The 111,439-nt window shown below is 61.1% G+C and carries 114 protein-coding genes (2 of these 114 cut by a window edge); 66 read left to right on the forward strand and 48 right to left on the reverse strand.

What is annotated here, in order from left to right; translation table 11 throughout:
* From INHI_RS0103855 to lgt, 5 genes are all read right to left on the reverse strand, one after another.
* Positions 1–98, reverse strand: partial view of a Hint domain-containing protein gene (locus tag INHI_RS0103855; RefSeq protein ID WP_027246790.1) — the 5' end (the start) only. 679 nt of this gene lie to the left of the window's left edge; only the first 98 of its 777 coding nucleotides appear in the window; its start codon is at positions 96–98; its stop codon lies off the left edge, out of view.
* 251 nt (positions 99–349) lie between these two features.
* Positions 350–502, reverse strand: coding sequence for a hypothetical protein (locus tag INHI_RS21175; protein WP_162893390.1), 153 nt, complete (start codon positions 500–502; stop codon positions 350–352).
* A 205-nt stretch (positions 503–707) separates the two neighbouring features.
* Positions 708–1,475, reverse strand: a complete 768-nt coding sequence (gene pgeF, locus INHI_RS0103865) for a peptidoglycan editing factor PgeF (RefSeq protein WP_014875379.1) — start codon at positions 1,473–1,475, stop codon at positions 708–710.
* Positions 1,472–2,539: a class I SAM-dependent methyltransferase gene (locus tag INHI_RS0103870; RefSeq protein WP_027246791.1), complete on the reverse strand. Its 1,068-nt coding sequence runs from the start codon at positions 2,537–2,539 to the stop codon at positions 1,472–1,474. The genes pgeF and INHI_RS0103870 overlap by 4 nt, the downstream gene beginning before the upstream one ends.
* A complete protein-coding gene (gene lgt / locus INHI_RS0103875) occupies positions 2,536–3,438 on the reverse strand; it encodes a prolipoprotein diacylglyceryl transferase (protein WP_027246792.1) in 903 nt (300 codons plus the stop codon). Before lgt ends, INHI_RS0103870 begins: the two co-directional genes overlap by 4 nt.
* A gap of 96 nt (positions 3,439–3,534) precedes the next feature.
* Here lgt and INHI_RS0103880 point away from each other — a divergent pair, with 96 nt between their 5' ends.
* The 5 genes from INHI_RS0103880 (at position 3,535) to INHI_RS0103900 (ending at position 6,827) form a co-directional block, all read left to right on the forward strand.
* The gene (locus INHI_RS0103880) at positions 3,535–3,783 is read left to right on the forward strand and encodes an accessory factor UbiK family protein (protein WP_027246793.1); all 249 of its coding nucleotides are present in this window, start codon (positions 3,535–3,537) and stop codon (positions 3,781–3,783) included.
* Between the two features lie 374 nt (positions 3,784–4,157).
* Positions 4,158–4,658, forward strand: a complete 501-nt coding sequence (locus INHI_RS0103885) for a type III secretion system chaperone family protein (protein ID WP_014875375.1) — start codon at positions 4,158–4,160, stop codon at positions 4,656–4,658.
* A 57-nt stretch (positions 4,659–4,715) separates the two neighbouring features.
* A complete protein-coding gene (proC, locus tag INHI_RS0103890; RefSeq protein WP_027246794.1) occupies positions 4,716–5,543 on the forward strand; it encodes a pyrroline-5-carboxylate reductase in 828 nt (275 codons plus the stop codon).
* Positions 5,536–5,874 carry a tRNA-binding protein gene (locus tag INHI_RS0103895; protein ID WP_014875373.1) on the forward strand — a complete coding sequence of 113 codons (339 nt, stop codon included), beginning with the start codon at positions 5,536–5,538 and terminating at the stop codon, positions 5,872–5,874. Before proC ends, INHI_RS0103895 begins: the two co-directional genes overlap by 8 nt.
* A 26-nt stretch (positions 5,875–5,900) precedes the next feature.
* Positions 5,901–6,827 (forward strand): 2-hydroxyacid dehydrogenase, encoded by a 927-nt coding sequence (locus INHI_RS0103900; protein WP_051338943.1) that lies wholly within the window; start codon positions 5,901–5,903, stop codon positions 6,825–6,827.
* A 63-nt stretch (positions 6,828–6,890) separates the two neighbouring features.
* Here INHI_RS0103900 and INHI_RS0103905 read toward each other — a convergent pair whose 3' ends face one another.
* Entirely contained in the window at positions 6,891–7,490 is a 600-nt protein-coding gene (locus tag INHI_RS0103905) for a thymidine kinase (RefSeq protein WP_014875371.1), read from the reverse strand.
* A 377-nt stretch (positions 7,491–7,867) separates the two neighbouring features.
* Here INHI_RS0103905 and INHI_RS0103910 point away from each other — a divergent pair, with 377 nt between their 5' ends.
* Positions 7,868–8,329, forward strand: coding sequence for a hypothetical protein (locus INHI_RS0103910; RefSeq protein ID WP_014875370.1), 462 nt, complete (start codon positions 7,868–7,870; stop codon positions 8,327–8,329).
* Between the two features lie 22 nt (positions 8,330–8,351).
* Complete coding sequence (gene arsH, locus INHI_RS0103915) at positions 8,352–9,080, forward strand: arsenical resistance protein ArsH (RefSeq protein ID WP_027246796.1); 729 nt, start codon at positions 8,352–8,354, stop codon at positions 9,078–9,080.
* 99 nt (positions 9,081–9,179) lie between these two features.
* On the opposite strand, the gene INHI_RS0103920 is transcribed toward arsH, so the two are convergent.
* A complete protein-coding gene (locus INHI_RS0103920) occupies positions 9,180–10,304 on the reverse strand; it encodes a beta-ketoacyl-ACP synthase III (protein WP_014875368.1) in 1,125 nt (374 codons plus the stop codon).
* A gap of 210 nt (positions 10,305–10,514) precedes the next feature.
* On the opposite strand from INHI_RS0103920, the gene INHI_RS0103925 reads away from it, so the two are divergent.
* From INHI_RS0103925 to INHI_RS0103940, 4 genes are all read left to right on the forward strand, one after another.
* On the forward strand, positions 10,515–11,012 hold the full coding sequence (locus INHI_RS0103925) for a MarR family winged helix-turn-helix transcriptional regulator (RefSeq protein ID WP_027246797.1): 498 nt from the start codon (positions 10,515–10,517) through the stop codon (positions 11,010–11,012).
* 3 nt (positions 11,013–11,015) lie between these two features.
* A complete protein-coding gene (locus INHI_RS0103930; protein ID WP_036766903.1) occupies positions 11,016–12,059 on the forward strand; it encodes an efflux RND transporter periplasmic adaptor subunit in 1,044 nt (347 codons plus the stop codon).
* 11 nt (positions 12,060–12,070) lie between these two features.
* Positions 12,071–15,115 carry an efflux RND transporter permease subunit gene (locus INHI_RS0103935; RefSeq protein WP_027246799.1) on the forward strand — a complete coding sequence of 1,015 codons (3,045 nt, stop codon included), beginning with the start codon at positions 12,071–12,073 and terminating at the stop codon, positions 15,113–15,115.
* Positions 15,116–15,705: 590 nt separating this feature from the next.
* Complete coding sequence (locus INHI_RS0103940; protein WP_014875364.1) at positions 15,706–16,419, forward strand: trypsin-like serine peptidase; 714 nt, start codon at positions 15,706–15,708, stop codon at positions 16,417–16,419.
* A gap of 113 nt (positions 16,420–16,532) precedes the next feature.
* On the opposite strand, the gene glyA is transcribed toward INHI_RS0103940, so the two are convergent.
* Positions 16,533–17,855 carry a serine hydroxymethyltransferase gene (gene glyA, locus INHI_RS0103945; RefSeq protein WP_027246800.1) on the reverse strand — a complete coding sequence of 441 codons (1,323 nt, stop codon included), beginning with the start codon at positions 17,853–17,855 and terminating at the stop codon, positions 16,533–16,535.
* A 118-nt stretch (positions 17,856–17,973) separates the two neighbouring features.
* Here glyA and INHI_RS0103950 point away from each other — a divergent pair, with 118 nt between their 5' ends.
* A complete protein-coding gene (locus tag INHI_RS0103950) occupies positions 17,974–18,855 on the forward strand; it encodes a LysR family transcriptional regulator (protein WP_027246801.1) in 882 nt (293 codons plus the stop codon).
* Positions 18,856–18,936: 81 nt separating this feature from the next.
* Here INHI_RS0103950 and carB read toward each other — a convergent pair whose 3' ends face one another.
* The gene (gene carB / locus INHI_RS0103955; protein WP_027246802.1) at positions 18,937–22,296 is read right to left on the reverse strand and encodes a carbamoyl-phosphate synthase large subunit; all 3,360 of its coding nucleotides are present in this window, start codon (positions 22,294–22,296) and stop codon (positions 18,937–18,939) included.
* Positions 22,297–22,484: 188 nt separating this feature from the next.
* On the opposite strand from carB, the gene INHI_RS0103960 reads away from it, so the two are divergent.
* The 5 genes from INHI_RS0103960 to INHI_RS0103985 all read left to right on the forward strand — a co-directional run bounded on the left by INHI_RS0103960 (position 22,485) and on the right by INHI_RS0103985 (position 29,020).
* Positions 22,485–23,636, forward strand: coding sequence for an aminodeoxychorismate synthase component I (locus INHI_RS0103960; protein ID WP_027246803.1), 1,152 nt, complete (start codon positions 22,485–22,487; stop codon positions 23,634–23,636).
* On the forward strand, positions 23,579–24,232 hold the full coding sequence (locus tag INHI_RS0103965) for an aminotransferase class IV family protein (protein ID WP_027246804.1): 654 nt from the start codon (positions 23,579–23,581) through the stop codon (positions 24,230–24,232). The genes INHI_RS0103960 and INHI_RS0103965 overlap by 58 nt, the downstream gene beginning before the upstream one ends.
* A gap of 167 nt (positions 24,233–24,399) precedes the next feature.
* A complete protein-coding gene (gene aspS, locus INHI_RS0103970; RefSeq protein ID WP_027246805.1) occupies positions 24,400–26,178 on the forward strand; it encodes an aspartate--tRNA ligase in 1,779 nt (592 codons plus the stop codon).
* Positions 26,179–26,385: 207 nt separating this feature from the next.
* Positions 26,386–27,783: a DUF1800 domain-containing protein gene (locus tag INHI_RS0103980; RefSeq protein ID WP_027246807.1), complete on the forward strand. Its 1,398-nt coding sequence runs from the start codon at positions 26,386–26,388 to the stop codon at positions 27,781–27,783.
* Between the two features lie 13 nt (positions 27,784–27,796).
* The gene (locus INHI_RS0103985) at positions 27,797–29,020 is read left to right on the forward strand and encodes a DUF1501 domain-containing protein (RefSeq protein ID WP_027246808.1); all 1,224 of its coding nucleotides are present in this window, start codon (positions 27,797–27,799) and stop codon (positions 29,018–29,020) included.
* Between the two features lie 154 nt (positions 29,021–29,174).
* Here INHI_RS0103985 and INHI_RS21030 read toward each other — a convergent pair whose 3' ends face one another.
* Together INHI_RS21030 and INHI_RS0103995 are read right to left on the reverse strand one after the other, a co-directional pair.
* Positions 29,175–29,315: a hypothetical protein gene (locus INHI_RS21030; RefSeq protein WP_155805562.1), complete on the reverse strand. Its 141-nt coding sequence runs from the start codon at positions 29,313–29,315 to the stop codon at positions 29,175–29,177.
* A 1-nt stretch (position 29,316) separates the two neighbouring features.
* Positions 29,317–30,036: a response regulator gene (locus INHI_RS0103995; RefSeq protein WP_014875355.1), complete on the reverse strand. Its 720-nt coding sequence runs from the start codon at positions 30,034–30,036 to the stop codon at positions 29,317–29,319.
* Positions 30,037–30,258: 222 nt separating this feature from the next.
* Here INHI_RS0103995 and mce point away from each other — a divergent pair, with 222 nt between their 5' ends.
* Positions 30,259–30,663 (forward strand): methylmalonyl-CoA epimerase, encoded by a 405-nt coding sequence (gene mce, locus INHI_RS0104000; RefSeq protein ID WP_027246809.1) that lies wholly within the window; start codon positions 30,259–30,261, stop codon positions 30,661–30,663.
* A 57-nt stretch (positions 30,664–30,720) separates the two neighbouring features.
* Complete coding sequence (locus INHI_RS0104005; protein WP_014875353.1) at positions 30,721–30,996, forward strand: DUF1467 family protein; 276 nt, start codon at positions 30,721–30,723, stop codon at positions 30,994–30,996.
* A 92-nt stretch (positions 30,997–31,088) separates the two neighbouring features.
* Here INHI_RS0104005 and INHI_RS0104010 read toward each other — a convergent pair whose 3' ends face one another.
* Entirely contained in the window at positions 31,089–31,793 is a 705-nt protein-coding gene (locus INHI_RS0104010) for an EI24 domain-containing protein (RefSeq protein WP_027246810.1), read from the reverse strand.
* Positions 31,790–32,368 carry a nitroreductase family protein gene (locus INHI_RS0104015; RefSeq protein WP_014875351.1) on the reverse strand — a complete coding sequence of 193 codons (579 nt, stop codon included), beginning with the start codon at positions 32,366–32,368 and terminating at the stop codon, positions 31,790–31,792. Before INHI_RS0104015 ends, INHI_RS0104010 begins: the two co-directional genes overlap by 4 nt.
* A 214-nt stretch (positions 32,369–32,582) precedes the next feature.
* Between INHI_RS0104015 and INHI_RS0104020 the strand changes: the two genes are divergently transcribed.
* The gene (locus tag INHI_RS0104020) at positions 32,583–32,879 is read left to right on the forward strand and encodes a DUF167 domain-containing protein (protein ID WP_014875350.1); all 297 of its coding nucleotides are present in this window, start codon (positions 32,583–32,585) and stop codon (positions 32,877–32,879) included.
* A gap of 108 nt (positions 32,880–32,987) precedes the next feature.
* Here the strand turns inward: INHI_RS0104020 and INHI_RS0104025 are convergent, their stop codons facing one another.
* A complete protein-coding gene (locus INHI_RS0104025; RefSeq protein WP_027246811.1) occupies positions 32,988–33,236 on the reverse strand; it encodes a DUF8831 family protein in 249 nt (82 codons plus the stop codon).
* 149 nt (positions 33,237–33,385) lie between these two features.
* Here INHI_RS0104025 and INHI_RS0104030 point away from each other — a divergent pair, with 149 nt between their 5' ends.
* The 4 genes from INHI_RS0104030 (at position 33,386) to INHI_RS0104045 (ending at position 35,301) form a co-directional block, all read left to right on the forward strand.
* Complete coding sequence (locus INHI_RS0104030; RefSeq protein WP_027246812.1) at positions 33,386–34,111, forward strand: M48 family metalloprotease; 726 nt, start codon at positions 33,386–33,388, stop codon at positions 34,109–34,111.
* Positions 34,108–34,494, forward strand: a complete 387-nt coding sequence (locus INHI_RS0104035) for a YigZ family protein (RefSeq protein WP_244915583.1) — start codon at positions 34,108–34,110, stop codon at positions 34,492–34,494. The genes INHI_RS0104030 and INHI_RS0104035 overlap by 4 nt, the downstream gene beginning before the upstream one ends.
* 144 nt (positions 34,495–34,638) lie before the next feature.
* Positions 34,639–34,938, forward strand: coding sequence for a DUF6455 family protein (locus tag INHI_RS0104040; RefSeq protein WP_051338981.1), 300 nt, complete (start codon positions 34,639–34,641; stop codon positions 34,936–34,938).
* Positions 34,939–35,034: 96 nt separating this feature from the next.
* Entirely contained in the window at positions 35,035–35,301 is a 267-nt protein-coding gene (locus INHI_RS0104045) for a DUF6455 family protein (protein WP_014875345.1), read from the forward strand.
* Here INHI_RS0104045 and INHI_RS0104050 read toward each other — a convergent pair.
* Positions 35,298–35,687, reverse strand: coding sequence for a thiol-disulfide oxidoreductase DCC family protein (locus tag INHI_RS0104050; protein WP_014880712.1), 390 nt, complete (start codon positions 35,685–35,687; stop codon positions 35,298–35,300). The genes INHI_RS0104045 and INHI_RS0104050 overlap by 4 nt on opposite strands.
* 295 nt (positions 35,688–35,982) lie before the next feature.
* On the opposite strand from INHI_RS0104050, the gene INHI_RS0104055 reads away from it, so the two are divergent.
* Positions 35,983–37,335: a hypothetical protein gene (locus INHI_RS0104055; RefSeq protein WP_254656839.1), complete on the forward strand. Its 1,353-nt coding sequence runs from the start codon at positions 35,983–35,985 to the stop codon at positions 37,333–37,335.
* A 19-nt stretch (positions 37,336–37,354) separates the two neighbouring features.
* On the opposite strand, the gene rimO is transcribed toward INHI_RS0104055, so the two are convergent.
* The gene (gene rimO, locus INHI_RS0104060) at positions 37,355–38,776 is read right to left on the reverse strand and encodes a 30S ribosomal protein S12 methylthiotransferase RimO (RefSeq protein ID WP_027246816.1); all 1,422 of its coding nucleotides are present in this window, start codon (positions 38,774–38,776) and stop codon (positions 37,355–37,357) included.
* Between rimO and INHI_RS0104065 the strand changes: the two genes are divergently transcribed.
* Positions 38,775–39,344 (forward strand): hypothetical protein, encoded by a 570-nt coding sequence (locus INHI_RS0104065; RefSeq protein WP_254656840.1) that lies wholly within the window; start codon positions 38,775–38,777, stop codon positions 39,342–39,344. The two genes, rimO and INHI_RS0104065, sit on opposite strands and share 2 nt — an antisense overlap.
* A 144-nt stretch (positions 39,345–39,488) precedes the next feature.
* Positions 39,489–41,441, forward strand: a complete 1,953-nt coding sequence (locus INHI_RS0104070) for an AsmA family protein (RefSeq protein ID WP_027246818.1) — start codon at positions 39,489–39,491, stop codon at positions 41,439–41,441.
* A 95-nt stretch (positions 41,442–41,536) separates the two neighbouring features.
* Here INHI_RS0104070 and INHI_RS0104075 read toward each other — a convergent pair whose 3' ends face one another.
* The 4 genes from INHI_RS0104075 to INHI_RS0104090 are packed head-to-tail and all read right to left on the reverse strand — an operon-like array spanning position 41,537 to position 46,236.
* Positions 41,537–43,033 (reverse strand): phosphomannomutase/phosphoglucomutase, encoded by a 1,497-nt coding sequence (locus INHI_RS0104075; protein ID WP_027246819.1) that lies wholly within the window; start codon positions 43,031–43,033, stop codon positions 41,537–41,539.
* A gap of 21 nt (positions 43,034–43,054) precedes the next feature.
* Positions 43,055–43,888, reverse strand: a complete 834-nt coding sequence (gene kdsA / locus INHI_RS0104080) for a 3-deoxy-8-phosphooctulonate synthase (RefSeq protein WP_027246820.1) — start codon at positions 43,886–43,888, stop codon at positions 43,055–43,057.
* 4 nt (positions 43,889–43,892) lie between these two features.
* A complete protein-coding gene (locus tag INHI_RS0104085; RefSeq protein ID WP_027246821.1) occupies positions 43,893–45,599 on the reverse strand; it encodes a KpsE/RkpR family capsule polysaccharide export protein in 1,707 nt (568 codons plus the stop codon).
* Entirely contained in the window at positions 45,577–46,236 is a 660-nt protein-coding gene (locus INHI_RS0104090; RefSeq protein WP_014875338.1) for an ABC transporter ATP-binding protein, read from the reverse strand. Before INHI_RS0104090 ends, INHI_RS0104085 begins: the two co-directional genes overlap by 23 nt.
* Positions 46,237–46,527: 291 nt before the next feature.
* Here INHI_RS0104090 and INHI_RS0104095 point away from each other — a divergent pair, with 291 nt between their 5' ends.
* Together INHI_RS0104095 and INHI_RS0104100 are read left to right on the forward strand one after the other, a co-directional pair.
* Complete coding sequence (locus INHI_RS0104095; protein ID WP_027246822.1) at positions 46,528–47,121, forward strand: uracil-DNA glycosylase family protein; 594 nt, start codon at positions 46,528–46,530, stop codon at positions 47,119–47,121.
* Complete coding sequence (locus tag INHI_RS0104100; protein ID WP_027246823.1) at positions 47,118–47,915, forward strand: SseB family protein; 798 nt, start codon at positions 47,118–47,120, stop codon at positions 47,913–47,915. Before INHI_RS0104095 ends, INHI_RS0104100 begins: the two co-directional genes overlap by 4 nt.
* Before the next feature lie 108 nt (positions 47,916–48,023).
* Here INHI_RS0104100 and yghU read toward each other — a convergent pair whose 3' ends face one another.
* Positions 48,024–48,905, reverse strand: coding sequence for a glutathione-dependent disulfide-bond oxidoreductase (yghU, locus tag INHI_RS0104105; RefSeq protein ID WP_014880702.1), 882 nt, complete (start codon positions 48,903–48,905; stop codon positions 48,024–48,026).
* A gap of 393 nt (positions 48,906–49,298) precedes the next feature.
* On the opposite strand from yghU, the gene INHI_RS0104110 reads away from it, so the two are divergent.
* Positions 49,299–49,817: a YHS domain-containing (seleno)protein gene (locus tag INHI_RS0104110; protein ID WP_014880701.1), complete on the forward strand. Its 519-nt coding sequence runs from the start codon at positions 49,299–49,301 to the stop codon at positions 49,815–49,817.
* Between the two features lie 175 nt (positions 49,818–49,992).
* On the opposite strand, the gene INHI_RS0104115 is transcribed toward INHI_RS0104110, so the two are convergent.
* Positions 49,993–50,601 (reverse strand): GcrA family cell cycle regulator, encoded by a 609-nt coding sequence (locus INHI_RS0104115; protein ID WP_027246824.1) that lies wholly within the window; start codon positions 50,599–50,601, stop codon positions 49,993–49,995.
* A gap of 315 nt (positions 50,602–50,916) precedes the next feature.
* On the opposite strand from INHI_RS0104115, the gene INHI_RS0104120 reads away from it, so the two are divergent.
* Positions 50,917–51,753: an ABC transporter permease gene (locus tag INHI_RS0104120; RefSeq protein ID WP_027246825.1), complete on the forward strand. Its 837-nt coding sequence runs from the start codon at positions 50,917–50,919 to the stop codon at positions 51,751–51,753.
* Here INHI_RS0104120 and INHI_RS0104125 read toward each other — a convergent pair.
* Positions 51,735–52,664, reverse strand: a complete 930-nt coding sequence (locus tag INHI_RS0104125) for a DMT family transporter (protein WP_027246826.1) — start codon at positions 52,662–52,664, stop codon at positions 51,735–51,737. The genes INHI_RS0104120 and INHI_RS0104125 overlap by 19 nt on opposite strands.
* A gap of 338 nt (positions 52,665–53,002) precedes the next feature.
* On the opposite strand from INHI_RS0104125, the gene INHI_RS0104130 reads away from it, so the two are divergent.
* Positions 53,003–54,187 carry an aspartate aminotransferase family protein gene (locus tag INHI_RS0104130; protein ID WP_027246827.1) on the forward strand — a complete coding sequence of 395 codons (1,185 nt, stop codon included), beginning with the start codon at positions 53,003–53,005 and terminating at the stop codon, positions 54,185–54,187.
* 110 nt (positions 54,188–54,297) lie between these two features.
* A complete protein-coding gene (argF, locus tag INHI_RS0104135; protein WP_014875329.1) occupies positions 54,298–55,224 on the forward strand; it encodes an ornithine carbamoyltransferase in 927 nt (308 codons plus the stop codon).
* Between the two features lie 91 nt (positions 55,225–55,315).
* On the opposite strand, the gene INHI_RS0104140 is transcribed toward argF, so the two are convergent.
* The 3 genes from INHI_RS0104140 to hrpB all read right to left on the reverse strand — a co-directional run bounded on the left by INHI_RS0104140 (position 55,316) and on the right by hrpB (position 60,032).
* Entirely contained in the window at positions 55,316–56,797 is a 1,482-nt protein-coding gene (locus INHI_RS0104140; RefSeq protein ID WP_014875328.1) for an inorganic phosphate transporter, read from the reverse strand.
* Positions 56,798–56,887: 90 nt separating this feature from the next.
* Positions 56,888–57,346: an NUDIX hydrolase gene (locus INHI_RS0104145; protein ID WP_014875327.1), complete on the reverse strand. Its 459-nt coding sequence runs from the start codon at positions 57,344–57,346 to the stop codon at positions 56,888–56,890.
* Positions 57,347–57,527: 181 nt separating this feature from the next.
* Positions 57,528–60,032 (reverse strand): ATP-dependent helicase HrpB, encoded by a 2,505-nt coding sequence (hrpB, locus tag INHI_RS0104150; RefSeq protein ID WP_014880695.1) that lies wholly within the window; start codon positions 60,030–60,032, stop codon positions 57,528–57,530.
* Between the two features lie 142 nt (positions 60,033–60,174).
* Here hrpB and meaB point away from each other — a divergent pair, with 142 nt between their 5' ends.
* The 5 genes from meaB (at position 60,175) to INHI_RS0104175 (ending at position 63,475) form a co-directional block, all read left to right on the forward strand.
* Positions 60,175–61,197 (forward strand): methylmalonyl Co-A mutase-associated GTPase MeaB, encoded by a 1,023-nt coding sequence (gene meaB / locus INHI_RS0104155; protein ID WP_027246828.1) that lies wholly within the window; start codon positions 60,175–60,177, stop codon positions 61,195–61,197.
* Positions 61,198–61,503: 306 nt separating this feature from the next.
* Complete coding sequence (gene rpmB / locus INHI_RS0104160) at positions 61,504–61,794, forward strand: 50S ribosomal protein L28 (protein ID WP_014875324.1); 291 nt, start codon at positions 61,504–61,506, stop codon at positions 61,792–61,794.
* 184 nt (positions 61,795–61,978) lie between these two features.
* Positions 61,979–62,335, forward strand: a complete 357-nt coding sequence (locus tag INHI_RS0104165; RefSeq protein WP_254656841.1) for a DUF2946 family protein — start codon at positions 61,979–61,981, stop codon at positions 62,333–62,335.
* A gap of 53 nt (positions 62,336–62,388) precedes the next feature.
* Entirely contained in the window at positions 62,389–62,859 is a 471-nt protein-coding gene (locus tag INHI_RS0104170) for a copper chaperone PCu(A)C (RefSeq protein WP_027246830.1), read from the forward strand.
* 160 nt (positions 62,860–63,019) lie between these two features.
* Positions 63,020–63,475 carry a low molecular weight protein-tyrosine-phosphatase gene (locus tag INHI_RS0104175; RefSeq protein ID WP_027246831.1) on the forward strand — a complete coding sequence of 152 codons (456 nt, stop codon included), beginning with the start codon at positions 63,020–63,022 and terminating at the stop codon, positions 63,473–63,475.
* A gap of 3 nt (positions 63,476–63,478) precedes the next feature.
* Here the strand turns inward: INHI_RS0104175 and INHI_RS0104180 are convergent, their stop codons facing one another.
* The 4 genes from INHI_RS0104180 to INHI_RS0104195 form a co-directional block, all read right to left on the reverse strand.
* Positions 63,479–64,444, reverse strand: coding sequence for a LysR family transcriptional regulator (locus tag INHI_RS0104180; RefSeq protein WP_027246832.1), 966 nt, complete (start codon positions 64,442–64,444; stop codon positions 63,479–63,481).
* Between the two features lie 180 nt (positions 64,445–64,624).
* Positions 64,625–64,936, reverse strand: coding sequence for a hypothetical protein (locus tag INHI_RS0104185; protein ID WP_014875319.1), 312 nt, complete (start codon positions 64,934–64,936; stop codon positions 64,625–64,627).
* Positions 64,937–65,187: 251 nt separating this feature from the next.
* Positions 65,188–65,370: a hypothetical protein gene (locus INHI_RS0104190; protein ID WP_027246833.1), complete on the reverse strand. Its 183-nt coding sequence runs from the start codon at positions 65,368–65,370 to the stop codon at positions 65,188–65,190.
* Positions 65,371–65,624: 254 nt separating this feature from the next.
* Entirely contained in the window at positions 65,625–66,782 is a 1,158-nt protein-coding gene (locus tag INHI_RS0104195) for a hypothetical protein (protein WP_027246834.1), read from the reverse strand.
* 86 nt (positions 66,783–66,868) lie between these two features.
* On the opposite strand from INHI_RS0104195, the gene lepA reads away from it, so the two are divergent.
* The 3 genes from lepA to INHI_RS0104210 all read left to right on the forward strand — a co-directional run bounded on the left by lepA (position 66,869) and on the right by INHI_RS0104210 (position 70,601).
* On the forward strand, positions 66,869–68,683 hold the full coding sequence (gene lepA / locus INHI_RS0104200; RefSeq protein ID WP_027246835.1) for a translation elongation factor 4: 1,815 nt from the start codon (positions 66,869–66,871) through the stop codon (positions 68,681–68,683).
* Between the two features lie 318 nt (positions 68,684–69,001).
* Entirely contained in the window at positions 69,002–70,033 is a 1,032-nt protein-coding gene (locus INHI_RS0104205; protein ID WP_027246836.1) for a hypothetical protein, read from the forward strand.
* A 328-nt stretch (positions 70,034–70,361) separates the two neighbouring features.
* A complete protein-coding gene (locus INHI_RS0104210) occupies positions 70,362–70,601 on the forward strand; it encodes a PA2433 domain-containing protein (RefSeq protein WP_027246837.1) in 240 nt (79 codons plus the stop codon).
* Between the two features lie 67 nt (positions 70,602–70,668).
* Here the strand turns inward: INHI_RS0104210 and INHI_RS20845 are convergent, their stop codons facing one another.
* Entirely contained in the window at positions 70,669–70,818 is a 150-nt protein-coding gene (locus tag INHI_RS20845; protein ID WP_081497224.1) for an entericidin A/B family lipoprotein, read from the reverse strand.
* 243 nt (positions 70,819–71,061) lie between these two features.
* Here INHI_RS20845 and INHI_RS0104220 point away from each other — a divergent pair, with 243 nt between their 5' ends.
* The 5 genes from INHI_RS0104220 (at position 71,062) to INHI_RS0104240 (ending at position 75,971) form a co-directional block, all read left to right on the forward strand.
* A complete protein-coding gene (locus INHI_RS0104220; RefSeq protein ID WP_014880683.1) occupies positions 71,062–71,370 on the forward strand; it encodes a TraR/DksA family transcriptional regulator in 309 nt (102 codons plus the stop codon).
* 232 nt (positions 71,371–71,602) lie between these two features.
* On the forward strand, positions 71,603–72,118 hold the full coding sequence (locus INHI_RS0104225) for a PhnA domain-containing protein (protein WP_014880682.1): 516 nt from the start codon (positions 71,603–71,605) through the stop codon (positions 72,116–72,118).
* Positions 72,119–72,223: 105 nt separating this feature from the next.
* Positions 72,224–72,877, forward strand: a complete 654-nt coding sequence (locus INHI_RS0104230; RefSeq protein WP_014875309.1) for a protein-L-isoaspartate O-methyltransferase family protein — start codon at positions 72,224–72,226, stop codon at positions 72,875–72,877.
* 136 nt (positions 72,878–73,013) lie between these two features.
* Positions 73,014–74,432, forward strand: coding sequence for a TolC family outer membrane protein (locus INHI_RS0104235; RefSeq protein ID WP_014880680.1), 1,419 nt, complete (start codon positions 73,014–73,016; stop codon positions 74,430–74,432).
* A 129-nt stretch (positions 74,433–74,561) separates the two neighbouring features.
* Positions 74,562–75,971: a hypothetical protein gene (locus tag INHI_RS0104240; protein WP_027246838.1), complete on the forward strand. Its 1,410-nt coding sequence runs from the start codon at positions 74,562–74,564 to the stop codon at positions 75,969–75,971.
* Between the two features lie 48 nt (positions 75,972–76,019).
* On the opposite strand, the gene INHI_RS0104245 is transcribed toward INHI_RS0104240, so the two are convergent.
* The gene (locus tag INHI_RS0104245; protein ID WP_027246839.1) at positions 76,020–77,480 is read right to left on the reverse strand and encodes a cobyric acid synthase; all 1,461 of its coding nucleotides are present in this window, start codon (positions 77,478–77,480) and stop codon (positions 76,020–76,022) included.
* Positions 77,481–77,668: 188 nt separating this feature from the next.
* A complete protein-coding gene (locus tag INHI_RS0104250; protein WP_008207990.1) occupies positions 77,669–77,986 on the reverse strand; it encodes a DUF6280 family protein in 318 nt (105 codons plus the stop codon).
* A gap of 216 nt (positions 77,987–78,202) precedes the next feature.
* On the opposite strand from INHI_RS0104250, the gene efp reads away from it, so the two are divergent.
* The gene (gene efp / locus INHI_RS0104255; protein ID WP_014875305.1) at positions 78,203–78,766 is read left to right on the forward strand and encodes an elongation factor P; all 564 of its coding nucleotides are present in this window, start codon (positions 78,203–78,205) and stop codon (positions 78,764–78,766) included.
* Positions 78,767–78,854: 88 nt separating this feature from the next.
* Here efp and INHI_RS0104260 read toward each other — a convergent pair whose 3' ends face one another.
* The 3 genes from INHI_RS0104260 to INHI_RS0104270 all read right to left on the reverse strand — a co-directional run bounded on the left by INHI_RS0104260 (position 78,855) and on the right by INHI_RS0104270 (position 82,164).
* Positions 78,855–79,424: a hypothetical protein gene (locus INHI_RS0104260; protein ID WP_027246840.1), complete on the reverse strand. Its 570-nt coding sequence runs from the start codon at positions 79,422–79,424 to the stop codon at positions 78,855–78,857.
* A gap of 102 nt (positions 79,425–79,526) precedes the next feature.
* Entirely contained in the window at positions 79,527–80,267 is a 741-nt protein-coding gene (ygfZ, locus tag INHI_RS0104265; protein WP_014880676.1) for a CAF17-like 4Fe-4S cluster assembly/insertion protein YgfZ, read from the reverse strand.
* A gap of 55 nt (positions 80,268–80,322) precedes the next feature.
* Positions 80,323–82,164 (reverse strand): ABC transporter ATP-binding protein, encoded by a 1,842-nt coding sequence (locus INHI_RS0104270; RefSeq protein ID WP_027246841.1) that lies wholly within the window; start codon positions 82,162–82,164, stop codon positions 80,323–80,325.
* Between the two features lie 403 nt (positions 82,165–82,567).
* Here INHI_RS0104270 and INHI_RS0104275 point away from each other — a divergent pair, with 403 nt between their 5' ends.
* Positions 82,568–83,833, forward strand: a complete 1,266-nt coding sequence (locus INHI_RS0104275) for a pyridoxal-phosphate-dependent aminotransferase family protein (RefSeq protein ID WP_027246842.1) — start codon at positions 82,568–82,570, stop codon at positions 83,831–83,833.
* Positions 83,834–83,857: 24 nt separating this feature from the next.
* Here INHI_RS0104275 and INHI_RS0104280 read toward each other — a convergent pair whose 3' ends face one another.
* On the reverse strand, positions 83,858–84,967 hold the full coding sequence (locus INHI_RS0104280) for a pyridoxal phosphate-dependent aminotransferase (protein ID WP_027246843.1): 1,110 nt from the start codon (positions 84,965–84,967) through the stop codon (positions 83,858–83,860).
* A 139-nt stretch (positions 84,968–85,106) separates the two neighbouring features.
* On the opposite strand from INHI_RS0104280, the gene INHI_RS0104285 reads away from it, so the two are divergent.
* A complete protein-coding gene (locus INHI_RS0104285) occupies positions 85,107–85,892 on the forward strand; it encodes a crotonase/enoyl-CoA hydratase family protein (protein WP_014875299.1) in 786 nt (261 codons plus the stop codon).
* Between the two features lie 101 nt (positions 85,893–85,993).
* Here the strand turns inward: INHI_RS0104285 and INHI_RS0104290 are convergent, their stop codons facing one another.
* The 3 genes from INHI_RS0104290 to secG all read right to left on the reverse strand — a co-directional run bounded on the left by INHI_RS0104290 (position 85,994) and on the right by secG (position 89,429).
* Positions 85,994–86,896 carry a fructose bisphosphate aldolase gene (locus INHI_RS0104290; protein WP_027246844.1) on the reverse strand — a complete coding sequence of 301 codons (903 nt, stop codon included), beginning with the start codon at positions 86,894–86,896 and terminating at the stop codon, positions 85,994–85,996.
* Between the two features lie 264 nt (positions 86,897–87,160).
* Positions 87,161–88,804, reverse strand: coding sequence for a CTP synthase (gene pyrG, locus INHI_RS0104295; RefSeq protein ID WP_014875297.1), 1,644 nt, complete (start codon positions 88,802–88,804; stop codon positions 87,161–87,163).
* A 262-nt stretch (positions 88,805–89,066) separates the two neighbouring features.
* Positions 89,067–89,429, reverse strand: a complete 363-nt coding sequence (gene secG / locus INHI_RS0104300) for a preprotein translocase subunit SecG (RefSeq protein ID WP_014875296.1) — start codon at positions 89,427–89,429, stop codon at positions 89,067–89,069.
* Between the two features lie 271 nt (positions 89,430–89,700).
* Here secG and nthA point away from each other — a divergent pair, with 271 nt between their 5' ends.
* From nthA to INHI_RS0104315, 3 genes are read left to right on the forward strand one after another with little or no spacing between them, the layout of a single operon-like run.
* Positions 89,701–90,315 (forward strand): nitrile hydratase subunit alpha, encoded by a 615-nt coding sequence (nthA, locus tag INHI_RS0104305; RefSeq protein ID WP_027246845.1) that lies wholly within the window; start codon positions 89,701–89,703, stop codon positions 90,313–90,315.
* Positions 90,312–91,019: a nitrile hydratase subunit beta gene (gene nthB, locus INHI_RS0104310; protein WP_027246846.1), complete on the forward strand. Its 708-nt coding sequence runs from the start codon at positions 90,312–90,314 to the stop codon at positions 91,017–91,019. The genes nthA and nthB overlap by 4 nt, the downstream gene beginning before the upstream one ends.
* On the forward strand, positions 91,016–91,372 hold the full coding sequence (locus tag INHI_RS0104315; RefSeq protein ID WP_014875293.1) for a nitrile hydratase accessory protein: 357 nt from the start codon (positions 91,016–91,018) through the stop codon (positions 91,370–91,372). Before nthB ends, INHI_RS0104315 begins: the two co-directional genes overlap by 4 nt.
* 783 nt (positions 91,373–92,155) lie before the next feature.
* Here INHI_RS0104315 and INHI_RS0104325 read toward each other — a convergent pair.
* The gene (locus INHI_RS0104325; RefSeq protein ID WP_027246848.1) at positions 92,156–92,536 is read right to left on the reverse strand and encodes a membrane protein; all 381 of its coding nucleotides are present in this window, start codon (positions 92,534–92,536) and stop codon (positions 92,156–92,158) included.
* 22 nt (positions 92,537–92,558) lie between these two features.
* Positions 92,559–92,879 (reverse strand): monooxygenase, encoded by a 321-nt coding sequence (locus INHI_RS0104330; protein WP_014875291.1) that lies wholly within the window; start codon positions 92,877–92,879, stop codon positions 92,559–92,561.
* A 162-nt stretch (positions 92,880–93,041) separates the two neighbouring features.
* On the opposite strand from INHI_RS0104330, the gene INHI_RS0104335 reads away from it, so the two are divergent.
* The gene (locus INHI_RS0104335) at positions 93,042–93,914 is read left to right on the forward strand and encodes a LysR family transcriptional regulator (protein ID WP_254656842.1); all 873 of its coding nucleotides are present in this window, start codon (positions 93,042–93,044) and stop codon (positions 93,912–93,914) included.
* A gap of 417 nt (positions 93,915–94,331) precedes the next feature.
* On the opposite strand, the gene INHI_RS0104345 is transcribed toward INHI_RS0104335, so the two are convergent.
* Entirely contained in the window at positions 94,332–94,568 is a 237-nt protein-coding gene (locus INHI_RS0104345) for a hypothetical protein (protein WP_027246851.1), read from the reverse strand.
* 150 nt (positions 94,569–94,718) lie between these two features.
* On the opposite strand from INHI_RS0104345, the gene INHI_RS0104350 reads away from it, so the two are divergent.
* A complete protein-coding gene (locus INHI_RS0104350) occupies positions 94,719–95,453 on the forward strand; it encodes a Crp/Fnr family transcriptional regulator (protein ID WP_027246852.1) in 735 nt (244 codons plus the stop codon).
* Positions 95,454–95,510: 57 nt separating this feature from the next.
* Here INHI_RS0104350 and INHI_RS0104355 read toward each other — a convergent pair whose 3' ends face one another.
* Positions 95,511–95,699, reverse strand: a complete 189-nt coding sequence (locus INHI_RS0104355) for a hypothetical protein (RefSeq protein WP_027246853.1) — start codon at positions 95,697–95,699, stop codon at positions 95,511–95,513.
* A 528-nt stretch (positions 95,700–96,227) separates the two neighbouring features.
* Here INHI_RS0104355 and INHI_RS0104360 point away from each other — a divergent pair.
* From INHI_RS0104360 to INHI_RS0104400, 9 genes are all read left to right on the forward strand, one after another.
* Entirely contained in the window at positions 96,228–96,494 is a 267-nt protein-coding gene (locus tag INHI_RS0104360) for a hypothetical protein (protein ID WP_036766908.1), read from the forward strand.
* Positions 96,495–96,539: 45 nt separating this feature from the next.
* Positions 96,540–96,893 carry a hypothetical protein gene (locus INHI_RS0104365; protein ID WP_014875288.1) on the forward strand — a complete coding sequence of 118 codons (354 nt, stop codon included), beginning with the start codon at positions 96,540–96,542 and terminating at the stop codon, positions 96,891–96,893.
* Complete coding sequence (locus INHI_RS0104370) at positions 96,883–97,638, forward strand: hypothetical protein (RefSeq protein WP_254656843.1); 756 nt, start codon at positions 96,883–96,885, stop codon at positions 97,636–97,638. Before INHI_RS0104365 ends, INHI_RS0104370 begins: the two co-directional genes overlap by 11 nt.
* Before the next feature lie 301 nt (positions 97,639–97,939).
* Positions 97,940–98,920 carry an N-acetyltransferase DgcN family protein gene (locus tag INHI_RS0104375; RefSeq protein WP_254656844.1) on the forward strand — a complete coding sequence of 327 codons (981 nt, stop codon included), beginning with the start codon at positions 97,940–97,942 and terminating at the stop codon, positions 98,918–98,920.
* The gene (locus INHI_RS0104380) at positions 98,917–100,038 is read left to right on the forward strand and encodes an alanine/ornithine racemase family PLP-dependent enzyme (RefSeq protein WP_027246857.1); all 1,122 of its coding nucleotides are present in this window, start codon (positions 98,917–98,919) and stop codon (positions 100,036–100,038) included. The genes INHI_RS0104375 and INHI_RS0104380 overlap by 4 nt, the downstream gene beginning before the upstream one ends.
* On the forward strand, positions 99,995–100,786 hold the full coding sequence (locus tag INHI_RS21300; RefSeq protein ID WP_254656845.1) for a hypothetical protein: 792 nt from the start codon (positions 99,995–99,997) through the stop codon (positions 100,784–100,786). Before INHI_RS0104380 ends, INHI_RS21300 begins: the two co-directional genes overlap by 44 nt.
* Positions 100,787–100,842: 56 nt before the next feature.
* Entirely contained in the window at positions 100,843–101,037 is a 195-nt protein-coding gene (locus tag INHI_RS21035) for a hypothetical protein (protein ID WP_036766910.1), read from the forward strand.
* A 946-nt stretch (positions 101,038–101,983) separates the two neighbouring features.
* A complete protein-coding gene (locus INHI_RS0104395) occupies positions 101,984–103,297 on the forward strand; it encodes an adenylosuccinate synthase (protein WP_014875283.1) in 1,314 nt (437 codons plus the stop codon).
* Complete coding sequence (locus tag INHI_RS0104400; RefSeq protein WP_014880665.1) at positions 103,297–103,542, forward strand: DUF2842 domain-containing protein; 246 nt, start codon at positions 103,297–103,299, stop codon at positions 103,540–103,542. The genes INHI_RS0104395 and INHI_RS0104400 overlap by 1 nt, the downstream gene beginning before the upstream one ends.
* A gap of 168 nt (positions 103,543–103,710) precedes the next feature.
* On the opposite strand, the gene INHI_RS0104405 is transcribed toward INHI_RS0104400, so the two are convergent.
* Positions 103,711–105,972: a hypothetical protein gene (locus INHI_RS0104405; RefSeq protein ID WP_027246858.1), complete on the reverse strand. Its 2,262-nt coding sequence runs from the start codon at positions 105,970–105,972 to the stop codon at positions 103,711–103,713.
* A gap of 139 nt (positions 105,973–106,111) precedes the next feature.
* On the opposite strand from INHI_RS0104405, the gene INHI_RS0104410 reads away from it, so the two are divergent.
* On the forward strand, positions 106,112–106,777 hold the full coding sequence (locus INHI_RS0104410; RefSeq protein WP_014875280.1) for a thiamine diphosphokinase: 666 nt from the start codon (positions 106,112–106,114) through the stop codon (positions 106,775–106,777).
* A 37-nt stretch (positions 106,778–106,814) separates the two neighbouring features.
* Here INHI_RS0104410 and INHI_RS0104415 read toward each other — a convergent pair whose 3' ends face one another.
* The 3 genes from INHI_RS0104415 to INHI_RS0104425 all read right to left on the reverse strand — a co-directional run bounded on the left by INHI_RS0104415 (position 106,815) and on the right by INHI_RS0104425 (position 109,997).
* A complete protein-coding gene (locus tag INHI_RS0104415; protein WP_027246859.1) occupies positions 106,815–107,777 on the reverse strand; it encodes a DMT family transporter in 963 nt (320 codons plus the stop codon).
* 112 nt (positions 107,778–107,889) lie between these two features.
* Positions 107,890–109,263, reverse strand: coding sequence for an L-serine ammonia-lyase (locus INHI_RS0104420; protein WP_027246860.1), 1,374 nt, complete (start codon positions 109,261–109,263; stop codon positions 107,890–107,892).
* A complete protein-coding gene (locus INHI_RS0104425) occupies positions 109,263–109,997 on the reverse strand; it encodes a glutathione S-transferase family protein (RefSeq protein WP_027246861.1) in 735 nt (244 codons plus the stop codon). Before INHI_RS0104425 ends, INHI_RS0104420 begins: the two co-directional genes overlap by 1 nt.
* Before the next feature lie 246 nt (positions 109,998–110,243).
* On the opposite strand from INHI_RS0104425, the gene rpiA reads away from it, so the two are divergent.
* Together rpiA and INHI_RS0104435 are read left to right on the forward strand one after the other, a co-directional pair.
* A complete protein-coding gene (rpiA, locus tag INHI_RS0104430; RefSeq protein WP_027246862.1) occupies positions 110,244–111,032 on the forward strand; it encodes a ribose-5-phosphate isomerase RpiA in 789 nt (262 codons plus the stop codon).
* 37 nt (positions 111,033–111,069) lie between these two features.
* Positions 111,070–111,439, forward strand: the 5' portion of a protein-coding gene (locus INHI_RS0104435; RefSeq protein ID WP_027246863.1) for a P-loop nucleotide/nucleoside kinase family protein. 143 nt of this gene lie beyond the right edge of the window; only the first 370 of its 513 coding nucleotides appear in the window; it begins with the start codon at positions 111,070–111,072; its stop codon lies beyond the right edge, outside the window.

Here is a 111,439-nt window from a genome sequence, read left to right on the forward strand (position 1 = left end):
GGCCGCGCACCGCCGCGCTGGGCAGCCGGATCTTTCAACAGGGCGTTTGCTTCGACCGCATTGGCAGCTGCGCGTCGCAGCGACTGAGGTATGGTCATGGCTAACTTGCCTCTCTCATGACTGTACAGACATCGACTTTGGTAGCGCGATGAGCAGAAAGCGCGTCAAAGCCGCTTGATCCCTGCCGGGCATCCTATCCGCAATACGCGCGGTTCGGTGTATGCGCCCAGCAGGGCAGGTAATCGCGGCGGGGCTCGCTTGGGCAGAGGCCGCCGCCTGACCTGAACATTGGTGGACGATGTCAGGCCGGTATTCATGGCTCCCGGCTTGCTATGAGCCGTGGCGCGGTTCAGGCGCTTTTGGCAGCTGCCTGTTGCGATGTGGTTTGATGACGGCGTTCAATCGCGGCTTGCCGGTTGGCGCCACGGGTCCAGGGAAGGCGGACCTCTTCGGTCTTGGCGGCGGCCACAATGGATTTGATGAAGCGCGATTTCGGTTTCATGAGGCGTCTCCTGTCGGGGCGGGGCAACCTCCTGTCGCCCGCGCGCTGTATTCCCGACATTTGTCGCCTGCCAATGCGCCAGCAATGTGGCCGATCTGTGGAATTCACCGGAACTCCGCGAGATCTGCGTATGCTACCACGCCAAGTCCCGGCGCTGTTTTGCAACGGAATTCAATGCCGCGTCAGACTATGAAGGCCGCTGTGATTACAGACGGATACAGGAAATGAGACGACCGTAGTCGGCTTCCTTCCGATGGGTCGCCCGGCGGTAGGAGAAGAATCGCTCAGGATCGGAATAGGTGCAATGACCGGTCCAGGCCGCCTCCGCCACACCAGCGCTGCGCAGTTTGTGCAGGCCCAGAGACGGCAGATCAAAGAGATAGCGATCACCCTCGCCATTGGCAAAAAAACGGGCGTTGTCTGCATCCTGCATCATGAAGTCATCAAAGAACTCTGGGCCGACCTCATAGGCGCGCTGCGAGATCGACGGGCCAATGACCGCGCGGGTGTTTTGACGACTCGCCCCCAGCTGTTCCATTGCATCCAATGTGGCTTCCAGCACGCCGTCCAGCGTGCCGCGCCAGCCGGCATGGGCGGCGCCCACCACTTTTGCTTCTGGGTCATGGAACAGCACCGGCTGACAATCGGCAGTCAGGATCGACAGCACCACGCCGGGCACATTCGTGACCATCGCGTCGGCCTGAATATCGCCCTGAATATTGTCTTGCCGAACATCGGAGATGGTCAGGACATTTGCCGAATGTACCTGATTGACCCGGCCGAGCGCCTCTGGCGGGGCTTCCATGGCTGCGGCGGCTCGCGTCCGGTTGATCTGCACCGCTTCCCGCTGATCGGAGGAGCCGAGCCCGCAGTTCAGCCCGGCGAAAATGCCCGAAGACGCTCCACCGCGGCGGGTGAAGAACCCGTGTTTCGTGCCATTCAACAGGTCGGAGATAAGAATTTCCAGCGTCATGCGTTCAATCCCGGTGGAGGTGAGGCCTGCATGGGGAAAATCCCCAGCACCTTGAACAGGTTTCCCATTTCCTCAGGGTGCGTCAACCGCCGATGTGCTGCAATCAAAGATTGCAGGGAGTCCCCCTCCAGCCGCGCGGCCAAGGCCTGCGCGCGGTCGGTGATGCCCAGCCGCTCCAGAAACACACCTTGTGGGGTCAGTCGGCTATGGGTGCAACCTGCAGCCTTGGCGGCCAGTGCCAGCGCCTCAAAATCAACATGGGTGGTCAGATCGGCGCTGCCGGGATCATTCAGCGGGTCACTTGGCGCATGGGCGCGCAGGGCCTGCAACGTATCCCCCAGCGAACGCCAATCGCCGTAGTCCACGATCAGAGCGGCTCCGCCATGGGTGGCAATCCGGGCGGCGATGGTTTGCACCATGGGCTGCGCTGCTTCGCAGAGTTCCACCAGATCGTCATCGCGGGTGTCCTCAAGACGATGCGCCAGCGCCGGCTGCGGGGCCGCCGCACCAAGGCCAAAGCTCAGCTTACCGTCCTGCAGCCCGACGGATTTCTCGCGCCAGCCGTCGCCATCCCGCAGAAACTGGCGCACCGGCAGCGCGTCGAAGAATTCATTTGCGATCAGAAACAGCGGCTGCTCCGGCAGTGCCTCCAGCGTGTCGAGCCAAAGAGGTGTGTTACCACTCAAGGTTTCGGCCTGCCGGCTGCGTAGGGTGGGGGAGGCCTCCAAAAGCGCGACCTGCATGGCGTCATGGAACCCTGGCACCTGTTTGGTGGCCCGCAGCAGATCGGCCATCAATGTGCCGCGACCGGGGCCAAGCTCAGCCAGAGTAAACGGTTTGGGGCTGCCCTGATCCAGCCAGCATTGCGCCAGTGCCAGCCCGATCACCTCTCCGAACATCTGGCTGATCTCCGGCGCGGTGATGAAATCGCCCGCGCGGCCCAGCGGGTCGCGGGTCGTGTAATAGCCATAGGTCGGGTGCAGCAGCGCCTCCGCCATGTAGTCCGCGACCGAGATCGGCCCCTCGGTGCGGATGCGGCTCGCGATGCGCTCGCTCAGGCTCATGCGGGAACCTCAGCGGTGGAGCGGCGGCGCAGCACCAGAAAGACACCGATCGCGATCATCGGTAGTGACAGCAGCTGCCCCATAGTGAGCCCATATCCGCCAATCTGCCAGGCCAGGCCAAGCGGGTTCTCGACCGTCACAAATTGAGCATCCGGCTGGCGCGCAAACTCGACCACAAACCGCGCCGCGCCATAACCCGCGAGAAACACTCCGGTGATCCAGCCCGGCTGGCGCAGCGCACCGCGCCGATAGACCAACCACAGAAGAACCGCGCCAAGGATGAGCCCTTCCAGCAGCGCTTCATAGAGTTGCGAGGGATGGCGCGCGCAGATTTCCCCCAGCGCCTGACTGCACGACTGCGCTGCGCGCCCGGGAAAGGCCACGCCCCAGGGCAGATCAGTCGCCCGCCCCCAGAGTTCAGCGTTGTTGAAATTCGCAAGCCGCCCAAGCAGCAGTCCCGGTGGCACCGTATGCGCCACCAGATCAGCAATCTGCAGGCGCGGGATGTTGTGGCGCAATGCATAAAGCCAAGTTGCCAGAATTACGCCGAGCAAACCGCCATGAAACGCCATGCCCCCCTGCCAGATCCGCAGGATCTCGGCCGGGTTCGCAAGGTAATAGCCCGGCTGATAAAACAGCACATAACCTAGCCGTCCGCCCAGGATGACACCGAGGATGATCCAGGTCAGCAAGTCCTCAACCTGCGCTGCTTTCATTGGCGGTTGGGCGCCAGGCCACAAGGCCGGGCGTCGCAGCGCTGCCACCGCCAGCCGCCAGGCAATGACGATGCCGACGATATAGGCGAGCGCATACCAGCGTAGGGCGAACTGGCTGCCAAACAGCTCAATTGTGAAAATTTCTGGGGTTAAATCGGGGAACTGGAGGAAGAATGCGTGCATATGGCGTCAATGCCTTTACGGGGGCTGGGGTGTCAACGGCTTGCCGCCGCCGATGTTGATGCCCATATAGGGGGCAAGGCAGACATGGAGAAGACAATGCAGACGCGCAACAAGATCATGGATGATATTTCTCAGCTGATGACCAATGCCATGGGCGTGGCCCATGGCGCGCGGGAAGAGGCAGAGACCGCAATGAAAGGGCTGATCGACCGTTGGCTTGCGGATCGCGATTTCGTGACCCGAGAGGAGTTCGACGCGGTGCGCGCCATGGCGCAGAAAGCCCGCGAGGAAAATGAAGCATTGAAAGCGCGGCTTGATGCGCTGGAAACGGGTAAATCCGACTGACGCGATCCCGGTGCCGTAGCTGCGGGTGACACCCAGGCCACGGCTAAAATATCCGATCTGCAATATTCATTGGCGCACGGCCCCATCTGGGCTGTGCGCCATTCTTCTGCGGGCGTGCGGGGCGCAGTGCGCGGTCTTGATGCCTGCAACGGGGGCACATCTCACGCTCACGACTGTGTCACGATATTTTGAGTGCATGGGCCGTTCGTCCACAACTTATTGCAGTTATCCCCAAATAAAGGGTTGCCAGACTCTCTCGCTGCCTCCACCATATCTAGTAGGAGAAGAGGCAAGTCTCCTCTCCTTATTGAGCAGGCCGCTAGCAATTGGGGGTGCCCCGCATCGCTTTTGCTAGAGATCAGAGAGGTGGCAACATGGCTCTTTCCGAACATTTTCTGGAAGACGAAATTCACCCTATCGACATCGTCGAACACTTGGCCTCGGACCACGATTGGGACTTCGACCGCATCGGCGACGATCAGATCGCAATGGCGGTGGAGGGTCAGTGGCGAACCTATTCGCTGACACTGGCGTGGTCCGGCTATGAAGAAACCCTGCGGATGGTGTGCAGCTTTGAGATGGAGCCGCCAAAGGACCAGCTGCCAAGGCTTTATGAGCTGATCAACGAGATGAACGATCAGTGCTGGGCGGGCGGTTTTACCTTCTGGCCCGACCATAAGCTGATGCTTTATCGTTATGGGTTGGTGCTGACCGGGGGGCAGGTGGCCAGCCCGGAGCAGATCGATACGATGATCAACTCCGCCGTCGCCAATTGCGAACGCTATTACCCGGCCATCCAGCTGATGGTCTGGGGCGGGCAGGCGCCGCGTGACGCGCTTCAGGTCGCCATTGCAGAGGCTTACGGGCGCGCGTAAACCTTTCCCCGAACCGGTCCCGCATGGGGCCGGAGATCCGATTAGGGGAGGGGAAAGATGCAGGTATCAGAGATCGCAGCGCGCGGTATCGCGCTTTTGGGCTGCGGCAAGATGGGCTCGGCCATGTTGGCGGGCTGGCTTGACCGAGGGGTATCTCCGGAGGCTGTCTGGGTGATCGACCCCAACCCGTCCGAATGGCTGCGTCAGACAGGTGTCCACATCAACGCGCCGCTGCCAGAGGCCGGTGAACAGGCCCCTGGCATTGTGCTGATTGCGGTCAAGCCGCAGATGATGGGCGAGGCCCTGCCGCAGCTACAACAGCTGGGTAACGGCAAGACGCTGTTCATTTCTGTGGCTGCGGGGACCTCAATCGCGACCTACGAGAGCCTGCTTGGGGCCGAGACGCCGATTGTGCGGGCGATGCCGAATACACCGGCTGCGGTCGGGCGCGGCATCACCGCGATCATCGGCAACGCCTCTGCATCTGCGGACGACGTGATCCGCGCGGATACGTTGCTACAGGCAATTGGCCAGACTGTCCGGCTGCAGAGTGAGGCGCAGATGGACGCTGTCACCGGGGTCAGTGGCTCCGGCCCGGCCTATGTCTTTCACCTGATTGAAACCCTTGCAGCAGCCGGCGAGGCCGAAGGGCTGCCCGCAGAGCTGGCCATGCAGCTGGCCAAGGCCACCGTTGCGGGCGCAGGCGCACTGGCCGAAGCAGCGGAGGAAACCCCTGCAGAGCTGCGTATCAATGTGACCAGTCCCAATGGGACCACGCAGGCCGCACTTGAGGTGCTGATGGACGAGGACAACGGCTTCCCGCCCTTGCTGCGGCGCGCGGTGGCGGCGGCCTCCAACCGGTCAAAGGAGCTGTCTCGTGGATAACATCAGTTTTGACGATTTTCTGAAGGTCGATATCCGCGTCGGCGAGGTTGTGCGTGCTGAGGACTACCCCGAGGCCCGCAAGCCCGCGATCAAGATGTGGGTGGATTTCGGCGATGAAATCGGCGTCAAGAAAACCTCGGCGCAGGTCACGGCACATTACACCCCGGAAAAACTCCTGGGTAAACAGGTGATGGCAGTGGTCAATTTCCCGCCCCGTCAAATTGGCAAATTCATGTCAGAAGTGCTGGTTCTGGGGCTGCCGGATGAGGCTGGCGAGATCATGCTGATTGGCCCGGATGGGGCTGTACCACTCGGAGGGCGGATGCATTGAGCGGGAAACTCTGGATCACTCGCCCGATGACCGCTGCCGTTGAGGCGCGCGCCCGGTCTGAGTTTGGCGCTGAAATCCGGCAGGAGACAACACCACTAACCGCCGGGGAACGCCAGCGGGCGCTGCGCGAGTTTGATGTCGTGGTGCCCACCCTCGGCGATCAGTTTGACGCGGCGAGCTTTGCCGGCGTCTCCGCACCGCGGTGCAGGCTGTTGGCCAATTTTGGCGTTGGCTACAATCACATAGACGTAGAGGCCGCGAAAACTGCGGGCATTGCTGTCAGCAATACACCGGGGGCCGTCACTGACGCCACCGCCGACACCGCGATGACATTGATGCTGATGACCGCGCGCCGGGCAGGTGAGGGGGAGCGACTGGTCCGCTCAGGTCAGTGGCAGGGCTGGCACCCGACCCAGATGCTGGGGCTGCACCTCACCGGCAAACATGTCGGCATCGTCGGTTTTGGCCGTATTGGTGAGGCGATCGCGCGGCGCTGCCATTTTGGTTTTGGCATGTCGGTGAGCTATCTGGCGCGCAGTGAGAAATCACCGGGCTTCGCGGTGACCCGAGCCGACAGCCTGATCGACCTCGCGGCAAATGTTGATGTTCTGGTACTGGCGGTGCCGGGCGGTGCCGGGACACGGCATCTGATTAATGCAGACGTTCTGGCGGCGATGCAGCCTGAGGCACTGCTGATCAATATCGCCCGTGGCGAGGTAGTTGATGAGGCGGCGCTGATCGCGGCCCTTCGGGCACGGAGGCTCGCAGGGGCCGGTCTCGACGTCTACGAATTTGAACCAGAGGTGCCGTTGGCGCTGCGTCAGATGGAACAGGTTACGCTCCTGCCACATCTGGGCACAGCCACGGAGGAGGTGCGCAGCGACATGGGGCATCTGGCGCTGGACAATGTAGCGGCCTTCCTTGCGGGAAACGCCCTGATTTCGCCGGTTTAGTCGCGTGATGAGGTGAGGGCACGGGCCATGCGTGCCCCACCCGCACTGACTAATCCGCGCACGTCAGTCAGACTTCTCCGCAGGCAGGTCGCCCGTGGCCTGACGCCAATGCCGCCTGCAGAGCGACAGATAGGTCTCGTTGCCGCCGATCTGCACCTGCGCGCCCTCGGTGATGGTCTGGCCATTTTCGTCCTGCCGGATCACCATAGTGGCCTTCTTGCCGCAGTGGCAGATGGTGCGCACCTCGCGCATTTCATCAGCCAGCGCCAGAAGCGTCGCCGATCCCGGAAACAGCTTGCCCTGAAAATCGACCCTGAGCCCGTAGCACAGCACCGGCACCCGCAGATCATCCACCACCCGTGCCAGATCCCAGACCTGATCCGGTGACAGAAACTGCGCCTCATCGACAAAGATACTGGCGACTGCGCCCTTGGCTAGACGGTTACTTACCTTGTCATACAGGTTCTCGCCGGGGCGAAACATATCCGCCTCCGCACCAATCCCGATGCGCGAGGCGATCCGTCCCTGACCGGCGCGATCATCCAGCGCCGCGGTCAGCAGATAGGTGTCCATATCGTTCTCGCGGTAGTTATGCGAGGCTTGCAAGAGCACCGTCGATTTGCCGGCATTCATGGTGGAGTAGTGAAAGTAGAGCTTGGCCATGAGGGTGATTTAGCCGCAGTGTCCGCTGGAGGAAACGGTTTTCTGCACCATATGACGGAATGTCAGGGCAGGTTTGGGGGACCGCCCATGAAGCACCCTGCACGCAGATGTCGGTCCGAGGCGAAACAACCCGAGAAACGAACCACACGACACCCGCGGCAGGGTGCAAACTGGACGGAAATTGCCCACCAGCGAAGGCCCACGAAACACGCCTCCGCCCCCAACACGTTTCCCTGCCGTAAGGCCTGAATCAGCGCTGTAAGTCCCTTAAAACCTTAGGGATAGAAATAGGTTCGCATTTCCTTTAAGTGTCGTGAATGGGAAATTAACGCGTTTCTTCCCCAATGGGGTCGCGGTCATATGCAGGTAGAATTTATATGGCAGATATAGGTACTTATCTAAAAAAACACACCGAGGCGCTGGTCAAGGATGTGGGGATCGAGGCGGCCTGCCAGATCACAGGGAAATCCAAGGCGACGCTTGGCCGGTATTACTCGGATAATGCCGAACACGCCGATCGCTTCATGCCGGTTGATGCGGTGGCCAAGCTTGAGGCGGCTGCCTCCTTTCCGCATGTGACCTCCGGTCTGGCGGATCTGAAAAACATCACGCTGTCGTATTGCGAGGCGAGCCCGGCGTCAGAGGCGCGCAGTGGCGGCGTTAATGCGGATGTGATCGCACTGAGCCAGCGCTTCGCCACCTTGATGAGCGAATATCAGGAGGCGATGGCCGATGGGATTATCACCATCAACGAGGCCAAGCGGCTGCTGCGTGAAACGGTGATGCTGCAACAGGTGCTGCTGGATATGAAACTGCATCTGGAAGAAGAGAGTGGCTGAGATGTCAACGGGGAAGGCAGCGATGCCTGACGCACGAGCGGCTGAGGATCTGCCTGCACTCGTGGACGCCGCATTGCCGCAGATTGATGTAGCTGGTCTGGCGGCGGCAGAGGATCCGCAGCATCCACCACGTATTCTGCTCCTTTACGGGTCGTTGCGGTCTGTAAGCTATTCGCGCAAAGCGGCCGAGGAGGCTGCGCGGATCCTGCGCGCATTGGGCTGTGAGACGCGGATTTTTGACCCCAGCGGCCTGCCGCTGCCTGATGACGCCGGATCTGAGGACCACCCTAAGGTGAGCGAACTGCGCGATCTGGCTGTCTGGTGCGAAGGCATGGTCTGGTCCAGCCCGGAACGCCATGGCGCGATGACCGGCATCATGAAGACACAGATCGACTGGCTGCCGCTGTCGCTGAAGGGCGGTATTCGCACCACGCAGGGCAAGACGCTGGCGGTGATGCAGGTCTCCGGCGGGTCGCAATCTTTCAATGCGGTCAATCAGATGCGTATTTTGGGGCGATGGATGCGGATGATCACCATTCCCAACCAGTCCTCCATTCCCAGGGCCTGGCTTGAGTTTGGCGAAGGTGAGCGACTGCCTGACGGGCCGTTCTATCGCCGGGTCGTCGACGTGATGGAAGAGCTGGTGAAATTCACCTGGCTGACCCGTGGCCGCAAGGAGTATCTGGTCGACCGCTATTCAGAACGGGTTGAGGACGTTGAGGCCGTGCATCAGCGGGTGTCGCAGAAATAGCCCGGACCGTCAGACGCTCAGTTATGAAACAGGGCCTGCCACACTCGGCAGGCCCTTTTCTATGGCTCATGTTCTGTACTCAGGCGAGGCTGCGAAGCCTCAGGCAACGCGGCGCAGGATCACCGAACCCACGGAATAGCCCGCCCCAAACGAGCAGATCAGCCCCAGATCCCCGGCCGACAGATCATCGGAGTATTTGGAGAAGGCGATGATCGACCCGGCTGAGGATGTATTGGCATAGTCCTGCAGGATGTTGGGCTGTTCACCGGCCTCTGGCGTACGACCCAACACTTTTTTGCCGATGAAATCATTCATCGTCTTGTTGGCCTGATGCAGCCAGAGCCGTTTCAGATCTGTGTTTGAAACCCCTTCAGCTTCCATATGCTCGGCGATGTGCTGGCTGACCATTGGCAGCACCTCCTTGAACACTTTGCGCCCGTTCTGCATGAACTGCATGTCGCGGCGATCCTCAACACCATCCGGGCGAGAGCGGCGCAGGTAGCCATTGTTGTTGCGGATATTGTTGGAGAAGCTGGTGGCACAGCGGGTCGAGAGGATCTCGAAATAGGCTCCCGTTGCGTCTTCGCTGCGCTCGATCAGGGTCGCCGTCGCCACATCGCCGAAGATAAAGTGACAATCGCGGTCGCGCCATTCCAGATGGCCCGAACAGATCTCGGGGTTCACCACCAGCGCCGAACGGATCGACCCCGACCGCACCATATCGGCCGCGGCCTGAATGCCAAAGGTGGCCGAGGAACAGGCCACATTCATATCGAATGCGAAGCCTTTGATGCCAAGCAGGTCCTGAATTTCGATTGCCAGCGCAGGGTAGGCGCGTTCCATATTGGAAGCGGCGCAGATCACGGTATCAACATCGGCAGCGGTCTTTCCCGCCTGCGCCAGCGCCTTTTTCGCGGCATCCAGCGCCATCTCTGCCATGATCGAAGGCTCATCATCACCGCGCTGGCGCAGCAGCGGGTGCATCACCTCAGGATCCAGAACGCCGCTTTTGTCCATCACGTAACGCTGCTCGATGCCGGAGGCCTTGAGGATGAATTCCTCGGAGGAATGCGCCAGAGGCTCCATCTCGCCTGCGGCAATTGCCTTGGCATTTTCGGCATTGGTCTTGTCTGCATAGGCATTGAATGCCGCGACCAGCTCGGCGTTTGTGATCGTCTGTGACGGGGTGAAGACGCCCGTGCCGGTGATGGCGGGTGTGAACATGCGCTGGACCTTCGGGTGGTTTTCAAAAAGTGCTGCATATCTGGGCATCTTCCCCCAGTCAGGTCAAGTCTGGCCCATTGTTCATGGCAATAGTGGCCCCTACGTCAACGCCACGGGGAGGGCGCGGGAGTGGGTTTGAGGGCGTCAGGAAACTTCCCTCCTTGAATAGTTCGAATTTTGAAGTATATGCGCTCTAAAGGCGGTGGCGGAATGATTCGAGAATCCGACAAGATCTTTGACGATGACACTGGCCAGCATCCGCGTGAGATCCGTCCGGAGGTCTGCGCGATGTTGGGTGTCTTTGCGCTCTACTGGCGCATTGATGCCTGCATTGAAGACAGCGTTGAAATGCCCGAATTGAGCCGCATGGAATGTCACACCCTGGTGCGTCTTGGCACCCCATCCCGCATGGGTGAGCTGGCGCGAATGCTGCAGACTGTTCCCTCTTCCGTGACCGCAGCGGCAGACCGGCTGGAACGGCAAGGATTGGTCAGGCGCAGCCGCGATCCGCAGGACCGGCGCGCCTGGCTTTTGTCGCTGACGCCCGACGGTGTGGCCAAGCGGGATCGCCTGGTCGCGGCCATGTCGGAGTTGTTTCAGCGTATTTCCGGGCTTGATCCGGATGAAATCCACCAATTTGCGGCCCTATCGGCCAAAATCCATGACACTGTTATAGCGGCGGACGCGAATCCGCTTCGGAAGGAGTAACTTATGCAGCTGAGTTTGAGAGCAATCGCTGGTATCGCCGCGCTGATGCTGGTGGGGGTACCAGCACTGGCCGCTGATGCCCTGAAACCTGTTAAACTGATGGTAACACAGTCCGGTGCGATGCCCATTCACCGCGAATTCTACGGTCAGGTCGCCGCTAAGGAAACGGTTGATCTGGCGTTTCAGGTTGGCGGCCAGGTGGTGAAGTTTCCCGTGACCGAAGGCGCCTTCGTGCCGAAGGGAGCGCTGATTGCTGAATTGGACCTTGAACCGTTTGAGCTGAAACTTGGTCAGGCCCAGCTGCAAAAGGAACAGGCGGATCGAACGGTGACGCGCCTTGAAAAACTGACCGGCACGGTCAGTCAGGTCTCCATCGACGACGCCGAAACTCAGGCGGGTCTGTCCCGCATTGCCCTGCGGGATGCGGATTATGCGCTCGAACATGCAACTCTGAACGCCCCTTTTGATGCGCTGGTTTCCAGCCGTGAGGTGGCGTTGTTCAGCACTGTCAGCGCGGGTGCGCCCGTTGTGCGTCTGCACGATATGTCGGAACTCCACATTGAGGTGGACGTGCCCGAGGTGTTGTTCCAGCAGGGGGAAGACAATGACGCCCTGACGATCACCGCAACCTTCCCGGGCAGCGATACTGCATATCCGTTGGAAATCCTGGAATTCGACGCGGAGGCCAGCAGTGTTGGCCAGACCTACCGCGTGACTTTCCGCCTGGACCCGCCGAAGGATCGCCAGATCTTCCCCGGCGCGTCGACGACAGTTCGGGTCACCGTGGATACAGGCGCATCGGCCATCGTGGTTCCGCCCACCGCAATTGTGCCCGCAGCCAATGGGGAAACCGGCGTGATGCTGTTTTCACCCAAAGGTGGCGATGAGGGCACCGTGACCTGGACCAAGGTTGAAACCGCTGCCACCGATGGTGGCCGGATTGAGATCACCTCCGGTCTGCAGGGGGGCGAAGAAATTGTGCTGACCGGCGGCGGCGCGCTCGCCGATGGAGAGGCCGTGCGCCGCTTCACTGGCTTCACCAACTGAGGGCGGATTTCATGGACATTGCACGCGGGTCGATCAATCGGCCGCTCTATACGTGGATCATCATGCTTGCCGCCCTGTTTGGCGGCATCTGGGGGTTCCTGAACCTCGGACGGCTCGAAGATCCGGCCTTCACCATCAAACAGGCGGTGGTCATCACCCAATATCCCGGTGCCAGCGCTGAGCAGGTGGCGCTGGAAGTTTCCGAACCACTGGAATCGGCGATCCAGAAAATGGGTGAGGTGAAACAGATCACCTCAATGAACCAGCCTGGGCTTTCACGCATCGATGTTGAGATGCAGGACACCTTTGACGGAAGTGAGCTGCCGGCCCTCTGGACCAAGCTGCGCAGCGAGGTCGAAGATGCGGCACGCGACCTGCCCGAGGGGGTGAGCACCCCCTTCGTCAATGACGGCTTCGGGGATGTGTTCGGCGTGTTCTATGCCGTGACAGCCGAGGGGTACACTGATGCGGAGCGCCACGAACTGGCGACCTTCCTGCGACGTGAACTGCTGGCGGTGGACGGCGTGGCCGATGTGGAGATCGCGGGCCTGCCGGAAGAGGCGATTTTTGTCGAACCAAAGATGGCAATCACCGTAAATCAGAACATTCCGATCAACGCGGTCTCGAACGCTCTGGCCACGGCCAATTCGGTGCGCTCTGCCGGTCAGGTTGACAACGGACCCGTGCAGACCCGCGTCAGCGCGCCGGAAGGCTCCGACTCCGTGACGGAAATTGCCGGTCTCACCATTGGCTCTCAGGGTGAAGTCATCAATATCATCGACATGGCGGATGTCCATCGCGGTCGGGTTGATGACCCGTCCCAGATCATCCGCTTTGATGGTGTTGAGGCCTTCACCATTGGTATTGCGGGTCTGGCGACGGAAAACATTGTTGAGGTTGGCCAGCGGGTGGATGCGCGTCTGGCCGAGCTAGACAGCCAGATCCCTTACGGTGTTGAGCTGAAGCCGATCTACCAGCAGCATGTTGTTGTGGATCAGGCCTCCAATGACTTCCTGGTGAATCTTGCGATGTCGGTTGGCATCGTGGTGATTGTACTGGCGATTTTCATGGGCTGGCGGGCAGCCATTGTTGTCGGCACCACGCTTTTGCTCACGGTTGTCGGAACACTGATGTTCATGAATTTCTTCTCCATTGAAATGGAGCGGATCTCACTCGGCGCATTAATCATCGCGATGGGGATGCTGGTGGATAATGCCATTGTTGTGGCGGAGGGAATGCAGATCTCCATGGCGCGCGGGCGCAGCTCGCGCGAAGCTGCGCATGAGGCGGCGGCCAAAACCCAGATCCCGTTGCTGGGGGCAACCGTCATTGGCATCATGGCCTTTGCCGGTATTGGCCTCAGCCCGGATTCCACAGGTGAGTTCATGTTCTCGCTGTTTGCGGTGATTGGCATCTCGCTGCTGCTCAGCTGGCTTCTGGCGCTGACGGCAACGCCGCTTCTGGCTCACTATTTCTTTAAACAGGGGAGCGGTGACGATCATGATGCCTATTCCGGGATCCTGTTCCGCACCTACAGCAAGATCCTGCGGCTGTCGCTGAAACTGCGCTGGTTTGTGGTGCCGGGTCTTATCGCGATCACCGTGCTTTGCTTTATCGGCTTTGGGCAGGTGAAGCAGCAGTTTTTCCCTAACTCCAACACGCCGCTGTTCTTCGTGCACTACAAGCTGCCGCAGGGCTCGTCGATCACGACCACCTCAGAGCACATGCGTGTGTTCGAGGAGTGGCTGGCAGACCGGAACGATGTGGAAACGGTCACCACCTTCGTCGGGCAGGGGGCCACGCGCTTCATGCTGACCTATGATTCCGAAGATCCGACCCCCAGCTATGGGCATCTCATCATCCGGGCCACCAGCCTTGAGGCGATCCCAGCGCTGCAAGCGGATCTGGAGGTCTTTGGTCAGGGTCGCTTCCCCGAGGGAGAGTTCCGCACCAAACGGCTGGTCTTTGGCCCCGGTGGCGGCGCCCCGATCGAGGTGCGGTTTGCCGGGCCTGACCCTCGGGTGCTGCGTCAGCTGGGTGAGGAGGCAATGCTGCGACTGCAACAGGCGACACCAGATATCCTGAGCGTGCGACAGGACTGGCGCGAGCAGGAAATCACGTTGAAGCCGATTTATGCCACTGACAGGGCGCAGACCGCCGGTGTCACGCGGGAGGCGATTGCGGATGCGCTGCAGTTCTCCACCGATGGCCTGCGGGCGGGGGTGTTCCGCGAGCGGGATCGCTTGATCCCAATCGTTCTGCGCCGTGCCGAAGCCGGTGAGTATAATCTAATGGATCAGCTGGTATTTTCCGAGGCGGCAGGTAAATTTGTGCCGCTTGAGCAGATGGTCGACGGGATTGACGTGGTTGTCGAAAACACCCTTGTCCATCGCCGTGACCGGGTGCCTACGCTGACGGTCGGGGCGGACATCTCCGCAGATCTGACCGCAGCCAGCGTGTTCTCGCAGGTGCAGGACACCATTGAGGAGATCCAGCTGCCTGCGGGTTACACCATGGAATGGGGCGGGGAGCATGAGAACTCTGCCGACGCCAATGCCAGCCTTGGCAAGCAGCTCCCGGTCACGATCCTGATTATGGTGCTGATCTCGGTGCTGCTGTTCAACGCGATCCGCCAGCCGATCATCATCTGGCTATTGGTGCCGATGTCGGTGAACGGGGTGGTGATAGGCCTCCTTGGTACCGGTATGCCCTTCACCTTTACCGCGCTTCTCGGTCTGCTTAGCCTCTCTGGTATGCTGATCAAGAACGGTATCGTTCTGGTCGAGGAAATCGATCTGGTCCGGGCTGAGGGCAGACCCCTGCGCGAGGCCATTGTCGAGGCGTCAGTGTCGCGTCTACGCCCGGTCATGCTGGCAGCGGTCACCACCATCCTTGGCATGGCACCGCTGCTGACGGATGCGTTCTTCGTGTCTATGGCGATCACCATCATGGGAGGGCTGGCTTTTGCCACTGTTCTCACTCTGGTGGCCGCGCCGGTGTTCTATCTGATCTTCTTCGGGCGGGATGAGAAACGCGAACAGGCCGCTGCAGCCTGATCACGGCGCCTGATATCTCAAGAGAAAGCCCCGGTTGCAGAACCGGGGCTTTTTTGTCAGTTTGATCTCCTTCTGATTGCGGTGTGGGTTTTGCAGGGCAGCCTGTGAACCGGCATAAGCCAGGGGCACCGTTCTTGGTGTGGGGCAGATATCGGCGCCACGGCAGATATATTCGCCCCAAAACCCCGCGGTGACCCGAGGGTAATCTCTTAAGACTTATGCGGTGGCAAAGCGTCGACAGGATTCGCCCCAATCGCCGGTTGGGCGGGCCCAATTCCGCCTTAATCCCCGCGATTTCTTTCCAGATCTCAGCGCCAGACCCGTATCCACAGGGAAAATCGCACTGAAATCCTTGCTGGAAAAATGATATTTTTTCAGATGTTTGAGCGAAATTTCCCTAAAAATGTTCAGGAAGGTTAAGGAAAATATAGGGCTGCGGCAGCCCGGTGGCCGCAATAACTGCGCACGTTAACTGATTGTTAAGTATGTCACATTCTGCGCGCCTTTCTGACAGCTCTCCACAACTCCAAGCCGCATTCCAGCCTCAGCCGACCCCGAAGATGGCGATGTGGGAAAAATAGGAGTGGACCATGAAACGCATTATAGGGCTTATCGCCGCCGCCATTATTTCGAGTACAACCTTTAGCCTCTCTGCCGAGGCGCAGTCTGCAGGGGTCAGGGCCGTTCAGGGGTGGGAAGCTGTCGGGCGGCTCAACATCGCCGGGCGCAATATGTGTACCGGCAGTCTGATCGCGCCCAATCTGGTGCTGACGGCTGCGCATTGTCTCTACAATCCGCAAACGGGGCAGGCGGTGAACCCGCGAAGTATCAAATTTGAGGCCGGTCTCAATGGTCGCAGGGCCAAGGCATCGCGCCGTGTAGTGAAGGCGGTTGTTCATCCCGGATATCGTCACAATTGGTCCAGCCGCAGCGAAGCCGGCAGCGATATCGCGGTTTTGCGTCTGGATCGTCCGATTGCGGGCAGCCAAATCCGCCCCTTTGTATTGGCCGCAGCTCCAACACCGGGCGACAGCGTCGATGTGCTTTCTTACACCGTGAACCAGGCCACCCGTCCGGCCCGTGAACAAGGCTGCCGGATCCTGTCGACCAGAAGCGAAACACTGGTGACCTCCTGTCGGGTAGAATACGGCGCTTCCGGGTCGCCTGTGCTGCAGATGCGCAAAGGAGGCGCGCCGCTGCTGGTTTCCGTGATCTCGGCCAAGGCCCAGATAGGCCGCAAGCGCGTGTCGCTGGCCACCACCTTTGATGGATCGCTGCGCTCTCTGATGCGCCGCGCGGGCTGAGCCGGGCCTGCCCAGCCTCCGCTCCGTTTCCCACAAAAGCGTCCGTGGGAGGTGGGCCGCGTCCAATCAGCCCAAAACCCCGGAGCATCTGCTCCGGGGTTTTTACGTCTTGGCTACCGGGAGGCACGTCTGTTGACGAAGTGAAGCCGGTCAAACTGCCGCCGCCAAGCGGAAACCCGATCCAGCACCGCCTCCCCGCGCAGAGCGGCCGCGATCAGCGCCGCCAGTGCAGCGGCATCCTTGCTGGTCATACCCCAGCGCACCAGTTCTGGCGTGCCAATCCGCAGGCCGTTCATATCGCCCTCTACCGCGGGAATTGGCAGGCCGATCCCGCAGGCCAGAAACCCGTTCTTGCGCAGCAGCTTGGAAGCTGCCTGCCCACCACCATAGGGGGCTGCGCACAGGGCAAACTGATGGGACATGGTGATGCCATCGGCGGTTTTGAACAGTGGCAGGCCTTCCGCCTCCAGCGCGGCGGCAAGGCTCTTTGCCATCGCAATCATTTCGGATGCATAGGCCCGGCCGTGGTCACGCCAGTCCAGCAGGGTCACTGCGAGGGCTGCGGATTTTGCCACATCGAAGTTTGCCGTCATGCCGGGAAAAGCTATACTGTCCAGAGCCTTGGCGATTTCGGCGTCGTTGCTGACGATCAATCCACCGGCAGGACCGCCAAGGCTCTTGTAGGTGCTCATGGTCATGAAATGGGCGCCCTCGGCGAGAGGATCGGCCCAGGCCTTCCCCGCGATGATCCCACATTGATGGGCCGCGTCAAACATGACTTTGGCGCCAATCTGATCCGCGATCGCCCGGACGCCTGCGACGGGGTGCTCGAATAGGTTGAGACTGCCGCCGATGGTGATCAACTTGGGGCGCTCTCGCTCTGCGAGTTGCTGTAGGGCCTCCAGATCGACGGTATAGCCATCTTCAAGCACCGGCGCCTCGATACTGCGTAGCCCGTATAGCCCGGCACAGCCGGCCGCATGATGGGTCACATGCCCGCCGATGCTGGCGGGTGGTGCGATGATGGTGTCGCCCGGGCGGCAGGTCGCCATAAAGCCGTAGAGATTGGCCAACGCACCGGATGGCACCCGGATTTCGGAAAATTCCGCATCAAAGACCTCGCAGGCAAGACGCGCTGCGATGACCTCGATTTCTTCAATCGCTTCTAGCCCCATCTCATATTTGTCACCGGGGTGCCCCAGCGAAGGGCGTGACCCCAGACCTGAGGCAAGCAACGCCTCCGCCTTTGGATTCATCACATTTGTCGCGGGATTGAGGTTGAAGCAGTCTTCCTCGTGGATCACACGGTTTTCTTCGACCAGGGTCGCGATACGGTCCAGCAATTGATCGGACCCTGCACCGGCCGTGGCCCGGGTGATATCCTCGATACGGGTGATACTCGCTTCGGGAAGCCAGCTTTGGGGCGCTTGGGGCATCTGATCCTCCATCTATGGATAGCTCTGTCTGCAATCACTTTGTGCTCAACGGGCATGACCGGGCAAACCAGATTTGCTATTTGTTGGCGTAGAAAATCTAAGCCTGAAGCGAGCTGCCATGACTGTCTCTCCTCCACGCCCCAAGGGGCCACCATTGAACGCGATGCGGGCGTTTGAGGCTGCCGCGCGTCTCAACGGCTTCGTTGCTGCAGCACAGGAGCTGGGGGTGACCCCCGGCGCTGTGTCTCAGCAGGTAAAGGCGTTGGAAGACTGGACCGGCGCGCCGCTGTTTCAACGCAACCCGCAGGGGGTGGTGCTGACCGCGGCGGGGAAAGCACTGTTGCCAAGCTTCGTGGACGCATTTGATGCCCTCGGCGCGGCGACGCAAGCCTTGCGGTCGCTCCGACCGGTGCAGGATCTGCATATCGCGGCGTTGCCTTGCATTGCGCAACTTTGGTTGCCGCAGCGGCTGGATCGGTTGCGCATGGCGCTGCCGGATCTCAAAATCTCTGTCACAGCGATGGAGGAACCTCCAAATCTCAACCGGGAACTCTTCGACTTTGCGATTTTCTACGCATCACCTGATGAGCGCCCGGAGGCGGCGCTGGTACTGCAGGGAGACCGGATCTTTCCGGTTTGCGCACCGGCGGTGGCTGCGGGGCTGAACCACCCGGAGAACCTGCCGCAGTTCACCCTGTTGCAGGATCAGACCTGGGCCGGGGATTGGGCGCAGTGGAGCAAAAGCACTGGGCTTGCCCTACCAAATGCAGACAGCGGCCCGGCCTATTCGCTCTACAGCCTGGCACTGCAGCAAGCGATTGCCGGGGCCGGGGTATTGATGGGACATGAGGCGTTGGTTGCCGATGCGCTGGATCAGGGCAGCCTGATATGCCCGTTCAAAGATCTCAGCGCTGACAGTGGGCGCCAGCTTATCCTTGTTCAGCCGCCGCGTGCCCGAAGAGGTTCTGCGCATGAGACCATATTGGCACTCCTGCGCTAGAGTTCCGGTTGCAGATAGCAAAAGGCCCCGACGCGATGGCGGGGCCTTTTGAATGGTTCGCTTTATGCCAATGTCGGCAGATCAGCCCTGCAAGCTCTTCACCTCTACGTCACCCTCAGCCTGCGCCTTGATCGCGCGGGCGGCGGCATTGGCGCCGGCAGCGGTGGTGAAATAGGGGATCTTGTCATAGAGCGCGACGGACCGCATGTCCTTGCTGTCCTGTACGGCCTGCGCGCCTTCTGTGGTGTTCATCAGCAGCTGGACGTTGCCGTCCTTCAGCATATCGACCACATGGGGGCGGCCCTCATAGACCTTGTTCACCAGCTCACATGGTACGCCATGGCCGTCCAGCCAACTCTGGGTGCCGCGTGTCGCCACCAGGGTAAAGCCCTGTTCCACCAGAATTTTCGCAGCATCCAGCATCAATGTGCCCTTGTCGGCATCCTTGATCGAGATGAACGCGCGCCCTTCGGAGGGCAGCACCATACCGGCCCCCATCTGCGCCTTAAGGAAGGCGCGGGCAAAGCTGCGATCCCAGCCCATGACCTCACCGGTGGAGCGCATCTCCGGCCCCAGCAGCGTGTCAACTCCAGGGAACCGGGCAAAGGGCAGCACGGCTTCCTTCACGGAGAACCACGGCATATTCGGGTCTGCCAGCGTCATCGGATCCGCCATCGGTGTGTTCACATCGTAGCCTGCGTCCGGCTCATAGGGGGCGCGTTTGGGGAAATTCGACAGCGGCTCACCCGCCATCACGCGGGCGGCGATGGAGGCGATGGCGCTATCGGTGGATTTCGCCACAAACGGCACGGTGCGCGAGGCGCGCGGGTTCACTTCGATCAGATAGATCACATCCTTGCCGTCGGCATCGGGTTTCACTGCGAACTGGATGTTCATCAGACCGACCACGTTCAGCGCCTTGGCCAATGCGTTGGTCTGAGTCTTGACCTCTGCAATCACCTCTTTGGACAGGGAGTAGGGCGGCAGCGAACAGGCGCTGTCACCGGAGTGGACGCCAGCCTCTTCGATGTGCTGCATGATGCCTGCCACATGCACCTCAGTGCCATCGCAGATCGCATCCACGTCCAGTTCCACCGCGCCAGAGAGATAGCTGTCGAGCAGAACCGGGCTGTCCCCGGAGACCACAACCGCCTCGGCGATATAGCGTCTCAGCTGATCCATATCGCGCACGATCTCCATCGCGCGACCACCCAGAACGTAAGACGGACGGATCACCAGAGGGAAGCCGATCTCTTCTGCAATTTCAAGCGCTTGCGCATCTGTGGAGGCAATGCCGTTATGCGGCTGCTTAAGGCCGAGCTGGTTGACCAGCGCCTGGAACCGTTCGCGGTCTTCGGCCAGATCGATCGCGTCGGGGGAGGTGCCGAGGATCGGAATGCCTTCCTCTTCCAGCGCATTGGCCAGCTTCAGCGGAGTCTGCCCACCGAACTGCACGATGACCCCATGCAGGGTGCCATTTTCCAGCTCCTTGGTAAGGATTTCCATCACATGTTCGAACGTCAGCGGTTCAAAATACAACCGGTCAGAGGTGTCATAGTCGGTCGACACGGTCTCCGGGTTGCAGTTGATCATGATGGTTTCATAACCCGCGTCCGTTAGCGCAAAGCAGGCATGACAGCAGCAATAGTCAAACTCGATCCCCTGACCAATCCGGTTCGGGCCACCGCCGAGGATGACGACTTTTTTCTTGTCTGAAGGGCGCGCCTCACATTCAACATCGCCAAAGGCCGGAGCCTCATAGGTGGAATACATATAGGGTGTCTGCGCCTCGAACTCGGCGGCACAGGTGTCGATGCGTTTGAACACGGCATTGACGCCCAGTGCACGGCGGGCCGCGCGGATATCGCCCTCACGCTGATCGGTGAGCATGGCAAGACGCGCGTCAGTGAACCCCAGCATCTTGATCGCGCGCAGACCGTGTTCGTCCTGCGGCAGGCCTTCGGCGCGGATCTTGGCTTCGGCCTCGACGATTTCGCGGATACGGGCCAGAAACCAGGGGTCGAACTTGGTGACCGCGTGGATGTCATCATCGGACAGGCCGTGGCGCATCGCCTGTGCGATGGTGCGCATCCGGTCCGGGGTCTGCTGGCTGATTGCCTTGATCACCGCGGCCTTGCCATCGGTCTCATCTTCTGCACCCGGGATTGCCACTTCGTCAAAGCCTGTGAGCCCGGTTTCCATCGATGCCAGCGCCTTTTGCAGGCTCTCATGGATGGTGCGGCCAATGGCCATGGTTTCGCCGACCGATTTCATTGCCGTGGTCAGATAGGGCTCAGAGCCTGCGAATTTCTCAAAGGCAAAGCGCGGGATCTTGGTGACGACATAGTCGATGGTCGGTTCAAATGATGCCGGGGTTACGCCGGTGATGTCATTGTCCAGCTCATCCAGCGTGAAGCCAACCGCCAGCTTGGCGGCGATCTTGGCAATCGGGAAGCCGGTCGCCTTCGAGGCCAGCGCGGAAGAGCGCGACACGCGCGGGTTCATTTCGATCACCACCATGCGGCCATCGGCAGGGTTCACGGCCCACTGCACGTTGGATCCGCCGGTTTCCACGCCAATTTCGCGCAGCACCGCAATCGAGGCGGACCGCATCATCTGGTATTCTTTGTCGGTCAGCGTCAGCGCCGGGGCCACAGTGATCGAATCACCTGTGTGGACGCCCATCGGGTCGATATTCTCGATCGAGCAGACGATAATCGCGTTGTCGGCGGTGTCGCGCACCACCTCCATTTCGTACTCTTTCCAGCCCAGCAGGCTCTCATCGACTAGGATCTGATTAACCGGTGAGGCATCCATGCCGGAGCGGCAGAAGTGGATGTAATCTTCGCGATTATACGCAACCCCACCGCCGGTCCCGCCAAGGGTAAAGGCCGGGCGAATGATTGCGGGCAGGCCGATGTCTTCCAACTCGTCCAGGGCCATCTGAACACCTGCGTCCAGATCGGCATTGCCGTTATCTTTCTTCGGCGCAGTAATGATTGTGGCGCGGGGGTTCTCCAGCCCAAGCCGATCCATCGCTTCGCGGAACAGCTTGCGGTCTTCTGCCATTTCAATGGCTTCGCGCTTGGCGCCGATCATCTCAACATCGAATTTGGCCAGCACGCCCATCTCTTCCAGCGCCAGCGCGGTGTTCAAACCGGTCTGCCCGCCCATGGTCGGCAGCAGCGCGTCGGGGCGTTCTTTTTCGATGATCTTGGCAACCACTTCCGGTGTGATCGGCTCGATGTAGGTGGCATCCGCCAGACCCGGATCGGTCATGATCGTCGCCGGGTTTGAGTTGACCAGAATGACCCGGTAACCCTCTTCGCGAAGCGCCTTGCAGGCTTGCGCGCCTGAGTAGTCAAACTCACAGGCTTGGCCAATGATGATCGGCCCCGCACCAATGATCATGATCGATTGGATATCGGTTCTTTTCGGCATGGCCTGAATCCCTCTGATTTACGCGAGTCATGGGCACCCCCGTGCGCCCAAATTGTCCTGCGTTATAGGCACCGCGCCGAAAGGTTCAAGGGGGATCGGAAACCGAATTGGAAATGCCGCATCCATGCCTTTTGTTCGCATAGCGAACGGATATATGTGGAGAGGCTAGAGAAACGGAGCAGGCAGACGTGCGGATTCGCTTTGATCAGGGGCCAAAGGGGGCCGGTACATGTTTTGAAACCCCGCTGCGCATCATTCGCGCGGACGGGCCGGACGACGTGCCCGCCGCCTTGGCTGCACTGGATACGGCGCGGGACACGGGCCATTGGCTTGCTGGCTATGCATCGTATGAGCTGGGATATGCACTGGAGCCAAGACTGGCGAGCCGGATGCCAAAGGCGCGGCGGCTGCCGCTGATCTGTTTCGGGGTTTACGAAGCGCCCTCCTGCGGGGGCGGGCGGGCGTCGCCGGATCTGCCTGCAGGCGATGCGGGTCTTGAGGGCACAACCCCCCGCTGGACCTATGAACGTTACGCTCAGGCCTTCGCCGAGGTGAACCACAACATCGGCAAGGGCGACATCTATCAGGCCAATCTGACCTTTCCGATTGATGCTGGTGCCTATGGCACCGCTGAAAACCTCTATGCCGTATTGGAAGCCAGACAGGCCGTTGGCTACGGTGCCCTGATCGAACAGGACGGGTTGCCGGATCTGTTATCGCGCTCGCCCGAGCTGTTCTTTCGCACCGATGCTGACGGCGTGATTGAAACCCGCCCGATGAAAGGCACCCAGCCGCGCAGCGCCGATCCGGTGGAGGATGCCCGCCGCCGCGATTTCCTGCGCCAGGACGAGAAAAACCGCGCTGAAAACCTGATGATTGTCGATCTCTTGCGCAATGACATTTCCCGCGTGGCTGAGACCGGTTCGGTCCATGTGCCCGAACTGTTTGCGGTCGAGAGCTACGCGACGGTGCATCAGATGGTTTCCATGGTGCGCGCCAGATTGCGCCCCGACGCCGGGTTGGCAGAGATCTTTTCGGCGCTGTTCCCTTGCGGGTCCATCACCGGCGCGCCGAAAATTCGTTCGATGGAGATTCTGGCGGACCTGGAACCCTGGGCGCGTGATATCTACTGCGGTACTATCGGCTGGGCGGCACCGGATGGATCGTCCGAATTCAACGTGGCTATCCGCACGCTGATGCTGGAAGACAGCCGCGCGACGTTTAACGTGGGCGGCGGCGTGGTCTGGGACAGCACCGCAGAATCCGAATATGAGGAAGCGCTATGGAAAGCCCGGTTCGCCCACGTGACGCCATCCAGAACGATCCCGCTTTCCGCCTGATCGAGACGCTGGGCTGGCATCCGGGGCAGGGGTTCCGGCATCTGTCGCAGCATCTGGCCCGGATGGCGCGCAGCGCGGCAGCGTTTGACCTTGCCTTCGATCCTGAGGAGGCAGCGCGTGTCTTGGCTGAGGTGACGGGCACAGCACCGCTGCGCTGTCGCCTCACGCTGGGCGGACGGGGGCAGCTGGAGCTGGTCAAAGCACCGCTTGGTCCGACACCATCGCAATGGCGTCTTGCCATCGCAGCCACCCGGCTGAAGGCGGATGACCCTTGGCTGCAGCACAAGACCACCCGCCGCGCGCTCTACGATGCCGCGCGCGCGGCGCTGCCGGAAGGCGTGGATGAATTGCTGTTCCTGAATGAGCACGGCGCGGTTTGCGAGGGCACCATCACCAATATTTTCGTGACCCGCGCGGACGGGCTGGTGATCACGCCTCCGCTGGTCTGCGGCCTGCTGCCTGGGATCCTTCGGCAGATTATGCTGGACGGCGGCCAATGCACGGAGGCGGTGCTGCACCCGCAGGACCTGATGGAGGCAAAAGCCATCCATATGGGCAACTCCCTGCGGGGACTAATCCCGGCGCGGCTAGTATAGCCGGAATTGGAGGTTTCAGGCGTCAGACCACGCGGAAATCACCCAGTTTGCTTGACAACGCCGTCGCAAACTAGTGTACCACCCCGGACGCATTCCGCGCCGTTCTGGCGCATCTCCCGATTGACGGCCCGCCCGGTCATGCGACCGGTATAACGAAAGGTCACCCCATGCACGACTATCGCAGCCATACCTGCGCCGAACTCAACAAATCCAACGTCGGTGAGACCGTCCGCCTGTCGGGCTGGGTCCACCGGGTGCGCGACCACGGCGGCCTTCTGTTCATCGACCTGCGCGACCATTACGGTGTGACCCAGGTCATGGCCGACCCGGACAGCCCGGTGTTTGCCGAGATCGAGAAAGTGCGCTCCGAATGGTGTATCCGCATTGATGGCAACGTGAAGGCGCGCGACGAGAGCCTGGTGAACGACAAGATCCCCACCGGTGAGATCGAAGTCTTCATCCGTGACATCGAAGTCCTCGGCAAATCCGAAGAGCTGCCGCTGATGGTGTTTGGCGAACAGGAATATCCGGAAGAAACCCGTCTGCGCTATCGCTATCTCGACCTGCGTCGTGAGAAGATGCAGAAGAACATGCTCTTGCGCTCCAACATGATCCAGTCGATCCGGCGTCGTATGTGGGACAAGGGCTTCAACGAGTACCAGACCCCGATCATCACCGCCTCCAGCCCCGAAGGCGCGCGTGACTTCCTGGTGCCGTCCCGCCTGCACCCGGGCAAATTCTACGCGCTGCCGCAGGCGCCGCAGCAGTTCAAGCAGCTGATGATGGTCTCGGGTTTTGATAAATACTTCCAGATCGCGCCCTGTTTCCGCGATGAGGACCCGCGCGCCGACCGTTCGCCCACCGATTTCTACCAGCTCGACCTGGAGATGTCCTTTGTCACCCAGCAGGATGTGTTCGACACCATCCAGCCAGTGATGCAGGGCGTGTTTGAAGAATTCGGGAAGGGCCGCAAGGTCGACAGCGAATGGCCGCAGATTTCTTATAAAGATGCCGCCAAATGGTATGGCACCGACAAGCCGGACCTGCGCAACCCGATCAAGATGCAGGACTGCTCTGAGCATTTCCGCGGCTCAGGTTTTGCGATCTTTGCAAATCTTCTGGAAAACGAAGGCACGGAAATCCGCGCGATCCCGGCCCCCAAAGGTGGCAGCCGCAAGTTCTGCGACCGGATGAACAAATTCGCCCAGGGCGAAGGCCTGCCGGGTATGGGGTATATCTTCTGGCGCGATCAGGGCGAAGGCATGGAAGCGGCAGGTCCGCTGGCCAAGAACATCGGCCCCGAGCGCACCGAGGCGATCCGCCAGCAGCTGGGTCTCGGCGTGGGCGATGCGGCCTTCTTCCTCGGCGGTAAGCCGAAGGCGTTTGAAAGCGTTGCAGGCCGCGCCCGCACCGTGATCGGCGAAGAGCTGGGCCTGACTGATAAAGACCGCTTTGCCTTCTGCTGGATCGTGGATTTCCCGATCTACGAGAAGGACGAGGAAACCGGCAAGATCGATTTCGAGCACAACCCGTTTTCGATGCCGCAGGGTGGCATGGACGCGCTGCTGTCCGATCCGCTGGCGGTCAAAGGCTACCAGTACGACCTCGCCTGCAACGGCTATGAGCTGGTCTCGGGCGCGATCCGGAACCACAAGCCGGAGATCATGTTCAAGGCCTTCGAGATTGCCGGCTATGGCAAGGAAGAGGTCGAGAAGCGCTTTGGCGGCATGGTCAACGCCTTCCAATACGGCGCCCCGCCGCACGGCGGCTGCGCGGCTGGCATCGACCGCATGGTGATGCTGCTGGCGGATGAGGCCAACATTCGCGAGGTGATCATGTTCCCGATGAACCAGCGCGCCGAAGACCTGATGATGGCGGCCCCGTCAGAGCCGATGAGCGATCAGCTGATGGAACTGGGCCTGCGCGTGATCCCGCAGGATCAGTAATCCGACCACAACACTGTATCGACAGGCCCGGGCAAATGTCCGGGCCTGTTTCGTTCTGGGAGGTGGTTTCACGCGCCCAAGAGCTGGAATTTAAGGCGCTGTCGCTCTTGGCGGAGAGTTGCACGGCCGACAAATTTCCGCTGTGGGTCGGGGCCGCAATGCACTACCGTCTGAAGGCGACATCAGCTGAGAGAGGCTTGAACACCGATGCGCTTTGATCCGGAACTGGCAGAAATCCGCTTTGGCTGCGGTCTGTCGCCACGCCAAGCGCCGCCGACCGGGCCGCAGGAGATGCTCGCAGCCCTGCGCGCCCCGGATCGGGCGACCACGGATTGGCCGATACCTGGGTTCGATGGTGCCTTGGCTGATGCACGCGCCTATTCTGCGGCCCGCCGCGCCCGTAAGGCGGCCATCGCAGGTCCGCAGTTTGAGGCACGGAACAAGGATCTGAAACGCCAACGTGCCCTGATGCGGGATCATCAGGCCGACTGGTTCCTCCGCCGCCTCTTACGCTGCGTGACAACAGAGCATGGATTTCGGGAACGCCTCACCCTGTTCTGGGCCGATCACTTTACCGCGCAGGGCAAGATTGCCGCCCTGCGCTACGGCGCGACGCCCTACGTGGAAAGCGCAATCCGCCCCAACATCGCGGGGCGATTTGAGGATCTGCTGATTGCGGCGGTGACCAGCCCGCTGATGCTGCATTATCTCGACCAGCACCGGTCAACCGGTCCCAGTAGTCGCCGTGCCAAACGCGTGGCCCGCCGACAGGGGCGCGTGGTTGGCCTCAATGAGAATCTGGCGCGCGAAGTGCTAGAGCTGCATACGTTGGGGGTCGGGGCGCCTTACGGGCAACAGGATGTGCGCCAGCTGGCGGAGCTGTTCACCGGGATGATCTATAACATCGAGGATGGCTTTAAATTCGCGCCGGGTTGGGCGGAACCCGGTGCAGAGATCTTGCTGGGGCAGCGCTACGATGCGGAAATCACGGGGCTCGCGGCGATCAAACAGGCGTTACGGGATCTGGCCCGGCATCCGGCGACGGCGGATCATCTGGCGCGGAAGCTTGCGGTGCATTTTACCAGCGATACGCCGGACCCGACGCTGGTGGCGCATCTGGCAGACCGCTACCGGGCGACCTCGGGGGATCTGATACAGGTCTATGCGGCACTGCTGGAGCACCCGGCGTCCTGGCAGGAGGCACTTAGCAATGTCAAACCCCCCTTCGCCTATCTCGCCTCCGCCTGCCGGGCGCTGGCGATGCCCCCTGCGGCCCTGACCAAACTCAACCGCCCTCAGGTCAACCGGGTTTTCCTGCGGCCAATGCAGCGCATGGGCCAACGCTGGGAGTTTGCGGGCGGTCCCGACGGCTGGCCGGAGGCGGATGGCGATTGGATCACACCACAGGGATTGGCGGAGCGGTTGCGCTGGTGCATGTCGGTACCGACGCAGTTGATGGGAACGCTGCCTGCGCCGCTGGATGCCCTGCAAGACGCGCTTGGCAGTCGCGCTACCGCGCAGCTGCGGTTTGTTGCGACCGCAGCCGAGACCGAGCGGGAGGCGGTGGGACTGATCCTGGCCGCGCCCGCATTTCAGCGCCGTTGAGACGGAGAGCACGATGACAAATATACTGCCCAGCCCCTCTGCCAGCCTTTCCCGGCGCAGCTTTCTGGCGCGCTCCGGTCTGATCGGCTGTTCTCTGGCGGCCAGCCCTCTGCTGACACCGGTCAGCTTTGCCGCCGCACCCTGGGACACCCGGCTGGTGGTGATCATCCTGCGTGGTGGTATGGATGCCGTTGATGTGGTTCAGCCCTATGGCGATCCGGCCTATGCGGGGCTGCGGCAAACCCTGCGGGGCGGGCCGCAGAACGGGGCGCAGGACCTAGATGGCTTTTTTGCGCTGCATCCGGCGCTGGCGCCCTTGATGCCGCTGTGGCGGGCCGAACAGCTGGGGTTTGTGCACGCAGTCTCCACCCCGTATCGCAACAAGCGCAGCCATTTTGATGGTCAGGACCTCCTGGAGGCGGGCACACCGGGGCTGCATCAGCGCCGCGACGGCTGGCTCAATCGGCTGTTGCAGGTGACGCCGGGGGTGGAAGCACGCACCGCCTTTGCCATCGGACAGGGGGAGATGAAACTGTTGCAGGGGCCGGCGCCGGTCTCCGATTGGTCGCCTGATGCCGAGATCGCGCTCAGTCCGCAGGCTGAACGTTTGGCGGGACTGATGATGGAAGGGGACCCGCTGTTCCATGCCGCGTTGGCCGAGGCGCTGGATCTGGCTGACAGCGCAAGGGCGGACGCAGCCACTGGGCGCGCGGGAACCACAGGGCAGCGCCGCGCGCCGCCACACCAGCGGATCGCCAGCTATGCGGCGCAGCAGCTGCGTGGGGATAGCCGGATCGCGGCCTTCTCGATCAACGGCTGGGACACGCATAACCGCCAGAAAGGCGCGCTGACGCGGGCGCTGCGGCGTCTGTCCGATACCATTCTGACGCTGCATGGCGATCTTGGGTCGACCATCTGGGACAAGACGGCGGTGGTGGCGATGACAGAATTTGGCCGTACCGTGCGCGAGAATGGCACTGGCGGAACGGATCACGGGACGGGTGGCGCCATGCTGCTTGCCGGTGGAGCCATCCGGGGAGGGAAGGTCCACGGGCAATGGCCCGGATTGACGGAGGCTGAGCTCTTTGATCGCCGCGATCTGATGCCCACCGGGGATGTCCGCGCACAGATGGGCTGGATCATGCACGGGCTGATCGGCACGGGTCAGCAGGCAATTGGAGATGTGATTTTTCCCGGCGTAGAGATGGGCGCGGATCAAGGTTTGCTACGACGCTAGGAAGATATGGCAGAACCGCCAACCACGGTCAGGCAATATCGAGCTGTTGCGCGGTATCGGACCGTCCCGGACATGAGGTATTTGCCAGCGAAATCATCCAGAGCGCGCGGTGATGACCCTGGGCGCGGGGCGCCCCTGTGTCAGCGTCGAACGCTCAGCGGTCGCTGCGATCCAGAATGACCAGAGATGCCAGGCTGCGATTTCGGTTGCGGCGGATTTCCCGGGCGGAGAACCGCGCCTGCAGATATAAAACGATGCCCAGTGTGGCGGATGCAATGAGGATGACTTCGATCATCTCAGATGGCCACCTTCTGTTTCAGGCGTTCCTGCACCAGCCCGGCAACACGGGCGGCAACAGCGGCGACAGGGCGCCCGGTATTGCGGGCATCTGCCAGTTCGGCAGCCGCGCCGGCCAGATGAGAATCTCCAACGCTGCGGGCGACCCCTCCAAGGAACTGCGCCACATAGTCCAGTGTTTGCCCTTCTTCAGCTTCGTTCAGCACCTCAGCGGCGTGGGACATATCATCCTGGAAGGCGAGAAGATCCGGCTCAATCACCTCATCGGTTAGCTCATTGGGACCAGAAAGCTGGCGCTCGGCGGGCAGGCGCGACAGGATCGCCGATTGAAAGGCAGCAAGGGAGGTGATCGGTTTGGCCAGAAACCCATCTGCCCCGGCTGCCATCGCCATGGCCTCTCCTGCCTCGTCACCGGATATGCCAAGGATCACGCCAACCCGCGGGCTGGCGTCTGCCATGGAGCGTATGAGATCGGCGCCGGAGCCATCCGGCAGGCCAAGATCAGCGATCACCACGGAGGGACGATAGACTTTCAGATGCCGATGGGCAGATTTTAGGCAGTCAGCGCGCCGGATCCGTGCGCCACTGCGCAGGCACAGCAGGCGCATCGCCTCGCAGGCGTATCGGCTGTCTTCCACCACAAGAATTGTCAGCCCCAGCAACGGTCGTTTCGTCGTGGGCAGGCGGTGGGCGGCAGCAAACAGTTCCGAATCGTCCATGGTTAAGGCTCCTGACTGGATACGACTCAACGCTAGGGAAACGGGGCTAACAGCTGGTTAATATTCCAGACGCGCCTTTAGGTTGAATCGAATTCACTGATGTAAATCGATGCAACGGAGCGTTATTGCAGTGAATTTTCTGCCGCGCGGATTGGCGCACTTGCTCACAGACAGCAGCTCTTTGATAAGTCTCAGCAGACAGATCACTCAGGAGACCGCAAAATGATTGGCCGCCTCAACCACGTCGCAATCGCCGTGCCCGACCTCGACGCCGCTTCGGCACAGTACCGCAATACATTGGGCGCCAAGGTTGGCGCGCCGCAGGATGAGCCTGATCACGGTGTCACCGTGGTGTTCATCGAACTGCCCAATACGAAGATTGAGCTGCTCTATCCGCTGGGTGAGTCATCGCCCATCGCAGGGTTTCTGGAGAAGAACCCGGCGGGCGGCATTCACCACATCTGCTATGAGGTGGATGATATTCTTGCCGCGCGCGACCGGCTGAAGGCCGAAGGCGCGCGGGTGCTCGGCTCCGGCGAGCCCAAGATCGGTGCCCATGGCAAACCGGTTCTTTTCCTGCATCCGAAGGATTTCAACGGCTGCCTGGTGGAATTGGAACAGGTTTGACGCTATCTGCTCCTTAACCACTCCGCAGTGGGCGGGAGCATCAGAAGGACAGCTATCATGGGTGTGACATCCGGTTTGGTTCTATATGCGGTGATCTGGTTCATGACCTTTCTGATCGTGATCCCGATCCGCATTGAGACGCAGGGCGACCGTGGCGAGATCGTGCCCGGCACACATGCCGGGGCGCCGGAGCATCATTACCTGAAGCAGAAAGCAGTGATCACCACGATCGCCGCCGCGGTTCTCTGGGCGATCATCGCGACGATTATCCTCAGCGGCTGGATCACGGTGAATGATTTCGACTGGTTTGACCGGCTGCCCGATCCGCAATAGGCGCGTGCCTTAAAATACGATGACAGCGAAACAAGCGGGCATGGGCCCGCCTGTTTGCATCTCTGCCTGTCGCGACGTGTCGGTCACAGTGATCAGCGCGCAACCACTTCCTGCCCGGCCAGCCGGTGGAACAGATGGGTGAATGTGGCTGCCCCGATGATCGGAATCAGCAGGTTCACCAGCGGGATCGACAGAGGCATCGCCATCAGCACGCCTGCCATCCAGACGGTGACCAGATGTTTGCGCCGCAGCCGCTTTGCCTCCGGCAGACCCAGGCGGCGGGCCGCAGCCAGCGTGAAATATTCACGCCCCAGTAAAAACCCGTTCAGCCCCCAGAAGATAAACAGCGCAAAGGGGGCAAACATAAAATACAGCACCAGTGCCAGCACATTGGCAATTACGAGAACGCCGAGGAAATTGATGGTGTCGCGCACCCCGTCCCAGAACGGCGTCTTGATTGCGGGGGGCAGGCCGGGATAGTGGCGATCCTCCACCGCCTGTGCGACCTCATCCAGAAACATAGAAGTGATGGCCGAGGCCACAGGCACCATCAGGAACACCGACAGGACAAGCATCAGCACCAGAGAGGTGATCGACAGCAGATCATCGATCCAGGTGACAGGTCCAATCAGTGGCAGGGTGGCATCGGGACCGACCAGCCACTGGATCAGCGCCAGAAACGCTGCATAGGTCACCACCAGCAGCGCGACGGTCAGGCCGACGCCCAGCAACAGGACCTTGCGGAAACGGGGGTCGCCAAGCTGGCTCAGAGCCTTGGTGAAATCGGTCAGTATCATTGATCCATCCAGGTTGTCAGCGCGTCCAGATCCGGGCGGGGCCGTTCCGGCGGGGCCGAGGCTTCTGTTGCAATATGGATCAGCCCAGCGATCCGCTCATGCGGGCGCAGGCCAAAGGCTTCGGCGCAGAATTCGGCGTCATGGCTGGCCCAGCCCGACAGCCAATTGGCCCCCCAACCGGCAGCAAGGGCCGCATTCAACAGGGCCAGGCAGACGGCCCCCGCAGAATAGGTCTGCTCGATGGCGGGGATCTTTGGGCTTGCCTTTTGGACCTCCACCACAGCGACGGCCAATTGACCCAGCTCGAACTGGCTGCGGGCTTTGGCGATGTCTTCTGCTGATTTGCCAAGCCGCTCACCGGCCTTGCCGGTCAGATCTGCCAGCCGCGCCATCGCCGGTTTTTCGATCACAATGAAGCGCCAGGGCTCCAGCTTGCCATGATCCGGGGTGCGTGCAGCAGCGCGCAGCAGGGGCATCAGTGCGGCGCGGTCTGGTGCGGGGGCCACCAACGTCTTGGCTGGGCGGGAGCGGCGGGACTGAAGAAACGTCAGGGCAGCATCATTGCGAGGGGGCATATGTGAAACCTTTTTACATCTATCGCCCATGTCGGCAGGGCGGTGCGGGTTTTCAAGGGGCGTTCCGGGGGCTCCAGCGGAATTTGTCTGAAAATTGCGGGCACGAGGGCTGGCGGCATCTGGAATCCGAACACGAGGTCTGTTGCTGGAAATATCCCGGGCGACCGTTCAAAGTCTATGGAATCCGCCACCAATTCACGCCATCACTGCTGATATGGGCAAGCCAAAGCAAAAAGACCTCCCCGATCTGAGCCATCTGGCCGTTGCGGGCGCCGAGATTCCTGTACGCGTCACACCGAAGGCATCGCGCAATGCGATTCTTCCCATTCCGCAGGCTGAGAGCGGACAGGGTGTGTCACTCAAAATCACGGTGACGGCGGCGCCGGAGAACGGCAAGGCGACCGCTGCGGTCCAGGCGCTTCTGGCGCGCGCCATGCGGATTGCGCCCTCGGACCTGGAACTGCTGCGCGGCGCGACCTCTCGTGACAAGGTTTTTGCCTACCGTCCCTGATGGCCGCTGTGCCGGGTCCGGTCTCGCCAGGGGTGATGACAGGTGAAGCGGAATCGCCGGCCTCAGCCACCGGTTCCGGTCATTGTCCAAGACCATTTGGCCAGCATGTCAGCTTTCAGCCTCATCCTCGCGGGTAAATCGGTAGACCCCTTCGGGCAAGTCGAGTGCCGCTGCGAGGTCTCGGACCTGACTGTGAGAGAGGGTGATTTTCTGCACCCGGTCGGTGCGCGGATCCAACTGCTCGACCGTGACACATTCGGCGAAAATATTGATGGAAACATCCTCCATCAGCGGGGCGGTCTCGTCATCGACGAGGGTGACGACTGTGGCGTCGAATTCATGCTCGATGGTAAACATGTGCCCAGCTTGCCACCAGGCCGCCCCCGCTGACAAGGCTTTGTCGCATCACGTATTCTTGCGGGACATTGCAGCCCACGGGGCTTCATGCGATTGATCCCATGTCTGCTGTCACGATAAGATGGCACTGACAAAGCAAAGGAGATGTCATGCGTCGAGTCTTGCTGATGATGGGATGTGCGCTCACCATGGGGCTTACAGCCTGTGATACCGTGGTCGACTCCGGGTCGGCACCTGCCGCGCGCCCCTCGGGCCCGCCGGTGCAAGGGATGTCCCCGGCTGAAGGGCGTAGCGCCTTTGCTGCGGTCACCCGCGTGGTGGAGCCTGTCTCAGAACGTGAATGCCGTGCCCGTACTGAGGGTCTGAACTGCGACTTCCTGATCCGCATCGATCCCGACCCCAATGCGCCGCCCAACGCTTATCAGAGCCAGGACCGGTCGGGGCGTCCGGTGATCACTTTCACCCAACGGATGCTGGGACAGATTGCCAACCGGGATGAGCTGGCCTTTGTGATGTCGCATGAAGCTGCACACCATATACGTGGCCATCTGGCGCGCAAACGCCAAAGCGCGGTTGCAGGCTCGATCCTGCTTGCCGGGCTTGCGAGCGTTTCTGGTGCCAGTGCCGCAGATGTGGCCCGCGCGCAGGATCTTGGTGCCGTTGTGGGCGCGCGGACCTACTCCAAAAACTTCGAACTGGAGGCTGACGAGCTGGGCACCATCATCACCCATAAGGCCGGGTATCGTCCCAGTGTCGGGGTGAAGTTCTTCTACCGTCTGCCCGACCCCGGCGATCGTTTCCTCGGCAGTCACCCCGCCAACCCGGACCGGGTGCGCGTGGTCAATCAGACGATCCAGAAATACAATCTGAATTGACCGATCTGGCACAGTCTGTCGCCTCCTTGAGGCAGCTCGGCGTCGTGCTGACCGACCGTGGCTCGCGCTACGCAGTCAGCGGCGCGCAGGTCACCAGTCGTGCGCAGATCGACGCGGTGCTGGCAGAGCTGAAATCCGACCGCGCCTATGCCAAGGCGACCCACAACACCTGGGCGGCGCAGCTGCCCACAGGCGGGTTAAAGGCCGACGACGGAGAGAGCGGTGCCGGTATGGTGATCCTGCGCATGATGGAGCGTGAGGGGCTGCGTGACCATGTCATCATCGTGACCCGCTGGTACGGCGGCAAGAAGCTGGGCGGCGACCGGTTTCGCCGGGTTCAGGATGCGGTGCGCGCCTATTTCGATCAGGGGAATGCCAACTGAATGGCCTCCGGTATGACATGCTCTTTGGTACGGTGCTTCGGTTGCCCGCTGGTCTGTTTGCCCGCTGTTTGACCTGCATCAAATCGCTCTTGCCAGCGCAATGTTAAGTTGCCCGCAGGATGAATGATTTCCGGGGACAGCGCGATGACCAGCCAGACCAGCCAGACCAGCCAGACCAACGAGACCAGCCGGGGGGACCTGAAAACCCACGCCACCCTGTTTGACAGCATGGCGGAGACCGTCGGTCTTGATCTTCAGGAGGAGGCGATTTCCGGCCGGCTGCGCTTTGATGAGATCAGCGAAGCGGTGCTGCGCTGCACCCGCTGCGGTGGCGTCAGCGCCTGCCGCAAATGGCTCGACAAGGGGCTGCGTCCAGGTGCGGAGGCCCCCGATTTCTGCCGCAACCGCGACCTTCTGGCCTATCTGAACGAGGATGAGGTCTAGAAACAGATCACGGGAGTGCATCTCTCGACTGATTTCGACCGGGCCGAAACCTCGGCGCCATGTCCCTCTCATTCGATCCTCACAGGAGACCCTGATATGTATCCCTTGGGCCACCCGCTGCATCACCTGCGTCTGATCAAACGGATGGGACAGGCGTGCGGCGCTGATCTGACCGCCAGTTTCGCGGCGGGACAGATCACACAGACGGATTGGGCCGATATGGTGACCCGCTGCCGTGGCTGCCGTGAGGTGGCCCGTTGCGAGGCGTTTCTGGATCAGATCGACCGCACCGCAGTCACCACGCCAAAGGCGCCACTGCAGGGCTGCCGCAATGGGGACGCGCTGCTCCGGCTGCGGAACTAAGCGTGGCTGCTGCGCCGCTGACGCATCCGATGCCAGCGAAAAAGCACCGGCGCCAGAATGTAGTCATATAGGGCGGAGGCAAGCTGGCGCAGCCCCGGCAGCCCAACCACACGCGCCACCCAGCGATACCCCGGCATCTGCGCCCAAAGCACCAGAAACGCGGGAATGCCACTCAGCACCTCGCCCTGATGCCGCACATGCAACCGCCGTGCGGCCTGATCGGCATCAACGCCCCAGCGCGCCAGATCTTCTGAATTGAGGTCATCAAAGCGCAGCGGCAGCTCCCGCTGCTCCGCCAGATTTGCATAATGCCGGATCTCAATACTGCACACCGGGCAGTCCCCGTTATAGAGGATCTCGGTGGTGTCGTCCTGAGGGGTTGGCATGGCACGATGCCTCCTAGCTGGATGATTACATTGAAAATATAGCTGCGACCGGGCGCAAGGGGAGAGGCGGATGGTCACACCTGCGCTTGAAATGGATAGGGTCATACCCTCCCAATCCACGTTGAACGGAGCTCGACTGGTAGCAGTGGATAAGTGACTGCGCGCTGGGAGGCGTCAGGGATCATGACACTTTCTATCTCAGCCTTTGCAATGACCCATAAGTTGTGCAAAATCAGCGTATGATTGTATCACCTATAGGTTTTTACTGTATTTGCGAGAGGGGCTTTGACGCATCATGGAGAGACCAGAATATCTTAAACAAGGAGAGCCTGCGCGTCTTTTTCCGGTTTTGTCCAACAACTCCAAAGAGGGCCGGACGACCTCGATTCTCTTGGCGTGCCTTTCCAAAGTTGAGGAACTTGCATCAGAGTTGCTCGCGTCTTTGGGTCAACGAACTGGTAAACGCACCACGATAGAGACGTTCACGGAAGTCGTTTTTGATGGTCAGAAAGAGGGGAGCAAAGACCGTCCTGACGGGCTGATCGTCGTAAAAAACGGTTCTCGGGAATGGCGGGCCATGGTGGAGGCGAAGATCGGCAACAATCCCCTGACAGCAGAGCAAATTGAAAAATACCGCAGCTTGTCAAAGGATAACGGGATTGACTGCGTCATTACAATTTCCAATCAGTTTGCGACCTTGCCCGCTAGCCATCCGTTAGAAGAGGTCCGTAAAAGCCGGTCGAAGATTCCTGTTTTTCACTGGTCATGGATGTTTGTTCTGACAGCGGTTGATTTGTTGATTAGCAACGATGGCGTGGAAGATGATGATCAGCGTGTATTACTGAACGAATTGAGGCGGTTTTTGACCCATGAAAGTGCAGGTATTCGCGGGTTTGATCGAATGCCGCCAGAATGGAGTGAACTCAACAAATTGGTCTCTGCTGGTGGTAAGATACTTGCGAAATCATCAGAGGCGATTTGCGTATTGGACGCTTGGCATCAAGAAACCAAGGACCTCTCCTTGATCTTAAGTAGACAGACGGAAGCAAGTGTCAGAGAGCGCTTAAATAGGAAACACGCAAAAAATCCTGCAGATCGTCACAAAGATGAGTTGAACCAGCTAAGGGAAACTCATCAACTGCAAGTTAGCTTTGATATACCTAATGCGGCTGCCCCACTGGAGGTCGTCGCGGACCTTAATCGTAGAACGATTCAAGCCGGAATGACACTCAGGGCACCAGAAGATAAAAAGTCATCGAAAGCACGATTGAATTGGCTGCTTCGTCAATTGAAAAGTGATGTTGGTAGTGATCTGTTTGTTCGTATGACTTGGCCCGGGCGCAGTGAAGATACCCATTTTCCCTTGGTAGAATTGGTGGCGGACCCAGATCTCTGCGAAAAAGACAAAACCGGACTGCAAGTCGTAAGTTTTCATATCTATGTAGCAAAGCGCTTGGGGGCAAAATTTACCCAGCAGACCAATTTTATTGCGGAGCTTGAAATGATTGTCCCGAAATTCTATCGCGAGGTTGGCCAAGATCTATCTTCTTGGAGGAAACCTGCACCTAGAATTCGAGAGTCTCAGACCGACGTCAGTGTGCAATCGATTGAAGATGAAGCAGAAGTGGCGGCGCTAAGGGCGCAGTGAGTGTTGTGGATGCGGCGGTTTAGCCAGCCCTGACGCCCCACAGATCATACTCCCCCGCCTCATCAACTTCAACGGTGACCAATTCGCCGACCTGCAACCCGTCAGTGCTCTCATCGATAAACAGATTGCCGTCGATCTCCGGTGCGTCGGCCTTGGTGCGGCAGGTGGCGATGCCGTCTTCGTCGATGTCGTCCACGATCACCTGCATCGTCTGGCCGACCTTGGCCGCCAGCTTGGCTTCGGAAATCGCCTGCGCTTTCTCCATGAAGCGGTCCCAGCGGTCCTGTTTCACCTCTTCCGGCACGTGATCGGCCAGATCGTTGGACCGTGCGCCATCGACGTTCTCATATTTGAAACAGCCCACACGATCCAGCTGCGCCTCGTCCATCCAGTCGAGCAGATGCTGGAACTCCGCCTCCGTCTCGCCGGGGTAGCCGACGATGAAGGTGGAGCGCAGGGTGATATCCGGGCAGGTCGCGCGCCAGGCGTTGATTTCATCCAGCGTCTTGGCCGCTGCGGCAGGCCGGGCCATGCGGCGCAGCACATCCGGGTGGGCGTGCTGGAACGGGATGTCCAGATAGGGCAGCAGCGCATTGTCCGGGTCCGCCATCAACGGGATCAACTCGCGCACATGCGGGTAGGGGTAGACATAGTGCAACCGCACCCACAGCTCATCCGCGGGGGCCAGTCGGCCCAGCTCACGGCTCAGATCCTGAATATGGCTGCGGACCTCACCATCTTTCCACGGGTTCACGTCATATTTGCGATCCAGCCCATAGGCAGAGGTATCCTGCGAAATCACCAACAGCTCGCGCACGCCCGCATCCACCAGTTTTTCCGCCTCACGTAGAACCGCATGGGCGGGACGGGAGGCCAGTTTGCCGCGCATGTCGGGGATGATGCAGAATTTGCACTTGTGGTTGCAGCCCTCGGAGATCTTCAGATAGCTGAAGTGGCGCGGCGTCAGCTTGACGCCCGCAGCAGGCAGCAGATCCACGTAAGGGTTGGGCGAGGGCGGCACGGCGGCGTGCACCGCATCCAGCACCTGTTCATATTGATGCGGGCCGGTCACCGCCAGAATGCGCGGATGATGCGCGCGAATATAATCCGGTTCTGCGCCCAGACAGCCGGTGACAATTACCTTGCCGTTTTCCTTCAGCGCCTCGCCAATGGCTTCCAGGCTCTCGGCCTTGGCACTGTCGAGAAAGCCGCAGGTGTTCACGATCACCGCATCGGCCCCGGAGTAATCCGGCGACACGCCATAGCCCTCGGCGCGCAGCCGCGTCAGGATCCGCTCGCTATCGACCAGCGCCTTGGGGCAGCCCAGCGACACCATGCCAAGGGTCGGCTGCCCGTCACGGGGCGCATCGCCAAGCCGGGGCTTGGGCGCAAGATCGGGGCGAAGGCTGGGCGGATTGGTGGAACCGGGTGTCTGTGTCATGGCCGGGCATATATCAGGACTGCGGCAGGAGGCAAGGAAAACGGGGGGCTGGCCGAAAGGGAAGAACGGTGGACGGCAGAACGCCCCGCGAACTAAAGCAATCTGTTCTTCCATCCGCCACCTCCTCGCCCAACAAGGCCTCCCTGAAGACGAACACTTCTTCTTCCGTCGGGAGATGCAGTTTGCGAGCAAGATCGGCTCGATCTGGCAGCGGCTGCCCTATCTGCTGTTTGGCCTGTTCTCCGAATACGGCTCTTCCATTCTGCGGCCGACGCTGTGGCTCTTGGGTGTTTGGGCTTTCGGCTTTGCCGCCTTCTGGGGCTATCTCTCCGGTTGCTGCGTGCCCGCGCCGGACGGTGTGATTGAACGCCCGATGGGCGCGGCCATGGGCTTGAGCGTCTCCAACCTCTTTCCGCTGTTCGGGTTCGGGCGGCTCTACTTCGGTGCGGAGTTTATGCAGAGCTTGCCAGCGGTGCTGAAAACCCTCTCCGGCCTCCAGACCGTTGTCAGCCTGCCGCTCTTGTTTTTCCTCGGCCTTGGCCTGCGGCAGCGGTTCCGCCTCCGGTAACAGCATCCAATAGCGCGAGGGGGCAGGAGCCGAGTGTGGATTACCACTGGCATACAGCATCACATCCTTTATTGCGCCCGGCCTCGCAGGCGGTAAGCTGCGCAAAACCCCGCGGGAACAGGGGGCAAGGCAAGAGGTGCGGTGATGAAGCTGATAATCCGGGTTGTAATAGCGCTGGTGGTGGCCATGGTGCTGCTGTTGGGCGCGCTGCTGCTGCTGCCGGGGGAGAAACTGGCCCAGCTGGCCGCCGCCCAGATCGAGAAACAGACCGGGCGCACAGTGACCTTTGGTGGTCGTGTCGGCTATACGCTCTGGCCGACGCTGGGGGTGAAGGCGGACCGGGTGGCGCTGTCCAACGCCCCCTGGGCCGGACCAGAGCCAATGTTGACCGCGGAGCGGCTGACCATCGGTGTCGCGGCGGCGGATCTGATCGCAGGCAAGGTCCGGGTGACCGAACTCTCAGCGGTATTGCCGCAACTCAATCTCAGCACGCGCGCGGATGGCACCGGCAACTGGGTGTTGGATCCCGCCAGTGACGGCGAGACCAAGGCCGTGCCAGCCACACCCGGCAGTATGGACAGCCTGCCGGTCAGCATTGAGGCGCTGAACCTCACCGGAGCCACATTGCGCTACGCCCCCCATGGCGAGACACCGGTTGAAATGAAACAGATCGACCTGGCGCTGCAATGGCCGGATCCCACAGGCACTGTGGTTGCCGAGATCACCCTGCGGCCAGCTGGCGATCCGGTGCAGATCGAAGCTGAGATCGGCACGTTTGAAGCGTTTCTGGCGGGGCAGGTGTCCTCTGTTGGGGCAACTGTGACGGCAGCGGATACAGTCCTGCGTTTTGATGGCCGGGCGAATACCGCCGGTGCCGCAACCGGACGGATGACCGGCAAAAGCACCGATCTGGCGCGCAGCCTGGCAGTTCTGGGTGCAGCGCAGGGGATCGAGGTCCCAGCGGTGAAGACCTGGCTGTTTGGTTCTGACGTCACCTACACCACTGATGGACGTTTGGCGCTGCGCGATCTGACGCTGGAAGCCGATGCCAACAAGCTGCGTGGTGCTGCGGATGTCACCCTTGGCGATGTACCCAAAGTGACCGCGCGGCTGAGCGGTGGCCAGTTGGACCTGTCGGCATTGCTGCCCTCCGGTGACACTGATCTGCCCGCCGCCGCAGCGGCTGGGACCGGGGACGATCCGGTCAACGATGGCTGGTCGCGTGAGCGTATGGACTTTGGCTGGCTGGCTGCCTTGAACACCGAAATTGCCTTGGATGTTCAAGGGGTCGAGACCGGATCGGTCCGGCTGGGGCCGAGCAAGCTTGACCTGTCACTGGACAACTCCCGTGCGGTTCTGAAATTCCAACCTGCCACCGTGTTTGACGGCCAGTTGCAGGGGCAAGTGGTGGTCAACAATCGCAATGGTCTGTCGGTGGGCGGGAAGCTGAGCTTTCAGAATATCCGACTGGAACAGGCGCTGGGGCAGACCATGGGCTATGACCGCCTAAATGGCGAGGCTTTGGGCGAGCTCGAGTATCTGGGCGTCGGCAATTCGGTGGCAGAGATCATGTCTTCGCTTAGCGGCAAGGGGTGGCTGGAGGTCGGTAAGGGCTTCTTTACCGGGTTTGACCTGGAACAGCTGATGCGCAGCGGCAGTGGCAACGGTGGTAGCACGGTGTTTGATCAGCTGACCGCCAGCTACTCGATGGAAGGTGGCAATCTGACCAATAACGATCTGCTCCTGACCCTGCGCGGCTTGCGGGCCGAGGGGGAGGGACGCATCGGACTCGGGGCGCAGGATCTGGACTATCTCTTTACCCCCAGCCTGCAACGTGGCGATGGCAGCACCCGTCTGTCGATCCCCGTGGCCATCACCGGCCCATGGAGCGACCCCAAGATCCGTCCGGATCTGAAACGTGCGCTGGAGCCGGAAATCGACGCGGTGGAACAACAGGCCAAGGATCGCCTGCGCGAGAAGCTGAGCGAAGAGCTGGATACAGAGATCGCGCCAGAGCAGGACATCAATGACGCCATCCGCGACCGGATTGAGAAAGAGGCCAAGGATCAGCTGCTGCGGCTTCTCGGCGGCGATTGATCCAGCCACCAGACTCTAGTGGCCAGATCCCACAGTGCCCTACAACAGAAAACGCCCGCCAAAGGCGGGCGTCTCTATGTCAGCTGTCGGAGTGATCAAAAAGTTTGATCATAGTCACCGACCAGCGGTTCGGTGCGGATCACTGCGTCAATCTCGGCAAAGATCTGGCGCAGTTCCGCCTCGCTCTCGCTGCTTTCGCAAACCACGACGAGGTTGGGCGTATTAGACGATGCCCGCACCAACCCCCACGACCCATTATCAAGGATCACACGCGCCCCATTCACGGTGACGACCTCCTTGATGGGGCGGTCTGCCAGCGTCTCACCCGCCTTAGCCTTGGCGACCAGCTTTGCCACCAGGCGCTCCAGCACGGTGTATTTCTCGGTGTCGGCGCAATAGGGCGACATGGTTGGGGTCGCCCAGGTCTTGGGCAGCGCTTTCCTGAGGTCGGACATGCTCTTGTCCGGGTTGCGGTCCATCAGCTTGCAGATCTCGACCGCGACCCGCATGCCGCAGTCATAGCCCCGGCCCACAGGTTCAGCGAGGAAATAGTGGCCGGACTTTTCAAATCCCGCCAGCGCGCCGATCTCCTTCACCCGCCGTTTCATGTGGCTGTGACCGGTTTTCCAATAGTCCGCCGTCACGCCATTGGCCTTCAGCTCGGGATCAGAGGCAAACAGCCCGGTGGATTTCACATCTGCGACAAAGGTCGAATTCGGGTAAAGCTTGCTCAGATCCCGCGCCATGATGACGCCAACCTTATCGGCAAAGATCTCTTCGCCCTCATCATCCACCACGCCGCAACGATCGCCATCGCCATCAAAGCCAAGCGCCATATCGGCGCCAGAGGCCTTCACGCTGGCGGACATATCGTGCAGCATTTCCATGGCTTCGGGGTTCGGGTTGTAGTGTGGGAAGGTATAGTCCAGCGCATTGTGGCTATCGACGACCTCAACGCCCATCCGTTCGAACAGCTCCGGCGCAAAGGCTGAGGCGGTGCCATTGCCGGTGGCGCAGACCACCTTCAGCGGGCGGGACATTTTGAAATCGCCGACCAGATCATCGAGATAGGCCTCTTTCACGCCATCCACGAACTGATAAGAACCGCCGGGACGGGCGACACCCTCACCATTCAGGACAATGTCCCGCAGCTCACCCATTTCGTCCGGGCCGTGGGTCAGCGGGCGTTCAAAGCCCATCTTGACCCCGGTCCAGCCGTTGGGGTTGTGGCTGGCGGTGACCATGGCGACGGCAGGCACATCCAGATGGAACTGGGCGAAATAGGCCATGGGTGACAGGGCCGGGCCGATATCGCGCACTTCGATACCCGCCTGCATCAGGCCGATGATCAGCGCGTGTTTGATGGCGACCGAATAGTCGCGGTAATCATTCGCCACTGCGATCACCGGCGGGATGCCACGCTTGTGCATCTGGGTGCCCAGTCCCAGCCCCAGCGCGGTCATGCCGGGCAGGTTGATTTCCTCAGGGTATTTCCAGCGCGCGTCATATTCGCGAAAACCGGTGGGCGTGATCATCGGATCGCGCAGAAAGCTCCAGGTGTTCGGGCGCACCTCGGGGATGGGTTTGGTCATGGGATTACGCTCTCTTGTAGATCAGATGCGGATAGGGTCGGCCTTGGCCAGCGCATCAAAGCGCATCAGCGTCTCGATCAGTTTTGGCATCTGGTCCAGATAGATCATGTTCGGCCCGTCGCTGGGGGCATTGTCCGGATCTTCGTGGGTTTCAATGAAGACCGAGGCGATACCAAGCGACACCGCCGCCCGCGCCATCAGCGGCGCAAACTCGCGCTGTCCGCCGGTGGAGCCGCCCTTGCCGCCGGGCTGCTGCACGGAATGGGTTGCATCCATCACCACCGGATAGCCACCTTTGGCCATCTGCGGCAGGGACCGCATGTCTGCCACCAGCGTGTTATAGCCAAAGGAGGTGCCACGTTCGGTCAGAAGGATATTGGTGTTGCCAGTGCTTTCCACCTTGGCGACCACATTGGCCATGTCCCAGGGCGCCAAAAACTGACCCTTCTTGATGTTCACGGCCTTGCCGGTCTTGCCCGCGGCCAGCAGCATATCGGTCTGGCGGCACAGGAAGGCAGGGATCTGCAGAATATCCACCGCCTCAGCTGCGACTGCACATTGCGCCTCGGTGTGGACATCGGTCAGCACCGGAACATCGAATTCCTTCGCGATTGTCTGCAGGACCTTCAGCCCCTCATCCACGCCCAGCCCACGTTTGCCGGAGAGCGAGGTGCGATTGGCCTTATCGTAGGACGCCTTGAAGACATATTGCGCGCCATATTTGGCGCAGGCCTCTTTCATCTGACCCGCGATCATACGCGCGTGATCCAGGCTTTCCAGCTGGCAAGGGCCGGCAATGAGGGTCAGCGGGCGGTCATTGCCGATGCTGAGGTCGGCGACGGAGATATTTTTCATGGCGTTATGACGAAACCTGTTCTCGGAGGATGGACGCAGTAAGCGAGCACATCAGGTAGATACCGGAAAAGATCAGGAATGCCAAAATCGTATTTTCAAATCGGCGGGGATAGGACGCTTCCTCACTTGGAACGGGTTCCACCGCTGTCGTCAGATAGCGCACCTGGCGGTTTGCCTCCATGCGGGTCTGCTCCACTTGTTGCAGCGCCGATTGCAGCATCATATCGCGCGTCGCCAGATCGGCCTGCGCCATCTGGATCTGCACCGTCAGGCTGGCAAGCGAGTTTTCGCCGGCCGAGGCGTCGATCATGCGATCGTTCAACCGCTGAATGAGGCTGTTCAGTCGCGCGATGTCGGCGCGCGCGCCATCCACCTTGGCCTGATTGGGGCGGGCATTGTCCAGCAGGGCGGCCAGTTCCAGCTCCTTTTCCTGACGCTGCAGCTCAAAGGTGCTGATCTGCGAGCGTAACGACATGATCACGCCTTCTGGATCAAGCACGGTGCCGCGTTGTTGCAACCGCACCAACCGTTCCTGCGCATTGCGACGTTTGTCCTCGGCCATCTCCAGCGCGGTTTCGGCATCGCCCACCTGATCGGAGCGTTTCTGCACCGACAACTGGTTCACCTTTTCCTGCGCATAGCTGATCAGCTTTTGTGAAAACTCGGCCGAGACCTGCGGGTCGGCGGCGGTGACCTCCATGCGGACAACGCCCTCCGTCGGATCATATCCAATCTTCACGTTGCGCGAATAGGTCTTGTAGGCTTCCTCATTGGTGGGGTTGTCTTCCAGCCGCTGGATCGGGTCGATCCACTCCTGCGTGAAATGGGATTTGAACCCGACCTCCCGGTCCAGCCGCAGCATCGCCTCCTTCGATTGCAGGTAACTCTGCACCGCGATCGAATCCTGACTGGTGGCAAACTGCGTGCCACTCAACAACCCGCCGAGGCCACCGCCACTGCCGGCGCTGTCGGCCTTGAGCACCAGAAATTCTGATTTCGCGGCATACATCGGCGTCGCAACACCATAGAAATAGTAGCCCGTAAGCGCAGTTGGCAGCATCACGAAAAACGCCAACCTCGCACCGAGCAGTAAGAGCTTTCGACGGCGGCGACGGGCGATATCGCGTTGAATTTGCTGAATTTCGCGGTTGCGTCGCTCTGTCGGGCTCAGCTCTGTTGCGGGCAGTGACACCTTGTCGGACGGCACTGTCTGCGGCAGTTGCACACTGCCCGGCGCCTGCGGGGCGCCAGCGGGGTGGGCCGTGTTGGGCTGTACCACCAGCTCCAGCATATTGGCGCGCTGAAACGGGTCGATCCCCTTCAGCCGCAACTGGCGCACGGCGTCAAAATCGGAGGTGGCGGGCAGATTGTTTTTCTGCGCGATCCGGCGGGCCAGCCGCAGCTGACGCCCGGTCAGCCCCTCCTTGCGGATCTCATCCAGATCAGTGGAGGGTTTACCGTTCTTGGCCTTTGATGGCTCCCTGATGGAAATGGCCTCATCGGCAGGCGACGTTCCGGCGCCGCCAGATGCCCCGGCACGTGTCGCTCCGGCACCAGTCTTGCCTGCGGCTGCCGCCGATGCCACGGGCGGAGCAGCCTGGGGCGCGTCAACAGCGCTTGGCGGTGGCACCGGACGTGCGGCAGCGGGCTGTGCTGCGGCGCCACCACTGCGGCGGACCCGGAATTTCTTAGCCTTGGGTTTGGTAGTCATAGAGCTGTTTCGCTTCTTCCAAGGTTTCAAACATATGCAACTGGCCATCCACCAGAACAGCCGCAGAACGGACAAATTTCTCCAGCGTCTTGGGCTGGTGCGACACCATAATGATGGTGGTGGTCTCAAGCCGTTCCTGCAGGATTGACCCGGCTTTCTTGTTGAATTCCACATCGGTGGTGCTGGGCATCCCCTCGTCGATGAGGAAGATATCAAAATCCAGCGCCAGCATCAGCGCAAAACTGAACCGTGCCCGCATACCGGAGGAATAGGTGCCGACGGGCTGGTCAAAATACTCTCCCAAGCCGCAGAGCCAGCGGCAATAGGCTTCGACATAATCGGGATCCAGCCCGTAGAGATTGGCGATATAGCGGGCATTGGCCATCGCTGACAGGCGGTTGATCACCCCGCCCATGAACCCCAATGGAAACGAGATCCGGCAGCCGCGACGAATTTCGCCCTCATCGGGTTTTTCCAGCCCGGCCATCATGTTGATCAACGTGGTCTTGCCGGTGCCATTGGGGGCCAACACCCCCATCGATTTGCCGAGGTCAACGCGAAAGGACACCCGGTCAAGGATCACCTTGCGCTGGGTGCCGGTCCAGAAGGACTTGCTCACGTTTTCAAACTCAAGCATCGCGTGTTCCGGTGCTGCTCTCGACCCCGTTCAGGAGCCTCTGGTCCTCATGATGCGCCAGGCGGATCCCGGCGGCCTTATGTCTGCACTAACAGATTTGTGTTAACGATGTAGGCTGCTATTTGGACCATATTATGTCCAATTGGTATGGGATTTATCAACGTTCCGTTAACCAGATGACGCGGCTTTGATCAAATGGCGGTGTCCTCGCAGGCTGCACGGCAGGCGGACTGGCGGGCGAACGGGCAGGGTGCCATGATGCTGCGGGCGGGCAGATAGCAGGGGGCAGGGATGACCACAACCGAGGATCTGAGGCAGGAGATTCGCGCGTGCCGCCTCTGTGCGGGGCGGTTTGCCGCAACCGTGACCCGGCACAGCCCGCGCCCTGTTGTCTGGTTCGACAGCGCGGCGCGTATTCTGATCGCCGGTCAGGCGCCGGGCGCGCGGGTCCACGACAGCGGTCGTCCTTTCACCGATCCTTCCGGGGATCGCCTGCGTGAGTGGCTGGGCCTGAGTGAGGCGCAATTCTACGACCAGTCGCTGGTGGCGATCGTGCCCATGGCGTTTTGTTTTCCCGGGTATTCCGCGAAAAAGGCAGATCTGCCACCGCCTGCGATCTGCCGCACCACCTGGCATGACCGGGTGATGGACACCTTGCCCAATATCGGCCTGCGCGTGCTGGTCGGCGGCTATGCCCACAGCTATCATCTGGGCGGCAAACAGTCGGTGCAGGCGCGGGTTGAAGGCTGGCGGGACCACGCGCCGCAGGAGTTTCCCTTGCCTCATCCGTCCTGGCGCAATACCGCATGGCTGAAACGTAATCCCTGGTTCGAGACCGATCTGCTGCCGGTCCTGCGCGCCCGGGTTCAGGAGCTGATAACATGACCGACGCCACCCCTCTGGATCACAGCCACGCCGCAATGCTGGCAGCGCCTCAGGACGACGCGGCCCGCCTGCGGTTCTATGAGCGGCTGGCGGATAGTGAGTTATTCCTGCTGCTGACCAAAGAGCCCGAGGGCGACACCATTGCGCCCGAGTTGTTTGAGACCGCAGATGGCACCTTTGCGCTGGTTTTTGATCGCGAGGACCGGCTGGCAGAATTCGCCGGGCGCATCGTTCCTTATGCGGCTCTGTCGGGTCGGGTCGTGGTGCAGATGCTGGCGGGGCAGGGGGCAGGGGCCACGATTGGCCTTGGCGTTAACCTTGATGTGGCGCCGTCTGCGATCCTGATCCCGGCGGAGGCCGTAGCCTGGTTGCATGACACTCTGGGCCAGACCCCGGCCGAGGTTGATGCTGAGATTGAGGCGATCACCGCCCCCAAGGGCCTGCCGGAGATGTTGATTACTGCGCTGGACACCAAGCTGGCCACTGCGGTGGGTCTTGCACAGTCCGCCTATCTTGTCGGTCTGCACTACCGTGGCGGCGGGCAGGGCCATCTGCTGGGCTTCGTTGACGCAAAGGAGGCCGCGCAATCCGCACTGGCCAAGGCGGTGGGAGAGGCGCTGACTTTCTCCGGGGTTGAGGCGGGCGCGCTGGATGTCGGCTTCTTTGCCAGCAGCGATGCCATGGCGGCGCGACTGGCGCAGGCCGGGCTGCGGTTCGATCTGCCGCAACCGGCAGCCCCGTCCGTGCCCTCCGCCCCCGGACGTGATCCTGAAAACCCGCCCCGGCTCAGCTAAGGCGGCAGGTCTGCGGGTCTCAAACAGAAACATCGCGGCCCGGTTAGGCGCCGCGATGTCCAGTGTCTTCAGCAGTGGTGGCAGGCGGGGCCGGCCCCCGCCCGACGATCAGCTGTCGGCTTCTGCCGGTTCCAGCTTGTCCTGCGTCTTGGTGTCGAAATCCGACGCATAATGGCGTTCGCGCAGCTGGGTGTGCAGCTCGCCAAAGGCCCGATTGACCATCCGCCCGCGCGATACCGCCGGACGCGCGTCGATCTCCTTGGCCCAACGCAGCACATGGGTGTAGCTTTCCACATCCAGGAATTCTGCCGCCTCATAAAGACGACCCAGCACCAGTTGTCCATACCAGGCCCAGATCGCCATATCGGCGATGGAGTAGTCATCTCCAGCGATATAGCGGTTGTCGGCCAGTTGCCGGTCCAGCACATCCAACTGGCGTTTGGCCTCCATCGAGAAGCGATTGATCGGATATTCGTATTTCTCCGGCGCATAGGCATAGAAATGGCCAAAACCGCCGCCCAGATACGGCGCGCTGCCCATCTGCCAGAACAGCCAGTTCATCACCTCGGCGCGGGCGGCTCCCTCCTTGGGCAGGAAGGCGTCGAATTTTTCCGCCAGATGCATCAGGATTGAGCCGGATTCAAACACCCGCACCGGTGCATCGCCGCTGCGGTCCATCAGCGCCGGGATCTTGGAGTTGGGATTGACCTCGACGAAACCGGATCCGAACTGATCCCCCTCACCGATATTGATTAGCCAGGCGTCATATTCGGCGCCACTGTGGCCGGCGGCCAGCAGCTCCTCCAGCATCACCGTGACCTTCACCCCGTTGGGTGTGGCCAGCGAATAGAGCTGATAGGGATGTTCCCCCACCGGCAGCTCTTTGTCATGGGTGGCCCCGGCAATAGGGCGGTTGATCGAGGCAAAGCGGCCACCGCTTTCCTGCTCCCAGGTCCAGACTTTTGGCGGGGTGTAAGTTGTGTCACTCATCTGTTGGCCTTGTTTTGAAACGGTTTTTGAATGTGTCAGGCGGTCATGTTGCGCCGCTCCGATGCAGGGGGCGACGCGGCATTGTGCAAAACATAAGCAGGCCGCGCAAAATTCCAATGACTGGAAGGTCTGCGGCCTACACTTTTTGTTGACCACCCCCCGGGCAGAGTAGGCGGCGTTGATGTCATGATGCCACGGCAAATATTCCCATCCAGAGCCAGCCTGTAACAAAACATGCGCCTCTGATCACAGCGGCTCCGTATCGGACACAGGGACGTGAGCCCCCCTTCGCATCGCGGCGGATCTGAATATTGTCTAGCCAGCCCGGCTGTTATGGTCGGCGTCCAGTTTTGCCTGGGGGTCCTTCGACCCATGCCCTTGAAAGGATAGTCTATGAAACGCGTTCTCTTTGCCGCCCTTGCCGCTGCCTCTTTTGGTCTGCCTGCGTTTGCCGGGGATCAATATATCGACAGCACCGGCTTTGCGGTCTCCGGCTATGACGTGGTGGCCTACCGCGATCTGGCGCAGAACCCCGTTGGCAGCGCCCAACCCGCAGCGGTACCGGGCAATGCGGCCTACACGGCTGATCATAACGGCGCCACCTTCGCCTTCTCCAGCGCAGAGAACCGCGACAAGTTTGCCGCCAACCCTGACTATTACGCGCCGCAATATGACGGCCACTGCGCCTATGGCGTCTCCAAGGGCGGCAAGGTTCCGGGCAATCCAAACCTGTGGCGCATCGTGGATGACAAGCTGTATCTCAACATCACCAAAAACGTTGTTGGCTTCTGGGAAGAGGATATTCCCGGCAATATCAACCTCGCTCAGGGCAACTGGCCCGAAATTGAACCGGCGGACGCCTCCAAGAATGTGATCCCGAACTTCACGTCCTCTGCCCCGGAACAGGGTTGATCCTTGCGATCCGTTAAGGAGAGGGCAGGGTTTGCGCCCTGCACCCTCCCCAAACGGCAGCGCCTAAAGAAAACAGCGCCCCGGAGCAATCCGAGGCGCTTTTTTATGTATTCTGATTTCCAGCGGCTCATGGCCTCAGGGCAGTCGCCTGGGCAGCCCGGCGACAGCCCGCAGTTTACCGTTTACGGTCGCGGCGTGCGCTCATCGGCTGGAACGCCACGCCGACATGGGCTTCGCAATAGGGTTTGCCCTGCTGAACAGGCAGGCCGCAGAACCAGAAATCCTCGGTCGCGGGATCACCCACGGGCCATTTGCACGTCCGCTCGGTCAGTTCCATCAGGCCCAGCTTCTTGGCTTTCTTCTCGATCTCGTTGACCTTGGCCAGCGCTTCAGGGCTGATTTCATTGGCCGAGGGCTGCGGCGGCAGCGGCTGGCCGGCCGGAATGATCTGGCGGCGTGCTGGCGTGGCCGGGCGACCTTCGGCAGAGGCCGCAGGCTCAGGCGTCACCGGGCGGGCCGGTTCGGTCTTGGGCTGCGGCTTGGGCTTGGCCGGTGCGGCCGCAGCTGCGGCGGGCGCCGGTTTTGGTGCCGCGGCGGGTTTTTCCTTGGGCTCGGCGGCGGGTTTGGCCGTACCGCTGTTGCGGTTGGACAGTCCCAGGCGATGCACCTTGCCAATCACGGCGTTGCGGGTCACGCCGCCCAGTTCCTTGGCGATCTGGCTTGCAGATTGCCCTTCGCCCCACATTTTCTTGAGCAGTTCGACGCGCTCGTCTGTCCAGGACATCTGTTGCCTTTCCAAGCTAAAAGCGGCCCCAGATCCTGCGGCCGCCATCGAATTCCGTATCAGGCCCCTATTCTAATCACTGCGTGCCGAGTTACAAGAGCGTCTTGCGCCTCGGGGTCTGCTCTCTTGGTCCTTATTGGCCCCTGCCAGCCTTTGGCAGAGGCGCTTTGGGGGCGAAAGCCGCTTGCCCCGGCAGGGTGGGCATGGTTTGACGCAGACGATCGACCGATGAGGAAGACCTGGGGCCGTCACCGATCGGCAAGCCCACAAGATTGGCCCGCAGATAGTCCCCGCAGATAAGCAAAGAGGCGCGACATGGCACAGCACACCCCAGAGCAGACAGCACCGGCGACACCGGCCATCGCCCTTGGAGAGCGGCGCTTCGGGCGGATGAACTGGCTGGGTCTGCGCACGCTGGCGCGGCGCGAAATCACCCGGTTTCTGGTGGTCTGGACCCAGACGCTGATGGCGCCGATGGTGACGGCCGCCCTGTTCCTGATGATCTTCAATATCGCCATTGGTCCGGGGCGGGGCGATGTCATGGGCGTGCCCTTCATCGAATTTCTGGCCCCCGGTATCATGATGATGACGGTGATTCAGAATGCCTTTGCCAATACATCATCGTCGATTGTGATCACCAAGGTGCAGGGCAATATCGTCGATACGCTGATGCCACCCTTGTCGGGGTTTGAAATCCTGCTTGGCTATCTGGCCGGGGCGGTGGCGCGCGGTGTTTTTGTCGCGCTGGGCATTGGCACCGGGTTGATGCTGGTGCTGGGTGTGGTGCCGGAACATCCGCTGGTGGCCCTGCTGTTTGTGGTGCTTGGTGCGCTGTTTCTGGGCGGGCTGGGCATTGTCGCCGGTGTCTTTGCCGAAAAATTCGATCAGATGGCGGCGATCACCAATTTCATCGTGACCCCGCTCGCCTTTCTCTCGGGCACATTCTATTCAGTGGAAGCGCTGCCGCCGGTGCTGCGGCTGCTCTCACATCTCAACCCGGTCTTCTACCTGATCGACGGGGTGCGATTCGGGGTGATCGGCACCTCCGACAGCTCCCCTCTGCTCGGACTGCTGGTCTGCAGCCTGTCCAGTGCGGCGATTGGCACATTGGCCTGGCTGATGCTGCGCAGCGGCTACCGGCTGAAGTCCTGATCAGCCTGCGCGCCCGGATCTACATGTAGGGTCGGCACCCGCTGCCGCCCCTCGCGCCAGGCCAATAGCGCCGCGCCCGCCAGGATGATCACCGCGCCCAGAACGGTGATCGCATCCGGCGCCTCGGCAAAGACGGCAAAATCATAGATCGCGGCAAAGATCAGCGTGGCATAGCTGAACGGCGCCACAAAAGAGGCATCCGCCCGCGCCATTCCATTGATGAAACAGCCCTGCGCACAGGCCATCATGGAGCCAAGCGCGACCATCAGCGCCCATTGCTCGGCTGTTGGTGGCTGCCAGACTGCCATCACCGCAACGCTGGCAATCACGGACCCCAGCAGATTGTTGAACCACAGGATCTGCAACGGCTTCTCCCGCCCGGCCAACCGTTTGATAAAAATCAGCTCCAGCCCCATCACCGCAGCCGCCGCCAGCGCCAGCAGGCTTGCGGGCTGAAAACTGGCCGGGGTTGGCCGCAGCAGGACCATCGCCCCCAGAAGCGCAATCACCGCCGCCGCCCAACGCCAGCGTCCGACCGTTTCCCCCAGCAGGGGGATCGCCAGCAGCATGCCAAAGACCGGGTTGAGAAAGGTGATCGCCGTAGCATCGGCCAGCGGGATATAGGCAACGGCGGCAAACATCAGCGTCACCCCCATCCAGCCAAAACTGGTGCGCCCCAGATGCAGCCCCCAATGCGGCGCGGTGAACCGGGGCCGCCGCACCGCAACCAGGGTGCTGATCGCCAGAAACGCAAACACGAACCGTCCGAAACTGATCTGCAGCGGATGCAGCGGCGCGCCCAGAGCATCCGTGCCAAGCGCTTTGGCCACCAGCGTGGTGCCTGCGATAAATACCGTGGCGAGCAGGATCAGCGCGGCGGCGAGGGCGGGGTGCTGACGGGTGATTATCATGAGGCCCAGCACTGCCCGTTGACGCCGCCAAAAGCAAGCCACCAGAGGGGCCCGCCGCGATTGAGCGGACTGCCGTATCTGACGATTGCAACGGTTCCCACCTTCGAATTGACCAACCATTCCGACAAACGGTCTTTTCTTTTCCTAAAACCTCCGTTATGGACGCGGACATGATCACCGCTGCACATATCACTTTGCTGCGACGCCGACGCCACAACGCGTAATCCGGCTCCGATCACCCGTGCCCTGTTGCGGCACCTCCAACTTCTCCAATATCGTTGACCCTGCGGCCCGGCTGCGTCACTGCTTGGCCCAACATGTCCAAAAGGAAGATCCCGATGATCCCGTCCGTTCTGCCCACTTATAATCGTGCGCCCCTCAGCTTCGTGAAGGGCGAAGGCGCCTGGCTGATCGAGGCGGATGGACGACGCTTTCTGGACCTGGCGGCGGGCATTGCGGTGAACGCATTGGGTCATGCCCATCCGGCTCTGGTGAAGGCGCTGACGGATCAGGCTGAAACCCTCTGGCATGTCTCCAACCTCTATCACATCCCGCAGCAGCAGGCGCTGGCGGACCGGCTGGTGGAGCACAGCTTTGCCGATACGGTGTTTTTCACCAACTCCGGCACTGAATCCTGTGAACTGGCGGTGAAGATGGCGCGGAAGTATTTCCACGACAAGGGCCAGCCCGAGCGGGTGGAGATCCTCACCTTCTCCGGCTCATTCCATGGTCGCTCCTCGGCCGGGATCTCCGCTGCCGGCTCTGAAAAAATGACCGCTGGCTTTGGACCGATGCTGCCGGGGTTCAAACATCTGATGTTCGGCGATCTGGACGGTGTGACCGATGCCATCACCGACCAGACTGCCGCCATCCTGATTGAGCCGGTGCAGGGCGAGGGCGGCATCCGCCCGGTGCCCGATGCAGAACTGAAGGCGCTGCGCCAGATCTGTGATGAGCATGGCCTGTTGCTGATCCTTGATGAGGTGCAATGCGGGGTGGGCCGGACCGGCAAGCTGTTTGCTCATGAATGGGCAGGCATCACGCCGGACATCATGATGGTGGCAAAGGGCATTGGCGGCGGCTTTCCTCTGGGGGCAGTGCTTGCCACCGAAGAGGCCGCCTCTGGCATGACCGCCGGCACCCATGGCTCCACCTATGGCGGCAACCCTCTGGGCTGTGCGGTGGGCTGCGCGGTGATGGATCATGTCACCGACCCGGAGTTCCTTGCGGAGGTGAGCCGCAAGGCCGGTCTCCTGCGCCAGAAACTCGAAGGGCTGGTGGCCGCTCATCCGCAGGTCTTTGAGGCGGTGCGCGGATCTGGCCTGATGCTGGGCCTCAAATGTGTCGCCGCAAATACCGATGTGGTCGCCGCAGGCTATGAGGCCGAGGTGGTGACGGTCCCCGCCGCCGACAATGTGGTCCGCCTGCTGCCGCCGCTGACCCTTACCGATGAGGATATCGCCGAGGCCTTCGCCCGGCTCGACCAGGCCGCGACATTGGTGGAGGCCAAAGCAGACGCCTGAGGCGTCATCTTTCCTGAAATACTCCGGGGGTGCGGGGGCTGGCCCCCGCGCGCGCCCTTGACGGCAACAGCCTCCGGCAAGACACAAGCACAACGAAAGCGACGTTCGATATGAACCATTTCCTCGATATCCATAAAACCGATGCCACCGACCTGCGGGCGATCATTGATCAGGCCAGCGCCACCAAACAGGCCCGTCTCGGTCGCCCCAAGGCCGCGCCGGATGATGAGCTGCCGCTGAAAGACCGCATGGTGGCACTGATCTTTGAAAAACCCTCCACCCGGACCCGTGTGTCCTTTGACGTCGGCGTGCGCCAGATGGGCGGGCAGACCATGGTGCTCTCGGGCAATGACATGCAGCTGGGGCATGGTGAGACCATCGCCGACACTGCCCGCGTGCTCAGCCGCTATGTCGACATGATCATGATCCGGACCTTTGATGAAACCGTGCTGACTGAGATGGCCGAATATGCCTCTGTGCCGGTGATCAACGGCCTGACCGATCGCACCCATCCCTGTCAGATCATGGCCGATGTCCTCACCTATGAGGAACATCGCGGCCCCATCAAGGGCAAGAAAGTCGTCTGGTGCGGGGATGGTAACAATGTCTGCGCCTCTTTTCTGCATGCCGCCGCGCAGTTTGGCTTTGATCTCACCTTCACCGGCCCGGCGCAGCTCGATCCGGAGCCTGAGTTCATCGGCCTTGCGCGCAACGCAGGTTCGCAGGTGATCATTGAGCGCGACGCGGCAAAAGCGGTTGAGGGCGCTGATCTGGTGGTGGCCGATACCTGGGTCTCGATGCACGACAGCCAATCCTCAAAGGAGCGCCGCCACAATATGCTGCGTGGCTATCAGGTGAATGACGCGCTGATGGCTCACGCCAAACCCGACGCGCTGTTCATGCACTGCCTGCCCGCTCACCGCGAGGAAGAGGTGACCTCAGCCGTGATGGACGGCCCGCAGTCCGTGATCTTTGATGAGGCGGAAAACCGTCTGCACGCGCAAAAAGCGATCATGCGCTACTGCCTCGGCGCCTGAACCACTCTCCTCAGCCCGCGAATAGGCCAACAAAAAACCGCCGCATCCGGTCAGGATGCGGCGGTTTTTTTATTTTAGGCCGGGGCCGGGATCACATGGTGATCGCGGTCAACGCCAGGAAGACACAGCCCGACAGCAAGGCGGCGGCGGGCACGGTGATTACCCAGGCGGCAGCAATTGTCATGAAATGGCTGCGGCGCACCAGCTTGCGACGACGGCGCTCTTCCGGGGCAATCCGCTTGGTTTCAGGCCGCGTGGCGGAGCTGCGCTTCAGGCGGCGCTCCATATGCCATTCGCGGAAGAAGCCCACACCAAACACAGCCCCGACCGCAATATGGGTGGAGGACACCGGCAGACCCAGCCAGCTTGCCACAATCACGGTGATCGCGGCGGACAGCGACACACAATAGGCGCGCATCGGGTTCAGTTTGGTGATCTGGCTGCCAACCATGCGGATCAGCTTGGGACCGAACAGGAACAGGCCAAATGAGATGCCAAAGGCCCCGATCACCATGACCCAGGTCGGGATCGCCACCTTGGAGGCGATATCGCCAAACTCGGTGGTATGCACAATCGCTGCCAGCGGACCCACCGCATTGGCCACATCATTGGCGCCATGAGCAAACGACAGAAGCGCGGCAGAAATTACCAGTGGGATCGAGAACAGCACTTTCAGCGATTTGTTGCGGTTCTCCATACCCTCGGATTGACGCTTGATCAGCGGCGCGGTCACCACATAGGATAGCCCGCCAACCGCGGCACCGATCAGCAGCGCAATTTCCAGATCAATCTTGATGATCCGCTTCAGGCCCTTTAGCGCCAGATAAGAGGCAAACGCCCCTGCCATGATGCCGACCAGCACCGGCACCCAGCGGCGCGCGGCGGCGATCTTGTCATCCTGATAGATGATTTTAGCCTTGATAAAGGCGAGGAACCCGGCCGCAATCAGCCCGCCCAATACGGGGGAGATGACCCAGCTGGCAGCGATTTTGCTCATCGTGGGCCAGTTCACAGCACCAAACCCGGCAGCGGCAATGCCTGCCCCCATGACACCGCCCACAACCGAATGTGTGGTTGAGACAGGCGCGCCGATCCATGTCGCGAGGTTCACCCACAGCGCCGAAGAAATCAGCGCCGCCATCATCGCCCAGATGAACACTTCGGAGCTGGCAACGCCCGCCGGATCAATGATGCCCTTGGAGATGGTAGAGACCACATCGCCGCCCGCCAGCAGCGCACCGGCACTTTCGGCCAAGGCAGCAATCACGATGGCCCCGCCCATGGTCAGCGCATTGGCACCCACCGCAGGACCCATATTGTTGGCCACGTCATTGGCGCCGATGTTCAGCGCCATATATGCGCCAAATGCCGCCGCGGCGATCACCACGAAGTTTGACGGCGCCGAGCCGAGGAACACCGCTGCACCGACACCGGCGAGGGCAATGAAGACCAGCGCGATGCCGGGGGCAACCAGCGGACGCGACACATAGGATGTCGCCAGTTCAAGTTGAGAAATCCGGTTAAGATCCCGGTCCAGTGTCTTCCACTGCGGTCGCTGTGGTGCGTCGCTCATTGTATCGATCCCGATTCAAAAGTTGCGCACGCGCCTAGCGCCCCCATTGCAGTCATGCAAGGGGTTTGTCATATTTCCATCATGGAGTTGTTACAATTGACGCAGAAGATCGCTCAATTCAGGTTCCGCCACCAGTTCCGCCGCGGCCTTTGGAGACATCCATTCACGCGTCCGCTCGGACTGTTCGGGGTAGTCATCGGATAGCTCAGACACCTCGGCAACATAGACCAGCGTATGGACAACTTCCTTGGTGCCGTTGTCCTGCAATTTCATGTATTCATAGGTGCCGATCGGTTCGCCCTCAATCCGGGCGTCGCGCACGCCGGCCTCTTCCCAGGCTTCCTGCAGGGCCGACTGCGGGCCATTCATGCCCTTGATGGGCCAGCCCTTTGGCACGATCCAGCGACCGGTGCCGCGGCTGGTGATCATCAGAACCTCTTTGCCCTTATCGCCATTGCGATAGCACATTACGGCGACTTGCAGCCGTTTGGGACGAAAGAACATTGGCCGGAGATACTCCTCCCAGGCACTGGACATGATATGTTTCATTGCTGCTCAGCTTCCTAGCGCCGATCATGAATGCCGGGCGCATTTTTGCTTTGGTGTAATTTTGGCATGTCATGGCAGGAATACAAGAGGGGGCAGCGAGTGTAGATGGCCGGATATGGCCGTTTTTGCGCAAAAATCCGTGATTTTGCGGGGAAATTATGCGGTTTGGCGTCGTTCTGGACTATTTGCGTGGTTTCGCCCGCAAGGTGGGATCCGCCTGGGTGGGGTCTTCGGGCCAGGGGTGTTTGGGGTATTGCGCCCGCATATCCTTGCGTACATCCGCATATGACCCGGACCAGAAACCGGGCAGATCGCGGGTGATCTGGATCGGTCGCTGCGCCGGCGACAGCAGGGAGACCTTCAGCGCCACGCCACCCACGGTCGGATGGCGGGTGACCCCAAACATCTCCTGCAGCCTGACGGAAATCTCAGGCACTTCCTCTGCGTAATCAATCGGCACCTTGCGCCCTAGTGGCGTGGTGAAATGTGGCGGCGCCATCTGGTCCAGCCGCTGCGTCTGCTCCCAGCTGAGCGCCGTGCGCAGCGCGGGCAGCAGGTCAAAGCGTTTCCAATCCTCGGCGCTGCGCACCCCGTCCAGCATCGGCAGCAGCCAATCTTCCAGTGTCGCCAGCAAAGCTTCTTCGCTGAAATCCGGCAGATCCTCACCATCCGCCTGCAACAATCGTACCCGCGCCACAAACCGCGCAGCGGCGCCGCTGAGGCGCAGCCCCAGTTCGCGCACCCCCTCCAGCATTGCTGTTGCGATGGCGTCCGCCGGAACATCCTTCCAGATGTGATCCTCCAGCACGATGGCGCCCAGACACTGCTGGCGACGCGCCACAACCCGGCGGTCACGTTTGGACCAGACACAGGTCAGCTGTGGTTTGATCTGATCGGCAAATGCGCTGCGCAGCTCCGACAGGGTGATCGGCGCGGCCAGCCGCAGCCGCGCCTCACGCGGGTTGCCATCACTGTCGAGCCCCACCAGAAACGGCGTCGCCGCCAGACTGTCCTCCGGCGGCAGCACCGCGCCCTTGCCACCGGACAGCACATAGCGCGGCGCATCGCCCTTGCGGCGCTGGCCGATCCGGTCGGGGTAGGCGGCGGCGGCCATCACGGCAGCACTTGCCGAAGCGGAGGATGCACCACTGCGCGCTTGCCGGGTCAGCCGCTTGGCCTCTCCCTTGATGCGTTCCAGCGTGGGGATGTTCAGCTGATAGCTCCGGCGGCGCTGAAACGCCTTTGCGTCCCTCAGGGCCTCCAGCCGCAGCGCCAGATCTACCGGCGCGCCGCGCAACGGATCGCGTTCCGCCAGCAGCGCCGCCAGCGGTGCCGCATCAGCACCGAAGCGCGCCAGCATATGCCCCAGACGCGGGTGCAGGGGCAATTTGGCCAGCACCTTGCCATGGGAGGTGATCCGCCCCTCGCCATCCAGTGCGCCCAGCATCCGCAGCAGCGCCTGCGCTTCCTTGAGGGCGCCCTCTGGCGGTGGCGTCAGAAACGGCAGATCATCCGGACCCGCCCCCCAAAGCGCCAGCTCCAGCGCCAGTGATGTGAGGTCAGCGGCCTGAATTTCCGGCGGTGGGAAGGCGGCCAGCGCCCCGTCTTCACCCTTGGTCCACAGCCGGTAGCCGACCCCCGCTGCCATCCGGCCGGCACGGCCCTGTCGCTGGGTGGCCTCGGCGCGGGTCACACGTTCGGTGACCAGCCGCGACATGCCGGAACCGGGGTCGAACCGGCTGCGCCTTGCCAGCCCCATATCCACCACCACGCGAATGTCCTGAATGGTGAGCGAGGTTTCCGCAATGGAGGTCGCCAGCACGATTTTGCGCGCCACAGGGTCCGGCTGGATCGCCGCGCGCTGCTCAGCAAAGGGCAGGGCACCAAACAGTGGGCGGACCACGCAATCCCCCGGCAACCGGCCAGCCAGTGCGGCGGCCGCCTTGCGGATTTCGCCCTCGCCGGGGAGGAACACCAGAATGCCGCCGCCCTTGGCCTCGGACCCGCCTCTGCCGCCCGATCCTGCGGGGCGGCTTTCGGCTTCGGCGCGCAGCACCAGATCGACCAGCGCATCCAGCCGCCTTGGGCCGCGCCCGCTTCGGCTGTCGGCGGGCAGGGGAGTGTCCAGCCAGCGGGTCTCAACCGGGTAGCTGCGCCCCTCGGAGGTTACCAGTGGCGCCTCCATCAATTCGGCGACTGGGGCGGCGTCCAACGTGGCGGACATGGCCAGCAGGATCAGATCGTCGCGCAAGGCGCCGGCCACCTCCAGACAGAGCGCCAGACCAAAATCGGCACTAAGAGACCGTTCGTGGAATTCATCAAAAATCACTGCGCCAACGCCGGGCAGGTCGGGGTCCGATTGCAGTATCCGCGTCAGGATACCTTCGGTGACAACCTCGATCCGCGTCTCGGCGCTGACCTTCGCCTCACCCCTGATCCGGTAGCCCACGGTCTGCCCGACCGGCTCGCCCAATGTGTCGGCCATGCGTTCGGCAGCGGCGCGCGCGGCCAGTCGGCGCGGCTCCAGCATGAGGATACGGCCTGCACACAGCCCGGCCTCCAGCATCGCCAAAGGCACCCGCGTGGTCTTGCCTGCCCCCGGCGGGGCCTGCAACACGGCGCGTTTCTGGCGTTGCAGAGCAGCAATCAATTCGGGCAGGGCGTCATCAATGGGCAATCTGGTCATGCCGCCTTATCGCCAATGGCGCGGGTCTGGTCCAGCGCCGACCGCATCAGCTTTGTCCTCCTGCGACGGATGCTCTCTGGACAAGCGCCGCCCGGCTGCGCCATCAATGCGCGACAGGCAGATGGGAGCGGGAGAGGCCGATATGTCAGCAGCAGACAAACCCACAGGTGCCGCGCGGGGTGCCGTGCCGGATATTGACGATCTGGCCACCCGCATCCTGAATGGCGAACGCCGGGCGCTTGCCCGCGCCATCACCCTGGTCGAAAGCGGGCGCGCCGATCACCGCGCGGCCACCACCCGCCTGTTGGACTTGCTGGCCCGCGAGAACCGCCAATCGCTGCGCATCGGCCTGTCCGGCACGCCGGGGGTGGGGAAATCCACCTTTATAGAAAGCTTCGGCATGATGCTGATCGCGGCGGGTTTGCGTGTTGCGGTGCTGGCGGTGGATCCCAGTTCGACGCGCTCTGGCGGGTCGATTCTGGGCGATAAGACCCGGATGGAACACCTCAGCCGCGAAAAAAACGCCTTTATCCGCCCCTCGCCAAGCCAGACCCATCTGGGCGGCGTTGGGCGACGCTCGCGCGAGGCGGTGGCGCTGTGCGAGGCAGCGGGATTCGATGTGGTGCTGATCGAAACTGTGGGCGTCGGCCAGTCCGAAACCGTGGTCTCGGAAATGTCCGATCTGTTTCTCTTGCTGCTGGCCCCGGCGGGGGGCGATGAATTGCAGGGTGTCAAACGCGGCATCATGGAGATGGCCGACATCATTCTGGTGAACAAGGCCGATGGCGATCTGAAGCCCGCCGCAACCCGCACCTGCGCCGATTATGCCGGGGCCCTGCGGCTGCTGCGCAAACGCCCGCAGGACCCCGATGGCTACCCCAAGGCGCTGATGGTCTCTGCCGCCACCCGTGACGGGTTGGAAACCGCCTGGGACGACATGCAGACGCTGGCCGACTGGCGGCGTGAAAACGGCCACTGGCAGCGGCGGCGCGGCGAACAGGCCCGCTACTGGTTTGGCGAAGACGTGCGTCAGGCGCTGCTGGCCCGGCTGGAGACGCCCTGGGCGCAAAGCCGCATGGCCGATCTGTCCGAAGACGTCGCCGCAGGCCGCCTGACCCCAGCCGCTGCGGCAAAGGACATGTTGGCGGGGCTGGGGGTAGGCTGATCGCACGGCACAGGTGGGGCGGATCATCTGGATCGCAGGGCCCCTTGTAAATAACGCGCCTATCGGCGCTGGATTTCGACCGGCCAACAGGCTAAAAGGGGGCGAACCTTGGATGCGGAAATAGCCCGTTAGGGGGTTGTGCACAGGTTGTCCCATAAATCCGTTTCATATGGCTTGACCCTGCACGCGATTCCTCCTAAACGCATCCAACCAGTTTTCGGGCGCAGCCAATGGCCGCGCCCCTTGTAATTTGGTGCTCGATTCGAACAATGATCCACGGGCGCCCCAGATACGAAGGATGAACCTATGTCGCGCCGTTGCGAATTGACCGGAAAAGGCCCGATGACTGGCAACAATGTCAGCCACGCCAACAACAAAACCAAGCGTCGCTTCCTGCCGAACCTGAACGACGTTACGCTGCAGTCCGAGACACTGAACCGTGGCATCAAGCTGCGCATCTCCGCTGCTGCTCTGCGCACCGTCGACCACCGTGGTGGTCTGGACGCGTTCCTGGCCAAAGCCAAGGATGACGAGCTGTCCAACACCGCGCTGAAGGTGAAGAAAGAGATCGCCAAGGCACAAGCCGCAGAGGCCTGATCGCCGACCTCCCCGCCCAAGGGCCGGGACAAAGATTTTAAACGCCGTGCATGAGATCATGCGCGGCGTTTTCTTTTCGCCGATGCGGCCTTGGGGGCCGGGACCGGCCTGTTGCATGTGCCTTTGCCTGCGTCGCTTTTTCGCCTTGCGGCGGCGCGGTCACAGGCGCATATCTCATCCCGACATGACCTTTCTGCGATCATATCTGGCGCTTGCCCTGATCGCGCTGATGGCTCTCACCGGCGTCAGTGCTCAGGCGGGGATGCGTGATGCGACCGGTCAGATGGTGATATGCACCGGCACTGGCCCGGTGATGGTTTATATCGACAGCGATGGTCAGCCAGTGTCGCCGCCAATGGACTGCCCTGAGTGTCTGACCTTTGTTGCGGATCTGGGGCTGCCCCTGCCGGTCTTTGGGCACAGCACCCTGCCGCAAAAACTGCCGCGAGACATAGTGCAGAGCGCTGAGATACGGACTGTGGTGCGGTTGGCGGCCTTTGCCCGTGGGCCGCCGGAACTGGGACGTTCCCGCGCGGTATGACCGCGCTGTTTCTGACCCAAATTCCAAAGTCTACGTATCAAGGATCAAAGACCATGACCTTCAAGACCACGATCGCCGCCACCTTCGCCGCACTCAGCTTTGCCACTGCGGGGCTCGCCGCTGACGTCACCGTGACGGATTCCTACGCCCGCGTCTCCTCCAAAGCGGCCAAGAGCGGCGCTGCCTTCATGATGATCGAAAACGCCACCGACAGCGATGACCGGCTGGTCGACGCGCGCAGCGATGCCGCAAAGCTGGTGCAGCTGCACACCCACAAGGAAGGCGAAAACGGCGTCATGCAGATGCTGCACGTCGAGGAGGGCTTTGCCATTCCCGCGGGCGACACCCACATGCTGCAGCGGGGCGGCGATCACGTGATGCTGATGGGGCTGACCAAATCGCTGGAACATGGTGACGCCATCGACCTGACGCTGGTGTTCGAGAAGGCCGGTGAGGTCACCGTGACCGTTCCCGTCGATCTGGAGCGCAAGCCCGATCACGGCGCGATGAAACACTCGCATTGATCGACCCGTTAATCAGGGTCTGATCTGACACCTGATCAAACAGACTATGGCCAATCCGTGCTCTGCTGCATGGGTTGGCCATTTTCTTTTGCCGCAGTCGGGTTACGATAGATCTCTCAATTGGTGCCGGGCGGCGGTACAATCTTCAAGGGAGATAATAATGGCGCAAAAGATCCTCTTTGTCTGTCTTGGCAATATCTGCCGCTCGCCCGCTGCTGAGGGCGTGTTTCGCGCCTTGTGCCCGGAGGTGGACACCGACAGCGCCGGCACTGCCAGCTACCACGTGGGGTCACCGCCCTATGGGCCGATGCAGGCCGCCGCCAGCGCGCGTGGGATTGACCTTTCCGACCTGCGCGCACGTCAGTTCGCGCCGCAGGATTTCACCCGGTTTGATCTGATCATCGCAATGGACGGCGACAATCTGGCAGACATCGAGGCGCAGCGCCCCGTGGGCAATACCACGCCGGTGCAGCTGTTCACCGATTACGCGCCGGGGCAGGGCACCGATCACGTCCCCGATCCCTATTACACCCGCGATTTTGAGGGCTGTCTTGATCTGATTGAGGGGGGCGCCGCTGGGTTGACCAAGGCGCTGCGCAACAGCGGCGCGGGCTAGGTCTTAGTCGTCCAGCACTTTCAGATCGCCCGCCAGCCAGGGCAGGCGCTGTACGGCAGGATCAATCATATGCCCCTGTACCAGCCGCCGCATGGTCTGCGCCACATCGCGCGGCACCCGGTCGGCCCAATCGGCGCTGGAAAACAGCGAAATCCGCCGCGAAAACGCGCCAAAGGGCAGCGGGAAGGCCTCAATCTCGTCATGGAACCGCGCCGCCCGCATATAGCCCAGCGGCGTGGTGATCGCCCAGCCGATCCGACGCGCCACCAGTGCCATCAGCGACAGATGGGAGCCGATCTCAAACCGTTCCTCAAACAGCAGTTTCTGCCGCGCCAGATGCGCCTCGATCTGCTGCGAGATCAACTGGCCGCCCTCATAGCGGAGGAACGGCAGCGCGTTGAGGATATCCTGCTCCGCCTCTGGTTTGCGCAACATGCCGCGCGGCGCCACCAGCATGAACGGGTCCTGCACCAGCGGGTATTCGGTGATCCCCTCGCGCAGGGCGCCAGAGGTGGCCGCCACCGCGATATGCAGCTCGCGGGCGTCCAGCGCGTCCAGAATGTCGTGGCTGGAGGCGGTGATCATCTTGAAGCGGCAATTGACCAGGCTTTCGGCCAGAGTGGTCGCCAGACGCGGGGTCAGATCATTGTCGAAATCGTCAATCAGCCCGATGGACAGCGTCGACAGGTGGTTGAGATCAACCACGCTCAATTCGCTCTGCGCCAGCCGCAGCTCGGTCAGCACCGCCTCGGTCCGGGCCAGGAAATTGCGCCCGGCAGGCGTCAGCACCATCGGGCGGCGACCATGGTTGACCAGTTCCGCCCCCAGTGCGCTTTCCAGATTGCGCAGCTGCTGGCTGACCGCAGGTTGGCTCAGCCCGGTGAGTGCGGCGGTCTGCGCTACAGATCCGGTCTTGGCCAGCGCTTCGAACACCTCAAGCCCGCGCAGCGTCACCCCTTTCATCAACATATCTGCGGTCCTGCCTGATGTTGCGGGCGCGCTTCTGCGTCCCGTCGATGGGAAAGGGGAGGGGCGATGCGCATCGTCTACTCAGCTGCGCTCCGTGTTGGCGTCGGCCTGCGGGGCGTCTTGTTCGACGTCCTCCGGGTGCCGGGTTGGATGCGACTGCACCAACCCCGCCGCACCGGATCAGCTGCAAACGCGTGCGGCATTCTCGCCAAAGGATTTGTAGCGCTTCCACAGCCGTTCATCCGAGCTGCGGCTCGACTGGCGCACCACTTGGGCCTGATGCGGATCGCTGAACCATTTGGAGACGGTCTTGCGCTCACTGCGGTTGAGGCTGGCGTTGGCCACCGACTGGATGCAGCGACACAGCGAGGGTGAGGCGGCGGTGCGGTCCGACTGGCGGCAGGCTTTCTCGATCGCGCCGGCACCGGCGGGGGCGGGCATCACCCCGGTGATCATCACGGCGCATAGCGTGGCGGTCAGCAGTAGCTTCATCTTCATTGTCCCTAGAAATCTGCAAGTGCTCTGATCTGAGCGGGTCTGTTGCCCGCACTTGCCGGGACTATGCCGCAAGCGGCGGAGGCTTTCAATCTAGGTAAACAGCTGGTTAGCCCTCGGCGGAAACCCGCCAATGGACGCTTGTCGCGGCCAGACAGGGCCGCGCCGCACTGGCCCGTCCTGCGCCCGGCACGGTCGGGTGTATCGCCCGCAGCCGGTGGCGGGCGCCAAGGGTCATCTGGCGCGCGTCAGGACTGGTTTGGCCCGCGCAGGGACAGGATCATCTGACGCACAGACTTCCAGTCCTCCGCCTCGGCGGTTTTGCCAGCCTCCTGACAGCGCCGCATCTTTTGCGCCACTTCGGCCTCGGCCTTGTCCCCATGCGCTGAGTAGAGCGCACGGGCATATTCAGCAGTTCTGATGGCATCCATTTCGGTGTCCTCCTGAGCAGTGAGATCCCCCGCAGCGGGGGCGCGCGTCTCGCGGAATGGCCGCAGTATAGCGTATTTTCGACCCGCCCGCAGGAGGCCAGACGAATTTGCGGCGTTTTGGCGTTGCGGGGAGGGGTCAGCCTAAGCTTGGGGATGCGCAACGCGCCTTCCGGTTTTGCCGAAGGCAAACCTACGGTTTGAGGGAAGGGTCAGGCGCGGCCCGACCTTGCGGCTGGACGGGTGGCCTGTTCAGCCTATTGAAGCGTTTTGACGAATGCCCCAATGGCTTTGACAACCGATTGAACGCCTTCGGTTTGCGCCGTGACCGTGACGGCTGTTGCCCTTGCAGTCCATTTGGCACCTGCCTTGGCCAATTCCTTGGTTCCCTCGCGGATCATGCCGTCCGCAACGGATCCGCAGTAGGCCGCCATGCGCAGGGAAATCTCCCAGAGAGTCTTGGCGATCTTTTTCAGCAGCGAAGGGGAGGGCGACGGCTTCGCGACCTCCTCTTCCAGCTCCTCAATCTGCTTCCAAATCAACGCCAGGTCCGTTTGAAAAGCACGCGCCGGAGCATCCTCCAGCGGTGGCCCCCCATTGTCGCCGATCAGAGCGGCTGCGGGTGTGTTTTGAACGGCTGTCAGTTGCCCCTTGAGGTTGGTAATTTCCTGTTCCAGCTCGAACAGGCTGCGGATGCGCTCAATCTCGGCAGCGACAGCTTCGGGGCCTGCCTCCCAGATCGCATCGCCGATCAAGGCCACGCGGCGTTGCAGGCCCCAGTCGAGCGGTTTGCCGTCGAGGAAGCCTTGGTACCACTCGCGCCAGAACTCATACGTGTCGTGAGTGAGGTATTTTGCAAATATGACTTCGTTCCTGTTGTCCAGGTTTGGCACGGCGGTGCCTAGCCAAAGAGGTGTGCCGAATAGGTCGAGGTCGCTTGGGGTGAAGTCGTGAAAGCTGAGAGCGAGAAGCCGATCGCGCTCAGTGAAGGCAGCTCCATGATCTTCAGGGGGCAGCTTCGTGCTTTGTACAAAGACGGCTCGGTTTGCATAGTTGCCAATGTACGATGCAACATCTGTGATAGTTCTGTATGCTAAGTCCTTGTTGGGCTTCGCTGACGTAGAGGCCGCTAAAAAGCAGGAGGAGTTGTTGAATAATATTTTATCGCGTTGTTGATCAATTGAGCGTTCGAGTGCGGCAAATGTGTCCGGCAGTGCAAACTCGCTATAAACAAGTGCTCTCAATAATATTTCGATCTGGGGCAAAAGAAAAACATCAGTTTGATCTCTGTTCGATGTAACGGTGACGTCCAAGAAATTCCTAAGAGCGGCACGCAAGGCAACATCCCGGCTAACCAGTAGGCCCCGGTTCTCAATTTCTTGTCGAATGGCGGACGAGTAGTCGATGTCAGTCACTGTAAGCTTCTACCGTACAAATTAGCGGTTTGATCCGTGTACGTGCCACCTTGACCAAACCCCAAAACCAAATCATATCCCCTTGCATGACAGACCTCGCTCACATCCGCAATTTCTCCATCGTCGCCCATATCGACCATGGCAAATCCACCCTCGCTGACCGGCTCATTCAGGAGACCGGAACGGTTGAGGACCGCGATATGAAGGAGCAGCTGCTCGACTCCATGGATATCGAGCGCGAGCGCGGCATCACCATCAAGGCCAACACCGTCCGCATCGACTACAAGGCCGATGATGGTGAGACCTATGTCCTGAACCTGATCGACACCCCCGGTCACGTCGATTTCGCCTATGAGGTCTCCCGCTCCATGCGCGCGGTCGAAGGCTCGCTCCTGGTGGTCGACAGCTCGCAAGGGGTCGAGGCGCAGACGCTGGCCAATGTCTATCACGCGCTGGACGCCGACCATGAAATTGTGCCGGTGCTGAACAAGATCGACCTGCCGGCCTCTGACTGTGATCGCGTCGCCGAACAGATCGAGGATGTGATCGGCATCGATGCCTCCGAGGCGATCCGGGTTTCCGCCAAAACCGGGCAGGGCATCCGTGAGACGCTGGAGGCCATCGTCCAGCACCTCCCCGCGCCGACCGGCACCCGCGACGCCCCCCTGAAGGCGATGCTGGTGGACAGCTGGTATGACGCCTATCTCGGCGTGATCGTTCTGGTCCGCATCATGGACGGCGTGCTGAAAAAGGGCATGCGGGTGAAGTTCATGTCGAACAACACCCTGCACCATGTGGACCGTATCGGTGTGTTCCGCCCGGCCATGCAGGTGGTGGATCAGCTGGAACCGGGCGAGATCGGCTTCCTCACCGCGTCCATCAAACAGGTGCGCGACACCCGCGTCGGCGACACCATCACCAATGACCGCAACGGCACCGAGGTCGCCCTGCCGGGCTTCAAACCGGCGCAGCCCGTGGTGTTCTGCGGTCTCTTCCCGGTGGACTCGGCTGAATTTGAAGACCTGCGCGACGCTATCGACAAGCTGGCGCTGAATGACGCGTCCTTCTCCTTTGAAATGGAAACCTCCGCCGCGCTTGGCTTTGGCTTCCGCTGTGGGTTCCTCGGTCTGTTGCACCTTGAGGTGATCCGCGACCGGATTGAGCGCGAATATAATATCGAACTCATCACCACCGCGCCCTCCGTGGTCTACCATGTCTATATGAAGGGCAAGGACGGCGAAGCGGGCGAGATGATGGACCTGCACAACCCGGCCGACATGCCCGACATGTCGAAGGTGGACCACATTCAGGAACCCCGCATCAAGGCGACCATTCTGGTGCCCGATGAATATCTCGGCGACGTGCTGAAACTCTGTCAGGACCGTCGTGGCATTCAGGAAGACCTCACCTACGCCGGCTCCCGCGCCATGGTGGTCTATGACCTGCCGCTGAACGAGGTGGTGTTCGACTTCTACGACCGGCTGAAATCGGTGACCAAGGGCTATGCCTCCTTCGACTACCAGATGACCGGCTACCGCGAGGACAATCTGGTCAAGATGTCGGTGCTGGTCAACGACGAGCCGGTAGATGCGCTGTCGATGATGGTGCACCGCGACCGGGCCGAGATGCGCGGCCGTGCCATGTGTGAAAAGCTCAAGGATCTGATCCCGCGCCACATGTTCAAGATCCCGATCCAGGCCGCCATCGGTGGCAAGGTGATCGCGCGCGAGACCCTCTCCGCCCTGCGCAAGGACGTGACCGCCAAATGCTACGGCGGCGACGCCACACGTAAGCGGAAACTGCTGGACAAGCAGAAAGCGGGCAAGAAGAAGATGCGCCAGTTCGGCAAAGTGGATATCCCGCAGGAAGCGTTTATTTCCGCCTTGAAAATGGACAGCTGAAGCTGGTCCATTTTCAAGGCGCGCGGGCGAAAGCGGTTGGCGCAGCCAACTGCGTGCCCGCACCTCGGCGTTCTGCGGTGGAAACGAGACCTAATCAATAGTTGCAAGACGGGGCTTCAGCCCCTTTTGTTCGTGGTGACTTATTCTCTGGTCCGTCTAGCGGCTCGCCGGGCATCTCTCGAGATGCAGAACTTGCGCTGTTTGCTAGGGGTAAATTCTCAGACTTCGGGTGTTCCTAGAAGTGTTTCTTGCTAAGGTCGGCAATTTGTGGTTGTTCGTTCTGAGGCAAGGTATACTAGAGGGGTGAGAGAGGCGCTAATGTCCAACGATTTGCATGGGGAAATTGTATTAGCTTCTGGAAGTGAGGAGGCCCGACTTCCGGACATCCCGAGAGATGTTTTGCGCGCACTACATTCCGCAGTGCTTGGCAAGAAGGAGCAGTTCTCACAAAACTATCATCGGTGCTCGATTGTCGACGCGAATGATCTAGAGCAACTTTGCTTGATTTTGGGGCAGTGGAGCTCGCAATACAATCCTACTTCGCGCAAAATTACAATCACGGCCACTCATGTTAATGGCGTGAATAAACAAAAGAAGTACCGTTACAAGTTTGGTTCTCTTGATAGCTTTAAGAAGTATGATCTGTCTACCAAGGATCCGATTACTAGTATTATTTTCTCATTTTCGATGGTGTCGATCCACCCGGAAACTGGGGATTATCAGCCTCTTGACCTGAATTTGGATTTTACCGGCCTGTACAATCATCCATACTACTATTTAAAGAATGGAATGCACTCAAGGTATCGGTTGGATCCCGACGAAGTTTCATGCAAAGTGCAAATAGAGTTTGTGGATCATATTGTTTCGAAGTCCCTCCAAACTGCGGTGGAGGAGTGGTACTATGGTTTGAAGACAGTCGAAGAGCCAAGGCCGAACAAGTGGTTGAATCTGTTTGCATACGATTACTCTGACACCTTCCCAGATGGAAAGTTCGTATCCTCTTGGTTGGCTGTGGTGATTTCTGTTTTTATTTCATTTGGTTTGGTTTCCAATTACCGATTGCCTGGCTTGGTTGATGATACAATTTGGTTCCTGTCTCTTTGCGTTTTTATCGCGACGATCCTTCACGGCTTGCATCGGTGGGCTATTTCGAGAGCGATTGGGGTTATTTATTATGATTTCCTCATTCCACTGATCAGGGTGAATCGAGGTAACGAAGATCAGGTCGAAAGATTCCTTTCTGAAAAGGTGAAGGCGCTAAAGGCTCGACAATTTTGGGTTGGAACTATTTTGACAGGCTTTGTTGTTTCCGTTGTGGCGGGTGTGGTTGTTAATTTTTTTCCTGTCTGAAGAGATCTCCCGTTTTATTTGTTTCAGTTAAAATGACACTGTGTATCACCCGGTCGCCAGACCGGGCAGCGCCCGTCCCGCCCCCCACGGGGCGGGCGCTTCGCTTCCCACCCCGCCGGGCCGGGCGCTGCCCTCGGCGTGCTGATCTGATGTCAGGCAAACTCCATTAAGCGGGCAGGCTCGCCCTGCGACCTTCGGCCAGCCGTCGCTCCTCTCTAAACCCCCATGCGCCACTCTCCGCCCATTCGCGGCCTCTCCGCTCCAACCCGCTGAAACCGCCCCCGTTCCATGCTATCCTCAATCCCGTTCATCTGGGGAGGGGAGCACCATGAAACAGCTGACTTTGGCCGCCGCGATCATCCTCTTGGCCGCGCCGCTTCTGGCCGGGCAGTGCCCCGCCGATATTGCCGCCATCGACGCCGCTCTGGCGGCTGGCACCGAACTGTCGGAGGTGGATCTGGCAACGGTTCAGGAGCTGCGCGACGAGGGGCAGAGCCTGCATGACGCGGGCGACCATGATGCCTCGGTTCAGACCCTGGCTGAGGCCAAGGCCATGCTCGGCATCTGAGGTCCCGCAGGCCAAACAAAAACGCCCGGCGGCAAACCGGGCGTTCCACATCTTTCGCATCCCGTCGTCAGAGGTTGTTCTGCACGTCCTGTGCGGCGCCGCTAATCGCTTGGCCGGCTTTGGAAATGTCGCGGCCGGCGCCTTTGGTGGTTTCGCAGGCGGTCAGGCCAAACAGCGCGCCGGTCAGGGCAAGCGTGGTGAGGGCGGTTCGGATCATCTCATGTCTCCCGTGGTCGATCTTGCCCAACAGATAGCAAGCGCGCGGCGCGCCTTCCAGTGGTTTGCAGGGCGATATATCGGCGGCATTTTCACGACTGCCATCGCGCTGGACCCCATCGCCGACACCGACCCCATCCCCCATATCCAGCGAGTACCACTTTGGGATGAAACCGCATAGGTTGAGTCGGGCCGATAGATTTTCGTCAGCAAAACCTGTCACCGATCCGGGGAGGACCTCTGAATGAACCACGCCGCTCAAAAGGACATACTGACACATTTGCGCAAGGGCCTGCCAGCCGTCGGTGCGCCGCTTACCGCTGATGCCAATGTGGTGCCGCTGGCCCCCCGGCGCGCCAGCCCGGCGGTGGCACAGCCGTCTGAGGCCGTGCTCAGCCGTAAATGGCTGGAGCTGCGCCGCGATATCGACTGTGCTTTGGCCCGGCTGGATGAGGGGTCATATGGCTATTGCCAGATCTGCGGCGACCGCATCAGCGACAGCCATCTGAGCACCCATCCAACCACGGCGTTCTGCGCCTCCTGCGCGGGCTGACGGCACCCTGTTGTTGCGGGGCTGGCGCCTCCAACCGGCGCCCGCAACACCCCCCCCGCCAACGCCCTCCTGCAGACCCAATCCCCTGTGGACCCGCAGCAAGTCTCCGTGCTGCATCCCAACTCGCCCGCGCCTCCACGCGGGCGCTTTTCTTTTTGACGGTTTTCTTTGCCCGCGCGCTCCCCTACAGCAGGACCATCCTGTTCTGACCTGCCCCGATGGAGCTTTGCCGATGCCCTGCGCCCTATGTGCCGCCGAAACCCCGCTTGTGTCCTATGACGTGACCGGCGCCCCTGATGGCCAGTCCCCTGAGGTTGCGCTCTGCGAGATCTGTGCTGCGCAGGTGGCCGGAGACCTCGACCCCAATCACATGCGCTGCCTGTCTTCGGCGATGTGGTCCGAAACCCCGGCGGTTCAGGTGCTGGCGGCCCGGCTGCTGGCACGGCTGGCGGATCATGACTGGGCGCGCGACCTTGCCGATCAGCTCTGGCTGGAGGATGAGACCCGCGCCTGGGTAGAGGCTGCACCGGCAGCCAGCGCGCACCGCGACAGCAATGGCGCGCCGCTGGCGCAGGGCGATTCCGTGGTGCTGATCAAGGATCTGCCGGTCAAGGGCGCCGGCTTCACCGCCAAGCGCGGTACGGCCGTGCGCAATATCTCCCTGGTCGCTGACAACCCCGAACATATCGAAGGCCGGGTTGATGGGCAGCGCATCGTCATTCTCACCAAATTTGTGAAAAAGAAATAGGCGACCCAGCCGCCACAGGGCCGCAGAAATGCGCGCCCGCCCGTTGCCGCCCTGTCTCGGATGTGGCACAACCGAACCAACAGACTGAACAGATGAGTTTAGCATATGACTGACTTCGCCGAACGTCGCCGCATGATGGTCGACACGCAGATCCGCCCGTCGGATGTCACCAAATTCCCGATCATCGAAGCCATGCTGGCGGTGCCGCGCGAAGCCTTTGTGGCGGATGCGCAGCGCGAGGCGGCTTATGCCGATGGCAATCTGGATCTCGGCCCCGGTCGCGTGCTGCTTGAGCCGCGCACCCTGGCCAAGATCCTTGATGCGATTGATGTGCAGCCGGACGAGCTGGTGCTCGATGTGGCCTGTGGCCTCGGCTATTCCACCGCTGTGATCGCCCGCGTCGCCCAGATGGTGATCGGGGTCGAAGACGACGAGACCATGGCCTCTGAGGCGCAGGATCAGCTGTCGGCAGTTGGCGCCGACAATGCCATTGTCCACACTGGCGCACTGGATGCCGGTGCTGCGGAACATGGCCCCTATGATGTGATGATCATTGAAGGGGGCGTGGAAACCGTGCCGGAGGCGCTGCTGGACCAGCTGAAGGATGGCGGTCGCGTGGCCGCGATCTTCATGTCCGGCGCATTGGGAGAGGTCAAAGTCGGCTATAAGAGCGGCGGCCAGATCTCCTGGCGGCTGTCGTTCAATGCCGGTGCTCCGGTGCTGCCCGGTTTTGAGGCGGCAAAGGAATTCGCTCTCTGATCTGCAGGGAGTTCACATTCGATCCGCGCTGATCCCGATTGGGGCGGATCGCAACATACAGGCGACCGACGATCCGCAGCGCCAGAGAGCAGAACGGCACTGCCGCGTCGGTGGGCCGGACCACATGAGGCTAAAGATGCGCAATAAACTGACGGCAAACCTGTTCAAGGCCTTCGTCTTCGCCGGAAGCGCAGCACTGCTGCTGGGCGCCCCGAAACAGGCGGCAGCGGACAATCTCTCCGATGCCATGATTGGGGCTTATAACACCAGTGGCCTTCTGGAACAGAACCGCGCTCTGCTGCGCGCGCAGGACGAAAACGTCGCTGTGGCCGTTGCCCGTTTGCGTCCGGTTGTGGACTGGGTGGCGCAGGCGGAACGTCGATATGTCCGCACCGGGTTTGGCAGCTTTGCCGTCTCCAATCACGATTCGTCGATTTCGACAGCGTTAGATGTTTCCTGGTTGCTGTTTGACAATGGCGTGTCCCGTCTGAATCAGATGGCGGCACAGGAAACCGTTCTGGCCACGCGGCAGGCACTGATTGATATCGAGCAGCAGGTGTTGTTCGCGGCGGTACAGGCCTACGTCAACGTGCTGCTGCAGCAGGATACGGTGTCTTTGCGCCGCAACAACCTGCGCCTCCTGCGGGAGGAACTGCGGGCGGCCAATGACCGGTTCGAAGTCGGCGAGGTGACCCGGACCGATGTGGCGCTCGCTGAAAGCCGGGTTGCGGGCGCGCAGGCCAGCCTGATCGAAAGCCAGGGCGATCTGCTCAATGCAAAGGCAACTTATGTGCAGGCCGTCGGCCGTGAGCCGGGGACAATTGCGGGCCAGCCGCCGCTGCCTCAGCGGGTTGCCTCCTTGCAGTCTGCAGAAGCCATTGCCATGCGCAATCACCCCAGCCTGCTGACGCAGCAACATGCAGTCAAAGCAGCCGATCTGAGCGCTCAGAGCGCCAGTCGTGGCCTCGGCCCGACGGTGAACTTTCGCGCCAGCGTGGGTCACGGTGAAGATCCCAGCGGCTCCGGCACAAGTGATACGTCAAGCGCAAGTGTTGTGCTCAGCCAGCGCCTCTATGCAGGCGGGGCTGTGGCTTCGGCTCGGCGCGCCAGTATCGCGCGTCTTCAGGCCGAACGCGGTGCGTTGATCACCACTCAGCGCAGTGTCGTGCAGGATGTCTCTGAGGCTTTCGTGGTGCTGGAAGCCGCACGTGCCAGCCTTGTGTCGTCCAACGAACAGGTCCGCGCCGCGCGCGTTGCCTTTGACGGTATCCGCGAGGAGGCCACCCTGGGAGCCCGCACCACGCTGGATGTGCTGGAGGCAGAGCAGGAGTTGCTGAACGCCCAGACCGCCCGTGTCCAGTCACGCGCCAATCAGGCCCTCGCAGCCTATGCGCTGTTGCAGGCGCAGGGGCTTCTGACGGCGGAACACCTTGGTCTGGCTGTCGAAATCTACGATCCGACGCTTTACTACAATCTGGTGAAGGACGCCCCGGCCCATGTCAGCCAGCGCAGCAAGGATCTGGACCGGGTCATGCGCGCCCTGGGCAAAAACTAAGGCCTCGCAAAGACAATTCTAGGGGGCTCGCCTGCGTGGGCCTCCTTAAAAACCACCTAATTCACACGGTTGTCTGGACGCAGTCAGATCGCTACACTCTATCTCAAGAGGCGAGAGTGATAAGCAAAAATGTCCGAACCGGTGACCCAAGCTGAAATTGAAGACGTCCTGTCGTCGATCCGCCGTCTGGTGAGCGAGGACAGCCGCGCATCTGGCTCCTCGCTTGGCAAGGGTGCAGAGGCCGCATTGGCTGCGCAGATCGCCAAACCCGTGCCAGCGTCATCCGGGGGGCAGGGGGCTGCCGCGCCGGGATCCGCCAATGGCGCCAAAAATGGCAGCGGACAGCCGGTCACCCGTCTGGTTCTGACACCGGCGTTGCGCGTCCCGGAAAGCAAGCTGACCCCTGTTGCACCTGCGAATGCCCCTGCGCCTTCCGCCGTTGCTGATGCGACTACTGTGACCGCCGCTGCGCCCGCCGATGATGATCACCGGTCTGAAGAGAGTGCCAATATCGCGCCCAGCCCGCAGGCAGATCCCTCCGGCAAAGACAGGTTTGAGGCGCTGCTGGCAGCGGATGCCATAGAATTCTGGAATGAGCCGCAGGACCTCATCGCACAGGGCATCGCCCTGCATGACAATGATCCCGGCAATGAGGATCTGGCCTTTTTCAATGGTATCGCTGCCGCCACAGCTGCCGATGAAGCCGCAGATACGCCCCCCGCCGCTGCAGCTGCCCCCGACGCGCCAGTCGCGCAGGCCGAGGTGACACTCAACAGTGAGGCGCCCTGGTCGGACCCCGCCGCCACGCTCTATCAGGCCGCTGCCAGCACCGACCCCGATGATATGGCGCAGGCCGAGGATCCCAAACCGCCAGCCCCCCCGGCAAAACCCACCTCTCAACTGAACCCGAAGGTCGGCGCGGTGGTGCAGAAACTGGCAGAGATGGAAGCGGCCAATACGGCCCGCCCGGTGCTCTGGGAACCCGACGGATCCCGCGACACGCCCTATGCGGGCAGTGATCTGGAAACGCTTGCCTGGGATGATCAGGACAGTGACGGCGACGCGCACAACCAGACGGAAACCGAGGATCAGGCCCAGACTGTTGCGGATATGGCCATCACGCCCGAGGGGAGTGATACGCAGGCTGAGACACCACAGGTAAGCGCCGCGCCGCAGATCGACCTCCCAGCCCCCCAGCCAGAGCTGCATGCGCAGCTTGAGGCGCCAGCGGCCGATACCGCGATTGAGGAGGTTGAGGAGAACACAAGCACCGATATCCCGGCAGCGCCAGCCGCATCCACCGCCGATGAGGTTGATCGCGACCTGCTGGAAACCTCGGTTACGGAAACCGCACTTGACGCGCTCGGCGCCCTTGGCTCCGATGAGAGCTTTCTGGATGAGCACGCCCTGCGTGAGCTGGTTTCGGAAATCGTGCGTGAGGAGCTGCAGGGCGCCCTGGGCGAGCGGATCACCCGCAATGTCCGCAAGCTGGTGCGCCGCGAAATCCACCGCGCCCTTTCCGCCCAGAACTTGCTCTGAGACCTCCGCCTCTGGCCTGACGGATCTGAGACAATGCAGATGCCGGGCTTAGGCGCTGCGCACCGGTTCTGCCAGCGCCAAGAGCGCATCCAGATCCATACAGTCCTCAAGGTGATCCGCCAGCGCATCCAGCGTGGCCTCAACCCCGTCGTCATAGCCCGCGATACTCTCATGGCCGAGACCGGAGAGCACCGAGGCCCGAAACGCATCGGAGCTGAACAGCCCGTGCAGATATGAGCCTCTGACGCGACCATCCGCAGATACCGCCCCCTCTGCGCGCCCATCGATGTCCAGCCAGGCACGGGCGCAATCAGCCCCGTTGGTGCGCCCCATGTGAATTTCGTACCCGCTGACCGGCAGATCGCCATCGCGGGTCACGGCCTCTGTCAATGTCACCCGTTTTTCGCCTGCCATCACGGTATGCACATCCAACAGGCCAAGCCCGGCCACCTTGCCCGGGCGCCCATCGACGCCATCCGGATCGTCAATGGTCTGCCCCAGCATCTGATAGCCGCCGCACAGCCCCATCACATGACCACCGCGCCTGTAATGGGCGAGGATATCAATGTCCCAACCCTGTGCCCTCAGATACGCCAGATCGCCAATGGTGGATTTGCTGCCCGGGATCAGCACCAGATCCGCGTCGCCGGGCAGGGCGCGGCCTGCAGGCACGATTTCTACCGTGACATTTGGCTCGGCTGCCAGCGGGTCGAGATCATCGAAATTTGCCATCCGCTCCAGCTGCGGCACCACAATCTTGCAGGCGCCTCCGGGGCGCGAGGCGATATCCATCATATCCTCAGCCGGCAGTTTCCAGGCATCCCAGAACCACGGGATCACCCCCATCGAGGGCCAGCCGGTGCGTGCGGCGATGTCATCGCGACCGGCATCAAACAAGCTGCGGTCGCCGCGAAACCGGTTGACGGCAAAGCCCTTGATCCGCGCCAGATCCTGCGGCTCCAGCACCGTGTGCGTGCCGACAATCTGCGCGATCACACCACCCCGGTGGATATCGCCCACCAGCACCACCGGCACCTCTGCCGCACAGGCAAAGCCCATATTGGCGATGTCATTCTTGCGCAGGTTCGTCTCCGCGGGCGAGCCGGCGCCTTCGATCAGAACCAGATCCACATCCGCCGCCAGCCGGTGAAAACTCTCCAGGGCCGCCTCCAGCAGGCCGGTTTTGTCGCGCATGAAGGATCCGGCCGCCTGCGTGCCCCGGCGCTTGCCCTGCACAATCACCTGGGCGCCGGTCTCGCTCTCGGGCTTCAGCAGTACAGGGTTCATATCCGTATGGGGCGCGCGCATGGCGGCCCGGGCCTGCAAGGCCTGCGCACGGCCAATCTCGCCGCCTTCGGGCGTCACGGCCGCATTATTGGACATGTTCTGTGGTTTGAACGGGGCCACCGACAGGCCCCGGCGCACAAACGCACGGGCCAGCCCGGCGACGATCATTGATTTGCCGACATTGCTGCCAGTGCCTTGGATCATGATCGCCCGTGCTGTCATGGCCGCCTCTTTCGCGCAATTGGTGGTCTGGTTTCTCAACTCTCAGCCATGGCGGATTTTTCCCGTCCTGAAAAGCCCGGAGAGCGGCCTATTCCACGTTGAAACCGCCCCCGCAAAAAGAAAAAACGCGCCCCCCAGGACGCGCTTTTCTTCGACAGTCATATACAGTTTCAGACTGGCAGGTCTGATCAGGCCGCTTCGGCCTGTGCCGCATTGCGGCGTTCGCTCTCTTCGCGCGACAGCGCGACAGAGGTACGGACACCCCGGCCCACAAATTCCATCAGGCCGCCGACCACGCGTTCGTTCGGGTCGATGCCTGCACAGCTCAGCACTTCGCGCCCGTCGCGCGACCGTGCCCACCGAGCGATCTGCTCGGGGCCGTTACCATATTTCTTGTCATCGGCGATCGCATCATCAAGTGCCGCCAGCACAACCGCCGCAAACAGTTTGCGTGCACGGTTGCCTTGCTCATTATTATATGCGGTGCCGTCAACGAAATCTCGCATCGTGCTTCCTTTTTGTTCTTGCTATTGCAATTTCGGCGTGACGCTCCTTATGGCGGAATTGTGACGATTCGGATAGCCTCCATACGCATATCTTTTATGCGCAATTTGCATAGCTCTCCGGTCCGTCACACGACATATCGTTGTCTTGCCAGCCGACTCCCTGCCAGATATAGGGGCGGTTAACAGTTCATCAACCACCCGAGAGGGATTTTTGTCATGCCCAAAATCAACGGTAACGAGATCCGCCCCGGCAATGTTCTCGAGCACAATGGCGGTCTGTGGGCCGCTGTCAAAGTCGATCACGTGAAGCCCGGCAAGGGCGGCGCCTTTGCTCAGGTCGAGCTGCGCAACCTGCGCAACGGCTCCAAATTGAACGAGCGTTTCCGCTCCGCCGACAAGGTCGAGAAGGTTCGTCTGGAGCAGAAAGATCAGCAGTTCCTCTATGAGAGTGACGGCATGCTGGTGTTCATGGATGCCGAAACCTATGAGCAGATTGAACTGCCTGCAGAGCTCTTGGGCGACCGCCGTCCGTTCCTGCAGGATGGCATGACCATCGTTGTTGAATTCCACGACGACGAGGCGCTGAACGCCACCGTGCCGCAGAAAGTCACCTGCAAAATCGTCGAAACCGAGCCGGTCGTCAAAGGCCAGACTGCCGCCAACTCTTTCAAGCCGGCGATCCTTGATAATGGTGTGAAGGTCATGGTGCCGCCCTTCGTCGGTCAGGACGAGATGATCATCGTCAACACCGAGACCATGGAATATTCTGAGCGCGCATAAGTAGTTAGCGCCAACATATCCAAATACGAAAACCCCCGCAGTCAGGCTGCGGGGGTTTTTTGTTACTGTATAGGGGATGGGAAACCGCTCAGTTGTAGTCGATTTCGAGCTGCCGCAGCTCCAGACTGTGGCCGCATTCATCCATCATCTTGCCGTAGGCGGCGGTAAATCCGGCCAAAGACGCGTCCAGAACCATCTCGCCTGCGGCGTAGGGAACCACTGTCCGTACCTCCATCCGCTGACCGTTCTGCATCCACAGAATGCTGTTCAGCGCGTCCATCCAGCGGATCTGCGCGCTGGCCTCAGCGAGGCCTTCCTCGTTGATCTCGGCGTTGGCGATACCGTAGAACACCGCTTCCCGGTCGATCACAAATCCGATCGCCTGACCATTCTGTACCTGCGTCGGATAGTGGCGCGGGGCGCTCTCAAACAGCTCCAGCTGCGGGTAGGTTTCCGGCGGGCCGACGTCGCCTTGGGTGACTGTCATACGCAAAAGAGGCAGCCCGTCGCCGCCGGTCCAGGCGGTGCAATCGCGCCAATCATGCTCCTCGGTGATGCGCATATCGGCGGCGACGGACCAGTCCTGATATTCCCAATAATCACTGGCGAGAGTGGGCAGGGGCAGCAGCATGAGCGTAAGGCAGGGGAGCAGTCGCATCTAATAATCCTCGTGAAAATGATGCCTCAGACATAGCGGAGCAGCCGCCGCCACCCGCAGTGACGTCGCGTCACAAGCCGAGGGTGCCGCCACAGGATTGCCTCAGGTCTTAACCTGCCAGTCGATCCGCGCGTTTTGCGCACACATATCCGCCCCGGCGCGGTCGAATCGCAGATACGCGATGGCCTGATCTCCGGCTTGGGTGAACAGCGTGCCGACGGGTTTGTCGGCGCGGCGGATCTCGGTTCCGATGGGGGCCTCACCCTCAACAGTGACGGTGGCCAGCCCCTTGCGCAGGGTGGTCTTGTGCTTCATCCGGGCGGTGACCTCCTGGCCGACATAGCAGCCTTTGCGGAAATCGACGCCGTTCAAGCGTTCAAACCCGGCCTCCAAGATATAGCTGTCCGGTCCCAGTTCGATGCCGGTTTCGGGGATGCAATGCGCCACGCGGATGGCGTTCCAGTCGCTGCCGTCATCCCCCGGCTGTGCACCATACATCCGCCAGCCCAGATCCGGGTGGCGCGGATCCGCCAGTGCGCCCTCAGGCGCAGGTCCGGTGCCCCGGCGTACGGCCAGATCGGTCTCTTCAATGGTCACTTTGGCGCGCAGCCGGTACATGGTCAGCCGCTTGGCCAGACTGGGGGCCAGGCTTTCGTCCACGTCCACCAGCAGATCATCGCCCTCAGCGGCGACAAAGAAATCCGCCAGATATTTGCCCTGAGGGGTCAGCATCGCGGCGTAGACCAGCCCCTGATCGACCTTGGTGACATCATTGGTGATCAGCCCCTGAAGGAAATCGCGGGTATCATCCCCGGAGAGGCGCAAAATGCGGCGGTTGCTCATAGGTCAGGCTCCTGAAGGATCTCATAGGCAATGTAGGTCGCGAGGTGGGCAAAGCCTAGCCGAACATACGGCGGGCCAGTTTCTGGAACCAACGGGGCTGGTCGCCCCCTTCGCTGAACTGTCTGGGCGCCTGTGCGGCAACACCCTGGCGGTCCACCAGTGTCTTACCGTCCTGAAACTGCAGCCGGTAGAGATCGGCATAGATCCCGCCGCGTTCCAGCAGCTCCTCATGGGTGCCGTGATCCATCACCTGACCGCGTTCCATCACCACGATTTTATCGGCGTTGCGGATGGTCGACAGCCGGTGCGCGATCACCAACGTGGTGCGCCCGCCGGACAGTTTCTCCAGCGCCTGCTGCACCACCTTTTCAGATTGGGCATCCAACGCCGAGGTCGCCTCGTCCAGCAGCAGGATCGGCGTGTCGCGCAGCAACGCGCGGGCAATCACCACCCGCTGGCGCTGGCCACCGGACAGGGCCGAGCCACGCGGACCCACCAGTGTGTCCAGCCCATTGGCCAGTTTCGGCAGGAAGTCCGCAACATGAGAGGCTTCCAGAACCTCCTGCAGCCGCTCTTCACTCACATCAGTGCGCCCCAGAAGGATATTCTCGCGCAGGGTCTCGTCAAACAGCAGCGCCTCTTGGGTCACCACGGAAAACAGCCCGCGCAGGTCGTCCAGATCCAGATCCCGCACCGCAACGCCACCCACGGTCACTGATCCCTCCTGCGGGTCCACCAACCGGGTGAGCAGGTTGAAAATGGTGGATTTCCCAGCCCCGGAGGCACCTACCAACGCTGTGGTCTTGCCCGCCTCTGCCACCAGCGACAGTTCGCGCAACACGTCCGAGTCGCCATAGCGCAGGGTGACATCGCTCAGCGCCACCTCGGGCAGGCCCTTGGGTGGGGCGACGGGGTTTTCGGGCGACACCAGTTTGATCGGGGAGTCCATCAGCTCCTTGATGCGTTCCATCGCGGCAGCCGCCGCCTGCCAGGTGCCGCTGATCGAGGCCAACCGGCGCATCGGGTCAAAGGCCAGACCGATGGCGGTGAAGAAACTCATGAACTCACCGACGGTTTTCTTTCCCTCGATGATTTCCGCGCCACCATAAAGCACCACGCCCATCACGCCCAACCCGGCCATAATGTCGATCATGCCGGTGGTGGAGGCCACCCCAAAGGAGGCGCGCACTTCTGAGCGGACAAACTGATCCATATGGCCGCCAAAGCGGTCAGTCTGATAGTCTTCAAGATTGTTCAGCTTGATCGGCACGATGCCGTGAAAAATCTCATCCAGCCGGGTGGAGAGTGATGCGCCAAGATCCCGCGCCTGCGAGGCCTTGCGCCGCACATAGCGCTGTACGGCGGCCAGTGGTAACAGCAGCATCGGCAGGCCAATCAACATGATCGCGGTCCAGCGCCAGTCAACGCTGATCGCCACTGCTAGAACGGCCACCATCTGCGTGACATCGCGGCCGGCACCGGTGATCAGCGCCTGCCAGACCGAATTGATCGCCATCACATCGCTCTGCACCCGCTGGATCAGAAAACCGGGTGGGTTCACCTGATGGAACGAGGGATCCTGCCGGATCAGCCGCGCCAGCATATCCTTGCGCATATGCGCGGCGGAGGTCTGGGAAATCTTGCTGAGGATCACCTTCTGGCAGACGCTGGACAGCCCCCGCATGGAAAAGATGATCAGAAACGCCAGGCTGACCCAGAACAGCGCCGTGGTATTGCCCGCGACAAACACCAGATCGAACATCGGCTGCATCATGTAGCTGAGGCCACCAACGGTGCCGCCCTCAATCAACATGAACAGGATCGCCAGCCCCAACAGGCCCATGTAATGGCGCAGATATCCCCGCCACAGCCATCCCAGTAACTCGCGCGAGGACATGTGCTCGGGCTTGCTTTTTATGGCCGGGGCCTCGCCTGCGGCGGGGAGGGGCGCCACGGTCTGATCCGTCGTCGGGGCCGCAGCCGCCTTGGACGCTTCCGTGACGGGGGCCGTGTCCGGCGCTGCGGGAGAGGGGGTCTTGGGGTCAGTCTTGGGCAAGGGGCACAACCGATGTGGTTTTTTCTGGCACTGACATCCGCGTCAGGCCTGCGCCATTTAAGCAGCTGGGGGCAAAGGTGCAAGCGTAGCGCCGCTTTTGCTGGCATGCCTGGCGTCGGATCGACAGCCGTTGCGCAGCTTGCATCAAATCCTACAAGGCAGGCTTTGCAAGGGGTTGCGGCCCCGGCGTGCCCGCGCCACAGTCCACCAACAACAGGGCAGAGCCTCAACACAGGAGTGCAGAATGACAGCGGATGTTTCCCTTGCCGCCGGGCGCGGATATCTGGCGATCCCCGGACCTTCGGTCATTCCGGACGCTGTGTTGCAGGCCATGCACCGTCCCTCTCCCAACATATACGCGGGCGAGCTGGTTGAGATGACCGCCACGCTGATTCCCGATCTGCGCCGTGTTGCGCGGACGGAGCATCATGTGGCGATCTATATCTCCAACGGCCATGGCGCCTGGGAGGCGGCGTTGCAGAACACCTTGCAGCCCGGCGATACCGTGCTGGTGGCCGCCTCGGGCCGCTTTGCCATTGGTTGGTCAGAAATGGCCGAGGCGCTGGGGATCAAGGTGGAGATGCTCGATTTTGGCACCGGCGCGCCCTGGGACATGGACCGCATCGCCAGTCATCTGGCGGCAGATACCGCGCATCGGATCAAGGCGGTGCTGGCGGTGCATGTGGATACCTCCAGCTCTATCCGCAACGATGTGGCCGCGATGCGTGCAGCGCTTGATGCCTGCGATCACCCCGCATTGTTGATGGCCGATTGTATCGCCTCGCTGGGCTGTGACCGGTTCGAGATGGACGCCTGGGGAGTCGATGTGATGGTTGCCGCCTGCCAAAAGGGGCTGATGGTCCCTGCGGGTATGGGATTTGTGTTCTTCAGCCCGAAGGCCGCCGAGGCCCGTGCCCGCCTGCCACGGGTCAGCCGCTATTGGGACTGGGAGCCGCGCGCCAACCCCGAAGAATTCTATCAGTATTTTGGCGGCACCGCGCCGACGCATCACCTCTATGGTCTGCGGGCCGCGCTGGATCTGATCCACGGTGAGGGGATGGAGGCCGTCTGGGCGCGGCATCATCGCTTGGCACAGGCGATCTGGGCGGCCTGTGACCGCTGGGGCGACGGCGGTCCGCTACGGATGAATGTGCAGGATGTGGCTTTGCGTTCCAATGCGGTGACCTCGCTGCATCTGGGCGGGGATGACGCTACCCGACTGCGCACGTGGGTGGAGCAGACCCTGGGTCTGACGCTGGGCATTGGCCTTGGCATGGCGCCGCCGAACAGCCCGAAGTGGCACGGGTTCCTGCGGCTGGGCCATATGGGCCATGTGAGCGGTCAGATGATCATGGGGTTGCTGGGCGGTGTTGATGCCGGGTTGAAGGCGCTGGAGATCCCGCATGGATCCGGCGCGCTCGAGGCGGCCTCACAGGTGATCGCCGGGGCCGGTGCGACGGCGGTTCCAGCATCACCTGAACTCTCTGCTGTGGGCAGCTGCTGCGGGTGATCCGCAGCAGGCCCTGGCACAGTCTCAGCCGTTGCGCGCCCGCTCCAGCGCGACGGGCAGCGCGCGGGCAAAGCTGTCCAGCTGATCCTCCGGCCCGCAGCTAACCCGGATGCAACGGTTTTGCGGCGCCGCAAAGGGCATCCGCACAAACACGCCCTGATCCACCAGACCCTCCAGCACCGATTTGGCAAAAGCGCCATCCGCTCCGCAGTCGATGGCTACGAAATTGGTGGCTGAGGGCAGCGGGGTCAGCCCATTGTCACGGGCAATCTGCGCAATCCGGTTGCGCGCGGTGGCAATGCGGCCCAGCACCTCGGCCAGCCACGCCTGATCCCGCAGGGCCGCCAGCGCGCCAATCTGGGCGGTGCGGTTCATGCCGAAATGATTGCGCACCTTGTTGAAGGCGGAGATCAGCCCGGCCTCTGCCAGCACATAGCCCACCCGCGCACCGGCCATGCCATAGGCCTTGGAAAACGTCCGGGTGCGGATCACGCGGGGATCATTGATGTCGATGGGCAGGGCGGTGCCGTCGGGGGCGCAGTCGATATAGGCCTCGTCCAGCAGCAGCAGGCAGCCCTCGGGCAGGGCGCCCATCGCCGCCAGCAGAGCGGCGCCGCTGTGCCAGCTGCCCATCGGATTGTCAGGATTGGCGAGATAGACCAGCTTGGCATCCACCTCCGCTGCCTTGGCAAAGAGCGCGGCGGGGTCTTCGTGGTCGTCCTTGTAGGGGACGGTATGCAACACGCCGCCAAAGCCCGCGACATGGTAGTTGAAGGTCGGATAGGCGCCAAGCGAGGTTACCACCGCATCACCTTCGCCAATCAGCAGCCGCACCAGATAGCCGAGCAGCCCGTCAATACCCTCGCCAATCATGATGTTCTGAGGCGCAACACCGTGATACGCGGCCAGCGCCTCGCGCAGGTCATGGCTTTCGGCGTCGCCGTATTTCCAGATTTCGCCCAGCGAGGCCTGCATGGCCGCAATCGCCTTGGGCGAGGGGCCAAAGATATTTTCATTCGCGCCCAGCCGCGCCGTGAAGGGCGCGCCGCGCTGGCGCTCTTGGGTTTCCGGCCCGACAAAGGGGACCGAAGCGGGGAGGGAGTGGGCAAGCGGGGTGTAGCGTGGCTGTGTCATGGGGGCAGATAACGTGATCCGGTGCGCCCGGGCAAGCGCAGGCGACAGCGTGCAGGTCTGCCCCGGCGTTACGCTGGATCACTGCCGGGATCCGGGGCAGTCTGCGGCCTAGAGAATTTCCGAGAAAGAGGGGGCCGACATGGCACGGGTATCGGTAGAGATCGAAGACCACATCGCACGGGTGACATTGACCCGCGGTGACAAGATGAACGCGCTGGACAGCCAGATGATCGAAGAGATCATCGCCGCCGGTGAAAGCCTGATGGACAGCAAGGCGCGGGTGGTCGTGCTGTCGGGCGAGGGCAAGGCGTTCTGCGCTGGCCTTGATCTGATGAGCTTTGCCCAGATGGGGCTGCAAAACCCCGAAGAGTGGCTGATGAGCCGCTCTCATGGCGATGCCAATCAGGTGCAGCAGGTGGCAATGGTCTGGCGTCGCCTGCCGATGCCGGTGATTGCCGCCATCAATGGCGTCGCCTTTGGCGGCGGGCTGCAACTGGCGCTGGGGGCAGATATCCGTATTGCTGCGCCCGATGCGCGGTTCTCAGTGATGGAGATGAAATGGGGGATTGTGCCGGATATGGGCGGCATGGTGCTGCTGCCGCAGCTGTTGCGGTCCGATGTGCTGCGGCGGCTGACCTACACGGCGGAGAAAGTGTCAGCGCCGCAGGCGCTGGACTGGGGGCTGGTCACCGAGCTGGCCGAAGATCCCGTTGCCCGCGCCCATGAGCTGGCGACAGTGATCGCAGGGCAAAGCCCCGCCGCCATCCGTGCGGCGAAAGCGCTGATTGAAACTGCCGAGACCAGTCAAGACCGCGCCGAGGTGCTGCTGGAGGAATCCCGCGTTCAGGTCGGTCTGATCGGCAAGCCTGAGCAGATGGAAGTGGTCGCCGCCCAGATGCAGAAACGCGCGCCCAAATTCGACTGAGCCCGACGTCAGTCTGATCTGAAATGAAAGAGAGCCGCGCCGGGATCTGACCGACGCGGCTCTTTCTTTGGTGTCCTACCCCGTCAGGGGCGGCGGAATCGTCAGATCGAGGCGCGGTAGATCTTGTCGATGTTGGAGCCAAGCGCTGCGTTGTAGTCGTCATCGCTCATGGCGACATTCAGACCTTCGGTCAGGGCACGGCTGAAAGAGGCGATCATGGTGCTGTTCTTCGCCAGTTTTTCGCAGGCATCATCGGTGGTGTAGCCGCCGGACAGGGCCACGACGCGCACCACATTGGCATGAGCGGCCAGATCGTCATAAAGACCGGCCTCGGTGGGGATGGTCAGCTTCAGCGCCACTTTGGTATCGGCGGGCAGGGCGTTCAGCTCGGCCAGGATCGCGTCTTTCAGCAGGGCTTCTGCCTCGGCTTTGGTGGTGGAATTGATGTCCACCTCCGGCTCGATGATCGGGAGCAGACCGGCAGCGGCAATCTGGCGGCCGACGATGAACTGCTGGCCGACGACGTTCTTGATGCCGGCGGCATTGGCGCCCTTGATGACTGAGCGCATTTTGGTGCCGAAGATCCCGGCCTTCACGGCGCGCGACAGCAGGGCGTCCAGATCGGGCATCGGTTTCATGGTCTGGGCGTCGTCCGCCTCGTCTGCGAGACCCTTGTCCACCTTGAGGAACGGCACAACACCGCAATTGTCCCAGAGGTAGGCAGGCACCGGCGTGCCGTCGATCGCCGCATCCATGGTTTTTTCAAACAGGATCGCGCCAAGGATCTTGTCGCTGTTGAAATCGGGAGCGGTGATGATGCGGGCGCGCATTTTCTGGATCTCACCGAACATCTCGTCATCATTGCCATAGGCGTCTTCGGTCACACCATAAAGCGCCAGCGCTTTGGGGGTGGAGCCGCCGGACTGATCGAGCGCCGCGATGAAGCCCTTGCCGTTTGCGATACGATCAAGCTGTGCGGTCTGGGTCGAGGTTTCTTGCGCCATATGTCGGGTCTCCACGAAAAGGGATTGTCTGTCTGGCACCGTCTATACCGCGCCTGCGGCAGGAAACAACTATCAGCATCAGGTGGTTGCGCTAACGCCTCCGCTAACAATGGTCACAGGTGGCGGTGTTGAGCAAATCTGTGCAGCTGGGCGGGCGCTGCGATTGCCAAGAGCACGCTGTGGCGCGCAGGCAGGAAAAAAGGCAGACCGCCAGGGCCTGCCTTTTAATGGTGTAGTGATCTGTGGCGCCTGAGGCGTCGGGTGTCAGACCAGACGCGAGGCTTCCTTGGCGGCGCGGACGAAATCGTCGAACAGCGGGTGCGGATCAAACGGTTTCGATTTCAGTTCCGGGTGGAACTGCACACCGATGAACCAGGGGTGATCAGACCATTCGACGATTTCAGGCAGGCGGCCATCGGGAGACATACCGGAGAATTTCAGGCCACAGGCCTCCAGCTGCTCGCGGTATTTGGTGTCGACCTCATAGCGGTGGCGGTGGCGTTCCTCGATCTTGGTGGTGCCATAGACCTCGGCCACTTTGGAGCCTTCGGCCAGTGTGGCGTTGTAGGAACCCAGACGCATGGTGCCGCCCTTGTCGTCATCGACCTTGCGCGCCACGGTGTGGTTGCCCTGCACCCATTCTTTCAGGTGGTAGACCACCGGTTCAAAGCGTTTTTCGCCGGCCTCATGGTCGAATTCTTCCGAACCCGCCTCGGAGATGCCGGCCACGTTGCGGGCCGCTTCAATCACCGCCATCTGCATGCCGAGGCAGATGCCCAGATAGGGCAGCTTGTGCTCACGGGCATATTGTGCGGCCTTGATCTTACCCTCGGTGCCGCGCTCGCCAAAGCCGCCGGGCACCAGAATGGCGTTATAGCCTTGCAGGTAGGGGGCGGCGTCTTCCTTGTCGAACAGTTCGGCATCGACCCATTCGATCTTGACCTTCACGCGGTTGGACATGCCGCCATGGGTCAGTGCCTCAGCGATGGATTTATAGGCGTCTTCCAGCTGGGTGTATTTTCCCACGATGGCGATTTTGACTTCGCCTTCGGGGTTGTAGATGCGGTCGGCCACATCTTCCCAACGCGACAGCTTGGGTTTCGGGGCAGGCGCAATGCCAAAGGCATCCAGAACTGCCTGATCGAGACCTTCGCGGTGATAGGCCAGCGGCGCCTCATAGATGGATTTCAGATCCTGCGCGGCAATCACGCTGTCGGCGCGCACGTTGCAGAACAGCGCCAGTTTTTCGCGTTCCTTATGCGGGATCGGACCCTCGGAGCGGCAAACCAGAATATCGGGCGCCAGACCGATGGAGCGCAGCTCCTTCACCGAGTGCTGGGTCGGTTTGGTCTTCAGCTCGCCTGAGGCCTTGATGTAGGGCAGTAGGGTCAGGTGCATGAAGATACACTGGCCCCGCGCCTTGTCATTGGCGAACTGGCGGATGGCTTCAAAGAAGGGCAACCCTTCAATGTCGCCGACGGTGCCGCCGATTTCGCAGAGCATGAAATCCACCTCATCTTCTCCGATAGAGATGAAGTCTTTGATTTCATTGGTCACATGCGGAATGACCTGAATGGTCTTGCCGAGGTAGTCGCCCCGACGTTCCTTTTCCAGCACGTTGGAATAGATCCGGCCCGAGGAGACCGAGTCGGTCTTGCGGGCGGCCACGCCGGTGAAACGTTCGTAGTGGCCAAGGTCGAGATCGGTTTCGGCGCCGTCGTCTGTCACGAAGACTTCGCCATGTTCGAACGGGCTCATCGTGCCCGGATCGACGTTCAGATAGGGGTCCAGTTTGCGCAGACGGACGGAATAGCCGCGTGCCTGCAGAAGTGCCCCAAGAGCGGCGGATGCCAGCCCTTTGCCCAGAGATGATACAACACCGCCAGTAATGAAAATGAAACGCGCCATGAGTGTTCGGCTGCCCCCGTGAGAAGTCAGAATTCAGCTGCCCGGCGGTTGCAGAAACCGCAGCATCACGGGGCTTTACGTATAAAGGATTCGCGCAAAATGCGCAAGCAAGCCGCAAGATGCTGTTACGGCTGCTTTTGTTCATTCTAAGTGTAGTGGATTCTCGCGAATCCCGCGTCAGACGCAGTGGTCATTGTCGGATCTGCCCAAAGCGGTGAGATCCGCCGGGCTGATCCAAAGGTCCGGACCCGGAGGGCCGGATTTAGTCTGCGCTGGGAACCAGCGGTGCGTTGTCGCCCTGAACCGGTGGCAGCAGATCGCTGCCGAGCGGTGCTTCGGGTGCATCAGCAGCACCCTCTGCGGCAGGGGCGCTCAGGCGGTCTGCGACCGAAGAGCCTGCGGATTTCTGTGCTGCCAGAATGGTCAGCGTGATCGAGGTGCCGATAAAGGCGACCGCCAGGATCCAGGTCAGCTTGCTCATCGCGGTGGCTGCGGCCCGGCCGGACATGGCCCCGCCACCGCCGCCGCCCATGCCAAGGCCGCCGCCTTCGGAACGCTGCAAGAGGACAACGGCAATCAGCCCCAAGGCCAGAAGAAGATGGATGATGAGTACGACGTTTTCCATAGGATCCTACGGCGGTTGGCTGAGTATCGGGCGGTAAATAGGGAAGATTGCTCTGAGGGGCAAGGGCTCAGTTTGCCGAAGCGTGGAGAACGCAGGGCTGTGGCTGCCGGGTGGGCCTAAATCTGCGAAAAACAGCGCAGGATCGAAGAGCGGGCGAGGATAAGGGGGCAGCATCGGGGCGGGGCGGTTGCGCCTGGCATCAGCCCTGCTGATCACATCCATGACGGATTGTGACTGGACAGGTTTGTGCTGCGGCGGGCAGTCTCGCCATATGCCTCATGATCACGCCGACGCCCCGCATAGCCTCTTGCCCCCGGACCCTGCCTTGCGCGTCAAGGCGCTGGAAACCCTGCTGACCGAGAAGGGTCTGATCGATCCCGCCGCCCTGGACGAGATCATCGACACCTATCAAAACCGCATTGGTCCTGCGAATGGCGCGCGTGTGGTCGCACGGGCGTGGAGCGATCCGGATTTCAAGGCCGCGCTGCTGGCTGATGCCGACCCGGTACTGGCTGAGCTTGGGTATTATGGCCGTCAGGGCGAGCATATGGTGGTGGTGGAGAACACGCCCGAGCAGCACAATATGGTCGTCTGCACCTTATGCAGCTGTTACCCGTGGCCGCTGCTCGGCATTCCGCCGGGGTGGTATAAATCGGATGCCTATCGGTCCCGCGCCGTGCGCGAGCCGCGCCGGGTGCTGGCGGAGTTTGGCGTGACCCTGCCCGAAGGCACATCTGTGCGGGTTTGGGATTCGACCGCCGAGCTGCGCTATCTGGTGCTGCCAATGCGACCCAAAGATACCGAAGGGCTGAGCGAGGACGCGCTGGCGGCATTGGTCAGCCGCGACAGTATGATCGGCACGGATATCCCTGAGGGGCCAAGATGAGCCGGGTCCATGACATGGGGGGACGATTCGGTGACGGGCCGGTGAAGCCCGAACCGCAGGATGCGCCGGTATTTGCCGAAGAGTGGCACGCCCGTGCGCTGGCGATAACGCTGGCCTGCGGCGCGTTGGGGCAGTGGAATATCGACACCTCGCGTCATGCCCGCGAGCGCTTGGCCCCCTTGGATTACACGCGGTTTTCCTACTACGAGAAATGGCTTGCGGGCCTGGCGAGCCTATTGGTGGAAAAACAGGTGCTGAGTGCTGAGGATCTGGCGGGGGCTGCTGCGGCGGCTGGCGATGGCACGGGCGCAGAGGGCGTGGCCCCGCATCCGCTTGCGGCCCGTGCCCTAAAGGCGGCGGATGTGGCCGCAGCACTTGCCAAGGGTGGCCCGGCAGATCGCCCCAGCCCAATTGTGCCCAGCTTTGCCCCCGGTGATGCGGTGCGCTGTCGCCGACCCGGCGGCAACCGGCTGGTGGAGGGCGGCCATACGCGGCTGCCGACCTATGCGGTGGGGGCCACGGGGCAAATCCTGCGACTGCATGGCAGTCATGTTCTGCCGGACAGTGCCGCGCATGGGTTGGGGGAGGCGCCCGAGCCGCTTTATGCAGTGGTTTTCCCGGCTGATGCATTGTGGTCCCATGCCGAACACCCGGGTGATGAGGTGGTTCTGGATTTGTGGCAAAGCTATCTGGAGCCGGTATGAGCGCATTCGACACATCGACGGCAAAACGCCCGGAACCGGCCTTTGATCAGCCCTGGCACGCGCAGGTCTTTGCGCTGACGGTACATCTGAATGAAAACGGGGCGTTTTCCTGGGGTGACTGGGTGTCGCGGTTTTCTGCGACGCTGCGCCGTCACGGGCTGGCGAAGGATCTGAATGGTGGCGAGGATTACTTTGCCGCCTGGCTGGAAACGCTGGAGCAATATCTGGCGGAGGCCGGCACCGTCGCGGCCGAGGAGGCCGAAGACATGCGCCGGAAATGGGAGGTTGCCTACCTCGCAACGCCCCATGGCCAGCCGGTGCGGCTGGCAGAACCTGCGGTGCAGGAAGGCTGAGCCCGCGTTCCGCGTTGCGGGCGCGCAGGGCCTCTGCGGGGGTGTCCAAACATGGGGTCCGACACTGCGGTGACACATCGTGCTGTGCCGGGCTTATTTGGTCTTGAGGTCTCCGGTCTACTATCTTGGTTTTTTTGATGTCTCTTGCGGACGAAGAGGGCGGCGCCGCCGCTGAAGCTCTGGTCAGGCCCGGGTGAGGCCTGGCGGACAGGATATCCTGATCTGCCCCCGCATTGCCTGGCGTGCCAACTGCGATCTTACGCAGCACCATGCGGATGCGGAGCCAATGTTGGGTCGTCTTGGTTGGTGGCGCAGCAGGGCGGTTACTCCGGTTGCGCTGGGGTGATCGATCATCGGTCAGTCTGGCAGAGATGTGGGTGAAGAGCGTGAAGAGGGCGCGCGGTGGGTGCGCAACAGGCGGGTGTGACGATGTGGGATGCGCGGGGAGCGACGTTTGCAAAGTCTTGGGGTCTGATAGCCGGCCGACGACCCTACGCTGCAAAAGCTTTGCAAGAGGCACCATTCGCTGCAGGTGCAGCCGCCAAACAGAACGGACTGGAGGGGATGCGGACAAACCCGCCTTTTGTCCGTGCGGCCAGTGCTCATGCAGACAACCGTTGCACTGGCAGCGTGGCGTTTGCGGCGGTACAGCGGATTTTCTCAAAGCAGCCGCTCACGCATTGCTTAGATTTTCAGCTGATTGGTGTCCGGATCACAGACAAGTAGGGCCGGGTTTTCAGCAAGGCGTTCGGAGCTGAGCGACCCGAACTGAGTTTCTGATGATCAGGCTTGATCAGACTTTTTAAGTTGTAAGAAGCTCATCGCCGCAAGAAATGCAAAGAAGGCGGGATCCGACCAGCCAAAGCCGGTAAAGACACCAATCACGGCGGCATATAGCGTTACGATAAACCCAAGCGCATTGGTTGCCATCAGCCCGGTCAGGAGCCTCCGGATGGTTGTCCCATCGGTCACATCCCGAAGCAGGAACCCGAGAATGGCAATCCCTCCAAGGAAAATGCTGTTGTGCTGGGACAGGAACCAAGCATAGCGGTCATTCAGCTCCACGCCGTAGTTTTGCCACAGAAAGCCGGGCAGGAAAAACAGTGCAAAGGCGAAGAACGCGTAGATTATGCTGTGAAGGGTTAGGAAAGTTCGGTTGCTCATCAGAAAGCTCATTTGCATTGTTTCAGACAGTTTCTCCCAAGGGGGCATGGGTGATCGCACTGAGGTCTTCCATGATATCAAACACATGATCTGACGCTACAGTAACACCGATGGCTTCCAACCGCTGCACGTGCATCGCTTTGTAGGTTTCCAGCGCCGCGAGATCCCGGAACAGGTAGGTTGAACCGAAATCACCGGTGCTTTCATCCAAGGTCCAGATCTTCCAGATCACGCCGGTTTCCTGTGCAATGCTTTCGGCCAACCGATTGGTATCTTGAAAAAACTCTTCGTTCATCGGTCCGTCATAGGTCATATGCAGGTCCCAGATTTTCATCGTACTCATTGGTTCTATCCTTTCGACGTGCCTCGCCTTGGCGAGGTGTGTGGCAGAGCGTGCCGTTTCCATTGCCAAGTAGGGTAGTTCGAAATAGTTGTTAGATGAACAGGGTCTTTTAGATCGCAGTGTTAGGATTATCGAACAGTGAAGCGGAATGAGTTGAACGATGTGTCGATATTCGTGGCGGTGGCCCACGAAAACGGTTTTCGCGCAGCTGCCGACAAGCTGAAACTGGGAGCGGGATCAGTTAGCGAAGCGGTGCAACGGTTCGAAGACCGCCTCGGCGTGCGCCTGATCGAACGCTCGACCCGGACCATAGCCTTGACCCAAGCAGGGGAGCTGCTTTATCGCCGCAGTCTGCCCGCGATTAACGACCTGGAAACCGCGCTGAAGGATGTGCATGATCTAAACGAAGATATTTCGGGCACGCTTCGGCTGACTGCACCGACTGCTACGGGTCAATTGTTTCTGGATGCTCTGATCACAGGTTTTGCCAAAGAGCATCCGGCGATGACGATTGAACTCATCTATGACGAAACCAAGGTCGACCTCGTGACCAGCGGGGTTGATGCTGCAATACGTGCCGAGACCCTACTTGATCCTGACACACATGCCATCGCAATTGGCCCCACACAGGAGATGATGATCGTCGCATCCCCCGACTATCTAGCGAAAGGTCCGCACCTTGAGGAACCGGCAGATGTGGCGGCACATGGAGGGGTGTGTTTTGCCTTTACTGGTGCCAACAATCTGGCCCCCTGGGTGTTTACAGGCGCAGACGGTCCCTATTCGGTGATGCCGCGCTCCAAGCTCGTTACCAACGACGTGACCTCCATCCTTGAAGGCGCAAAGGCGGGACTTGGGCTGGCCTATATCTTTGCAAGCTCTGCCGAATGCTCGCTGGAAGACGGCAGCTTGGTTCAGGTTCTGGAAGGCCGGGCCGCTACGTTGCCAAGATTTTCGCTTAACTACCTATCGAAGCGCAACATGCCATCCCGCGTCCGGGCATTCGTTGATTTTGCGAAACGGCACAAATTATAAAACGCGATACCGCGCATTGTTGGTGCTCGTCCGTCGAACCTGGCCTTTTGAGCTGACCCGTAGGCCGTTAAGGTGCTAGACTTGTACAGCCGCAGCATCAAAGCCTTTCCACAGTGAAGGATCAACGTCGACCTGCGGCAATGCGGCAGCAGAGTTGAAGCGAACCCGCACCAGATCCAACCGGCCTGATGACGCCAGGCAGCCCTTTCACGACATTCGCACCAAGCGCAGCGCGCACTTCGCTGCAGGCGCGAAGCATTTGGGCCATTTTTTCAAAAGCCGCCATTCAGCAACCGGCGGCGGCTCTGGCTGATGCTGCGGGTTGCACCGGGGTTACCAAAGCGCAGGAAGCGGGCTTTGCAAAGCATTGATCGCTTCCCGATTTCAGCCCTTCGCGCCGCTTGCCGGGAGCCGCGATCACGGCCGCCGGACAGAGTTTCCGTGGGCGATGATCTGATTGATCAGAGCAGCGGCTGCCTTGTGAGCTGCGACGTCTGCATCCGTACCGGCGGCGTTTTCATGTGAGGCTGCAGCGTCACGGAGGATTCCGGTGATTTCATGCTCCGGCATCACTTGGAGGTCATTCATGGCAAGCAGCAGCGCCTCGCAAATTGATAAGGCGGCCATTCCAGCCTTGTCGGAATACTCAGTCATCCTGCATTTTCCTTTCTTGCATTGCATATCAAGCCAATGTGGCAGACTGGTGATCAAGGGCATCTTTGCAGAAAACGGAGTATGCTGGACTGATCGAGAGCAGCCCTGTCCTGGGGACGTTCCGAAATGCTGTGTCTGTCCGAGGGGGCCATGAACGCCATCAAAAATAGCCCGTTTACAAGAAAGCTATCAGCTTTTGCCGTATTGTCAGAAGATGAGCTTGCGGTGCTGGAGCGTTTGCACCAGCGCCGCAGAACGTTTGCTGCCGGGAGCGATCTTGTGCATCAGGGGCAGCCGGAACAAGCTGCCTATATTCTGTCCTCCGGCTGGGCCTGTTCCTATAAAATTCAGCAGGAGGGGTCGCGCCAGATCGTTGACTTCCAGATACCTGGTGATTTTCTGGGATTGCGCAGTGTTCTTCTGCGCACCTCTGACCATAGCATTGAACCTATCGTGGAGATCGAAGCTGCGGAAGTTCTGGCAGAAGACCTTCTTGGGGCATTTGCCGATACCCCAAGGCTGGCGGCAGCCATACTGTGGGCCGCGTCCCGGGACGAAGCAATGGTGGTGGAGCATCTTGTGGGACTTGGGCGCCGTGATGCGGATGCCCGAATGGCGCATTTCCTGCTGGAACTGGGTGCAAGGCTGGCTCTGGTCGGGATGGGAAGCAAGGCGGGCTACGCCTGCCCGTTAACGCAATACCATCTGGCCGACGCGCTGGGACTGACCGCAGTTCATGTGAATCGTGTGCTGCGCCAACTGCGGGAACGCGACCTGGTCACTTTCCGCGACGGTTATGTGAAGTTCGGCAGTTTTGACCGCCTGGTGGCACTGGCGGATTTCGATCCGGGATATCTGGATCAGGCTGGGCCGCTTTTGAAATGAAGCGGCCGCCTTCGGGTGAAACCTGGGCGGTCGGAAAACCAGTCCGGAATAAGACGGCTACACCAGGGCTAGCTTTGCCGCATCAAGCTCTTTGTACATTTCAGCATCGTTTTCCTCGCTCTGCGCCAGCTCGGCCAGCCGGTAATGCTTCCAGGCGGTGTCTTTCCGTGGCCCGGCAGGAGCCCTTTCGCAGGCAGCCCTGACAGAGGCCAGTTTTATGGACATCTCTCTTGTTTCAGGTGTCATTCGATTGTCCTTTCTTTGGCGTTCGCGGAAAATAAGAAGCGCGAACCATATGCCGAGCCAAATTAGGCCGGCACATCCTCCGCGCTTCTTGGCACTCGTAATACCCCCTCTGGCAAATACATGGCCAGTCCGAGATGCTTAGCTGGATCCCAATCAGTGCGCACTGACCTAGGTTAGCTAGCGGCGCTGCGTTGCGGAGGCTTGTCAAAAATCAGGCTTTCTCCGTCAGCGGAAGACGCGGCCGATTGGGGCAAGGCACCGGATCATCTTATGGCTTCAGGGCACCCTATACCCGGGCAGAGAACAGCAGCTGTAAAGCACCTGCCTCTCCGGTTGATCAAAACCACATATGGAACCGCCCAAGCTGGAAAAACGGCAGGCGCTAACATCGATCAGCACGGGCACATTCCTTTCAGCTTAAAGTATTAATGACACTCAGCGCTGCCGTGATCTCGCGCAACAGGTTACGAGGCGCCCCGCGGCGGCAGCTGCAAGCAGCCGCCATACAGGACATCAATGAGAAACAGGATGAACACACGGTCGTCCAGACTGATGGTGACGTTTTCCCATCCGTTTGCCTTAGCTGGCTACGCTGACGAACTTCCTGCGGGTGGGTACGAAGTTATCGTGGAAGAGGAGCTTATTCAGGGGCTCAGCTTCGAGGCTTACCGAACCACAGCAACTTACCTGCTGGTCCATGGCAGGGGCGGCCGCGCAGGGCGGACCGAACTGCGCCTGATCACTCAGAAGGATTTGGAAACGGCGCTGAACCGCGACAGCGGATTCCACACATGACTACAATCATAGCGAGGCGGCGCTTTCTCCGCAGGAGGATCAGAAATGACTTATCCCGAATGGCTGAAACCCGGCGTTTACGGTGCCTTGATTGGCGCGGTTTCTATTACTATTGCCGGTTTTTCCTGGGGCGGCTGGGTGACAGGAGGTCATGCAGAGGCAATGGCAAGCACCAGATCCCATGACGAACTGATTGCAGCCTTGGTGCCAGTGTGCGTCAACATGGCCAAGACAGACACCGACCGGATCGCCAAGCTGGCGTCAATCCAGGAAACGATGTCCTTCAAACGCCGGGACGCGGTTATTGCAACGGGCTGGGCAACAGTTCCGGGCGCTGAAACGCCAAACCGTGATCTGGCGCAGGCTTGTCTGGCCGGGCTGGAATTAGATGCATCGTAATCTTCTTCCACCAATCCCGCGTCTTCGTGCCAACGCGGAGAACTTCAGCCGGGTGATGGAATTACGACGTTTTCTGCACTCAACGATCAAACGCATTGTTGTGGTGTTCGGGCTGCTGGCAGCCTTCATTCAACCTGCATTCTCAGAGACGGTTGCTCTTTCAGTGCCAGAGAATGCACATAAAAGCAGTTACGGCGATGGCTGGGAATGCAACCGGTCTTACCGGGCGGTCGGCAGCACCTGTATAGCTGTCGTCGTTCCGCAAAATGCCTACCCCACACACAGAAGCTATGGTCCCGGGTGGGAATGCTCACACGGGTTCATTGAGGCCGAAGGGGCGTCCTGTGCTAAAGTCTTTGTGCCCGAAGGCGGGTATCTTGCCCCCTCAGGAACTCGGTGGAACTGCCTGCGCGGGTATAGAAAGATTGACGATTTCTGCCAGAAAATAGTTCTGCCGCCTGACGCCTATCTGACCAACAGCACACACGGGCCAAGCTGGCTTTGCGACCGCGGTTTCGAAGCCAAAGGCGACGCCTGCGCTGTTATCGAAGTTCCAGAACACGCCTTCCTGAATGCATCGGCTTATGGTCAGCGGTGGACATGCGAGCGTGGCTACGCAGTGTCTGGTGACCACTGCACCCTGATTGAACTGCCGGAAAATGCACATCTTGCCAGAACGGGTAACCGTTGGGAGTGCAACAAGAATTTTCAGCAGAAAAAAGGTCGCTGTGTTCTGAACAACTAGGCGTCACACCCCCGGCTGCCGACCTGGCAGCATCAATACCTGCGTCATGGACACCAACGCCCTGAGCGCGGGCCTCTCAGAAGGAAATTCCATGGAAACCGCAGTCAAAGCGGAAAGGCCGGTATGGCAAAATGCCAGCGGTCCGCAACCACGATCATCTGAGCACTCTCAGGAACCTGGCAAATCTCCTGCGGCGCGCCCCCCAACCGCAATCGTGTATTGCGAAGGGAATTTCGCACGTGTCGACGGCAAGACAGCAAACGGGCTTGTCCGACACTCACAAGCCTATCGCATACTCTCGGTGGTCGACAGTGATCATGCAGGGGCTGACAGCGGGCAGATCCTTGATGGCACCCCGAACCACATACCAGTCTTTGGCGATCTTGAAACGGCAGTTACTCATGAGGCCGTCATTCCTGACACGCTGATCTATGGGATGGCTCCGTCAGACGGAAAACTGTCGGCAGATGACCGCCGTGTTGTGCTGGATGCAGTATCTTTGGGGATGAACATTGTCAGTGGGCTGCATGAATACCTCAGTGACGACGCGGAAATCGCCCTGGCAGCCAAATCGCGCAATGTCTCCCTGCGCGATATCCGCAAACCCCGGAACAGCAAGGACATGCGTCTGTTTGACGGCAGTGTCGCGAAGGTGAAGGCAATCCGCATTGCTGTGCTGGGAACCGATTGTGCGATTGGGAAGCGGACGACGGCAACGCTTCTCGCACGTGAGCTGAATGCGCAGGGGATCAAGACGGTTCTGGTTGGCACCGGCCAGACCGGCCTGATGCAGGGGGCCAAATACGGCGTGGCCATGGACGCGGTGCCGCCGCAATTCTGCTGCGGGGAACTTGAAGGGGCCATTGTCGCGGCATCCGAAGGTGAACAGCCTGATGTCATTCTGATCGAGGGCCAGGGCGCACTCAGCCATCCGGCGTTCTGCACGTCGGCATTCATTCTACGCGGCAGCCAGCCCGACGCGGTGATCCTTCAGCACGCCCCCAAGCGGGCGCACCGTTGCGACTTTCCAAACATGGCGATGCCTGATCCCGCTGACGAGATCGCCTTGATTGAAGCCTTCGCGACCACAAAGGTGATCGGCGTGACACTCAATCACGAGGGGATGACGGACGTCGAAATCACTGCTGCGATCAAGGAACATGCCGGCAACCTGAGCCTTCCTGTCAGCGATGCCCTTAGCCGACCTGCCGCGCATCTTGCCGAAATTGTCCTGTCGGCATACCCCCGGTTACGGCCGATGCCTGTTGCGGCAGCGCTATGACCGCACCGCGTATCAAAATTGACCTGCACAAAATCCGCGACAACACGCGATGCCTTGTTGAGCGCCTGAAACCGCTCGGAATTACCGTCACAGGGGTCACAAAAGGCGTGTGCGGTCACCCTGGTGTTGCAAGGGCGATGCTGGACGGCGGTGCGATCGGATTGGCAGATGCGCGGCTTGCCAATGTAAGACGCATGCGCAAAGCAGGACTGACCTGTCCGATCCTGATGATCCGGACCCCAATGCTGAGCCAGGCCGGGCAAATCGTCGAAACTTGTGAAGCAAGCTGCAATACAGAGACCAGCGTTATTGCAAAGCTTGCCGCTGCGGCCCTACGCAGAGGCATCAGTCACGAGATAATTCTGATGGTGGAAATGGGGGATGGGCGGGAAGGCATCATGCCCGAGGATCTGACCAACGCTGCCCTTCACGTCACCAGAACGCCGGGTGTGCTTCTCAAAGGTATTGGCGCAAATTTCGCCTGTCTGGCTGATGCAGCTCCCACATCTCAGGCGATGGCAGTACTTTCATCGCTCGCCGATGAAACCGAGGGGGCATGCGGCCCCTTCGTCGAAACAGTTTCCGGGGGCAGTTCCGCAAACTTGTCCTGGGCTCTTGATGGCGGGCCCGCAGACCGGATCAACAATTTGCGCATAGGAGAGGCCATCCTGCTGGGAACCGACCCTGTTTCGGGACACCTGATCAGCGGGCTTTATACAGATGCTTTCACACTGTTGGCCGAGGTGATCGAGACAAAAATCAAATCAAAGCCGGTACCGCTGAAATTATCCGACCCGGCCCTCTCGGCGCTGAGCCTGGTGCCAGGCAACCATTGGACAACCCGTTCGATCCTGGCCCTCGGTCTGCAAGATACCGACGCTGCCGGGCTGACCTTTCCAGCGGCTGTTATCTTTGCCGGTGCGACCAGCGATCACATTGTGGTTGAGACGACCAATTGCCCCCTGCGTATCGGCAGCGAGATGTCGATGAAAATGAGCTACAGCGCCCTTGCGCGCGCCATGGAAGCCCCCGATGTTTCAAAGGTATTACACAGAAACAGACCATTGACAGAAGGTGCTGCCGGTAGCCGCAATGGTCGGATTACTGAGTTTTTTTGATCCCAGCGTTTCCTTAACAGCGTTGTTTCAAACCGGCATCAGGAGCCTCCGTCTGTGGCGTTCCGTGGTAAATGATGCAGAGAATGCCTATATTATTGTAAATCGCGCATCTTTCCGTGCAGTGCCGCGCCGCTCGCATGAAAATGGCTCCGGCCGTCAGGCGATCGCAACATCTCTCTCAAAGACCGGATGGCTCATGTGGCGGCCTTCGGGTTCCATTCATAACCCCGGAAATGCCCAATCCTGCTGTTTGATGGTCAAGGAAACCGTCAAGCGGCGGAGACATGCACGCTATGGGCCGCGCAATAAAGTACAGCAGCAGAGGAGAGATAAATCAATGGATCAGCTCAGCAGCAGGACCGTCGCAGTATTTTCGCGATCCTTCACCTTGCCGGGTTTTGATGAGGCACTCCCCGCTGGTGAGTATGATATTGAAACCGAATTATCCGCACCGCCTGACCTCTTGAATCCTCAGGCCTGGAAGGCTTCGGTTCTGGTGCATCTGCATCCCCGGAAATCACATCCTGGTCTGGCGAGGAGCTTGACCGTTTCGTTGGCGGATCTCGACAGCGCTCGGGCCAAAGACAAGCTTTCGGGAAAAGAGCTGTCGGCATTCCTTTTCGAGGAAATGCTTGCCGATCCGATGGTGCGCCTTGTTATGCAATCCGACGGTGTCTCCGAAGCTCAGATCCGGCACCTTTACTCTGGTTTGGGAATATCAGAGCCGGATGGCGAACAGCATGACTAGCAGTTTGAGTACATGCGGCAAAAGGAGCGGCTCTGAATGATGGAGGTAGGCCAATCATGACCAATACCGATCAAAATGAAGTATTCTTGGTTCCGGCCCGCGAAGACGTGCCGCGGGAGCGCCAGTGCCTGCGCTGCAACACCGCGTTCTGGAGCGAAGGGTTCGGTGAGCGGATCTGCCGACGCTGCAAAGCGTCGAATGCATGGCGCAACGCCGTTCCCGTAAGGTCCGGTTCACCCCGCCGTCACTGAATGTTCCAGTTATTGACAGCCTCCTTATGCTTGCTTCGAGCTTTGTGGGAAAGGTGAAGGTCTGTTTCGACGAATTCGGGGCGACTATTGGGCGTTTGCTTTGGCTGCTACCGACATTGGTCCTAGGAGCGGGAGCGGCGGTTGAGTCCGGCCCATCCTTAGCAGGTCCGTGCTGCAGCGAAAGAACGGTCTGAAGTCCGCACCTCAGAGTGGCTTTGAATAGCCGGTCTCGCAACATCGGCCGCGACGCAGCGATGAACGTGCCGCGCCTGCAAGCGAATGCTGCGTCAGCAAACACTTGTAACGACAATGGCAGCAATGTCCCGCACTGTATGAGTTCACCGGTTCCAAAACCTCGTAGTCGCAGCGAATGGCCGGACCGGCGGGCTGCGTCGCAGCAGAAACCCTCGGCCAGTCGCATCAAACGGCTGAGTTTGCAAAAGGCGCTATCTGCGCATCTCTAACCTTCGAGCGGGGTGCAGCATCGTCCTGGCCAGCTGAGCTAGCCTGAAGGTCCGCTCTCGGGAAGTCTGGCGGGGATCCTTCGCGTCTGCAGCGAGGGCGTGGCAGGCCTCGTGCGAATGTCCGAATTGGGCTGCGAGCCGTCGTTACGGTTGATGTTCTGACTGCCGGGGGCTGCGTTTGGAGTTGCGGCTGGGTCGATCTCGCCCTCGTCATGTCTCCCAATCACCCGAGGGGAATCGCTGGATCTCACGGGGGAGCTGGGGCCGGGGGCATTAGATGGGGCTTTGGCGCGCCGGTTGGTGTGTGGCTGGTGGGTGGGGTGGGGCTTGGATCTGTTTTGGGCCTGTTTCGGGGGGCTTAGCGGCGCGATATCTTGTGGAAAAGCGGTGCTCAGGTGGGGTGCGGCGAAAAACCGGTTCCCCTGTCTGCGCGGTCTCGTTATACGGAGCGTCGGTTTCAACCAGCATACAGAGGACCTGAGATGGCCAATGTCGTGGTAGTCGGCGCCCAGTGGGGTGACGAAGGTAAAGGCAAGATTGTCGATTGGCTCAGCGAGCGCGCTGATGTCATTGCGCGTTTTCAGGGCGGCCATAACGCCGGTCATACGCTGGTGATCGACAGCAAAGTCTACAAGCTGCACGCGCTGCCCTCGGGTGTGGTGCGGGGCGGCAAGCTCTCGGTCATTGGCAATGGCGTGGTGCTGGATCCCTGGCACCTGATGAAAGAGATCGAGACCGTGCGCGCGCAGGGCGTGGACATCTCGCCTCAGACGCTGATGATTGCGGAGAACACGCCACTGATCCTGCCGCTGCATGGTGAGCTGGACCGGGCGCGGGAAGAGGCGGCCTCCAAGGGCACCAAGATCGGCACCACCGGTCGCGGCATTGGCCCGGCCTATGAGGACAAAGTGGGTCGCCGGGCGATCCGCGTGGCGGATCTGGCGGATGAGGCGACCCTGATTGCCCGCGTTGATCGTGCGCTGCAACACCATGATCCGCTGCGCAAGGGGCTGGGCATCGAAGCGGTGGATCGTGACGGGCTGATCGCACAGCTGAAAGAGATCTCCAAGGAGATCCTGCCTTTTGCCGCGCCGGTGTGGAAAGTGCTGAACGAAAAGCGCAAGGCGGGCAAGCGGATCCTGTTTGAGGGGGCGCAGGGCGCGCTTCTGGATATTGATTTCGGGACCTACCCGTTTGTGACCTCCTCCAACGTGATTGCCGGTCAGGCGGCAACCGGTGTGGGCATTGGTCCGGGCTCCATCGACTATGTGCTGGGCATCGTGAAGGCCTATACCACCCGTGTGGGCGAAGGCCCGTTCCCGACCGAGCTGCTGAATGCGGATGGCACCCCGGATGCGGATGGCGAGCGTCTGGGTACGCGGGGTCATGAATTTGGCACCACCACCGGCCGTCAGCGCCGCTGTGGCTGGTTTGATGCCTGCCTTGTGCGCCAGACCTGTGCGACCTCTGGGATTACAGGTATTTCGTTGACCAAGCTGGACGTGTTGGATGGGTTTGAAACCCTGAAGATCTGTGTGGGCTACGATCTGGACGGGACCCGTCTGGACTATCTGCCCACTGCTGCTGACCAGCAGGCGCGCTGCACCCCCATCTATGAAGAGATGCCGGGCTGGAGCGAGAGCACCGAAGGTGCGCGCAGCTGGAACGATCTGCCGGCCAATGCCATCAAATACGTCAAGCGCGTGGAAGAGCTGATCGACTGTCCGGTTGCGCTGCTGTCCACCAGCCCGGAGCGGGACGACACCATTCTGGTGACCGATCCCTTTGCCGACTGATGTCTGACGAAAGTGGTCTGAGCTACAAGGCGCGGCGGCGCTGGGCCTTGGTGATCCTGTTGATCGGCATGCCGGTCTATATCGTGCTGGCGGTCAATGTGATCAGCTGGCTCGACCGGCCCTCGCTGCTGGTTGAGCTGATTGTCTATGTGCTGCTGGGGGTGTTGTGGATCCTGCCGTTCAAATTCGTCTTTCGCGGCGTCGGCAAGGCAGATCCCAATGACCCGGATCAGGATCAGGGTTGAGTTGGTGATGTCGCCGGGCAAGGGGCGCTGCCCCTCTTGACCTCGCGGTCAATTCACCCCGGAGTATTTCTGGAAAGATGACGGGCGGCTTGTCCTGAACATCTTGCCCTAGACAGAAAAAGGCGGCCTTTGGGGGCCGCCTTTTGTGTGTTGCACGGGGGTCAGAGGTCAGCCGACAGCGCGGTTGCCGGGTTGAAAACCGATCTGGCCGGAGGCGGTGAAGCGGCCGTTGTCGGCGCGTTCAATCTTGCCCTCGCGCAGCAGCTGGCCAAAGCTGCGCAGCCCGTCTTCGCGGTTGAACTCGGTCCCATCAACGCCGCGCACCTTGTTCATCAGCTGTGGGCGGGAGAAGTGATCGCGCCCTTCCACAAAACTCATATAGGCGGCGGCGGCCTCAAGCAGCTCGCCGAGTTCTACCGCGCCGCTTTCTTCGGCGTAGGCGGCAAATCCGCCCTCGGTGGCGCTGCTTGCAGGGGTGTCTTCGGTCAGGATCGCGGCGGAGACCCGGCGCGGGCGCACCGGTGCGGCTGGGGCGGCACTGCTGTCGTCGATGCGCTGCTCCTGGACCAGTTTCAACGGTGCCGGGCGGCTGGCGGGTTTGGCAGGGCGCTGATCGGCGTCGCTGCGGCCTTCACTGCCGGAGGCCGGGCGGGCGTCGGGGCGGCGTGGGCGCACCACGCTGGCCAGATCGTCGCGGTAGACCTGCGCGTCATCTTTGCTCTCCAGGGCGCCACCGGCGCTGCGTTCGGTCGAGGCTGCGGCCATCACGGCGCGCAGCTGGCTGTAGGTTTCGCGCGAGGTGCTGTTTTCGGGGTCTTCCAGACGTTCGTCGGCGGCGGCCATCAGGCGCGCGATATCGCCGTCGGCGGTGCTGGTTGCGCCGCGCTTGGCGCCGGGCTGCGGGGCCACGGATGCGGCGGCGTCTGCCGGGGTGCTGATGGGTTGCGGGGTCTCTGTCAGCTGCGCAGGGTGCTGAGGCTTTGCCGTGTCGTCGGGCTGAGGCGCAGCACTGTCCTCTTCGTCGTCATAAGCGGCCAGCGCATCTGAGATATCATCGATATCGTCGCCGCCCAGCAGATCCGCCTCCACCGCGGCGAGTTCGGCCAGCAGTTCGGCCTCGTCATCGGGGGACAGGCTGCTGTCGGCGGCGGGTTCTGCTTCCGGTGTGTCGGTCTCGGGTGACGGGGTGGGGTGGGCGTCAACAGCTGTGTCGCCGGTCCCATCATCGACCGCCTCCAGCGTGCCGCTGGCCATGGCGCCTTCGATTTCGCGGCGTTTGACGCGCAGCACGCGGCCCCGCTTGCGCGGCGTTTCGGTCTTGGCGGGTGTGGCTGCGTCAGCTGTGACCTCGGTCTCTTCGGTCTCTTCGGGCTGTGAGGCTGCAGCGGGCGTGTCGCTATTCTGTTCGGCAGCGATATCACCCAGGTTATCTGCGGCGTCTTCGCCAGAGGTGTCGTCATCACCTTCGGGGGTGCTGCTGTCGGCGAAGAACTCTTCGGCGCCTTCGGGCACATTGGGGATGGCTGTTGTGCCAGATGCGGGAGCGTCCGTTTCAGTTCCAAGGTCAAGGCGGTTCAGCGCCTCGGCGATATCGGCGTCGCTGTTGGCATCGGCGGCTTCCGTGAGCGTCTCATCCGGCCCCTCATCCGCGATATCTGCATCAACCGCGTCGTGGTCCGCAGAAAGCGCATTGGTGATGTCTTTCACCGCGTCTTCGCGGGCCTGCTCGGCGTGCTGATCTTCGGTGAACTCATCCGTTGGGGTTTTGGCGACGACCGCGCGGATCCGGCGCAGTTTGGCCGCGATGCTTTCGGCGGAGGTGACAGTGTCGGCCTGAACAGGCTCGGCCTCAGCTGTATTGGCCAGATCGGTATTGACGTGAGCAGTCTCAACCTCTGCGGCGACCGGCTCTGCGGCGGGAATTTCGGCCGCAGGGGCCGGCGGCGGAGTCTGTTGTACCGGCTGAAGGGGCACCTCTGCCACGTGGATTGGGGCTTCGCTCGCGGGCTGAACCTGCGGCGCGGCAGGCGCAGGTTCGACGCGTCTGGCGGAGGGCTCAACCGGGGCAGCGGCGGTCACCGGGGCCGCCGCCGGGGAGGCGAGGGCGCTGGTGGCGCGGGGCGGCGGGGCATCATCGGCTGGCGGTGCCGGCGTTGCGGCGGGTGGGGCAGTCAGCGTTGCGGCGCGCAGGTGGATGCCTTCGGCGCTGGTGCGGGCCTCAACCTGGCGGGCGACCTCGCGCTGGGCAATCCGGGCGAGCATCTCGGCGTCCGGCTGGGGCGGTTCTGCCCCGAAGTAGCGGTCATCGGAGGCGAGATCGCGAAAATACTCCGCAATCGCCTTCATGGTGCCAAATGAATCGTCGAACCCTTCCAATGTGCAGGAAAAAGTCCCGTAGGAGACTGTCAAAACCTTGTTGTTCTGTACCATCGGATAGGTGTCCTCGCCAAAGTCATTGCCGCTTACGTTGCTGGCGCAGGGGGTCAAATTGCGCCCGAATCCGTGCAATTGATCGTATCATTTTGTGTTCAGATTGTGGTCTGTTTCCTTTTCTGCCAGTAATCCCGGTATGAAAGAGCTGATTGTTGAGCGGGTTGAGCCGGTGACGCTGGTTGGCGCCGGGGTGCTGGGACCGGATGATCTGGAGGCGGCGCTGGCGCTGGCCCCGGTGTTGGTCGCGGCGGATGGCGGGGCAGCGCATGCGCTGGCGGCGGGGCATCGCCCGGTGGCGGTGATTGGCGACCTGGATTCGCTGGCAGCGGAAGTGCAGGCGGATCTGGCGCCGGGGGCGCTGCATCATGTGACCGAGCAGACCACCACAGATTTCGACAAGGCGCTGCGGATGATCGGCGCGCCGGTGGTGTTGGGAGTTGGATTTCTGGGCGGCCGGATCGACCATCAGCTGGCCGGATTCAACACGCTGGTACAACCCCATCCCAGTCCCTGCGTGCTGCTTGGCCCGCAGGAGGTGGTGTTCCATCTGCGCGGTGAGATCGCGCTGCCGCTGGCGGCGGGGGAGGTGGTGTCGCTGTTCCCGATGCAGCAGGTCACCGGCTGGTCGGAGGGGCTGGCGTGGCCCATCGAGGGCTTGCGGCTGGATCCGATGGCGCGGGTCGGGACCTCTAACCGGGCGACGGGGCCGGTGCGGCTCAGGGCGGATGGGCCGGGGATGCTGGTTATTTTGCCGCGGGCCCGGCTGGCGGATGTCGTGGCCGCGTTACAGGCGCAGGCCTGATACGCGGGCCTTGTTCTGCCCTAACCGGCCGAGCCGATCAGACCGCCGGCTGTTCGGGTGCGATGGGCGGATCCTTGAGCAGGAGCGCGGCCCTATCGGCGGCGGCCTTTTGCAGCTGGATCTGGCGTTCGCGCAGGATTACGAAGAGACCGGCGGCAATGGTGATCAGGATGCCGATTGCGGCGAGGCCGTTTGGCAGCTCATCAAAGATCCACAGGCCGATGAGGGCTGCGACCGGAATTTCCAGGTACTGCATCGAGGCCAGTGTGGCAGCGGGTGCGTAGCGCAAGCTCCATGTCATCAGCAGATGCGCGGCGGTGCCCAGCAGGCCGATTGCGGCCAGAAGGCCCCATTGCTCAGCATTTGGTGTGATCAGCGTCAGCACCGGACTATCCGTGATCTGGCCCAGCAGCAGCACGGGGGCCAGTAGCACGCAGGCCATGGTGCCGGAGACCGCCTGAAGGCCCACCGGATCGGTGTCCTTGGCGATCTGGCGGGTGACCAGCATGAACAGCGCAAAGATCACCGCCACCATCAGGGGCCAGAGCGCGTGCCAGCCGACCGTTACAAAGCTGGGCTGGATCACCAGAAGTGTACCGCCAAATCCGACAATGCAGGCCAGAAGACGGATCATGCCCACCTCTTCGCCCAGCACATATTTGCCGAGGAGCAGCATGATGAAAGGCATCACAAAGGCAATCGCCACCGCATCCGCAAGCGGCAGGTATTTCAAACCGGTGAACATGGCACCAATGCCCGCGATATGTAGCAGCGTGCGCACAAAGGTGAGGCGCAACACGCGGCCCTGCATTCGCCAGATGCGGCCTGTTGCCCAGATCAGCGGGGCCAGCAGCAGAACCTGAGCGGCAAAGCGGACAAACAGCAGCTGGCCAAGAGGGATATGCGCCCCCAGGAGTTTGGCCACCGCATCCCCCATCGGGGCGGTGATGCAGAAGCCTAGCATCAGGAGGATGCCGAGAGAGGGGCGGTCATGTGTCATGCGGCCACGCTAGGCGCGGGCGCATGGGGATGCAAGCAAGGGTTGCGATTTGGAACCGGTGGGATGCGTGTTGAGTGTGATCTGCGTCCCGCCAGAAAGAGGTCCTGTGTTCTCAGCAGTTCGGCACGTTCACCGCAAGGCCACCGAGCGAGGTTTCCTTATACTTGTCATGCATGTCTTCGCCGGTCTGGCGCATGGTCTCAATACAGGCATCCAGCGGCACGAAGTGCTGGCCGTCACCGCGCAGGGCGAGGGAGGCGGCGGAGACCGCCTTGATCGCTGCCAATCCATTGCGCTCGATGCAGGGCACCTGCACCAGACCTTTCACAGGGTCGCAGGTCATGCCCAGGTGATGCTCCAGCGCGATCTCAGCCGCGTTCTCTACCTGTTCGGGTGTGCCACCCATCACCGCGCAGAGACCCGCAGCGGACATGGCGGCGGCTGATCCAACTTCGGCCTGACAACCAGCCTCGGCACCCGAAATTGACGCGTTGTATTTCACAAGACCCGCGATGGCGGCCGCGGTCAGCAGGAAATCCTCGACGTGGCTTTCCGATGCGCCCGGCACATGGTCGAGATAGTAACGAATCACTGCGGGCAGAGTGCCGGCAGCGCCATTGGTTGGCGCGGTTACCACCTGACCACCGGCAGCGTTTTCTTCGTTCACCGCCATCGCATAAACGCTCATCCAGTCGTTGATGGTGTGGGGCGCATTCAGGTTCATGCCGCGCTCAGCAAGCAGAGCGTCGTGGATGCCCTTAGCCCGGCGGCGCACATTCAGGCCACCCGGCAGGATGCCGTCACGCTCCAGCCCGCGGTTGATACAGTCGTTCATCACCTGCCAGATACGGGCGGTGCCTTTGGAGAGGCTAACCTCGCAACCGCGGGCGATTTCATTGGCGCGTTTCATCTGCGCGATGTTCTTACCGCTGGATTTCGCCATTTCGAGCATTTCATTGGCAGATTTGAATGGGAAGGGCACAGGGTCGCCTTCGTCGGTTGCCTTGCCGGCAGCCAGCTCTTCCTCTGTCACGACAAAACCACCACCGATCGAGTAATAGACCTGCCGCAGAATGACGTCGCCCTGCGCATCGGTTGCCATCAAAATCATGCCATTTGCGTGACCGTCCAGCGCGTGATCGTAGTCGAATACCAGATCGGTTTTTGGCACAAAGGCCAGCGTGCCCAGCCCCTCGGGGCTGACAGTGCCGCTGGCCTCGATCTCAGCAAGGGTGACCTGCGCTTTGGCGTCGTCATAGGTTTCCGGCACATAGCCTGCGAGGCCCAGAATGGTGGCGCGGTCAGTGGCGTGGCCAACGCCGGTAAAGGCGAGCGAGCCATGCAGCGAGGCGCGCAACCCATGAAATTCGAAGGGTGATGCGCGCATCATATCGAGGAACTTTGCGGCGGCCACCATCGGCCCCATGGTGTGCGAGGAGGACGGGCCAATGCCCACTTTGAACATGTCGAAGACGGAGAGAAACATTAGATGGCTGATCCTTCTGGCGGATAGGCGAGATGTGGCTGTGTGAACGGGGTTGTGCCCAGACCTTCGGCCTGACAGGCGCTGCTGGTGCTGGCGCGGGTCTCCAGCTGGGCCAGCAGGCGGGCCAGATGCGGTGTATCGGCGAGGCGGAACCAGCTGCGATCGCTGTTGCTGGGATAAAGTGCCATCCAGCGCATCATACAAGCTAGGTAAAGCGTCAGAGCGGTTGGTCGATTGGTATCGTGACTGTCTGCAGCCGCTATAAACAGTTCAGGTTGATCCGCAGCTGCGGTCTCCAGACTGTGCAGGTGGGTTTGGAGCCGGTCGCGCAGGGTGGCCTGGAGTTGGCCTTGCTGGGTCAGATCGTCACCGATGTATTTTCGCGGATAGAACAGCATTCGCAGATCGGCGTGCAGCGTGTTTGAGGCGAAGAACAGCCATTTTAGAAAGGCGGCGCGCAGCGGGGAGGTGACCGTAGAAACCAGACCTGTGTCCGGGTGGCGGTCGCCCAGCCACAACAGGATCGCGGCGGTTTCAAAGATTGCACCATCGGGCGTTTCCAGCACCGGAATCAAACCACCGGGATTGAGCGCACGATAGGCGGCTCCATGCTGCGCACCAGCGCGGCGATCCACCAGCGCGGTTTCATAGGGTAGGCCCATCTCTTCCAACGCGAGCCGGATCACCAACGAGGCGTTGTCTGGGGCGTAGTGCAGGCGATAAAGATCTGTCATGGACTTAGCATATAGGGGCTGTACGGGCATGGGTAACGCCCGTTTCCGACGTTTCCAATAGGAAACACGCAGTTTGCGCAAACGGTGGCAGCGCATCGCCCAGTGGATCCTGCCGAGGTGGTGAAACGCAAGTAACGGCAATGATAAGACCGGGCCGTAAAATCCCCCCAGCAGATGAGGTCTGCCCCTCGCGCCGGCGGGTGAATAGGCTTATACCATACTGAACATGAGCAGGGAGTCACCACCATGGCAGGGGAATTGTCACCCATCGACAGGGCTAAATTTGTTGCCGCCAAACGCGCCGCAGACATGGTCGAAGATGGCATGCGCGTGGGGCTGGGCACAGGCTCCACAGCCGCCTGGCTGGTGCGCTGTCTGGGCGACATGGTTCAAAACGACGGTCTGCGCATCAAGGGCGTGCCGACCTCCACCCGCACCGCGGAGCTGGCCCGGGATGTGGGGATCGAGATCCTGACACTGGATGAGGCGAAATGGCTGGATCTGACCATTGACGGGGCGGATGAATTTGACCGCGATCTGAACCTGATCAAGGGTGGTGGCGGGGCGTTGCTGCAGGAGAAGATTGTCGCCACAGCCTCGGATCGGATGGTGGTGATTGCCGATAAGGCCAAGGAGGTCGAGAGCCTTGGCGCCTTTCCCCTGCCGGTCGAGGTGATCCCTTTTGGCTGGCAGACCACGCAGGCGCTGCTGGAGGAGACTTTGGTGGCGATGGAGGTCATGGGGCGCAAAACCACCCTGCGGATGAACGGGGATGCGGCGCTGGTGACTGATGAGGGCAATCATATTCTGGATCTGCATCTCAACCGTATCGGCAATGTCCGGCAAATGGCGCTGGTGCTGAACCAGATCCCCGGCGTGGTTGAGAACGGGCTGTTCATCGACATCTGTGACACCGTGGTGGTGGGCTACGGCGATGGCAAGGTTGAGGTGCGCGACATCAACGAGGGCACGGTGGAGACCGACCGGCTGGATTTTGTCGAGAGTGAAAACCTGTTCACGGATCTGAGTGACTAACGCAAGATAGCCTGTCTTGGCCTTATCGAGGGTTTCCATGTCTGCATTCCAACCCACGTCTTCGACGCCGACCTTGCACATGCTGTGCGGGAAAATTGCCGCCGGGAAATCCACGCTGGCCGCGCGGTTGGCGGCGGATCAAGGGACAATCCTGCTGGCCGAAGATGACTGGCTGCATGCTTTGTTTGCCGATCAGATGTCGTCGCCTCAGGATTATGTACGCTGTGCGGCAAAGCTGCGCGGAATCATGGCGGCGCATGTTGCCTCGCTCTTGCAGGCTGGGGTTTCGGTTGTTCTCGACTTTCCCGCGAATACTGTCGAAACCCGCGCGTGGCTGCGCCGTTTGATTGATCAGACCGGCGCGGCCCATCAGCTGCATGTCTTGGATGTGCCAGATGATCTATGTC

The sequence above is a fragment of the Phaeobacter inhibens DSM 16374 genome, assembly GCF_000473105.1.
GTDB classification, from domain to species: Bacteria; Pseudomonadota; Alphaproteobacteria; order Rhodobacterales; family Rhodobacteraceae; genus Phaeobacter; species Phaeobacter inhibens.

Coding starts and splice junctions, on each gene's coding strand:
- INHI_RS21175 (WP_162893390.1), bottom strand. CDS start 502: ATGAAACCGAAATCGCGCTTCATCAAATCCATTGTGGCCGCCGCCAAG.
- pgeF (WP_014875379.1), bottom strand. CDS start 1,475: ATGACGCTGGAAATTCTTATCTCCGACCTGTTGAATGGCACGAAACAC.
- INHI_RS0103870 (WP_027246791.1), bottom strand. CDS start 2,539: ATGAGCCTGAGCGAGCGCATCGCGAGCCGCATCCGCACCGAGGGGCCG.
- lgt (WP_027246792.1), bottom strand. CDS start 3,438: ATGCACGCATTCTTCCTCCAGTTCCCCGATTTAACCCCAGAAATTTTC.
- INHI_RS0103880 (WP_027246793.1), top strand. CDS start 3,535: ATGCAGACGCGCAACAAGATCATGGATGATATTTCTCAGCTGATGACC.
- INHI_RS0103885 (WP_014875375.1), top strand. CDS start 4,158: ATGGCTCTTTCCGAACATTTTCTGGAAGACGAAATTCACCCTATCGAC.
- proC (WP_027246794.1), top strand. CDS start 4,716: ATGCAGGTATCAGAGATCGCAGCGCGCGGTATCGCGCTTTTGGGCTGC.
- INHI_RS0103900 (WP_051338943.1), top strand. CDS start 5,901: ATGACCGCTGCCGTTGAGGCGCGCGCCCGGTCTGAGTTTGGCGCTGAA.
- INHI_RS0103905 (WP_014875371.1), bottom strand. CDS start 7,490: ATGGCCAAGCTCTACTTTCACTACTCCACCATGAATGCCGGCAAATCG.
- INHI_RS0103910 (WP_014875370.1), top strand. CDS start 7,868: ATGGCAGATATAGGTACTTATCTAAAAAAACACACCGAGGCGCTGGTC.
- arsH (WP_027246796.1), top strand. CDS start 8,352: ATGCCTGACGCACGAGCGGCTGAGGATCTGCCTGCACTCGTGGACGCC.
- INHI_RS0103920 (WP_014875368.1), bottom strand. CDS start 10,304: ATGTTCACACCCGCCATCACCGGCACGGGCGTCTTCACCCCGTCACAG.
- INHI_RS0103925 (WP_027246797.1), top strand. CDS start 10,515: ATGATTCGAGAATCCGACAAGATCTTTGACGATGACACTGGCCAGCAT.
- INHI_RS0103930 (WP_036766903.1), top strand. CDS start 11,016: ATGCAGCTGAGTTTGAGAGCAATCGCTGGTATCGCCGCGCTGATGCTG.
- INHI_RS0103935 (WP_027246799.1), top strand. CDS start 12,071: ATGGACATTGCACGCGGGTCGATCAATCGGCCGCTCTATACGTGGATC.
- INHI_RS0103940 (WP_014875364.1), top strand. CDS start 15,706: ATGAAACGCATTATAGGGCTTATCGCCGCCGCCATTATTTCGAGTACA.
- glyA (WP_027246800.1), bottom strand. CDS start 17,855: ATGCCCCAAGCGCCCCAAAGCTGGCTTCCCGAAGCGAGTATCACCCGT.
- INHI_RS0103950 (WP_027246801.1), top strand. CDS start 17,974: ATGACTGTCTCTCCTCCACGCCCCAAGGGGCCACCATTGAACGCGATG.
- carB (WP_027246802.1), bottom strand. CDS start 22,296: ATGCCGAAAAGAACCGATATCCAATCGATCATGATCATTGGTGCGGGG.
- INHI_RS0103965 (WP_027246804.1), top strand. CDS start 23,579: ATGGAAAGCCCGGTTCGCCCACGTGACGCCATCCAGAACGATCCCGCT.
- aspS (WP_027246805.1), top strand. CDS start 24,400: ATGCACGACTATCGCAGCCATACCTGCGCCGAACTCAACAAATCCAAC.
- INHI_RS0103980 (WP_027246807.1), top strand. CDS start 26,386: ATGCGCTTTGATCCGGAACTGGCAGAAATCCGCTTTGGCTGCGGTCTG.
- INHI_RS0103985 (WP_027246808.1), top strand. CDS start 27,797: ATGACAAATATACTGCCCAGCCCCTCTGCCAGCCTTTCCCGGCGCAGC.
- INHI_RS21030 (WP_155805562.1), bottom strand. CDS start 29,315: ATGATCGAAGTCATCCTCATTGCATCCGCCACACTGGGCATCGTTTTA.
- INHI_RS0103995 (WP_014875355.1), bottom strand. CDS start 30,036: ATGGACGATTCGGAACTGTTTGCTGCCGCCCACCGCCTGCCCACGACG.
- mce (WP_027246809.1), top strand. CDS start 30,259: ATGATTGGCCGCCTCAACCACGTCGCAATCGCCGTGCCCGACCTCGAC.
- INHI_RS0104005 (WP_014875353.1), top strand. CDS start 30,721: ATGGGTGTGACATCCGGTTTGGTTCTATATGCGGTGATCTGGTTCATG.
- INHI_RS0104010 (WP_027246810.1), bottom strand. CDS start 31,793: ATGATACTGACCGATTTCACCAAGGCTCTGAGCCAGCTTGGCGACCCC.
- INHI_RS0104015 (WP_014875351.1), bottom strand. CDS start 32,368: ATGCCCCCTCGCAATGATGCTGCCCTGACGTTTCTTCAGTCCCGCCGC.
- INHI_RS0104020 (WP_014875350.1), top strand. CDS start 32,583: ATGGGCAAGCCAAAGCAAAAAGACCTCCCCGATCTGAGCCATCTGGCC.
- INHI_RS0104025 (WP_027246811.1), bottom strand. CDS start 33,236: ATGTTTACCATCGAGCATGAATTCGACGCCACAGTCGTCACCCTCGTC.
- INHI_RS0104030 (WP_027246812.1), top strand. CDS start 33,386: ATGCGTCGAGTCTTGCTGATGATGGGATGTGCGCTCACCATGGGGCTT.
- INHI_RS0104040 (WP_051338981.1), top strand. CDS start 34,639: ATGACCAGCCAGACCAGCCAGACCAGCCAGACCAACGAGACCAGCCGG.
- INHI_RS0104045 (WP_014875345.1), top strand. CDS start 35,035: ATGTATCCCTTGGGCCACCCGCTGCATCACCTGCGTCTGATCAAACGG.
- INHI_RS0104050 (WP_014880712.1), bottom strand. CDS start 35,687: ATGCCAACCCCTCAGGACGACACCACCGAGATCCTCTATAACGGGGAC.
- INHI_RS0104055 (WP_254656839.1), top strand. CDS start 35,983: ATGGAGAGACCAGAATATCTTAAACAAGGAGAGCCTGCGCGTCTTTTT.
- INHI_RS0104065 (WP_254656840.1), top strand. CDS start 38,775: ATGGCCGGGCATATATCAGGACTGCGGCAGGAGGCAAGGAAAACGGGG.
- rimO (WP_027246816.1), bottom strand. CDS start 38,776: ATGACACAGACACCCGGTTCCACCAATCCGCCCAGCCTTCGCCCCGAT.
- INHI_RS0104070 (WP_027246818.1), top strand. CDS start 39,489: ATGAAGCTGATAATCCGGGTTGTAATAGCGCTGGTGGTGGCCATGGTG.
- INHI_RS0104075 (WP_027246819.1), bottom strand. CDS start 43,033: ATGACCAAACCCATCCCCGAGGTGCGCCCGAACACCTGGAGCTTTCTG.
- kdsA (WP_027246820.1), bottom strand. CDS start 43,888: ATGAAAAATATCTCCGTCGCCGACCTCAGCATCGGCAATGACCGCCCG.
- INHI_RS0104085 (WP_027246821.1), bottom strand. CDS start 45,599: ATGACTACCAAACCCAAGGCTAAGAAATTCCGGGTCCGCCGCAGTGGT.
- INHI_RS0104090 (WP_014875338.1), bottom strand. CDS start 46,236: ATGCTTGAGTTTGAAAACGTGAGCAAGTCCTTCTGGACCGGCACCCAG.
- INHI_RS0104095 (WP_027246822.1), top strand. CDS start 46,528: ATGACCACAACCGAGGATCTGAGGCAGGAGATTCGCGCGTGCCGCCTC.
- INHI_RS0104100 (WP_027246823.1), top strand. CDS start 47,118: ATGACCGACGCCACCCCTCTGGATCACAGCCACGCCGCAATGCTGGCA.
- yghU (WP_014880702.1), bottom strand. CDS start 48,905: ATGAGTGACACAACTTACACCCCGCCAAAAGTCTGGACCTGGGAGCAG.
- INHI_RS0104110 (WP_014880701.1), top strand. CDS start 49,299: ATGAAACGCGTTCTCTTTGCCGCCCTTGCCGCTGCCTCTTTTGGTCTG.
- INHI_RS0104115 (WP_027246824.1), bottom strand. CDS start 50,601: ATGTCCTGGACAGACGAGCGCGTCGAACTGCTCAAGAAAATGTGGGGC.
- INHI_RS0104120 (WP_027246825.1), top strand. CDS start 50,917: ATGGCACAGCACACCCCAGAGCAGACAGCACCGGCGACACCGGCCATC.
- INHI_RS0104125 (WP_027246826.1), bottom strand. CDS start 52,664: ATGATAATCACCCGTCAGCACCCCGCCCTCGCCGCCGCGCTGATCCTG.
- INHI_RS0104130 (WP_027246827.1), top strand. CDS start 53,003: ATGATCCCGTCCGTTCTGCCCACTTATAATCGTGCGCCCCTCAGCTTC.
- argF (WP_014875329.1), top strand. CDS start 54,298: ATGAACCATTTCCTCGATATCCATAAAACCGATGCCACCGACCTGCGG.
- INHI_RS0104140 (WP_014875328.1), bottom strand. CDS start 56,797: ATGAGCGACGCACCACAGCGACCGCAGTGGAAGACACTGGACCGGGAT.
- INHI_RS0104145 (WP_014875327.1), bottom strand. CDS start 57,346: ATGAAACATATCATGTCCAGTGCCTGGGAGGAGTATCTCCGGCCAATG.
- hrpB (WP_014880695.1), bottom strand. CDS start 60,032: ATGACCAGATTGCCCATTGATGACGCCCTGCCCGAATTGATTGCTGCT.
- meaB (WP_027246828.1), top strand. CDS start 60,175: ATGTCAGCAGCAGACAAACCCACAGGTGCCGCGCGGGGTGCCGTGCCG.
- rpmB (WP_014875324.1), top strand. CDS start 61,504: ATGTCGCGCCGTTGCGAATTGACCGGAAAAGGCCCGATGACTGGCAAC.
- INHI_RS0104165 (WP_254656841.1), top strand. CDS start 61,979: ATGACCTTTCTGCGATCATATCTGGCGCTTGCCCTGATCGCGCTGATG.
- INHI_RS0104170 (WP_027246830.1), top strand. CDS start 62,389: ATGACCTTCAAGACCACGATCGCCGCCACCTTCGCCGCACTCAGCTTT.
- INHI_RS0104175 (WP_027246831.1), top strand. CDS start 63,020: ATGGCGCAAAAGATCCTCTTTGTCTGTCTTGGCAATATCTGCCGCTCG.
- INHI_RS0104180 (WP_027246832.1), bottom strand. CDS start 64,444: ATGTTGATGAAAGGGGTGACGCTGCGCGGGCTTGAGGTGTTCGAAGCG.
- INHI_RS0104185 (WP_014875319.1), bottom strand. CDS start 64,936: ATGAAGCTACTGCTGACCGCCACGCTATGCGCCGTGATGATCACCGGG.
- INHI_RS0104190 (WP_027246833.1), bottom strand. CDS start 65,370: ATGGATGCCATCAGAACTGCTGAATATGCCCGTGCGCTCTACTCAGCG.
- lepA (WP_027246835.1), top strand. CDS start 66,869: ATGACAGACCTCGCTCACATCCGCAATTTCTCCATCGTCGCCCATATC.
- INHI_RS0104205 (WP_027246836.1), top strand. CDS start 69,002: ATGTCCAACGATTTGCATGGGGAAATTGTATTAGCTTCTGGAAGTGAG.
- INHI_RS0104210 (WP_027246837.1), top strand. CDS start 70,362: ATGAAACAGCTGACTTTGGCCGCCGCGATCATCCTCTTGGCCGCGCCG.
- INHI_RS20845 (WP_081497224.1), bottom strand. CDS start 70,818: ATGATCCGAACCGCCCTCACCACGCTTGCCCTGACCGGCGCGCTGTTT.
- INHI_RS0104220 (WP_014880683.1), top strand. CDS start 71,062: ATGAACCACGCCGCTCAAAAGGACATACTGACACATTTGCGCAAGGGC.
- INHI_RS0104225 (WP_014880682.1), top strand. CDS start 71,603: ATGCCCTGCGCCCTATGTGCCGCCGAAACCCCGCTTGTGTCCTATGAC.
- INHI_RS0104230 (WP_014875309.1), top strand. CDS start 72,224: ATGACTGACTTCGCCGAACGTCGCCGCATGATGGTCGACACGCAGATC.
- INHI_RS0104235 (WP_014880680.1), top strand. CDS start 73,014: ATGCGCAATAAACTGACGGCAAACCTGTTCAAGGCCTTCGTCTTCGCC.
- INHI_RS0104240 (WP_027246838.1), top strand. CDS start 74,562: ATGTCCGAACCGGTGACCCAAGCTGAAATTGAAGACGTCCTGTCGTCG.
- INHI_RS0104245 (WP_027246839.1), bottom strand. CDS start 77,480: ATGACAGCACGGGCGATCATGATCCAAGGCACTGGCAGCAATGTCGGC.
- INHI_RS0104250 (WP_008207990.1), bottom strand. CDS start 77,986: ATGCGAGATTTCGTTGACGGCACCGCATATAATAATGAGCAAGGCAAC.
- efp (WP_014875305.1), top strand. CDS start 78,203: ATGCCCAAAATCAACGGTAACGAGATCCGCCCCGGCAATGTTCTCGAG.
- INHI_RS0104260 (WP_027246840.1), bottom strand. CDS start 79,424: ATGCGACTGCTCCCCTGCCTTACGCTCATGCTGCTGCCCCTGCCCACT.
- ygfZ (WP_014880676.1), bottom strand. CDS start 80,267: ATGAGCAACCGCCGCATTTTGCGCCTCTCCGGGGATGATACCCGCGAT.
- INHI_RS0104270 (WP_027246841.1), bottom strand. CDS start 82,164: ATGTCCTCGCGCGAGTTACTGGGATGGCTGTGGCGGGGATATCTGCGC.
- INHI_RS0104275 (WP_027246842.1), top strand. CDS start 82,568: ATGACAGCGGATGTTTCCCTTGCCGCCGGGCGCGGATATCTGGCGATC.
- INHI_RS0104280 (WP_027246843.1), bottom strand. CDS start 84,967: ATGACACAGCCACGCTACACCCCGCTTGCCCACTCCCTCCCCGCTTCG.
- INHI_RS0104285 (WP_014875299.1), top strand. CDS start 85,107: ATGGCACGGGTATCGGTAGAGATCGAAGACCACATCGCACGGGTGACA.
- INHI_RS0104290 (WP_027246844.1), bottom strand. CDS start 86,896: ATGGCGCAAGAAACCTCGACCCAGACCGCACAGCTTGATCGTATCGCA.
- pyrG (WP_014875297.1), bottom strand. CDS start 88,804: ATGGCGCGTTTCATTTTCATTACTGGCGGTGTTGTATCATCTCTGGGC.
- secG (WP_014875296.1), bottom strand. CDS start 89,429: ATGGAAAACGTCGTACTCATCATCCATCTTCTTCTGGCCTTGGGGCTG.
- nthA (WP_027246845.1), top strand. CDS start 89,701: ATGCCTCATGATCACGCCGACGCCCCGCATAGCCTCTTGCCCCCGGAC.
- nthB (WP_027246846.1), top strand. CDS start 90,312: ATGAGCCGGGTCCATGACATGGGGGGACGATTCGGTGACGGGCCGGTG.
- INHI_RS0104315 (WP_014875293.1), top strand. CDS start 91,016: ATGAGCGCATTCGACACATCGACGGCAAAACGCCCGGAACCGGCCTTT.
- INHI_RS0104325 (WP_027246848.1), bottom strand. CDS start 92,536: ATGAGCAACCGAACTTTCCTAACCCTTCACAGCATAATCTACGCGTTC.
- INHI_RS0104330 (WP_014875291.1), bottom strand. CDS start 92,879: ATGAGTACGATGAAAATCTGGGACCTGCATATGACCTATGACGGACCG.
- INHI_RS0104345 (WP_027246851.1), bottom strand. CDS start 94,568: ATGACTGAGTATTCCGACAAGGCTGGAATGGCCGCCTTATCAATTTGC.
- INHI_RS0104350 (WP_027246852.1), top strand. CDS start 94,719: ATGAACGCCATCAAAAATAGCCCGTTTACAAGAAAGCTATCAGCTTTT.
- INHI_RS0104355 (WP_027246853.1), bottom strand. CDS start 95,699: ATGACACCTGAAACAAGAGAGATGTCCATAAAACTGGCCTCTGTCAGG.
- INHI_RS0104360 (WP_036766908.1), top strand. CDS start 96,228: ATGAACACACGGTCGTCCAGACTGATGGTGACGTTTTCCCATCCGTTT.
- INHI_RS0104365 (WP_014875288.1), top strand. CDS start 96,540: ATGACTTATCCCGAATGGCTGAAACCCGGCGTTTACGGTGCCTTGATT.
- INHI_RS0104370 (WP_254656843.1), top strand. CDS start 96,883: ATGCATCGTAATCTTCTTCCACCAATCCCGCGTCTTCGTGCCAACGCG.
- INHI_RS0104380 (WP_027246857.1), top strand. CDS start 98,917: ATGACCGCACCGCGTATCAAAATTGACCTGCACAAAATCCGCGACAAC.
- INHI_RS21035 (WP_036766910.1), top strand. CDS start 100,843: ATGACCAATACCGATCAAAATGAAGTATTCTTGGTTCCGGCCCGCGAA.
- INHI_RS0104395 (WP_014875283.1), top strand. CDS start 101,984: ATGGCCAATGTCGTGGTAGTCGGCGCCCAGTGGGGTGACGAAGGTAAA.
- INHI_RS0104400 (WP_014880665.1), top strand. CDS start 103,297: ATGTCTGACGAAAGTGGTCTGAGCTACAAGGCGCGGCGGCGCTGGGCC.
- INHI_RS0104405 (WP_027246858.1), bottom strand. CDS start 105,972: ATGGTACAGAACAACAAGGTTTTGACAGTCTCCTACGGGACTTTTTCC.
- INHI_RS0104410 (WP_014875280.1), top strand. CDS start 106,112: ATGAAAGAGCTGATTGTTGAGCGGGTTGAGCCGGTGACGCTGGTTGGC.
- INHI_RS0104415 (WP_027246859.1), bottom strand. CDS start 107,777: ATGACACATGACCGCCCCTCTCTCGGCATCCTCCTGATGCTAGGCTTC.
- INHI_RS0104420 (WP_027246860.1), bottom strand. CDS start 109,263: ATGTTTCTCTCCGTCTTCGACATGTTCAAAGTGGGCATTGGCCCGTCC.
- INHI_RS0104425 (WP_027246861.1), bottom strand. CDS start 109,997: ATGACAGATCTTTATCGCCTGCACTACGCCCCAGACAACGCCTCGTTG.
- rpiA (WP_027246862.1), top strand. CDS start 110,244: ATGGCAGGGGAATTGTCACCCATCGACAGGGCTAAATTTGTTGCCGCC.